The organism is Paenibacillus pseudetheri (assembly GCF_924513355.1).
Taxonomy (GTDB): domain Bacteria; phylum Bacillota; class Bacilli; order Paenibacillales; family Paenibacillaceae; genus Paenibacillus_AQ; species Paenibacillus_AQ pseudetheri.
The window spans coordinates 1-115,343 of the sequence record NZ_CAKMAB010000011.1 but is presented as its reverse complement, the minus strand read 5'-3'; the positions used below and the strand labels follow the sequence as shown (position 1 = coordinate 115,343).

Genomic DNA, 115,343 nt, shown 5'->3' with positions numbered 1-115,343 from the left:
GCCTTGTGCGGTATGAGCACGAACCCATTCTGGAAAACGGATATCATAACAGATTAATCCGGCACATAACGTGCCTTCCAATGTGAAGAGACCTTTGTCTTCTCCCGGCTGCAAATACAGATGTTCATCCATTAGCTGAAACAAATGCAGCTTACTGTATTCGCCAACGAGTTCACCAGATCGATTAAATACAAACATACGATTAGTTACACCGGAGGCGTTCCTGCTAGCGACTGAACCAGCGACGATATTGATGTTGTATTGCCTGGCTAATCTGGAGATGAATTCCTTGGTAATTTCTCCTTCCGGATCGCCAATATCTTCTAGTCGGGTCAGATCATAGCCAGTGGTCCAAAGCTCAGGGAGAATAAGACAGTCGGGGGCTGTGGCGGCAGCTTCACTAATTTTATTTGCTACAGCAGCATAATTCATATGGGGATTGCCAAATGCTATATCCAGCTGAATCAGGGAGATTCTCATAGGATTCCTCCTTTTTGTTCAAGACTATAGCACCATAAGAGGATAAGCAATGTTGATTTTTAAAAAATGATTTGATATATTAGTTGAGGGGTCAATGATTATCAGTTAATATAATTTTATGCAAAACAATTGTACACAATTAAATTTATAAAGGAGGTATATTTTGACGGAGCACTATCCTGAGGAAGACCGCATATTTGAACTGCTGCAGGCATTAAACAAGGGAATCTGTCCGAAATTTGAACGATGTGCTGGGATTAGTCCCACACGGCTTCGCCTCCTGCATGAATTATTCCAGGTGGATGAAGTCAGCCAAATTACTCTGCAAAAGGGCATGGATATAGACGCGGCCGCCGTCACTCGGCACTTGAAAGGGATGGAAGAGAGTGGGACGATCACTCGCCGCAACAACCCCGCAGATAACAGGGTTACATTGGTCTCATTAACGGATCAAGGGCGGGAAAGAATGATTCAATATGGCGAAGAGAAGAGACGATTTGTTGCTACTCTGCTTACTGGATTTAACGATCAGGAGCGAAAAGTGCTCATAGATATGCTTAATCGTCTGCAATCTAATATCAATCTGTTGTAAATGTAACTACCCAAATTACACATTCAAAGGAGAAATACACATATGAACGCTACACAAACACAAACCAATGATTTTAAAGAAATTATTACGGGTCGCCGCTCTATCCGCAAATATGATCCATCCGTTAAGATCAGCAAAGAAGAGATGACTCAGATTCTTACGGAAGCGACTCTTGCACCTTCTTCTTTGAACATGCAGCCTTGGCGGTTTCTTGTCATTGAAAGTGACGAAGCAAAAGCGACTTTAGCTCCTCTTGCTCGCTTTAATAGCGTACAAGTTGAAACCTCTGCAGCTATGATTGCCATCTTCGGTGATTTGAACAATTTCGACTATGCAGAGGACATTTATGGCACAGCTGTTGAACGTGGACTAATGCCTGCTGAAGTAAAAGAAAATCAATTAACTAGATTATCTGCTCACTTTGCTACCTTGCCACGTGAAGTTAACAAAGATACTGTGCTTATTGATGGTGCTCTTGTTGCAATGCAGTTGATGCTGGTTGCCCGTGCACATGGTTACGATACAAACCCAATCGGCGGTTATGAAAAAGATCAACTCGCAGAAGCATTTGGCATGGAAAAAGATCGTTATGTTCCTGTAATGTTGCTTTCCATCGGTAAGGCTGTTGATGCAGGTTACCCATCTGTCCGTTTGCCTATCGATAAGATTGCTGAGTGGAAATAATATTTATATCTTAGGAGGAATAAACAATGATCATTACCCATGCAGTACTTAAAGTGAATCCGGAACGCCGCGAGCAGTTTTTGGCGGAATCCAAAACACTTCTCACAGCTACTCACGCTGAAGAAGGAAATCTCTCTTACGAGCTGTATGAGAATGCTGGAGAAGCAAACTCATTTATTATGGTGGAGACTTGGCGCGACGCTGAAGCCGTATCCAGCCACAATACGAGCCCTCATTTTACCGCGTTCTCAGCTAAAGCTGGTGAATTCTTGGCTGCGCCACTAGACGTAAAAGTATTTAGCGCAGAGCAAGTGAAATAAGTTATCTCGATTCTTAGTGAATCTTGTTTTATCCTAAACAGGGATGATCCATAGCCATAATGGCTCGGGCATCCCTGTTTTTGTCTTCCCCGTTATATAAGGCCCATTGTCATGTATAATGATCGTTATAAATTATCAAGGTGGAGTAGTAGCTATGAAAATCAAAATTACAAAGAGTGGCTTGAAAAAGGACGAGGTATTCTTTCTCACAGATTTTGGCGAGGGTCGGGGGATTTGGTGCGGTGCTCCTGTGAACCCAGGGACAGAAACGGATGTGGAATTCGAGCTTCCGGAGCTGCTGATGAGATGGGTGGATATTCTACCTGTATCTACTAGTGAGTTCAATATTAGGTTAGAGGTAGATAAGGTTGTTTTTACCGGAGTACTGGAGAATATTGAAGAGGACGGAACTGGATTTTTGCGAATAGGTGAAAGTTTAGTGATGTTCGAGTGTCTCGGTGAGCCTATGGCGCTTGGTGTGTTTGTAGAAGTACAGGTTCGTAATGTGAGCATCTACCCCTTGAGTATTTGACGCTTATCAGGGACTAAGATAACATACAAAGATAACATTAGATTCAGAAGTAAGTATGAGGAGTAGAAGTCTATGAACACCGAAATTCAGCAATTTAAGACTGAATTCTTCAAGGCGCTGGCTCATCCGATGCGAATTCGTATACTGGAACTGCTCAGCGAAGGTGAGAAGAATGTGAATGAGCTACAAGCCATTCTAGGATCAGAAGGTTCTGCTGTATCTCAACAGTTAGCTGTTTTACGCGCCAAGAATGTAGTAGCCAGTGTAAAAGAAGGCACCACTGTGATCTATTCGTTACGTGATCCTCTGATTAAAGATCTTCTGGTCGTAGCTAAACAAATATTTGATAACCATCTGGTGAATACCATTTCATTGCTCGAAGGTATGCGCGGAGAATAAAGGAATAACATTATTTTGGCGTTGACAACAGTTGCGTCCTAGAGTAATGTTCTTCTTATATTCAAATAATCAGATATTTAAAGAAAAGAAGGTTTGATCATGATAGGGTGGGGCCGATATAAAGGCTACAACATGAATGCATTCCGCAAGGATTTGATTTCGGGGACAATCGTCGGTGTTATTGCCATTCCTTTGGGGATGGCATTTGCTATTGCATCCGGTGTAAAACCGGAGTATGGCATTTACACGACAATCGTTGCCGGAATATGTATTTCATTGTTCGGAGGATCAAAATTTCAGATTGGTGGGCCAACAGGTGCTTTTATTCCTATCTTGTTTGCCATTGCGATGGAGTATGGTTATGAGAACTTGCTTATCGCTGGGATGATGGCAGGGGTTATTCTAGTTCTCATGGGGTTATTAAAGCTGGGTGTATTGATTAAGTTTATTCCGAGGCCAGTAACGATTGGTTTCACAGCAGGGATAGCGGTCATTATCTTCACCGGACAGATTGCTAATTTCCTTGGATTAAGGAGTATAGAGCGGCATGAGAGCTTTATAGATAACATGAAAGAAATTGGGCTTCATCTATCGACGATGAATGGATACAGTATCCTGACAGCCGTGATTTGTCTTGCCGTCGTTATCCTAGCGATTCGATTCGCACCGAAGGTGCCTGGATCATTGGTGGGACTTCTGTGCGCGACTGTGATTGCTGCGTTATTCTTTAGCGGTAAAGTGACTACGATTGGCTCTGCTTACGGAGATATCCCTAATACCTTACCAAGCTTTCGATTTCCGGACATTACTTGGGAACGAATTACCCTGCTAATTCGTCCGGCATTTATCATTGCAATGCTAGGTGCTATAGAGTCATTGTTATCCGCTGTTGTAGCGGATGGAATGACAGGTAGCCGCCATAATAGTAACCGAGAACTGATTGGTCAGGGGATCGCAAATATTGCTGCTCCATTGTTCGGAGGCATACCAGCGACAGGTGCAATTGCTAGAACAGCGACGAACATCAAGAGTGGCGCTGTTTCTCCAATCTCAGGGATCGTTCACGGGGTTGTAGTGTTTCTAATTCTCCTGTTGTTCGCACCCTATGCTTCCAGTATTCCTTTGGCTGCGATGGCACCGATCTTAATGGTAGTAGCTTGGAATATGAGTGAGCGCAAAGAGTTCCTTCATCTGCTTAAGATTAAGACCGGCGATTCCTTGGTGTTGTTCATTACTTTCTTGTTAACGATATTTGCAGATTTAACGCTGGCTGTAGAGGTGGGATTAATTCTTGCGGTTATTCTGTTTGTGAAACGAATGGGAGAGGTTCATTTGGTAGCCAAAGTGCTGCCTGATCCGAAGTCCGTTAAGGTAGAGGCACATATGGTTACGGAGAGTCATGATTGTCCGCAAATTGGAATTTACACGGTGGAAGGTCCGCTGTTTTTTGGCGCTGCTTATCGATTCGATGACACTATGCCAAGCTATGGCGACTCGAATCAGCCCAGAATTATATTAATGCGGATGGGGAAAGTCCCTTTTATGGATACCACCGGAGAATCCAATTTAGCTGGGCTGGTGCGGCATTTACAAGCCGTTGGAGGGAAACTAATGATCTCCGGCATTCAGCCACAGCCGCTTGAGCTACTCAAGAGGACTGGACTGTATAACACCATAGGTGAGGCTCAGTTTTATCCACACACCGGGGAAGCAATTAATGACGCACTTAACAGCATCGATTACAATAAGTGCATTGGATGTAGCCATGCTGCTTTTAGGGAGTGTACAGCGTTCTCCTGTCAGGAAGAAGCGGGAAGTGTGCGTGGTCTGAAAGGGCGCAAGAAACCTGTAATTGCACCTGAACTAAATAGTGGTCTTTGAGTTAAATAGAAAAGAGTTAGCCCGGACGTTTCTGCGTCCGGGTTTTTGGTACAAATATAAGAAAGTATAAGTTTCACACTATACATTATCCTTCTATTTCTCGCCTAAACGCTTATCATCCTAATAAGGACGATGAAGACGTTTATGCTTGAAATTGGACTTGGGAATGCCAAATTTGTACAATTGTGTATAAGTTAAATGTAAACTATCTTGATAAGGAGAATATAAGCTCATGAAGGAATTGAAATATCCGAAGGTGTTTATGCTCTTGGCAGGCCTGTCTGTGGCGACATTGGCCGTATATCGTGTAGTGTCGCTACAGACGGATTCGTTTTATGCATTTTTACTCTGGAATTTATTCCTGGCTTGGATTCCATTCCTGTTCTCTATGGCTGCTTATGAACTGGATAAAAGGAAGATAGGTGGCTTGCTGCTTGTTCCGCTAGGCGTTGCTTGGCTGCTGTTCTTTCCAAACGCGCCTTATCTCATGACGGATCTGGTGCATCTAACGATAAGAAAAAGCAGATATATCGTGGATGGCACCATTCAGAATCGGTATTGGTATGATCTGGTTACTCTCCTGTTGTTCACTTGGAGCGGCTGGTTGACCGGGTTCTTCTCTTTATACCAGTTCCAGACGGTTGTTTATCGCAAAAGCAGCCTGCTCTTCTCTTGGATATTCGTACTCGCAGCATGTGTACTTGGGGGGTATGGTGTCCTGCTTGGCCGAGTCTACAGGCTGAATAGCTGGGACGTACTGACGGACCGGCATCAGTTATACCAACTGGTTATGGACAGCTTGAATCGACAGTCGGTATTTTTTAGCTTGTTCATTGCGTTTGTATTGCTGGTTATCTACACTACGATGTACTGTTTGCTAAACGGTCTTGGAACCAGTGAAAGAGGAAGGGACACCAAGCGCATACGTGGTTAATCCATAAATTCCGGATCAAATTGGTATTGCTTCAGATCTACCACACCTTTTTCATTAAAAATAATGCCTTCCTCCTGCAAATAAAGCTTCTGAAGGGAGCTAGATTCATCTTCAGTCAGGGAGATCATGCCCTTGGCATTTATGACCCGATGCCAGGGGAGTTTATGTTTTCTGCTCATGGAGTGAAGGATACGAACTACCTGTCTCGCGCCTCTTGGGCTTCCTGCCGCACGTGCTATTCCTCCGTAAGTCATCACCTTACCTTCAGGTATGGATTGTATGATACGTATCACTTGTTCCGTAAATGGTGTCATAGGGAGCTCCTATCTCTTATTTTTATCATTTTCGACGTGGATACCCGTGACTTAAGTCATGGGAGGAAACGTCGTTGGCGAAAGCCAAAGTGTTCCTTCCGATTCGCTTTCACTTCTTGCTTTTTTTACCAAAGAATATGGTATTGTTAGATTAGTGAAAGGTGGTGAGTCTCATTGTCTACTATTACTGCAAAAATACAAATTTACGTTCCAGACGAACAAGTTGATTCTCTGGTAATTACAACAAACGCATATCGTAAAGCTTGCAACTGGTTATCTGCTAAGGTATTCGAAACAAAAGAATTGAATCAAGCTAAACTCAATTCAAGTTTCTATACATTATTGAGAGAAACTTTTTACTTAAAAAGTCAAATGGCTCAATCGGTTATGAAAACCGTCATTGCTCGTTATAAATCTGCTAAATCTAATGGTCATCAGTGGTCGTTAATCACCTTTAAGCAACTGGAGTATGATTTAGTCTGGAATCGTGATTATTCTCTTAACAAAAATCATTTTTCCGTCAATACGTTAGATGGACGTTTGAAATTTCGTTTTGAAAAACAAGGTATGAAGAAATACTTCGACGGTACTTGGAAATTCGGCACCGCAAAGTTAGTCCATAAATTTGACAAGTGGTTTTTGCATATTCCTGTGACTAAAACGTTTGAAGAAATTAGTGACACAAGCATCAATAACGTTGTTGGTATTGATTTAGGCTTGAATTTTTTAGCTACAACTTATGACAGTCAAGGAAAAACCAAGTTTTTCAAAGGTAGAACCATCAAACATAAACGAGGACAGTTCAAAGCTATACGCAAGCAGCTACAACAATGCCAAACCTCTTCCGCACGTAAACGTCTAAAAAAAATAGGTTCAAGAGAAAACCGTTATGTTCGTGATGTTAATCATCAAGTAACAAAGGCACTCGTTGAGCAATATCCAAAAGGGACGTTGTTTGTATTAGAAGATTTAAGTGGTGTTCGTAACGCTACCGAAAAAGTTCTAGTACGCAATCGATATATAAGTGTCTCTTGGGCATTCTATCAATTCCGTGAAATGCTTGAATATAAAGCCAAATTACACAGTCATAAAGTGATGGTAGCAGACCCTAAGTATACTTCTCAAACGTGTCCTAAATGTGGACACGTTGATAAGCGCAACCGTAACAAGAAACAACATACTTTTGGATGTTGTAATTGCCACTACAAATCAAACGATGACCGTATTGGTGCAATGAATCTGTACAGAAAAGGCGTAGAAGCCATGAGTACAGTTACTAGTTAAGCATGTCTTTTCTAGTAGGGGCGAAGTCAACCGTCCTTATGTTCTAACACGCTAAGGTAGGAGTACCATCACGTACGTCGGCACTACTGGTTAGGAATAAGTCTAGAAGGCTTGTATGAAGTACAAGCACCGTCTACGTTGTAGGCGGAGACAAGCTCGTGACTTTAGTCATGAGTTGTTGACCAAATTATACCAGATGATCACTGTAATCATAAACAATCGACAAAACCGCTGCTAAAGCGGTTTTTTTATATTTAACTGATGAAGTTTACTCCCCCTCGCTAAGAAGTTGATCCCTTTTCAGTATAATTTTGGCGGATAGTATTTAGTGAGATGGGGGATAATTTCTAGGAAACCTATTGTGACAGGAGTGACTACTGTGGAGGAACAGACAGCACGCAAAGATTCTCAACAAAATACGACGTCTGGGCAGACTCCGAGTACGTCACTAGATGAAATGATGAACCTGTTTCGACAAATATTCAAGGATGATGGCACCCTTAGAATCAGAGTGCTAAATAATGAGTACAGTGAAAGTCTTCGCTTCGGATTAGTCTATGTTGACGGGATGGTTGACAAGCATATGATTCAGGAGGGAGTTATTAAGCCATTGATGGCTTTTAATTTCACCAGAATGGATGATGGCAACACAGCTGAACTGATGGAGAAGATTCGGACGCAGGTCATTAACATTACTGATGTGGTTGCCTCTACAGATTTGAATGAAATGATCAGTGCGATTATAGCTGGCAAGACTTTATTGCTGCTCGACGGTTATGCTGGTGTTCTCAATATTAATGCACAAGGCTGGGAGACAAAGGCTATTACGGAGCCAGTCACCGAGAAAAGTGTTTATGGTCCGCGGGAAGGATTTACAGAATCGCTGCTAGTTAACCTGACTCAAATCCGTCGAAGACTACAAGATCCTGATCTGAAGTTTATTTTTAGCCAGATCGGGACACGTTCCAATACACAGATATGTATCTGCTATATGGAAAGCCTGGCATCACCAAGTATTATTAAAGAATTGCAGGATCGACTTAAGCAGGTGGATATAGATCTTATTCTGGATACGGCATATCTTTCGGAATTAATAAGAGACGAACCCTTTTCACCCTTTGAAATGACAGGAAGCACAGAACGACCGGATTCCTTAGTCAGTAAAATGATGGAGGGTAGAGTGGCCTTACTCATAGAAGGTAGTCCGTATGCGATGACCGTACCCTATCTATTTGTGGAAAATTTTCAAGCAAGTTCTGATTATTACATTAACTATTATTTTGGTTCATTTAACCGAATGCTAAGAATGGTTGGAGCTTTTCTGTCTATTAGTATTCCCGCACTTTATGTGGCTTTGGTCACCTTCAGTCAGGAAATGATACCGACCCAGTTATTGCTCAGCATTGCTACTTCAAGAGTAGCAGTCCCCTTTCCGACAGTAGTAGAGGCAGTGTTCATGTTAACGATATTTGAAATCCTAAGAGAGGCAGGAGAACGGATTCCTACCTATATTGGACAGGCGATCAGTATCGTAGGGGCTCTTGTGTTAGGGCAGGCGGCCGTAGAAGCAAGATTAGTAAGTGCTCCGATGATTATTGTAGTCGGTTTAACCGGAATTATGACGCTGCTCAATCCTAGATTGACGGGTCCATTAATTGTAGTAAGAGCACTTCTACTAATTGCAAGCTTTATGCTAGGGGTTTACGGGTACTTTCTCGGGATACTCGGGCTTGTTATTCATTTGATGAGTCTGCGCTCCTTTGGGGTATCATACATGCTTGGGATAGGCTCTATCCGTCCGCAGGATATTAAAGATACAGCGATCAGGGCACCGTGGTGGCATATGCATCTGCGTCCAGCGATGATCGGGGCACGAAACAGGAAGAGAAAAGGGTCCAATAAAATAGAGAGAAGGCCATGAACATGCTGAAAAAGGTAATCCTGGCCTTTATATCCCTGATCCTTCTTATAAGTGTAACTGGCTGTTGGAACTACTCTGAAGTGGATGATATATCGATTGTAGCCGGGGTGGGGATTGACAAGGGCGAATCTGAAGGGGAACTGTCAGTAACGGTAGAGATTGTGGATACGAAGGTAGGGATGAAATCAAGTCCAGCTGGATTTAAAATACTAACACTCTCTGGCAAGACGATTTTTGAGATTGCGCGAGGAATAATCTCCATAACAGGAAAAAAATTATTTTGGAGTCATTCCAAAGCGATTGTTCTCAGTGAAGAGCTAGCCCGGGAAGGAGTTATCAAAGTGATTGATTGGTATAACAGAGATACAGAGACACGATCGGATGTATACATATTCGTCTCTAAAGAGAAGACGGCTAAGGAAGTGATCAGTCTAAGCAGTGTAACGGAAAGTATTACAGCCTTTGCACTAGCACAACAGATGAGGTCTGAGAAGAATGTCAGTACGGCTCCCGTCGTGGAAGTTTGGGATTTCATTGATAAGTTAGAGGCTTCTGGCGAATTTGCAATGGCCCCACTTATTAATATTCATGAACAAAATAAGACGAAAAATGCTCAGGTAAGTGGGACAGCTATATTCAGAATGGATAAAATGGTTGGCACGATCAGCGGTGAAGAAACGAAATATATGCTGTTTGCCATAAATCAAATCGAGGGTGGGGTGCTACCCTTAAATGATGAACAAGGAAAACCTGCCTTTTCGCTTGAGATTCTGTCCAATAAAACAAAAGTAAAGCCAGTATGGATCGATGGCAAATTGCAAATGCAAATTAACACAGAAACGCAAGTCGGACTGGATGAGGTAATGACTCCGGAAGAATTCAATAATATTGATAGCAAGAACGTTCTTGAGAAGCGGGCCGGAAAGGAATTACAGAAGCGGATCCTTTCCGTCATCCATAGGGTTCAGCAGGATTATCATGCCGATATTTTTGGGTTTGGAGAGCTTGTGCATGAGAGAATGCCGCAAACCTGGAAGAAAGTTAAGGAAAACTGGGGACAGGAATTTTCCGAATTGGGCGTTGTTGTAAATTCCAAAGTGTTTATTAAGAGTAGTGGACAAACCTCTAGATCTATCCAGACTCATTAAAAATAGGTGATGAAGTGGTTGTAATCGTAATTCTTGTTTATGTGGTTATCGTATTGTTCGATCCTTACGGATTGTTAAAGCAGGGGATGAAGCGGGACTTTTGGGTTTGTTCAGCCTTATGTCTAGTTTCATTTGGTATTGCTATTGCATTGTCCATGAAGTGGTCGATTCCCAGCCCTTCACCACTAATTGCAAATTGGATCAAGAAGCTATTTTAGGGAACAAGCTTAAAAGGAGAAAGTGTATGAATAAGGAGATCATTCCTGTAGGGCATATGATTAGCGTTACGGTTTTGTTTACTGTAGGAACTTCCATATTTATGGGCTTGCCAGGACAATCTGGTAACAGCAAGTGGATCGCTCTGCTTTTTGCCATGGTACTTGTAGTTCCTCTTATACTGATATACGCAAGACTTCATGTTCTTTTTCCGGGTAAGGATCTGTTTGATATGCTGATCGCTGTATATGGAAGAGTTCTCGGGCGAATGATCTCCTGTCTCTATATTTGGTATGCTTTTCATCTGGGGGCACTGGCTCTCAGGGTCTTTGGAGAATTCAGTAGATCGGTCGCCTTGACCGAAACACCGATGCTTGTTCCTATGCTATGTCTTGGGTTATTGTGCATTTGGGTGGTTAAGGCGGGGATTGAGGTGCTGGGAAGAAGCGCGAAACTTCTGCTTCTATTTACTATAGCTGTGAATTTGATTATTTTCACATTATCTATTTCCAAGCTAGAGTATCATCATTTACTCCCATTGTTTGACAAAGGCTTACAGTCGGTATTAAGTGATACTATGGGCACGTTTTCTGTTACATTTGCAGAGATTATAATAATACTGGGGGCATTTAGTACTATATCGAACAAAGCCGCAGGTAAGAAAATATTATTTGGTGGTGTACTGATTTCTGGGATGATTATTCTTTCGGCTACGCTACGTAATCTATTGATGCTCGGCCCTGAAGTAGTGTCCAGTCTGAATTTTCCCTCTTATGTGTCTGCGAGTCGTATTAATGTAGGTGATTTTCTGTCCCGAATTGAGGCTTCCACAGCTGTTGTATTTGTAATCACAACCTTCATAAAAGCGAGCTTATGTCTATACGTAGCTAGCAGTGGAGTAGCTAAAGTATTCAAGTTAAAAAGCTATCGCTCTGTTGTGCTTCAGATGGGACTGCTCATGATTTATTTTGCCGATTTCGTGTACAAGGATATGTTGGAGATGCAGTATTTTTCCTACCATATTTATAAAATCTACGCGCTTCCATTTCAGGTGATTATTCCGTTGATACTATGGATTTGCGCTGAAATTATGGTTAGTAGAAGTAAACATAAGCAGCAGACAGCATCACAACAATAGGCCTTCATTCGAACATTCCTGATCTCTAGTAAAGATTAGGAATTGTTTGATTTTAAAACTAAACATAAGTTAGCTATAATGATAGATACATAGAATGGTTGTTTTAGAAAAGAGGGAAACAGGTATGAACGTCAGCAACATCATTATGTCCTCTTATTGGGGTAGAGAGGTTAGACATAAATATATCACTCAAGGATCTAAGGCATTGGCTGTTATTTTTCCAGGTAAAAATTACTCGGCTGAACGCCCTCTGCTAGATTATGCGGCCAAAGCAGCTCGGGAACATAATTGCGATGTCCTGCTGCTTGAATATGGCTACCAGAGTGCTAGAGTAGGTTTTAAGCGTGATGAAATGATTATTCTCATTCAGGAATGTAAGGCGGCCATTGCATCTCTTCCTGAATACAAAAAAATTCTATTCATTAGCAAAAGCGTGGGTTCGGTCATAGCAGGGAAAATTTCAGAAGAGCTGGAAATACAGAAAAAGACGTCTCATTTATATATAACACCATTACCTGAGGCGATCCCTTTGATACAGCAGAGTCGTGGGACTGTAATTTATGGGGGAAGCGACCCTTTATTTAGCGAACAGCTTTCTGGTGAAATTAGTGGGCTTCATCATTTAAAAGTGTATAGAATCGATGATGCTAATCATAGCCTTGAGGTAGAGCAGGTCAACGAGTCACTAGCCATTCTGCTTGTTATTATAAATTTTTATCATGAATTTTTCCGTGAAGCTTTAAATACATAACCTTTGGAGGATGCTTATTATGATTTTGGAAGCTGCGATGCTGCAAGTGAAGTCTGGTTTAACCACTGAATTTGAAAAAAGCTTCAAGGAGGCATCAAGCTTAATTTCTTCGATCGAAGGCTACATAGGGCATGAACTGCAACATTGCTTGGAGGATGATCATAAGTATCTGCTGCTTGTGAAGTGGAGAACGCTTGAAGATCACACCATAGGATTCAGAGAATCCAGCCAGTATCAGGAATGGAAGGCGCTACTTCACCATTACTACGACCCATTTCCGGTTGTTGAGCATTTTACCTGCATTAATCTGGACTAATTGGAGGCTGCCGAATGAAAGCGAAGCTTGTTGGGAAAGGCAGAACAGCGGAGATCTGGCAGCATGATGATCAGAGGATTCTTAAATTGTACTTAGAGGATGTTTCAGAGCAGAATATTAGCCGAGAATATAAGATTAGCCAGTTTGTGCACTCGCAGGGCGTCCGGACACCACAGCCCTTTGAACTCATTTCTGAACAATCAAGACAAGGTATTGTATTTCAACAAATTAAAGGTCCCTCCCTGCTAAAGGTGATGGGTGAGAAGCCTTTGAAAGTTAGTAAGTATGCCAGAATGATGGCTAGGCTTCAATACGATTTGCATAAGCTTGAAATTACTGAGGAGATCGGACAGCAGAAGGATATATTGAAGTGGAATATCATGGGTGCTCTAATGCTTAGTGAAGATGAGAAGTCAGCCATCCTGAGCTATCTGGAGAAGTTACCACAAGGGAACCATTTATGTCATGGAGATTTCCATCCTGACAATGTGCTTATGGATGATCAGCTCTGGGTAATCGACTGGATGACAGGTGTGGTGGGAGAACCAGCGGCCGATGCTGCGCGATCTGTAGTGATGTTCAGTATGGGAGCCATGCCCCCTGGAGCCTCTGCCTTATCGAGAATGATGATAGGTTTTATTAGAAAGAAATTAACCAAGGGATACATTCGGGAGTATCTCCGTTTATCAGGTCTCACCTATGAGGACGTAGACCGCTGGATTTTGCCAATCGCTGCCGCGCGTCTGGTGGAAGGACTTCCGCCACCGGAGAAGGAGCTTCTAGTAAAAGAAGTTCGTAAACGTCTGCAGACCTTAACCCGTGGGACTACTTGATCATGACAAGAAACGGAGTGTATTCCATGACTACCTATATTGCGCTGCTTCGTGGCATTAACGTCGGTGGCAACAAAATCATTAAGATGCAGGATCTGAAGACAATGTTGCAGTCCCTTGGTTTTCACAATGTACGAACGTATATTCAGAGCGGAAATGTAGTATTTGAAAGTGATGAGGAATCGGAGAGTCTCCTTAGCGGAGTCATTGAACGTCAGATTCATGAGGTGTTTGGTTTTGAGGTCTCTGTTATGATTCGTACACTGGCTGAGATGGAGGAAGTTCTCGCTAACAATCCTTTTCCGTTATCTGAGCCAGAGGCGTTCAAGAGATGGTATGTCTCCTTTTTACCGGCTGAGCCTTCAGCCGAGGCGCTTGAAAAGCTGCGTATTTATGAGGATGGACCAGATAAAGTGCGTTTTGTCGGCAGAGAGATGTACGTGTTATATGAGGTCAGTGTGAGCCAGTCGCCGCTTTTCAAGGTTCCTTTTGACAGAATATTGGGTATGACGATTACAGCACGTAACTGGAATACAGTGAATAAGCTCGTTGCTATGGGCAGGATGGAATAGTCTATTTTAAAATATTTACTTGGGTTGGGATTTGAACAGAAAGCCTCCACAGTTGTGGGGCTTTTTTTGCGTTCTGGCACGGTCTTGTATATTCAGCAAACATTCAGCTTGGACTCATTGAGAGTTAAGGTAAGGGTGAAATAATACACCTACAGAAAGTTTGAACCGGGGGCACAGAACTGCCGGAATATAGACGATCAAAGGATAGGAGTGGATGGAGATGAGTACGTTCAAAAAAATAAGCTCGGATCTTATACTGTGGCTCATTTTATTACTTGCCGCTTTTTTGTACGGTTACGGAGTTTGGAATGACCACTATGTGAATACATACTACACCACCGCGGTGGGAAGTATGCTGCAGAACTTTCATAATTTCTTCTTCGCTTCACTGGACTCCGCGGGTTCAGTAACGGTGGATAAACCACCAGTTACCTTTTGGATTCAGACCCTTAGCGCGCTTATCTTCGGGCTGCATGGTTGGAGTGTGATTTTGCCACAGGCACTTGGCGGCGTGGGCTCCGTGTTACTTGTATACCTGCTGGTGAAGCCTGTCTTTGGCAGAGCGGCAGCACGTATCGCAGCTCTAGTCATGGCAACTACTCCGGTAGCAGCGGCAGTCAGCCGGACGAACAATATTGATGCATTGCTTGTATTCACCCTTCTGCTCGCGGCATGGTTTCTATTTAAAGGGACGAAGAGCAACAAGATGGGCAGCCTTCTCACCGCATTTGCGTTAATCGGTGTTGGGTTTAACGAGAAGATGCTGCAGGCGTACATGGTTCTACCGGCTTTTTATTTCTTTTATGTCTTAGCTGCCAAAGTGAATTGGAAGCGGAAGACGGGAGTATTGGCCGCCTCCACAGCAATATTGCTTGTGGTCTCCTTATCCTGGGCAGTGATCGTGGATTCGATCCCCGCCAGCAAACGACCTTATATCGGCAGCAGTGGTACTAATTCAGTGCTGAATCTTGCTTTTGGGTACAATGGCGTAGCCCGATTAACAGGGGATCGCGGGGCAGGTGGTAGCGGCAGCGGAATGCCTGGAATGAATGGCGGCGAGATGCCGAACATGAATGGTGAGATGCCAGCTTTGAATGGTAAGATGCCGAACATGAACGGCGAGATGCCAGCTATGAATGGGTCAGGCAGTAATAGTGGCACTGATGGTGGGCGTGGAGCATTTTCGGGCCAGCAAGGTACAAATTCGATCTCGAATAGCCAGACTGGTGACGATGATGGAGGTGCACCAGGTCAACCTCCTAGTGGAACAGACAGTCAAGGTCGGCAATTTGGCGGCGACGGCGGCGGGCGGGGAAATCTCGGCGGCATGAATGGCGGTGGAAGCGGAGGCGGAATGTTCAATACAGGAACAGCAGGCCCACTGCGCCTGTTCCAATCAGAGCTATCAGGTCAAGCTAGCTGGATGCTGCCTTTCGTATTGATAGGCATCATTGGATTATTCGCCAATCTGCGGAGAAAGTACTTTACCCAAGCGCATAAAGAAGCTCTTTTCTGGTTAGCATGGCTGGTGCCCGTTATGGGATTCTTCAGTATCGCAGGGTTCTTCCATCAATATTATCTGGTGATGATGGCTCCGCCAATTGCAGCGTTAGTCGGTGCAGGATGGTCAAAGCTGTGGACGCTATATCGCGAGCACTCTGGTTGGCTGTCTTGGCTATTGCCAGCCGCAACGCTGGTTACAGCAGGTTTCCAGTGGTACATTGTGCATCCTTATAACGATACAATCGGCAGTGGCTGGTCCATTGGGATTTTAGCTGCAGGCATTGTAGTTTCGCTGGTACTGGTAGTTCTTAAAGGCAAGAAGAAATCCTTTATATATGCGACAGGCATTGCAGCCGTATTAGTATTGTTAATTGGGCCGTTTTACTGGGCAGCTACCCCCATTACTTATGGCTTGAACAGTCAAACCCCAGAGGCAGGCCCGAGCGGTAGTGAGGGTAGAGGGGGAATGGGAGGCAATTCAAGCAATTTTGGACGTAATAGCGCCGCAAGTGCGAATGAGAGTCTGTTGTCCTATTTGGAGGAGAACAATACTGGGGAGCCTTATCTGTTTGCTACATTGGATTATGGCACAGCAGCTCCTTATATCGTTGACAAGGGTGCATCGGTTGTTATTTTGAACGGATTTTCTAATTCAGACACCGTGTATACCCCAGATACCTTAAAGGCGTTTGTAGAGAGTGGGAAGGTGAAGTACTTCCTGATCAATAGCGGTGGTATGGGTGGCGGACGTGGGGGTAGCTCCGAGTTGACGACTTGGATCACAGAGAATGGTACAGAAGTTCCAGCAGCCGATTGGGCAGGTAGTGATGCAGGAGACAGCGGGACATTATACAAAGTCACTTTAAACTAGGCGAATGTTAATCATATGAGGCGTGTTATGAGATAGATCAGGCACGCTTCATTATTCAAATTTAAGGAGGAGCTGCTCATGAGTATCAACGTGCGCTATTCCATTATTATACCGATGTTTAACGAAGAGGCGGTCATTCAAGAGACGTATCGGCGTATCAAAAAAGTAATGGGTTTAACTAATGAAGTGTATGAGCTGATCTTTGTAAATGATGGCAGCACAGATAATTGCGCTCAGATGATTGAGGAATACAGCTACTGGGATGAGAGTGTGAAGCTGATCGATTTGTCTCGTAACTTTGGACATCAGATCGCTATTACTGCCGGAATGGATTACGCTCTAGGGGATGCAGTTGTCATTATTGATGCTGATTTGCAAGATCCGCCGGAACTGATTCTGGACATGATTGCGGAATGGAAGCAGGGGTATGAAGTTGTATATGCCAAAAGGATAAAGCGCAACGGAGAGTCCTTATTCAAAAAGTGGACGGCCAGCCTATTTTATAGAGTGCTACGTTATTCAACTGATATTTCAATACCTGTAGATACGGGGGATTTCCGCCTCATCGATCGTAAAGTCTGTGAAGAGCTCAAACGCCTTCCAGAGAAAAATCGGTTCGTACGCGGGCTAGTCAGCTGGGTCGGTTTTCGGCAAAAAGCCATTGAATATGAACGCGATGAACGTCTGGCGGGAGAAACTAAATATCCGCTGAAACGGATGATCAAGCTCTCTCTGGATGGAATTACTTCCTTCTCTTATAAACCGCTGAAGCTGGCAGGATACCTTGGCGCGCTGCTGTCGGCTTCCGGTTTTCTATATCTGATGTATGTGCTATATCTGGTGATTTTTACGGATTCAGTCGTTAAGGGCTGGGCATCGATGATCGGAATCACACTAACCTTTAATGGCTTTGTGCTCATTATGTTAGGGATTCTGGGTGAGTATGTCGGTCGGATTTATGACGAGACCAAGGGACGTCCGCTCTATATTGTTCAAGAGTTCTACGAAGGTAAGAAACAACAGGATGTTCATGAGCAACAAGTTTTACATCGTCAATAAATGTAAGGGGAGGGATTCGTTGTGAAGATTAGGAAAGCGGTTATTCCTGCCGCGGGTTTAGGCACTCGTTTCCTGCCTGCAACAAAAGCTCAGCCAAAGGAAATGCTGCCCATTGTGGATAAACCGGCGATACAATATATCGTAGAAGAAGCTGTTCGATCCGGCATTGAAAGTATCATTATCGTGACGGGGCGAAACAAGAAGTCGATTGAAGATCATTTCGATAAATCAGTGGAACTGGAACAGACGCTTTTGGAAAAAGGAAAAGAGGAGCTGCTTCGTGAAGTCCAAGCGATTAGTGAACTGGCCAGCATTCATTACATTAGGCAAAAAGAGCCGCTAGGACTAGGTCACGCCATCCTTTGTGCGGAACAGTTCATTGGCGATGAGCCCTTCGCTGTTCTGCTCGGTGACGATATCATGGTCTCGGAGGATCCGGCGATGCTGCAAATGATGCGATTGTATGAACAAGAGGAGAAGACCATCGTCGGTGTTCAGCAGGTACCACGACAGGAGGTTCATAAATACGGAATTATTTCATCAAGCGGTTCTCTGCAAGGCGTCCATGAAGTTAAAGGTTTGGTGGAGAAGCCCTCCCAGGATACGGCACCTTCGGAGTATGCGATCATGGGACGTTACATTTTGGAACCTTCGATATTTTCGGTGCTGGCTAAGCTCCAGCGTGGAGCAGGTGGCGAATATCAACTGACTGATGCATTACATGAGGTATGCCGTAATGAAGGTCTGCTGGCGCTGGATTTGAACGGGCAACGTTATGATATTGGTGATAAATTCGGCTACATTCAGGCTACGCTGGAGGTCGGATTGATGCGGGAGGAGTTGCGTCCATTACTGGTTTCGTATTTGCAAAAGCTGGCTGCTAGTCTGAAGGAAAGTGAAGAAGTGGGGGCGTTACCTTGGGGTACACGCTAGTGATTGAAGGAGACTGTTCCAAACGATCCTAACATTGTCTCCGGCGGCGGTGGGATGATGTTTGGGGCAGTTTTTTTTGCGCGTGGGCGTTTAAAGGGCAGGTGGGGAGGAACTAATAAGTGTACTTTATACAATTAAAAGCGCATCAGACTGCTACGTATCGACTTAGTTGCACTTGATACACTTATTTCTTCATAATCCAACAGGAAAACTCTGTCCAAGTTAAAATATGAAATAGCTGCACCAAGTGCAGTTATTTTTTGCGATATAAAAAATCCGGAGGACAGATTCCTAAGAATCGTCTCCGGATCTATATTTTCAGTCATTGATTAAGCCTTTAGTACATCATGATCCACGTAACGCGTACCATTTAACTCGCTAATCACATTAATGGCTACCTTCGCACCATCGCCTGCTGTAATAATGGCATGTACACTTACTCCGGCAACAGTACCTGCAGCCCAAATGCCTTCAATATTTGTTTTACCTTCTGGATTAACAGCGATTACTGTTTTGATTCTTGGCTCTGTACCATCCTTAGTTTCCACGCCTGCTTTGGCGGCTAGATCTGTAAGGGCACCTGTTGCAAGAATAACATGTTTGGCTTCATAAATGATTCCGTCTTCGGTTTCAATGACAAATCCATTGCCGCTGGAAGTAAGGTTAATAGCTTGTTCTGCTACCAGCTCAGCGCCAAATTTGACGGCTTGCTTATGTCCGGTTTCTACGAGATCAGGACCGCCTACTTCGGAAATTCCATAAAAGTTCTCAAACCATCCTCTACGGGTCATGCCTTTATCATTGTCGATCAGTAGTGTTTTTTTGCCCGCCTTGGCGGCGAACAGGGCTGCGCTTGCACCGGCAGGACCGGCTCCAATTACGGCGATTTCGTACATTTTTTGACCTCCTCAAAGTTTTGCGGAGCGATGCTCCTTAGAATGGACAACATAGCAAAACTACTTCGTAAGCATGGGCTTAGTTTTGCGGAGCAAAACTCGCATCGTAGACATAGGCTTAAGTCTATCATCTATTATAACGGTTGTTACTCTCTCTTGGCTAATCCTTCCTCGCAAGGAAGGGTAACCCTGAACGTTGTTCCCTCACCGAGGGTGCTGCTTACACTAATCTTGCCGTGATGTGCCTCCACGATAGACTTGGTAATAGAAAGGCCGAGTCCAGATCCACCATATTTTCGTGTGCGAGAGGAATCGCTGCGGTAGAAGCGATCGAAGATATGTGGGATATGTTCTGGAGAAATCCCGCAGCCGTTGTCTTGCACCTTTAGAATGGCCTCATTTCCTCTAGCGAGTAAAGAGAGATGAATGGTGCCCGATTCTGCATCCGTATGCTGAACTGCATTGTGGAACAGATTCAGAATCACCTGTTTGATTTTATTAGGCTCATATTTACCATGGATGCCATACGAAATATCAAAAGTAACCTTGCGCTGATCCGCTAATAAGAGCAGATGTGGCTTCATTTCGGCAATGACCTCACCTAGCAGCAGATCCGTCATCTTCAGTTGGGGGGCGCCGTCCATCCGAGCGAGCAGCAGCAAATCCTCCACCAGCTTGTTGATCCGTTTCGATTCGCCATGCATGCTTCGCAATGAATTGTATAACTGTTCTTTGTTATCCGCAGCACCTCGTAGTAAGACCTCCAGAAAACCGTGGATTGAGGTCAATGGCGTTCGCAGCTCATGAGAAGCATCAGCAGCAAAGCGGCGCATTTGTTCCTTGGCTTCCCGTTCATTATGAAAGGATATTTCCAGACGTTCGAGCATACCATTGAATGAATGAGCCAGCTTGTCGATCTCAGTCTGACCTTGGTTAATTGGAAATCGGATATCCAGATTACCGGCATCAATGATCTCGGCGGACTCTCCCATATTTGAAAGAGGGACCAGCGTCTTTCGAAGGGCAGGCAAGTATAGGAAGAAGCCAGCCAATAAAGCAATCACTGACAAACCTGCGTAGATCATTAATTGCTGTAAGATTACTTCCGTAAGAGGTCCGGTATTCACACTCATTTGGAGTAACAATCGAGTATTTCCGGGTCTATAGAGATTCACGAATATAGCCAGATGTTCAGTGCCGTCATCGGCCTCTATGAGCTTGTAATTTCCTGTTGCTCTATCCGTGATATGAATGAGTAGACTATTGTATTGTTCATTCGTTAATCTAGGTGCGGCTGAATCAGATAAAGTCATTTGCTGCAAGTCCCTGAAGGTGCCATCTGAGCTATAAATAGCGAGGGTTGTATGGGCATCCAGCAGGAGTGGACGCCTATTCTCACCGGTTCTTTGGCCATTTGGAATTTTATTCTCGCCGTTTCTTTCCCCCGGCAAATTGCCATTATACTCGGTGTTTCCCTCATTAGGAGTTGTGGTGTCCTCGTCATAGGAATTGAAAAAGTTGAAAAACATCTCACGGGGAACTGAACGTATTTGCGCTTCCATAGACTCTGCTCTATTGCTATATATGAAATCCCGCATGAGTATATATTGTAATACTCCGATTAGAAGCAGCAATCCTGATAGAATGAGCAGCGAAATGGCTAGCAGCTGTTTACGCAGAGAACGTGGTGCGGGCAGCTTACGAAACCATTTAGAGAAGCGCGTACTCATAGATCTACCCGGTAGCCTGCTCCCCGCAGGGTACGGATAATACGGTGCTCCTTATCCCCGAGCTTCTCGCGAAGCGAACGGATATAGACCTCAACGATATTTTCCTCACCACCAAAGTCATAGCCCCACACTTTATCAAGAATCATTGGTTTACTTAGTACAAGGCCATGATTAATAACGAGATACTGTAATAACTCGTATTCCGTGGGAGAGAGTTCAAGGACTTCTTCCTTGAAGCGAATTTCTTTTCTGCGGCTATCCATTCGGAATGGACCGCAGCGCACCTCGCCGAGCAGACCTGGAAACTGATTGCGTAGCCGCGCTTGAATTCGGGCAAGCAATTCGTCGAAGCTGAAGGGCTTGACCATATAATCGTCAGCGCCAATAGTGAGACCCTTGACTCGGTCGTCTACTTCATCCTTTGCAGTTAGCATAATGACGGCTAGTTCCGTCTCTTCCGAGCGAAGGTAATGACATAACTCGAATCCATCCATGCCAGGCATCATGACATCTAGGATGGCTACATGTGGCTTGAACTCAGCAGCGACCGAGATGGCTATGATCCCGTCGGGTGCGGTTCTGACTTCAAATCCTTCGTTAAGGAGACCCAGCTCCAGAAATTGTAGTATATGAGGCTCATCATCTACGAGCAGTAGTCGAACGCCTTGAGCTGCTTTCATCATAGGTACCTCCAAATCAGTGATAGATAGCTACATTATGACATATCCGGTTGAATGTTTGCTGAAGATCCGTTTCTTTGTTTTACGATTAAAGGAGTCTTTTTTTACCTCATGATGATTCAAAGGGGTTAATTTAGTTATAAGTAATATTAATGTGTTTAATAACACACAAGGTTAAAAAATCCGGATTTCCGAAAATGTGATAAAGGGTTTTGACGGCGGATATAGAACACTTTACAATAAGGATAATCTCCTGATTTTGGTGAAAGTTACCCATTTTAGGAAAGATCATTCTACTGTGTTACATTTCCTTCCACGTTTTTCTCATCTTTGTCCATCTTCCTATCAAGGCTCATTTCTTTCAAGTGTATTTCTTGTTCATTCACTTCTTTTTGGAACTTCTGTTCATTCAACCTGTGCTTGCTGAACTTCATATTACCCATAAGTCAAGGGAGGCTTTTCCATGAAGAAAAAGGAAATGGTAGCCATGCTATTGGCTGGAGGCCAAGGCAAAAGATTGAAAGGTTTAACCAAATCGCTTGCCAAGCCCGCTGTTTATTTTGGAGGGACCTACCGGATCATCGATTTCCCTTTAAGTAACTGCTCCAATTCAGGTATTGATACAGTTGGTGTGCTGACTCAATATGAGCCACTCATACTGCATTCTTACATTGGAGTAGGCAGCGATTGGGATTTAAACCGTAAGAACGGTGGGGTATTCGTGTTGCCACCGCATGAACGTGAGAATGGAAGCAGCTGGTATCGGGGAACAGCCGATGCGATTTATCGGAATCTTAAGTTTGTGGATCAGTTTGATCCAGAGCATGTTCTTATTCTGTCCGGTGATCACATTTATAAAATGGATTATCACGCTATGCTTCAATACCACAAGGAAAGAAACGCAGATTGCACGATTTCTGTTATTGACGTTCCGCTGGAGGAAGCAAGCCGATTTGGAATTTTGAATACGGAGGACGATCTAAAAATTTACGAATTTGAGGAGAAGCCCGCTCAGCCAAAAAGCACATTAGCTTCTATGGGTGTGTATATCTTTAAATGGGAGGTTCTCCGCAAGCATCTACTGGAGGACGGGGAGAATGTAGGATCATCCCACGATTTTGGCAAGGATATCATTCCTTTAATGCTGGAGGACGGAAACTCCTTATTTGCGTATCCTTTTGAAGGATACTGGAGAGATGTAGGTACAATAACTAGCTTATGGGAAGCAAATATGGATTTGCTGAGCGATACCCCGCCACTTAATCTAAATGATCCCAGCTGGCGCATTTTTACGCGTAACCCGAATCAACCTGCCCAATATGTCGCCCCTGGGGCGAAAGTGTCAGGCTGCATTATTAATGAGGGCTGCATTGTGCACGGAGAAGTGAATCACTCGGTTCTCTTTTATGGTGTAGAAGTGGGTGAGGGAAGTGTAATTACGGACTCCGTGATTATGCCTAAGGTCAAGATTGGCAAAAACGTACGTATTCATAAAGCGATTATTAGTGAGAATACGGTAATTGACGATTATATGGAAATAGGCATCGAACGGGAGAATGAGAATGAAATTCTGCTGATCGACAATAAAAGCAAGAAGCGAAAATCAGCTGTAGCCAAAACCATATAATCAAGCTAAAACGCCTTCGGCGTCCTTCTAGGGACGGTGAGCGTTTATGCGAGATTTATAAGGATAAAGTATATTGTGAAACTTATACTTTCTTATAAATTATAAGAGGACGGTGGATTCCGATGAAGCAACTCATGGGTGTAATTAATCTGGATCATGAACTCGACAAACTAAATGAACTCACTTATTTCCGCTGTGGTGCAGCCGTACCTTTTGCCAGTCGTTATCGGTTGATTGATTTCGTACTTTCTAATATGATGCGTGCAGACCTGGAGAGCGTTGGCCTGTTCGTCCGCCGTAAATACCGTTCCTTAATGGACCATTTGGGTGACGGGAAATCGTGGGATATGAACCGCAAGCATGGGGGATTATTCATTTTGCCTCCAGACTGGAACGATCCAACGGATACTTCTCTCGGGGACTTACAGCATTATCATAACAATCTGGATCTTTTTAAACGGGGATCTGCTAAATATATCGTGTTTTCCGGCAGCCAGCATATCAATACGATCGATCTTCAGGATTTGTACAGTTATCATCTGGAGAAGGGTGCCGACGTTACAGTAGTGTATAAAAAGATTGCGGAATTGCAGCCAGAACATGATCTATGCCAGCGAATTGAAGTAGACGAAGAGAATAAGGTGACTAATATCCATCATGAGAAAGACCATCCTAATTTATATCTGGATATCTTCATTATGGAGAAAAAACTGTTCTTGGAGCAGGTGGAGCATTGCATTGCGCATGGAGAGAGTTATTTTTTCCGTGATGTAATTCAGAAGAACCGACACAAATTTAATATCGCCGCATACGAATATCATGGCTATCATGCCGTAATTAATTCATTAGAGAGTTATTATAAGAACAGTTTGGAACTGCTCCAGCAGGAGAATTACTTCAGTTTGTTCAAAGAAAGCCCGGTACAGACGAAGATTAAATATGAGGCTCCAACAAGGTACTTGGAGAGTGCTAATGTCAGTAATTCGTTGGTCGCTAATGGCTGCATTATAGCTGGAACGGTAGAGAATAGCGTGATCTTTCGTGGGGTTCAGGTACGTAAGGGAGCGAAGATCATCAACTCAGTAATTATGCAAAAGTGCGTCATCGAAGAGAATGCGGTCATTGAGAATGTAATTATGGATAAAGACGTACATTTGAGTAAGAACCGAATTCTTGTTGGAGATAGCAAACGTCCATTCGTCATCGCCAAGCGCAGCAAGATCTAACGACTGGATTAGATGAACTAAGCAGTATTAACCTATCTGATCTAATGGCACAGTCTGCTGCACTTCTAATAAAAGCATTTGTCAGGAGGACCTACTGTTGTTTAACGATAAAGAATCTTTCAAACAGGTATTTCGTGAGACCCTCATTGGTAAATTAGGTAAACCACTTGAGGAAGCCTCGAATGCCGATGTCTATAAAATACTGGGCAACATGATTCGTGAGAACGCCGGGAAAAATTGGGCGGAAACGAACCAGAAATATAAGCTCGATAAAGATAAGCAGGTTTACTATTTTTCAATGGAGTTCTTGATCGGCAGGCTTCTGGGGAACAATCTGCTGAATATGGGTGTACTGGAAGTAGTACGTGAAGGTTTAGCGGAACTAGGCTTTTGTTTGCAGGATATAGAGGAGGAAGAATCGGACGCCGGGTTAGGGAATGGAGGTCTCGGTCGTTTGGCCGCCTGCTTCCTGGACTCACTCGCTTCCCTGCAATATGCGGGACATGGCTGTGGTATACGGTACAAATATGGCCTGTTTGAGCAGAAGATCGTTGATGGGTATCAAGTGGAACTTCCTGATTACTGGCTGCAGAATGATAACGTATGGGAAGTGCGCCGCGAAGACAAGCAGGTTGAAGTTAGGTTCTGGGGGGCTATTGAGACCCGCGAAGAGAACGGACGGCTCGTATTCGATCATACGCAATATGAGGCTGTTCGTGCAGTGCCTTACGATGTCCCTATCATTGGTGCAGATCGCCGGCATGTGAATACACTGCGTAACTGGAGTGCAGAATCCATCACCCAGCCCTCTAGAACCTTTGGTTCTTTTGCCGGGACGGATTATCATAAGTTTCTGGAATATAAGCGTTCTGTAGAATCCATTTCGGAGTTCCTATATCCAGATGACTCTCAATATGAAGGAAAGCTGCTTCGCCTGAAGCAACAGTATTTCCTCTGTAGCGCGGGGCTGCAAAGTATTCTGCGTACCTATGCCAAGCTTGGGATTCCTATAGAATCGCTGCCAGACAAGGTTGCTCTTCATATTAATGATACACATCCAACGTTGGTGATTCCTGAATTGATGAGGATTCTGATGGATGTACATGGTTTAGGATGGGATGAGGCATGGAGTATCACGACGCGTATGGTCTCTTATACTAATCACACTATTCTGAGCGAAGCGCTTGAGAAATGGCCTATTCAAATGGTTAGGGAGCTACTGCCACGCATTTTTCTTATTATTGAAGAGATCAATGCCCGTTTCTGTGGTGAGCTTATGAGTCGTTATCCGGGTGATCAGGATCGAATAGCGCAGATGGCGATTATTCATGATGATCAGGTTCGGATGGCTCATCTGGCGATTGTAGCGAGCCATAGTGTCAATGGTGTAGCGGCGCTGCATACAGAAATATTAATGAAGCGCGAGATGCGTCTTTTTAATGAAATGTATCCACATCGTTTCAATAATAAGACAAACGGAATTACCCATCGGCGATGGTTACTGCATGCCAATCCAGATCTGGCTAATTTGATCAATCAATCGATAGGGACCCGTTGGGTGAGCCATCCTCAAGAAATGATTGGCTTGATTAAATATTGTGAAGATGCTTCCTTCCAGGAACAAGTAGCCAGTATTAAGCGCCAGAATAAGCTTCGTCTTGCAGAGTACATCTACAGTAAACATTCAGTACATGTCGATCCTGACTCTATCTTTGATGTACAGGTGAAACGTCTGCATGCCTACAAGCGCCAGTTGCTTAATATTTTGCATATTCTGCATTTATACAATCAAATTAAAGATAATCCTTCGATGGATATGGTCCCACGCACGTTTATATTCGGGGCAAAGGCAGCGCCAAGTTATCATCTGGCGAAGCGGATTATCAAACTGATTAATACAGTGGCGGAGGTAGTCAATAAAGATCCGGATGTTAAAGGGAAGATTCGCATCTTTTTCCTTGAAAATTACTCGGTATCCCTAGCAGAAAAGATCATTCCTGCAGCGGACATCAGTGAGCAGATTTCTACAGCCAGCAAAGAAGCATCCGGTACCGGGAATATGAAGTTTATGATGAACGGTGCATTGACAGTAGGGACGATGGATGGCGCAAATGTGGAAATGCATGAAATGGTGGGAGACAACAATATGTTCCTGTTCGGACTTCGTGCTGAGCAGGTGATGGATTACTACCAGCATGGCGGTTATCATGCGCGTGATATTTACAACGGGGATAGTCGTGTGAAAGAAGTGCTGGATCAGTTAATCAAACCAGGACCTATATGTTGTCACGCTACGGAATTCGAGAGCATTTTCCACTCTCTTCTGGATAATAATGATGAGTTTTTTGTGCTGAAGGACTTCGCTAGTTACGTTGAGACACACGTCGAAATTGATCGGGCATATCGCAACCGGCAAGAATGGCTGAAGAAGTCCATTATTAATATTGGTCATTCCGGTAAATTCTCCAGCGATAACACAATTAGTCGCTATGCAGCTGAGATTTGGAACATTAGCCCAGTTCGGCTGTAGGATCAACCCCAAAAGGCTGTCTTATAAGTAGGTAACCCCTACAAATAAGACAGCCTTTTTGTAAAATATGAGAAAGTATAAGTTTCACACCATACTTTATGTCTTATATTTCTCGCTTAAACGCTTACCGTCCTTATGAGGACGACGAAGGCGTTTATGCTTGACCTATCAGAAAGTATATATTTGTGGGGGAATTTTTAGATAGCTTCCGATACAAAAGCTGCGAATCTCTCCAAGAATCGGCGTTCTTCATCATCAAAGCGATCCTTGAGCGGACTGTCGATATCAAGTACACCAAGCAAGCGATCATCCTTTATTAAAGGAACAACAATTTCGCTGTTAGAGGCTGCATCACAGGCGATATGACCTGGGAATGCATGCACATCGCCTACTACAAGTGTGCGCCGCTCTGCGGCTGCCGTTCCGCACACCCCGCGAGATAGCGGAATTCGAATGCATGCAGGGAGGCCTTGAAAAGGTCCGAGTACAAGCTCCTTACCGTCAAATAAATAAAAACCGGCCCAATTCGTATCCGATAGAGCGTGTTTAAGTAGTGCCGAAGCATTAGCCAGATTGGCTGTAGCACTTGGTTCGTCCTTTATCAATGCTTCGAGTTGGATTAGAACGGCTTCAAACTGCTCGCTGCGCGTTCCATCATATGGCATAGCTTGAAACATGAAGCATCACCTTCCTGTACTTTAAATTCAATATGAAACCATAACTGTAACTAACAACATAGTACAGCTATGCGGGGTACGTCAAGATACAACATTCTTTTGTAATATTTTGGAACGGGCTGTGATTCCTCTGTAGCGCTGAGCCCTTGTGATGATGTTTCCAATGAACTGTCATAGGGTAATGCAAGAGTAAATACCGAAGGCTTTGTTGCCAGGAGGAGTGGAATATGCGCGCTGATGTACAGAACTTGTTCATAGGAATTCACATGCTTTATTGTGCTCATGATAAAGATGTGACGATCTCGGAGATGCTGCTCGGACTGGAAGACATGGGGTATCGTGTAGGAGAACGCGAAGTGAAACAGGAATTGGAAAAGCTGACGCTGGACAACTTTCTGACTGCACATAGTGAAGGGTACAGTATTACTGGGACGGGCATTGAAGAGTTCAAGGATATTCGAGCTAAACTTCAGGTGTTGTGTAGTGAAGTTATTCAGGGAGCAGAATGAAATCATTTAACGCAAAGTTTTTATAAAAGCGTCTGTATCAAGGGAGAATTAACCTTCTGATGCAGGCGCTTTTTACGTGCGAGGATACAATTTGTTCTTTTCAATGTTAAAGAAATTAGAACTTTTAGCTTAAGGATATACTCTTGAATGATGTATAATTGATAAGTTGAAGGGGGAGCGGAGAATTGTATCTATGCAATGGAGTGACACCTACACTGATCGGTAGAAGATTAAAATTATGTGCAATGACTACTGAACATGCTTCAGCGTTATTTCAGGTTTGGTCTCATCCGGAAGTTTCTCTCTGGCTGGGTGCACCAGCATTATCCTCTATAGAAGAGACGAAGCAGCTTATCGACCTTCTATCACGGATGGCTCAGGAAGAGGAGAGCTTACGTTGGAGTATTATTGGGCCTGGGGAGGAAGTCATAGGGAGCTGTGGATATAACTATTGGCAGCTTCAGGGAGCTTACCGTGGTGAGATAGGCTGTGATCTGTCGCCTGCCTTTTGGGGGCTTGGATATATGAAAGAAGCGCTTGGGCTTGTGCTCGATTTTGGTTTCAATGTTATGGGCTTGAATCGGATTGAAGCACTCTGTCATCCTGATAATATCCGTGCGGAGAGGCTGGTTGATACGCTTGGATTTCAGAAGGAAGGCGTATTGCGTCAATACAGGCAGATCGCTTCCGGCTTTCAGGATACTGCTCTCCATGCTCTGCTGCGCGAGGAGTGGCAATCTAATTAATACATAAAGAGAGGGTTTGGAACATTGAAGTCAACAGGGGATTTAGAACGCAAACTAATATTAACAGGCGTATTATTGGCCACATTTCTGGCTGCTATTGAGGGTACTGTAACGGGGCCAGCGGGGCCGGCGATTGTTGGTGACTTTCAGGGAATGCAGTGGCTGAGCTGGATATTTACTTCGTATTTGCTGGCAATGGCTATTACAACACCTATTTTCGGCAAAATCAGTGACTTGTTCGGACGCAAGCCTGTATTCATGTGGGGAGCGGCTGTTTTTTTATTAGGCTCTTTATTATGCGGTATATCGCAAAGTATGGAACAGCTGATCCTGTTTCGCGCGATACAGGGTATAGGTGCGGGTGCACTTATTCCAATGACCTTTACCATTATCGGTGATATTTACAGCATTGAAGAAAGAGCCAAGACACAAGGATTGCTAAGCTCTGTATGGGGGATTTCCTCTTTGGTTGGGCCACTGCTTGGTGGCTATGTGGTAGATTACTTAAGCTGGCGCTGGGTATTTGTATTCAATCTGCCATTTGGCGTGTTGGCAATGGTATTTATAGCGCGCTGCCTGAAGGAAGAAAAGGTGCGTCGGAAGACACAGATCGATGTGCCAGGCGTCCTTCTGTTCGCAGCAGGCATGGGTGCTCTACTCTTTGGACTCTCCACGGGAGGGCAGAACCTGGCATGGACCTCTCCATTACTACTCGCAACACTGGGTGCAGCGGTTATCCTGCTAATCCTATTTCTGTTTGTGGAGCGCCGTGCACCAGAGCCTATGCTTCCGTTGAACCTATTCTCAAATCGTAACATCGCAGTATCAACGGGTGCTAACCTGCTTGTAAGTACATTAATTATTGGACTTTCTACGTATATCCCTTTATGGGTTCAGGGCGTTTCTGGAAAAAGCGCTGCGATCTCAGGCTTGCTGCTTGCGCCAATGTCTGTAGGTTGGATGTTTGGGTCAATCGCAGGCGGACGGATGATTCTGCGAGCGGGTTCTCGTCGAACGGCAATGCTTGGATTGATGATGATTGCTGCCGGAGCTATTGGTCTGGTTTTCTTGACTGGAGAGTCTTCACAGCTAATCCTCTTATGCTTGATGCTGGTCTGTGGGGTAGGCTTCGGATACTCTTCTACGGTCTTCACGATTATCGCTCAGTCGTCGGTTGCGTATGATCAACGCGGTGCATCCACAGCACTTAATGCATTTACAAGGTCACTAGGCCAGACCGTTGGGGTGGCTATATTCGGTTCCTGGCTGAACTTGAATATTGATCAGCTGTTGCGAAAACAACCGGATTCAAACGTTACAGGTGATGATATTAATAAGCTGCTGGGCTCTCATACAGGCACTAACCTGTCCGGCGAGGTATCAAACAGTTTACGTGGTGCACTTGAAGGGGGACTTCATTCACTATTTATCGTGATGGCAGTTTTCGCAGTCTTGTCGCTAGTTATATCTTGGGGTTTGCGCAAGGGTGTACCTTCGGTAGAGGATGCTACGTCGTCTTTGAAAAAGGCATAACTCATTCTCTAAATCACATAAAGAAGCCCGACCGGGTATTTACCGGCCGGGCTTCTTCGTGCGATAACAGCTTGTCTAACACATATGAAGTAAAAAGCAGCCTTACTTACGGGGAAGAGGAGAAAGCTTCTCAGCTTGCAGACCCATCTTCTTGAGCAGAGTGATCATTTGTTCCTTCTCTTCATCATTCAGTCCGCTGAAAGCAAGATGAAGACGCTCTGAGTATTTCGGATACATCTCATTCATGAGACGTTCGCCTTCCGTGGTCAACTCTGCGAAAATCACACGACGATCACTTGGACAAGGCTTGCGTTGCAAATAGCCGCGTTCTTCCAGCTTGTCGATAACGTAAGTCACGTTGCCGCTCTGTAGCAGTAGTTTGGCACCAATTTGTTGAATGGGCTGTGGTCCCTTATAGTACAACACTTCCATGACGGCAAAGGCAGTAGGGTTAAAACCTTCAATTTTGCTGCCGGTAACAGCATGCTCATTAATACTCTTGAATGATTTGGCAAATACCCGGTACAAATGTAGTGTTAATTGTGTATCACGTTCATAAGATTGTATCATGCTTCTCCACCCTCTATCGTTAATCATGTGAACTCGTCGCACGTCTGTAATCATATTAATTAGTGCACGGTTTACCTGTGCAACGAACTTTGAGATAACAATAGAATACGTGAAAGATCGAATGAAGAACATGTGATTTGTCACAATGAGCAACTTTTAATTATTAAAAATCAAACAATTTTTTGAAGATGCTGAAATTGAATGTTTTTTTACTTCAGTCTCTGAAAGGATATCAATTTCATCCCCCGGTTCAGTGTTATTTACGCCTCCAGACGGATGAATGACAATCCCCAATATTTTACTATTATTTCATTGAGAAATAGTAACGGGGAGTGAAGGAAGGATGGAGGCACATCATATTGATGATTTAAAAGAAAGTAAGCTAACCGCAAATAAGCCATTCATGCTGCTTATTGCGGCACAGCTTGTATCGAATGTAGGAGACTGGTTGCACATACTAGCGCTACTGACAATGGTAGGGTTTAAATGGAATGCCACACCGTGGGAAATTACGGCTATATCTTTATGTATGGCAGTGCCTTTGCTCTTAGGAGGAGCGTTTGCAGGTTACTTAAGTGATCGATTTAACCGCAAGGCACTTATGATTGGTTCGGATTTAGCCCGTGCAGCGGTTGTTATTTGCTTGGTATTTGCAGGCTCTCTGTGGCAGGTTTATGTGCTGCTGCTGGCTAAGGGATGTATGGATGTGTTGTTCTCTCCGGCCAAAAGCGGAAAGATTAAGGAACTTGTTCCGGCAGCTCAGATGGATAAAGCAATTGGCGCTTAGCTCATCTATAGAGCAGATAACTAAAATTGTGGGTCCAGCTCTTGGTGGATTGCTAGTGGCAGCCTTCGGCATATCTGTTTGTTATATGATCGATTCTGTTACATTCGTTTTATCGGCGATTATTTTGTTTGGATTACCGCGTACAGCTGCGATTAAGAAGAAAGATACGGAAACAAGCGGGGGGGATACGGAGGTAAGTAAATCCTTCCGCCAAGAAATGTCGGCAGGTCTGCATGTGATTGCAGGAATGCCTGTAGTGCTGTGTGGCATTGTTATGTTGGTACTGGTGCTGCTAATGCTACAGATCGGAGACTCTCAGATTGTAACGTTATTCCGGGAGATTCCAGGTGTGAACGGAGATCTGCTGGGGTGGTGTGTAGCAGCCAGTGGCTTTGGAACCTTGCTATCTGCGCTGCTTGTAAGCCGATTAGGCAGTGGTAAGCATCCACTTATTTTTATGGGATTAGGGGCTGTAATCATGGGCGTTGTCTTCTCGAGTGCAGGGATCGTAACTGCTCATGGTCAAGCGGGAATCTGGATGAACATTGCTTTGTTTGGGTCCTTCATGTTTGCTGGTGTGGGTGCAGGACTAGCGTTTATCCCCTTCAATTCAATGCTCCAGCAACGGACACCTGCGGAATACACGGGTCGTGTATTTGGAACCATAGGGAGCCTGACAAGCGCGGCCGTTATTCTAGGACCCGTAGCCGGTGGAGCCTTAGTGACAGCATCGGGGCCGGTATCTGCCTTTATTCTATCTGGTTTGCTTACAGGATTGCTGGGACTAGGGCTGTTAATGCTGCGTGGTAAAATCGAGCGCAGGGATGAAGCAGCGATCAAGAAGCAGGAAGGAATAGCTGCGACGAATAACATGGACTTTGTAGGAGAGACCTCCCTTTGATGGGAGGTTTCTTTTATTCGCTATTGCGAAGGGCATGAGTTATTATTGTGAAAAAAGCAGCTTGATTATTTTCAGAAAAAATATATAGTACGATTAGATAAGTTGCGATTGCTTCTGTTGGAATGCAATTTATAATAGTATTTATTAGAAGTACTAGGAGATGGAGAGTATGGAAAAAGAAGAAACTACGGTGGATACCGAGAGCTATGACGACATTGTGCTCGATGTTGAGATCGATGAAGCTGGCTATGAAGCGGGAGATCCTTGCATATTCGATATTTCTTTTCAAGTGAAGCGAGGGCAGTTGCTCGGACTGATCGGACCTAATGGTGCTGGGAAAAGCACAACCATAAAGACCCTGCTTGGTTTGCTGAAGAATACCAAGGCTAAGGTGTCTTTTAGTGGAGTTAATAAATCTTACGCTTATGTACCGGAGCAGCCTGTGTTTTATGAGGATTTAACATTATGGGAGCATTTGGATTTAGCGGCCGCTGCCTATGGACTGAAGTACGAACAGTTCGAGGAAACTGCAGAAAGACTGTTGAAGCAGTTTGGTATGGGCCATGTGCGCAATGATCTTCCGGCTGGATTTTCAAAGGGCATGAAACAAAAGATGATGCTAATGCTGGGGTTTTTGGTACAGCCGGATGTTTATATTGTAGACGAGCCGTTTATCGGCTTAGATCCTCGCGCCACTAAAGATTTCCTGCGGCTGCTGGAAGCGGAACGGAAGCGCGGAGCTGGTGTATTAATGTCCACACATGTACTGGATACTGCAGAGAAGATATGCGATGATTTCGTACTGATCTCCGGGGGAAAGGTTGCCGCCGCGGGAACACTCGAAGATATTCGTGATTATGCTGGACTGCCGGAGGCGTCGTTGTTTGATTGCTTCGACGAACTGACATGAGTAAGCAGGGCAAGCGGGCGTTTGCTTTTTCTAATGCCAAACAGCTATTCAGACGGCGGTTATTCTCTCATTGGCGTGAGCAATCCGCTATTATCCGTACGGCGGCTGATTGGACCGTTCTCTTATATATTCTTATCCCCGGGGGATTACTGGGCGGGCGGTTGTATTATGAATTCTGGAATGAATCGCTACCGGCTTGGAGTGAAAAATTGCCGTTTATGCTCATTCCTTCATTATTAGTGCTCCTGATCTGCAATGGGGGATTGGTGTTATTATTGCAGGAAGGGGATCTTTTATTTCTTAGACAACGGCAGCGATGGATAAATACAATCGTATTTCGCGGTTTGCTCTACAGCCTCATTGTAACATCGCTGAAGTTCGTTGTTGCTTTTTCACTGTTATTGCCTTTTCTGATTTTGGGATTTGAGATGACCTCATCCCAGGTATGGGCACTGTTCGCTCTGACCTTAGCGTGCAGCTGGTGTGTTAAGTTACTTGGACATCTTGTAAAAGTACAGAAGCAGGGTTGGCGGCGGTGGTTGTGGCTGTTTCTGGCGATCTCCGTCCCGAACGCTATTTATTTCAGAGTAGCTAGCCTTTGGAATGATCGCCCACTCTTCATGTGGTTGAGTGCGATTGTATTTACAATCGTTGCAATCATCGCCTTCCGATGGCGCTTAATGATCCGCGGGACATTTATGAAGGATGTGCGCGAAGACTACAAGCAGCGAATGAAGATAGCAGCCATACTGCTCCGCAATGTTCTGGATAAACCTCGTCCGACACGTCATAAGCCGTGGATTTTTCGGAAGTCACAGCCTTTACTTAAATCGAAAACTGCCGAGAGCCGTTTCTCAGCGGCAGCGATTAAGGCACTCGTACGGAATCCGGCCCATTTGAAGCTTTATCTGGCTTTTACAGCCGTGTCCGCGGTAGCGATCCTTATCATTCCATCGGGATTTAAATGGCTGGGATTTGTAGTATTAACATCGCTCATGTCTTTTTGGCTGTTTTCGTTCTGGTCTTTGTTTGTTGGTGATGATTACATTGGGATACTTCCGTTTACGAAAGAACAAAAGGCTGAAGCGGGGATGCATGCGGTCCCTATTCTATTGCTTCCCTTTACAATGATTACCTCCGCATTAATCTGTCTCTCTTTATATGGATGGTGGGGGATCATCCTGTTCGTTCCGGTTGGATACATGGTTGGACTCTTTATCAGCAGAATATTTGGTACGTTCCGTTTAGGGAAAGAATGATAGATAGATAAACAAACAGCGTGACTTGATAAGCCTCTCAAGTCACGCTGTTTTTAGTTGAATTTAATTAGGGGATGTTTTCATTCCGTTGAATGGAAAGTTAAAAACAGACCTATTTAACAAGGGATATGTAAATGGTAGAAAATTTATCAGTGCTACTAGGACGATGCTATGAGGACTGCGCTGGAGTAACGGAGGTCTTTGCCTTCTCGTCAACTGTGAGTTTTCTCACAAAATTAACAACCAGAGCTGATAGGCAACGTACCGCTAAACCGCACATTTCTTCTTTTCTGTCGTGAAGTAGAGCGATTCACCAAATCGGTTTGCCAGGATTGCGAATATTACGGTACTCCTGATTGCTTTCGTAATGAATTTCGATGTGCGGAAGATGATCGTGATAAATACCGTGAGGATTCCTGGTTTTCTCTGCAGAGAGAAATTAAAAAGGAACGAAAACGTCTTGCATTTCCCTAAAAGGGTTGAGGGATATGCTACGCCCCTGCCACAGTAAGTAAACTTGGGCGTTACCGGTTCTTTAATGTACCTCATAAAAACCGTCTCAAGCGAAGGGGGGGCTTAGGAACCTTTTTTTGCGAGTGAGGAGATAATACGGCCCAGCATTTCTCATATCGGTTGTCCTCTCGTAGCTGTGAGCTTCACAGCCAATTGAGGGCTAACAAATGCAATGTTCTAGAAAACCGACAATTTTTAGGATTTAAAGAATTGTCCGACATTCAATGGGCGAATGAATTCAATCCACACGCTGCCCACTTCTGTTTTCAGCGATCTCTGCAGCAAAGTGGTATTCTGTTGAAGATATTTCCATTGACGACGCTTACAATTGCCTATACAATTTAGGCACCATTCACATCGACCGCGGGAGCATACTATGAGAAAGCCGATTTTATCTAAACCGAAATGGAATGAATTATTTCATCGTCGCCCGTCCTTTTATCGCAAAATGATTATTTTCACGCTGGTTGCTTCCGTTATTCCGGTGATTTGTCTCGGCATCGGAAGCTATTTGCTTGCTTCCAAGGCGATTAAACAGGAGGTTAGCAAGTCCAACGTGCGTATTCTTAACAATGCGTCGCTCACCATTAACAAGACGTTGGAGCTCATTGAGAACAATGTGATGCAGTTGGCACTGAGTTCATTTTTCGCTTCGAATCCGCAAGAATTGAAATCGAACAATTATGCCGGATTCTATTCCAATGTATTTCGGAACTTATCTGCTTATAAGAACGGAAATAAAGAAATTCTCGACATCAGCTTATATACGCTGGATGAACATAATTTAATTTCGGCGTCGTACGGTGGCGTAAGGCTGGATAATGAAGCTGATCGACAGCACTATGCAAATTTGATGGAATCGGATCGACAATTGTTTTGGGAAAATGGATATACCGCTAACGGGGTGACCAGTCCTTACGGGGTGACGTTATACTGCAAACTCCCGCTTAATACCAATGAGCCAGTTGGCTTGCTGCAAGTAAATATCGACAATTCCATGTTCCAGCGTCTGTCTAGCTCCTATACGAATTATGAAGGTGAGCGGATGTTCGTCTTGGACGAACGAAACACAATGGTATTCTACTCTGCTGCGGATAGGGCCGTTCCGGAAGGATTGTTCGAGGCTGCCGGATTGCATTCGGCAGGGGAACGATTCACCTTCAAGTGGAATGACATGGAATATCTGGTGACAACAAAATTATCATCCCACAACAAATGGAACTATATCGACATGATTCCGATAGCTGAGCTGAATAGCAGCTTGAACAAAATTTCTAGATTTACCGTGGCGATCGTTGCGATTGTGCTCTTAGGTGGAACCGTATGGGTGCTGCTTGGTACGCGCAGGGTCTATCGGCCGATCGAAGCGCTCGTGTCGCAAATTCGCGGCAACACACCTGCGAATTTGCAGTCGGAAGCGGAATTGGACGAGTTGAGTTATGTCGGCTCGCGATGGAACGAGCTTCACAGCAAGGCAAGCCAATTGGAAACGCAGCTTAACGAGCAATTTCCGCTCCTTCGCGAAATTTTCGCACTGCAGTTGTTGGAAGGGCAATTTGTGCAATATCGAGGGGATTACGTGCAGGATATGCTGCGCAGATACGGTATTCCTGGGCAGCAGTACGGCATGGCATTTATTATGGCATACGACCATTTGCCTGATGAGGGCCGCTTCTCGGATAAAGATAAAGATTTGATCGTATTCACGATGAAGAACATCGCCTCCGAATTGCTTCAAGAGCGCCAAGCAGAGGGCATCACGATCAACTCGCTGAATGATCAAGTGACGGTATGGGTTTGGACGGAGCATGGCCAATCCGAAACGTGGGAGAGCGATGTTCAATCTACAGTCGAACTTATTCGCTCCTTTATATCCGATTATTTGCGGCTGCCGGTAACCGTCGGCCTCGGACGGACGGTGGACCGGGTGGAAGAGCTGCCGGAGTCGTATCAAGAAGCGAAGCTTGCGGTTCGATCCAGGATCATTGACGGCGGCAACCGGGTTATCGAGAGCAAAGGGATGACCAATCCGCTGCACTATCGGTACCCGATCGAGGTGGAATCGCATTTCACGAATTCCTTGCAGCTTGGTGATTTGGCAGAGGCGGAGCGGATGCTGGAGACATTCTCCCACAAAGTGCAGACGGCAATTCATAATCCCGAGCTCATCCAAATGTCGTACGATCAACTGTTGACGACCCTGATAAGAACGGCATATTTGTTAAGCGTTTCTACCGAAGCGTTGTTCGGAGCGGAGGGAAGTGATCCGTACGCTGAAATGAGGCAGTGCTCGACCATTCCAGAATTCAACGCTTGGTTCATGAAACGTCTCGTTTCCCCGATAATCGCTTCGGTGCAGGGCAAAAAACAGCAGGAAAATGACCTCCTGATCGGCAAAGTAACCGAGTTTATCGAGGCGAACTATCATCTCGACATCTCGCTCGACCAGTGTGCGCAGCTATGCGGAATCAGTCCGCAATATTTGAGCAGGCTGTTCAAACGCAAGATGGAAATCTCGTTTATTGAATATATCACGAAGTATCGAATTGAGAAGGCGGTCCTGTTCTTGGAGACGACCAACCTGTCGGTGACGGATATTTCGGAGAAAGTCGGATACCAGCCTAAAAATTTCATACGCGTCTTCAAGAAGCATACCGGCATGCCCCCGGGACAATACCGGGAACGAAACCGATAGCAAAAAAGGATTCTCTTTTTTTATTCTGCGTAAGGCGCACTGCATTAATAAATGGGACTTTTGCGGTCTGTAACCCAGACACAGCAAGGAGTTCCCTTTTTTTGTTCACAAGGTTGAAAGCGCATAAGAATTGGTCCTTGTAGGGTTCTCGCCTCAGACTATAAGATGCAGACATAGCTTAAGTTGAATTCAACGTTTGGAGGTGGAACTATTGTCACGATCACAATCAGAAGTTATCAATCGACACATCACATTGGACAAAGGAGGGGATAAGGGATCGTACGGACTGGGGCTACCTAGAGGGTCCAGAGTAAAAGATAGATTGATCCGCGATCGATACTTATACGTATTAGCGCTTCCCGGATTGTTATTTTTTCTGATTTTTAAGTATTTACCGATTTGGGGATTGGCTTTGGCGTTCAAAAACTATTCGCCTTATTTAGGATTTTGGGACAGCGAATGGGTCGGTTTCAAATACTTTCACGAGTTTTTTACCAATCCGGATTTTTGGATTTTGTTTCGCAATACGATGGCGATCAGCCTGTTGAATATCGTGTTTTTTTTCCCCATTCCGATCATTCTGTCGCTGCTCATTAACGAAGTTCGGAGTCATCATTTTAAGAAAACGATTCAGACGATCATTTATTTGCCGCATTTCTTGTCATGGGTGATTATCGCGGGGATTTGCTTTATTGTGTTAGGACAAAGCGGAGGCATCATTAATAAAATCATTGTGGAATTCGGCGGACAACCGGTTGGCTTCCTGACCGAACCCAATTTCTTCTGGGCATTGTTGACCGCACAGAGTATTTGGAAGGAAGCCGGCTGGGGAACGATTATTTTCCTGGCGGCGTTAGCCGGAGTGAACCAAGACCTGTACGAGGCGGCGCAGATTGACGGTGCAAACCGCTGGAAGCAGATGCTGAACGTGACACTGCCAGCCATTAAGAGCACGATTATTGTCCTGCTTATTCTAAGGCTGGGTCAGGTGATGGAGGTTGGTTTCGAACAAATTTATCTGATGATGAGCGCACCGGTTGCATCCGTTGCCGACGTCTTTGATACGTATGTGTACCGAACGGGCATTCAGAATGGCCGATTCAGCTACGCGACAGTTGTTGGTATTTTCAAATCGGTTGTAGGACTTGTTCTTGTCGTTACGGCCAATCGCTTGGCTAAAAAATTCGGCGAGGAGGGCTTGTATTGAAGCAGGAAAATTTTAGTTACAAGCTCGCTAATGGTGTGATCTATACGGTGTTAAGCATCGTAGGCATCATTACGCTGCTGCCATTTCTCTATGTTATTGTGGTATCTTTTACCGATCCATCGGAGTATATCAGTAAACCATTAATTATTTTTCCGGAAAAATGGAGCTTATCGTCCTACGAATATATTCTGTCGACCAAAATGTTCACGCGATCCTTGGGCGTCAGCGCCTTTCTGGCGATCGTAGGCTCGGCATTCAGCATTATCATTACGAGCGCATTGTCATACGCGTTATCCCGCAAAAGGTTCTTGGGAAAAAGATTCTTTTTACTGGCGATTCTGCTGACGATGTTGTTCAATCCCGGCATGATTCCGAATTATATGCTCGTGCATAGCCTGGGCTTGATTGATACGGTATGGTCCTTAATTCTTCCGGTACTCACAAGCGCATGGTATGTATTCCTAATGAAGAACTTCTATCAAGAGATTCCCGACGAGTTGGAGGAAGCGGCCAAAATTGACGGTTGCAACGATATCGGCGTCTTCATTCGAATTATGCTTCCGGTCTCCCTGCCTGCGATTGCCGCCTTCGGATTGTTCTTTGCGGTAGGATTCTGGAACACTTATTTTAACGGCGTACTCTACATTAACGACGACTCACTTCGTCCGATGCAGGTCGTGCTGCAAATGATGCTTATTCAAGCTTCGACAAGCGTTGCCGACCCGGCTGTAGCGGCGATGCTGCAAAGCGAGCAAATGATTCCTCCGGAGACGATCAAGATGGCGGCCGTTGTTATCGCCTCTGTGCCGATCATTATGGTCTATCCGTTTTTACAAAAATATTTTGTTAAAGGCATGATGGTTGGTTCCGTTAAAGGGTAACGGGACTGGCTGCTCCGAGGAATGGCATGATATACCATAATGAGAGGGTGTTAAAGATAATGAAGAGCAAAAAGTGGGTCGTAATGTTATTGGTGCTGGTGCTTGCTGTCTCCATGATCGGGTGCGGCAGCAAAGAAGAGAAGAAGGAACCGTCTGAATCGGGCTCTAAAAATCAAGCATCGGCGCCGGTTGAAATCAGTGTCGGCACGATGACGTTCGCGGAATCGCCAAGCAATGATTTGGACAGTATCAAGCAGTTGAACGAGAAATTTAACGTTCAATTAAACATCGACTACTATCCGGTGAACAGCTACAAAGAAAAGCTTAACGCGCTGCTGGCATCGAGAGGACTGCCGGATGTCATTCTGGTAGAGGACATTAACGATCCTGCATTTGCGAATGCGGCCGAGCAGGGAGCTTTCTGGGATTTGACGCCGTTCATTAAGGATTACCCGAATTTGGCGGCTTACCCGGAAAACGTATACAAAAATGTGCAATTCCAGGGTAAAACCTTCGGTATTCCGCGTGTGCGCCCGTTGGATGGACATGAGGCGCTCATTATTCGTCAGGATTGGCTGGATAAGCTCGGGCTGAAAGCACCGGCGACGATGGATGAATTCGCCAGCTTGATGGCTGCCTTTACGAAAAATGATCCGGACGGCAACACCAAGCCAGATACGTACGGTCTCGTGCAATCGAGCGTTAGCGGCTACATGATGTCGATGTTCGGCGCGGGCAGTACATGGAAGGAAACAACCGAAGGCGGCCTGGAGCCATATTGGACTACAGAGGAAGCGAAGCAGGCGTTGGCGTTCTGGAGCAAAGCGTACAAAGACGGGTATGTTATACAGGATTTGCCGATTTTGAAGCCTAGCCAAGTGAAGGATATGCTCATCCAAGGCAAGGCGGGAATGGCGCTGGCTAACGTGAACGAAGCGTTCATGTTTAGCGAAGAGCTGAAGAAGGTAAGTCCAAATGCCGTACTGAAAGCTTACGCGCTGCCTAGTGCTCCGGACGGCAAGAAGTATTACGACCAGCAAGTCGGTTCCTACGGACAATTCCTTATTAATAAATCGGTAAGCGAAGAGAAATTAAAGAAAATTCTTGAAGTGTACAACGAAACGGCAACACAAGAAGGATATAACCTCGTTGCGTATGGCGTAAAGGATGTCGATTACACTGTAACTGCAGACGGTAGCATTACGCAGACCGACGCAGGGAAACAAAAAGCTTACGGAACGGCAACCTCGGCGCAATGGATTTCGGGCTTTTTCAATAAATATCAAAGAGCGGAGTCGTCAGGCATTTCCGAAGAAGAACGTGCATATAATCGTTCCTTAATCGATGAGATTTCGAAAGTGTCGGTAGCCAATCCAGGCGCTGGCTTGCCTGTCTCTTCCGTATGGCTTGAGAAGGGTGCGGATTGGCAGAAGAAATTCGTCGATCTATATACGAATGTGGTGATCGGCAAATCAAGCATGGCCGACTGGGATAATTTTGTGAACGGTCTAAAGGCAGATGCAAGCTTCCAGAAGCACCTTAGCGAGACGAGTGAAAGCTTCAAAGCGAAAGGGAAGTAATGTAATCCGATTTTCGGCAAGTTCGAAGGGCTTTTGTTGAACTTGCCGGTTTTTTCTATAAGAGGAGGGGTGCTAGTGGAAGCAGCAACAAGAATGGAGACGAGAAAGATCAGTTCGTTGGTCAAAGTGTTTGCCGATGAGGAATTGCAAGCTCCCATACATGGACGAGGCTCATCGTTGCGCGGGGAAATGTACTCTTTCCAGGTCGCCTACCGCGCATCGCTACTTATACGTCCGTTGCACGTATTTGCCGAATCGGCGCTGCAAGCGCCAATTTCCGTGCGTTCGGTTGAACTGGTTCCTTCGAACCTGGCTTGTTACCACGATGCGGACGATCATGTGCTGCGGCGAACGCCCGGATTGTACCCGGACTTGCTAATGCTGCTGAATCCGCTTAAAGGGATTACCGGCTATCCGAACCAATGGCGGTCTGTTTGGGTGACCGTGGAACTGCCGCCGGAGACAAAGCCGGGCACTTACGATATCGATATCGTGTTTGAGCTGAAAAAGGGCGAAGAAGTGGGCCGGGAAACGTTTGTGCTGGAAGTGATTGCCGCAACATTGCCGGAGCAGACTCTCAAGCATACGGAGTGGTTTCATACGGACTGCATCGCAACATATTATAAGACCGATATTTTCAGCGAAGAGCATTGGCGGCGTATCGGGCAATTTATCGAGACAGCCGTAAAACACGGGATGAATATGATTCTGACCCCGCTGTTTACGCCTCCGCTTGACACGGCTGTAGGCGGGTCCCGCCCGGCTGTACAGCTTGTTGATGTGGAGATGTCCGAAGGAACGTACCGCTTCCGTTTTGACCGGCTGCAGCGGTGGATCGATCTTTGCGATCGGCTGGGCATGACCTACTTTGAATTCTCCCATTTGTTCACACAATGGGGAGCGAAGCACGCTCCGAAAATTATGGCGACCGTGGATGGCAAGGAAGAACAGCTATTCGGGTGGCATACCGATTCGGCCGACCCGGAGTACACTCGATTTATCTCGTTGTTCCTGACGGAGCTCGTGCGGTTTGTTGAAGAGAACGGCATACAGCAGCGGGTGTATTTTCATTTATCGGATGAACCGAAGCTAGAGGACATGGACACGTACCGCGCGGCCTTCGAATTGATCCAGCCGTATTTGCGGGATTATCCGATTGTGGATGCTTTGTCCGATCTCGAATTTTATAAGAGCGGATTGATTCGCAATCCGATACCGGCCAGCAACGATATGCAGCCGTTCCTGGATCACGGCGTGGAAGACTTGTGGACGTACTATTGCTGCGCCCAGTATAAGCAAGTGTCGAATCGCTTTTTTAATATGCCGTCGTCGCGCAATCGTGTGCTGGGCATGCAGATCTATAAGCTGCAATTGGCGGGATTTCTGCATTGGGGCTATAACTTCTGGTATGCGCAGTTCTCCGAGTATCCGATTGATCCGTTCACGGTAACGGATGCCGGCGGAGGATTCCCGTCCGGCGATGCCTATCTCGTCTATCCCGGAGAAGACGGACCGATTGAATCCATTCGTTTGGAAGTGCTGACAGAAGCGCTGCAAGATCTGCGGGCGCTGCAACTGCTCGAGACGAAGATCGGACGCGAGCGGGTCGTGTCGCTGCTGGAGGAAGGATTAGGCTATGAAATTACGCTGAATACCTATCCGCAAGAGACAGAGTGGTATATTTGCAAGCGCGAGGAAATCAATCAGCAAATTCAAATACACAGTTAACGATGGAGTGGTTATGATGGACAGCAAGTCATTGGTGGTGCCAAGCGCCCAGCAACTGCAGTGGCAAGATTTCGAGATGGGTATGTTCTGTCATTTTGGAATCAATACGTTTTGCAATCAAGAGTGGGGGGAGGGCTTGGACTCTCCTGCATTGTTCAACCCGACGTCTCTCGACACGGGACAATGGGTACGCACGGCGAAAGAAGCCGGGTTCCGCTATTTCGTTCTGACAGCCAAGCATCATGACGGTTTCTGTCTATGGCCGACGAAGACGACCGATTATTCTGTGAAGTCGAGCCCTTGGAAAGACGGACAAGGTGATGTTGTGAAGGAATGCGCCGAGGCGTGCCGCGAAGCAGGCCTGGGGTTCGGTATCTATTTGTCGCCGTGGGATCGTCATGAGCCATGTTATGCCGATCCCGGCGCTTACAATGATTTCTATATCGCACAGCTTACGGAGCTGTTAACGAATTACGGCCCGTTAGTGGAGTTGTGGTTCGACGGAGCAGGTTCGGAAGGCCGTGAATACGACTGGCGGCGCATTGTGGATATAGTGAAAGAGTATCAGCCCGGTGCCATGATGTTCAATATGGGGGCACCGACCATCCGCTGGGTCGGCAACGAAGACGGCACCGCTCCGTATCCGTGCTGGAACGAAGCGGAGAGCGCGCGAGCGAGCATGTTTACGCAGGAAATGCTGCAATGGCTGCCGGACACTCCGAACTGGGTGCCTGCCGAATGCGACGTTCCCATTCGGAAGAAGCATTGGTTCTGGCACCCGAACGACGAAAGCAGCTTGAAATCGTTGGAGCATCTGATGGACGTTTACGAGCGATCGGTGGGTCACGGCTGCACGCTGCTGCTTAATGTCGCGCCTGACAATCGCGGATTGTTCCCCGATTCCGACGTGGATCGCGTACAAGAGTTCGGTGCGGAAATCCGCCGCAGATTCTCGTATCCCTTAGCACAGACGGCTGGGGAAGGGGATTGCCTTCTGTTGAAGCTGCCGGGAGAGCAAACCGTCCATTATGCCGTCATTATGGAAGACATTGCGCATGGGGAACGGATTCTTGCCTATGTACTAGAGGCTTGGAGCGAGAACAAGGAACAATGGACTGAGGTGGTGCGAGGCAGCGCGATCGGACATAAGAAGATTGACCGGCTCGAAGGGATTGACGCTTCACAGATCCGGCTTCGCTGCTTGGAAAGCGTCTACCGGCCGATTATCCGGTCCTTTTCGGTATATTAAGCAGATTTGCAGTGATCACGTTGAGAGGAAAGCGGAGGGAAGAGTCGTATGGCATCTTTTACAATTCAAGGGGATCGTTTCGCCTATGAAGGCAAGCCGATTCAGCTCCTGTCGGGAGCCATTCATTATTTCCGCGTCGTGCCGGAATATTGGAAGGATCGATTACAGAAGCTGAAGGCTTGTGGATTGAACACGGTCGAGACATATGTGGCTTGGAACGTGCATGAGCCAAAGGAAGGGCAGTTTTGTTTTACAGGCATGTTCGATATCGTGAAGTTCATCGAAACGGCGGCGGAGGTCGGTTTGCACGTTATCGTGCGGCCTAGCCCGTACATTTGCGCCGAATGGGAGTTTGGCGGCTTGCCCGCGTGGCTGCTCGCCGAGGACGGCCTGCGGCTGCGCTGCTACGATGAGAAGTTTCTTGCGAAGGTAGACGCCTATTACGATGTGCTGCTGCCGATGTTGAAACCGCTGTTATGCACGAACGGCGGGCCGATTATTGCGATGCAGATTGAGAACGAGTACGGGAGCTACGGCAACGATCTTAAATATTTGGAATATTTGAAGAGCGGCATGATTGCGCGCGGTATGGACGTACTGCTGTTCACATCGGACGGGCCGGAAGATTTCATGCTCCAGAGCGGGATGATTCCTGGCGTATTCGAAACGGTGAACTTTGGCTCGCGTGCGTCGGAGGCATTCGATAGCTTGCAGCAGGTGCAGCCGGACATGCCGCTAATGTGTATGGAGTATTGGAACGGCTGGTTCGACCATTGGGGTAAACCTCACCATACGCGCGAGGCGCAGGATGCCGCGAACGTGTTCGAGGATATGCTGAAGGCGGGCGGTTCCGTCAACTTCTACATGTTCCACGGCGGCACGAACTTTGGATTCTATAACGGAGCGAATAACCACGGCAAATACGAGCCAACGGTGACGAGCTACGACTATGACAGCCCGCTGACAGAGTGGGGGGACATTACGGAGAAATATGTTCTGGTCAAAGGATTGATTGAGAAATATTTCGATATCGAGCCGGCTCCGCTGCCGGAGCCTGTATCCAAGAAGAACTACGGGAAAGTACGGATGAGCGGGCAGGCGGCTTTGTTCGCTTCTCTCGATTTGTTATCTGATCCGGTACAGCGCACCTGCCCGGAGCCGATGGAGAAGCTGGGACAGAATTATGGATTCATTCTGTACACTACGCGCATATCCGGGCCGAGAGCCGCTTGTTCGTTGGAGCTGCAAGATGTACACGATCGCGCGCTTGTGTTCATCGATGGTGAATACAAGGGTGTTATCGAGCGCTGGGACCCGAAGTCCATCGAATTTACCGTACCGAAAGAGGGCGTGGAACTGCGTATCCTTGTCGAGAACATGGGACGGACGAATTATGGCCCGTATTTGCGGGATTGCAAAGGCATCACAGAAGGGGTTCGACTCGGATTTCCATTCCTGTTCGACTGGACGATTCATACGCTGCCGCTGGACGACTTGTTGAAGCTGCAATTTAAGCCAATCGCGGCGGCGGAGCATATGACGGAGACAGGTCCCGTGTTCTACCGCGGAACATTCCGTGTAGACGACATTGCCGATACGTTCCTGGAGCTGGAAAGCTGGACGAAGGGTGTCGCGTTCGTGAACGGCTTCAACCTTGGCCGTTACTGGGAGGCTGGCCCCCAGAAGGCGCTCTACGTTCCGGGCCCGCTGCTGCGGGAAGGGGACAATGAGATCGTTATCTTCGAACTGCACGGGACGAATGAGCCAAGTGTCCTGTTGACAGATCAGCCGAATCTGGGGTAACGACTGACAGATGGATGAGAGGGGAATTCGGATGAAGAAATACAAAAAGCATCTATCAACGGTATTGGCTTGCAGCATGACCTTGCAGCTTATCTTGTCTTGTTTTCCCGCCAATCATGGAGTGGCTTCAGCGAACACCGCAGCGGAGGATACAGTGGCGAACGGGAGTTTCGAAACCGTGAATACTACAGGTCATAAGGATTGGGTTGACGGTGTCCAGCCGACAGGCTGGAACACTTGGCTGGCCGAGGGGACAGGAAAAGTATCGGTTACTGGGGCTGTGTATCATTCTGGACAGAAGTCCGTTCAGATCGAGCATCAGGCAACTGCGAGAACTTCAATTTTCACGCTGGCTCCTGTAACTGCAGGGCAGACCTATAAGCTAAGCGCATGGCTGAAGCTGGATAACGTCGTGTCGGATAAAGGTGTGTACATTCGTACCCAAATTCAGGACAGCAATAAAAAGAAAATCGCAGACGGTCCCGCCACTCCTTATATCAAAGGAATGATGGACTGGACCCAGCAAGAGAAAATAGTGACCGTTCCTGCGAATGGCCAATATATCCTCATCGAGATGTTCCTCGATAGGGCAGCGGGAAATGTCTGGCTGGACGACCTCTCGTTGACGGCCTGGAAAGGCATTACGGCCTTGGCGCTTGATCCTGTTCTGGTTACGATGGGGAAGGATGACAGCTATCTTCTTCGTCCGATTGTAACGCCGGCGGATGCGACTGATCGGGAAATCGTATGGAGATCGTCGAATTCGGTCGTTGCCTCCGTCTATGACGGCCAGGTAACCGCTCATGATTATGGGTCTGCAATGATTACGGCGGCGACAAAAGATGGCAGATTATCGGCGACAAGCTATATCAGCGTGGAGTCGGATGCCTTGCAGGAAAGCTATGAAACCGTTCGTCAGAAATGGCGCAGCAAACTGGTTGGCGGCCAAGGCTTGAATATGAACGATCAGGATGTTGCTGCCGGGATCGAAGCGCTAATGAAACGGATGACGAATGCGGAGCTTACGGGACGGTGGGACAAGCTGAATAAAGCGCCCGATCGTACGTATTTGTGGGATGATGTTATTTACACGTATTCTACCGACAGTTGGCGTATTTCTTGGGCATACGGCATCATTCGCGATTTGTCCTTAGCTTATTCGATCGAAGGTTCGGCGTTGTATCATAACAAGGCGTTGAAGAACGATATTATCGGTGCGCTCGAATGGATGCACACCTATCAATATAACGAGACGAAGACAATTAGCAACAACTGGTGGGATTGGGAAATCGGAGCGCCGCAGGCGCTGATGGACATTCTTGTTCTGATGTACGACGATTTGACGCCAGCCCAGATCGACAAGTATCTCAAAGCTATTGACAAGTTCGTACCCGACCCGAAAAAAAGGGTGGCAAATCCCTCAGTCGTGGAGACGGGAGCAAATCTGCTGGATAAAGCACTCGTCGTTACACTGCGCGGAGTTGTCGGCAAGGCAGGCGCCAAGGTCGAGCAAGGCCGCGATGCGATGACAAGCGAGTTCTTGTATGTCAAGAGCGGAGACGGCATTTATGAAGACGGTTCGTTAGTGCAGCATTTCAACATTGCTTATACCGGCGGGTACGGAGCGGTGCTGATGGGAAGGATGGCCGATCTGTTCTACCTGTTCGCAAGCTCGCCATGGGAGCTGACCGATCCGAATGCCAAGAACGTCTATCGCTGGGCCAGCCAAGTTTTCGAACCATTAATTTATAAAGGCGCAATAATGGATATGGTCAAAGGACGCAGCATTTCGCGTGCCGAGGATTCGGATCACTTGACAGGGAGAGCGGTCATCACGACGCTTTTAAGGTTAGCCGAAGGCGCTCCGCCAGAGCATGCGGCAACCATCAAGCGGATGGTGAAGGCCTGGGTTCAAGCCGATACGACGTTTGATAACTACTATAAAGGGTTGTCATTGTATGATATCAATCTCCTGAAGACATTAATGGAGGATGCAAGCATTACGCCAAAAGATGACCTGACGAGAACGCAGATGTTTGCCGGCATGGACCGCGCCATACATGTGCGTCCGGGATTCGGCTTTGGCATCAGTCTGTTCTCCGACCGGATATCCGCATTCGAGTATGGGAACGGGGAGAACAAGAAGGGCTGGTATACCGGCATCGGCATGACCAGCTTATATAATAACGATTTGAAGCAATATAGCGATCAATATTGGCCGACTGTAGATATGTACCGGCTGCCTGGAACGACAACGGACGGTTCCTACCAGACACCGAAGGACTGGGCGTATTATATGAACAGCAAGGATTGGGTCGGCGGTTCGACGCTCGATCAGGCTTACGGCGCGGTTGGAATGGCGTTCTCGTTGGACAAAAGCACCGGAAGCACGCTCCAGGGCAAAAAGTCGTGGTTTCTGTTCGATGACGAGGTGGTGGCGCTAGGGTCTGATATCAGCAGCTCCGAGGCGAAGATGACCGAGACTATTGTGGAAAACCGGCGTCTTTCGGCAACGGGGTCGAATATGTTAACAGTGAATGGGGTGGAGCAGCCGCAAGAGCTTGGCTGGCAGGACAAGCTGCCTGGTGTGGAATGGGCTCATCTCGAAGGAAACGTGCCGGGCTCGGATGTGGGGTATATTTTCCCTGCTGCCACGGATATCGTTGCCAAAAGGGAAGCACGCACGGGCTCATGGCGCGATATTCACGCGAAGGGTCCTGTCGATCCGGTGACCCGCAATTATATGACATTGGCGATTGAGCATGGTCAGGCACCAAAAGCCGGAACGTATGCGTATGTAGTGCTCCCTGGAAAAACAAAAGAACAAACGGAGAATTACAGTGCTCGGCCGGATATTAAGGTGCTTAGCAATACCGGGCGGGTTCATGCCGTGAGGGATAAAGGTCTAGGCGTGACAGCGATTAACTTTTGGGAAGCGGACGCGTTCCGCGATGTCCGGACGGATCAGCCGATTTCCATAACAATGAAGGAGAACGGCGACGAATGGACCGTTGCGATCGCCGATCCGACGCAGAAGCAAGCGAAAGTCGTCGTTGATCTTGGGAGAATCGCGTTCGAGACTTTGGAGAAAGATGAGCGCGTGAACGTATTGCAGACCTTTCCTTATGTGCGCTTGGAAGTGAACACGCAAGGCTCGATCGGCGCAAGCCATAAGGTCAAGTTCAGAATCGATCCGTCTCAAACGATCGACCTGGAAGCCGCACAGCCGGCGAAAGGCGAGAAGCGGGTCATTGCGGTGGCGGAAGATACGTTTGTACGCGACGGAAACTCGGCGGCTGTCAACTTTGGAACAAAAAATCCGATTTAAGTTCGCGACGGCGGCGCTGGATATACACAGCAATCATTCCTGAAATTCGATCTGAATGGGATTGACCAAGCTTTCGAGTCAGCGGTGCTGCATATCCACGGCGCCATTAATGACAGCAAGGCCACGGCGGCAACGACTGCGACGATTGGTGCGCATAAGGTAGAAGACGACGTGTGGAAAGAGCAGGAAATGACATGGAATAATAAACCTTTGTTTGGCGATGCTCTAGCGACAACGACATTCGATAGCGCATGGAAATGGCGCGGTATTGACGTAACTGCTGCGGCGCTTGCGGAATGGCAAGGTGACCGGGTGCTGAGTTTGGCGCTGCAAGAGCAGAAAGTCGGGAGCTCGGCATGGAATTCGCAAGTCAAGAGTAAGGAAAGTGGAGCATTGGCGCCCTATTTGGAAGTCGAACTAAAGGCACCGGAGACGATTCTAGTAACTGATGTCGAGATAGAACCCCATGCGGCGAAGTTAAAGGTAGGCGATAAGGCATCGCTTCAAGCAACGGTGAAGCCGGATAACGCGCATAACAAGCAGGTCGTCTGGACGGTCGATCCGGCGCACCGGGCAATCGTTTCTTTGAGGGTCGAGGATGGTAAAGCAATCGTCACTGGACTTCAGGAAGGTACGGCAGAGATTACGGCTACGACGCTGGATGGCGGTTTCAAAGCGGTGACAACCATTGTCGTCGAAGCGCAGCCAGATCCGAATCCAGGCCCAGGCCCGAATCCCGGACCAAACCCAGGATCAAACCCGGGACCAAGCCCGGAACCAAACCCAGTACCAAGTCCAGTACCAAGTCCAGTACCAAGCCCGAGTTCAAACTCCGATTCGAGCTCATCGTCTGGTACGTCCGGGTCTGTGACGAACACGCCGGATAAAAATGTGCAAGCGATGATCGGCGAAGGCGTACGCGTCGTAAGTACGGTACAGCAGCTTGAAGCGGGACGCATCATCATACATCCGCGCTCGGTCGACGGGCGGCTTGCATTCGACATCGCTTACGCCGATATTACGATGCTGCAAAAACAGAACGGCAATGCAGCCTTCGTATTACAGGCGGACGGCATGACTGTCACGATTCCCCTCCGTCAGTTGGCTGCAGGACAAAATGGGCATAAGCTTAGAATTGCCTTAGATCGTCCGGCAGATGTGACGAATGGAGCGATGGCAGACGTGATAGCTTCAATGGATGCCAAGCTCATTGTTTCTCCGCAGCAGGTTACGTTGACGGAGGCAGTGGAGAAGCCTGGTCTGTCGAAGCAGGCCATTACAGGCAAGATCGGGATAACATTATCGTCGCCGATGCCGACGGATCTGAATCATCTTGCCGGCGTCCGCTATGATGCCGAGCGTAATTCGTTCGTTCCGGTCCCGATGAAGCTGATGCAGACCGAGCATGGTGTAGAAGCGACGTTTCAAGCGATACCTGGCGTAACGTATTTATTGATGGAGCATGTGAAGACGTTTGCTGATGTTCAGCATCATTGGGTGAAGAACGATGCGGAATATTTGGGATCGAAGCTGTTTATTCATGGTAAAACGGCCGATACGTTCGATCCAAATGCGCTCACGACCCGCGCCGAGCTGGCAAGTATGCTGGTTCGCGGTCTAGGATTAACAAATGCTCCGGTGAAGCACTCGTTCTCGGACGCAGCCGAGCTGAGTGGCAAGTGGTATGAGGAAACTATATACCAGGCATATGAAGCAGGTATGATCGGCGGTTACGAGGACGGAAGCGTTAAGCCCGATGATACTATTACCCGTCAGGAGATCATGGCAATGTTCACGCGTGCTGTGCGTACAGCCCATCCTGATTGGATGAAGGACAGCACCGTCAGCAGCCTTGAGCGGTTTACCGACGGGGATCAGGTTGCAGCATGGAGTGCTGATTCGATTGCCGCAGCCGTGCAAGGGGGTCTAGTTCTGGGGGATGCCAATGAGGCGTTGAACCCGACGAAGGTGGCGACCCGTGCGGAAGCAGCGGCGATGCTGAAACGCTTGTTAGGCGTTCTTAGCCAATAAGATTCACCACGGATGGACCGGTGAAAGCCGGTCCATCTACTTCATGAAAGAAGGAGGATGTTCCCAATGTGGAAACAGGCAATTGAAGATGCAATACAGAAGACCAGAGACAATGTGCAGCGGTTTGGCAACCGTTTCCCGCATGTCAGTTCAAGCGGCAAATATGAATTGAATGATAATGAGGATTGGACGAACGGATTCTGGAGCGGCATGCTGTGGCTCTGCTATGAATACACAGGCGATGAGATGTTCCGCGATGCGGCTCGTCTGACGGTGAACAGCTTCCGAACACGCATGGATCGGCACACCGTGCTCGATCATCATGATATCGGTTTTCTCTATTCCTTGTCCTCGAAGGCGCAGTGGATCGTCGAAAAAGACGAGGAAGCAAGGCGCTTGACGCTGCGGGCGGCCGATGTGCTGCTGCGTCGTTGGCGGGAAAAAGGGGAATATATCCAAGCTTGGGGGCTGCAAGGGGATCCGCAGCACGGCGGACGGATGATTATCGATTGTTTACTCAACCTGCCGCTGTTGTTCTGGGCTTATGAACAGACAGGTGACGAACGTTACCGCCTAGTCGCCGTGAAGCAAGCGGATCAAAGCCGGAGGTTTCTCGTACGCGGCGACGACAGCTCGTATCATACATTCGTGTTCGACACGTCGACGGGCGAGCCGAGCGGCGGCGCGACGCATCAAGGCTATCATAACGGTTCGACATGGGCCCGCGGGCAAGCCTGGGGCATCTATGGTTTTGCGCTAGCTTACCGTTATACAAGAGATGGGGCCTATCTTGAGACGGCTAAACGTATGGCGCATTATTATTGCCGCAATTTGCCTGAGGATCATGTCGCGTACTGGGATTTCAATGCTCCGATTACCCCGCAGACCTATCGCGACAGCTCCGCTTCGGCGATTGTGGCGGCAGGCTTGCTTGAGCTTTTGTCTCATCTCGAAGACAGCGATAAAGGCCGCGCCGCGCTTGAGGAGTGCTTGACGCAGTCGATGGAATCGCTCGTCCGAAACTATTCGACGGTCGGCGATCCTGGTGCGGAAGGGCTGCTCAAGCATGGATCGTATTACGTCCGCGGCAATGCAGCGCCGGACGATTATATGATCTGGGGCGATTATTATTATTTGGAAGCGCTGCTGAGAATGGACAAGGGATTGAAAGGATATTGGTACGAATAACATGAAGGCCGATCTATGGAGTTTGCTCAATTTGGAAGCCGAAGGTTTGGAAGCCGTTCAAGCGGCGCTTGCCCGAGGCGATGAAGAAGAAGCCTATGCTGCGCTGCGAAGCCATTATGCCACTCGGACATCGCCCCGGCTGTATTATGATGCCGAGGATACCGATGTACTGGCCGATTATGTGCGGAGGCATTGCAGCGAGGCGATGGAGCTGGCGTTGCGAACGGCCGACGAGGTTGTCGGGCAGACGTTCGTTTTTCAATTCCCTTGGGATATGGAACGAACGAACATTCCGGTCACATTCGACGGTCTGATCCGCTGGGACGAGGTTCCCGACCATGATGTGGAGTGGGCGTATATGTTAAACCGTCATCGCTACTGGATTGCACTCGGTCAGGCTTACGTGCTTACCGGCGAAGAGAGATTTGCGGAGACGCTCTGCCGCCAAATGGAGGATTGGATCGACCGCAATCCCGTTCCGGCCAGGCCGACAAGGGAGAATGTAGCCTGGCGCTCTATCGAAGCTGGCTTGCGCTGCGGGAATTGGATCAAAGCTTTTAAATATATTAAGGACAGCTCGCACCTTACGCCTAAGCGGTTGGCAAAGATGCTAATCTCGCTGCATGAGCATGGCGAATATATTGTCGCTGATTTCAACGATTGGAAACGAACGAGCAATTGGGGTGTTCTTGAAAATCACGGACTGTTTGGCTTGTCGGTTTTTGCGCCAGAGTTTAAGCAAGCGATGAAATGGCGAGCGCTGAGTGTCGTCAGACTGAATGAAACGACACGCTTGCAAGTTACGAAGGAAGGCATGCACTGGGAGCAATCGCCGATGTACCACAACGAGGTATTGCATTGTTATGCGGACACGATGAGCTTATGCCGCAAGAACAGCTTAAAGGTGGAGCCGGCCATTGAAGACGCGGTACGCCAAATGATGTACGCCGACTTGTACATGGCGAAACCGAACGGCCATCAGCCGATGCAAGGAGACAGCGACGATAACGACTTGCGTGATATGCTGACGGCGGGTGCGGTTCTGCTGCGCGATGGCGTATTGAAATTTGGCGCGTATGATCATCTGGATTTTGACAGCGTGTGGAACTACGGATCAGAAGGAATTGAGGCGTTCGCTGCGCTTGAGGTTCAGCCGCCGCCGCACCTGTCATTTCCTTTCAGGCAGTCGGGCAATTATGCGATGCGCTCGGACTGGGAACGGGACGCGTTGTACGCATATTTTCACTGCGGGTTTCTGGGCGGCGGGCACGGCCATGCCGATATGCTGCATTTCGACCTGCACGCCTACGGCAAAGATCTGCTTATGGATGCCGGACGCTACAACTATAGCGACGCCAAGCCGCTTCGCCGCTCGCTCAAGCAATGCAGTGCGCATAATACAACGCTTGTCGATGGTATTGATTTCACGGAGATCCTCGATACATGGGGCTTCGGGCGTGTTGCCCATCCGACCGATGTGACGTGGATATCCAAGCCTGGCTTCGACTATGTGGAAGGCGGCCATACCGGATACCGCCATTTGCCGGATCGGGTCGATCCGTTAAGACGGATCATATTTGTGAAGAACGCAGGATATTGGATACTGATTGATAGCTTCGACTGCAAGGAAGAGCATACGTTCACGCAGTACTTTCATTTTGCGCTCGACGACATTGCGGTGAACCACCTCGATGGCTCCTGCCAAACGCTCGATAGAGCGGGCGCGAACCTATGCATTATTCCGGCTCATCCTGAGCGACTGGCAACAACGGTGAACGACGGATGGATTTCTTATGAATATAATCGCGTTCTGCCGAATCGATCGCTAACGTATACATGCCGCGCCAAAGGGTTTACGTCGATGATATCTCTGCTCTTCCCGCAGCCGCCAGGCAACGACGCCCGGCCTACGGTAGAGCCGATCGACGTCTGTGATCACAGCGGGAAGCAGGTTTCTGCGGCCGCTGCGGAAGCGGTTCGCATTCGTTTCCCGGACCCAGGCATAGAGCATCTCGTTGTGATCCGCCATGAGACGGGGGCCCCCTCGCATCCTGTGCTTCAGGCGGACGGTGTCCGCTTTCTCGGGAACGTGGCGTTGATCGAGCGCAGCAGTACGGATGAGTGTATTACCGTAATCAAATAACGATAACTGCATTATCAAGCTCAAAGCGGGAAGCAGTGAGCTGTGCAGATCGAAATGAGCCGACATTCCGAACAAAAAGAAAGAGCGCCGTCATTGGCGCTCTTTCTTGCCTTGAGATCCCTTCGTATTATAACGGCCCCTCATCCTCTCCCAGGTACATAAGAGCATCTAATTGATGCAACTATCTTTTCCTGAAACGTAAAATAACCGCAGGCGGCAGTTCGTACCAATCAAATTGTTTCTGGGCGGATTCGTTCCATACAAAGCAGGGCTCCTCTAGGTATCCCACTGATCATCGTGTAATTCGTATCGTCTTATCATGTGGGCATTTTACCATGTTTTGGACTCATTCTGTAGTTTGAACACACGCCCTAGCTCAGTCGAAGGTCAGCGGCATGTTTACCTGCTGTGTATCCAGTAGAGAAGGCGGCTGTTATATTGTAGCCACCGGTGTAGCCATGAATATCGAGTACTTCTCCGCAGAAGAATAGCCCTTGCATAAGCTTAGATTCCATTCTTTTGGGATCGATCTCCTTCAGATTTACGCCGCCACCCGTAACAAAGGCTTCGGACAGGGAACGGGTACCGTGAACATAGACTGGCATCCTTTTCAAGATACCTGCTAGCGCAAGCAACCCATTCTTGGATACATGATGGCCCGTAATATCTCCATCCAGGTCAGCTTTAGCTAACAAGAGGGGAATGAGACGTTCTGGCAGCAGCCCCTTTAGTGAATTGCGGATCGCTTTCTTCGGCTCCAGATCCAGCTTGTCCTGCAGTAATGATTCCACTTCTTGTAAGTTCTGATCAGGGAAGAGATCGATGGACATCTCAACAGTGTCAGTCCCTGATTTACGCTGGACCTGTTTCAGAAATTGACTGCAGCGCAGTGCAATTGGCCCGGATAATCCAAAATGGGTGAAGATCATATCTCCACGATGAGAAATGACCTTCTTTCCTTTTGGATTCCAGACAGTAAGTGCTACATCACGTAGCGACAATCCTTGCAGCTCACCGGATTTAATCCACTCTTCCCGTGAAATTATCGGTACCTCTGTCGGAAATAGCTCAGTAATGGTGTGGCCTGCGGCTTCAGCCCATGGGTATCCATCTCCAGTAGAGCCGGTCTGAGGAACGGACTTTCCTCCGGTGGCGATGATTACGGCAGCACTGGAGATCGTTTTACCCGAGCCCAGCTGAACGCCCTTAACAGCCCCTTCTTCATATATTACATGTGAGACAGGAGTATCCGTTATAATCTGCACACCTAGACTCCGTACTTTGTTGATTAAGGCGGAGACGACGCTGGAGGCCTTATCGGAGACGGGAAACATCCGTCCGTTGTCTTCTTCCTTTAATGCAATGCCTAAGCCTTCAAAAAAGGCAATGATATCTTGATTATTAAAATGGTCGAAGGCGCTATACAAAAACCGCCCGTTTCCCGGGATATGGGAGATTAACTCATCTCTCTCCTTGACGTTCGTTACATTGCAGCGTCCGCCACCAGATATCCCGAGCTTTCGTCCTAACTTAGCTCCCTTGTCGATCAGTAGTACGGATGCCCCGTGTTCTGCTGCGGCCACGCTTGCCATTAATCCCGAAGGGCCGCCACCTATGACGATCACATCGAAGTTGCTCATGAAATTTTACTCCTTTACATGTTAAGACACGGGTGTTATTTCGTGTTTTCCTAACGGAATCATACCATTCTGACTCTCATGTAACCAGTCTTGTCCACTCACTTGGTGATAATTCGTTGTCAGAAGAGTGATCCTGTGCTTTAATCTAGACATGTAGGGGAATTTGTCCATTTTGGGGTGTGATTGTAATTATTGGCGCAATTAAGGATATATTATTGCAAATATCGGCAGCATGCTCCTTTCTTTTTCTGATTCAGTGGTGGGTGGACCGAGGGCTTGTGGCTCGAAAAAAAGGTAGTTTCCCGGATAATCAAACTTTTTTGGTTTTGGCGTGTACGTTAAGTCTTATTCTATGCTCACTTCTTTCGACGACTTTATTCGGTATTGTTTATTTGAATTTAGGAATGATCCCAGCTTATATCGGTATTTTATATGGAACTGTACGTTCAGGCATTCTGCTGTCCATCTTTTTTCTTGTCTGCAATATAATCATTGCAGAGCCGACCGGAATAAGTAATATGATATTAAATTCAGGAATATTATTATATCCGCTGCTGTTTGGGCTGGCTAAGCCTTTTAAGAAAGGTACAGTGGTAGAGAAGATAGGTATGTTATGGATGGTCCTTTGTCCGAATATGTTGTTCATTGCACTTGTACCTATTATAGGTGGGAAAAATATATATGAAGCCCATTCTAGCGAGTCACTTTTGATCACATTGTATCTATTTTGCACTATCGCACTAGGTGGCGTTTTTGTTTATTTTGTTGAAATGGTCTGGAGTAGTTGGCGGGCTAAAGTACATATGGAAAGTATAAGTGATAATTTCCAGTGGGAGTCTGAGAAGCTGCAGCAGATTACAAATGTAGTACCTCTCAGTATTATATCCCTGGATGATCATGGAGTTGTGACCGACCTCAATGATTGTATGCTGGGGATGGCACGAATTCATTATCCCAATTTGAGAAGGGAAGATATTATTGGCAAGCCGGTTAGGGAATTTTTTAATGGTTCAGCGGATGCTGATGCATATATGCGGGTACGGAATAACATTCAGCATAAACGGCGTTCCCATGAGCGAATGATTCATGGAACGCGGATCTATCAAATTTATTCAGCACCACTAATGCATAAGAACTCAGGATTAACGAGTGGAGTGGTACTCATTGCACAGGATATTACGGATGAAGTGAAACTCCGCTCAGAGCTGGATCATGTGGAACGGTTGAGTTTAGTAGGGCAGATGGCAGCTGGAATTACCCATGAGATTCGTAATCCTATGGCGGTAGTTCGTGGATTTTTACAGCTAATGAGAGAAAAGAGCTCGGATGATTTGGATTCTTATTATCAGATCGTGCTCGAGGAGCTGGATCGGGCGAATAGTATTATTAATGATTTCCTATCGCTGGCGCAGAGCCGGATATCCGATAAGGAGAAGGTTCTGTTACACCGAGTTATAGAAGAAGTCAGTCCGCTGCTGTGGGCGGATGCTAATCTTCGTGGTCAAAGTGTTGAGCTAAAGCTGAACGCATCCATCCATGAATTGGAGTTGAACGTTCGGGAAATCAAGCAGCTTATCCTAAATTTAGGACGCAACGGCATGGAGGCTATGGGATCCAAGGGAATTCTGACACTGGAAACACACAGTACTCAAGATAAAGTGGAGCTGATTGTAAGGGATAGAGGAATCGGTATGTCGGAAAGTCAACGAGAGAAGTTGTTTTCCCCTTTTTTCACAACAAAAAGGGAGGGGACGGGTCTAGGGTTATCCTTGTGTCTCAGTATTGTGGAACGGCATAACGGTAAAATAACTGTAGATTCTGTAGAAGGAGAGGGTACGGTATTTACTATCTCATTCCCTTTAGTAAAGGAAGAATATAGCGAAGCCATCCTTGCGGATTGAATCAGGTTACTGTAGCATCTCTTGCTTTCACAGAGTATGAATGTATAATAAAGTTAGTAAGTACTGCTGTAATGTTATCTGACAAAACAGTAATTAGTGAAGGAGAGTGCAGAGAAATGTCCATGTCTTTTAATCAATATATGAGAGATTCGATTCAGCCTATGCGTGATGACCTTACAAGCATTGGGTTTCAGGAGCTTATGACTCCAGAAGAGGTGGAAGCCACTCTTCCTACCGCAAAAGGTACGGCGCTTGTAGTCGTGAATTCGGTCTGTGGTTGTGCCGCTGGACAATGTCGTCCTGGTGTAGCTCAGGCATTGCAAAATGAGATCGCTCCGGATCACTTGTTCACAGTGTTTGCAGGTCAAGAGAAAGAAGCCACTGCTAAAGCACGTGAATATTTTGCTCCTTATCCGCCATCTTCACCTTCCATCGCCTTGATGAAGGATGGAGAACTCGTTCATTTTATTGAACGTCATAGTGTTGAGAATCGTTCGGCTGCTGAAATTTCTGCTGAATTGAAAGAAGTTTTTGATCGTTTTTGCAAGTAAAAAAGTTATTCCATACAATCTCGCATCAGCCGGTAATTCGGCTGTTGCGGGATTTTTCAAAATATAAGAGCGATAATGGGATAGAATATACTTAGAAGCATAGAGCTTCACTTGGTATGGATATTTTGATGGATATGGAACCATTTCTGATGGAACGGGGTGTGGTTTGTGAGTTTACAGGAAGAAATTATTGCTGATCTTGGTGTGAAGCCAACGATTGATGTAGAAGCAGAGGTACGTAAACGGGTTGATTTCTTAAAGTCGTACGTGTTGAAGGCAGGTGCCAAAGGATTATTGATCGCCATTAGCGGTGGGGTGGACAGCGCAGTAGCTGCGGGTCTATGTAAGCAGGCTACGGACGAGCTGTCGGCACAGGAAGGCACAGAGTATATTACGCTTGGCGTATACCAGCCATATGGTGTTCAAGAGGATATCCAGCATAGTTATGATGTTGCTAAAGCTTTTAACCTGACTCATACAGTGGAGACTAATATTGAGGAAGCTGTTAATGAAATAGCGCTTGAAGTTGAGCATAGCCTGAAGTCCTTGGGCCAACATCGTCATATGACCCATCAAGGCAAGGGGAATGTTAAAGCGAGAACACGTATGGTTATGCAATATGCGCTCTCTTTTGAGAACAATCTGATTGTAGTAGGAACGGATCATGCTTCAGAAGCCATTACGGGTTTCTACACCAAGTGGGGAGATGGCGCTGTAGATATTACACCTCTATCCACACTTAACAAACGTCAGGTTCGTCAATTAGCTGCTCATATTGGTGTGCCTGCGGATATTGTTACTAAAGCACCTACGGCAGGTTTATGGCCGGGGCAGACGGATGAAACCGAGCTGGGCATTACTTATGACGATAATAGCGATTATTTGGAAGGCAAACAGGTTAACCCTGAGGTAGCGGAGAAACTCGAGAATTATTACCGGAGAACGGCGCATAAGCGCAATGTCATTCCTGGAATTTAGAATAGGTAGAAGTAGAAACCGCCACGGGTCTGCATTGTAGCAGCTCTCGTGGCGGTTTTTAACATATCAGAAAGTATATATTTTGGCCCCCAGTAAAGTACCTGAGTACTCATCAAAGCAAAGCCTCACTTTGTGGGGATATTTTGTGAGATGGATAAGCTACAAGGTTCTTAGTTAGCTAGCGTTTGATTGATAAAATCAGTAGTCGAAGCAATCGCGAGCTCTAATTGCGGGGTAGTTCCGGCAAAAGGATGGACAGTTCCGAAGGTATGATTACCCTCAGGAATATGAACCCAGTTAATATCGGGTCGGAGTTCAGTGAGTTGCTCAGATCCTTGCCGGAGGTGCGCTCCATCCAGACTGCCTTGAATAAGAACAACTGGGAAGGACGCTGTCTTCATACGTTCAAGGATGTTATAACGTTCTTGTTGGTTCTCCATATCTTCTAAAATAACAGCATCCAGCGGCATTTGTTGGCCCGTACGTGCATTAAGGACATGGGTTCGTCCTGTTTGCTTCATCTCCTGCTTTTGTTCTTCCGTCAATAAATCGAGCTTCGTAACCCCGTTCCAGGAGATGACCCCGCTAACTTCACTGGGATGGTCAAGCGTGTAGACAAGACAAATTCCCCCTCCAAGACTATGCCCGAGAAGGAATAAGGGCAAGCTGCCGAATTTCGGGTGCTGGCTAAGGTAGGACAACAGTATTTCCATGTCCTTCAGCTCACGACGAAAGGTGTTGCGGGCGAATTTCTCAAGCTCGGTAAAATGCAGCAGATCCTCTCCGATTCCAGCATGAGAGAAGTTGAAGGTGATCACTTCATGATCTTGGCTGAGAGTAGTAGCTATGTAAGGAAACATCCCCCAATCTTTGAAGCCCTTGTAACCGTGTGCAATAACGATAAGGCTCTTAGGTGCTTCTTGGGCAGGAAAGTGTGAGCAGCGGAGAACAGTGCCTTCACCAGCGGGTATTTCGAAATTACGATGCTGCATAGGGTAATCCCCTCTTTCTTTATATAAATGAAGTAAATCAGCAAGTCCATCACGAAGGCTCCTGGATAGACTTCCAAAGCATTTTCTTTTAAGATAGCAGAAAGAATCTTATAGGACTATAATTTAAAATTGAAATGAATGACCTGTTTAATGATCATACCATTATTGAAGTAGTATAGGATACACATCCATAAGGAGTGTGAAATTTTGATTTACGGAATCGGACATGATGTGTTAGAAATTGAGCGTATCTCAGAGGTAATGCGTAGGGGACAGGGCAAGAAATTTAACCAGCGCATCCTAACGGAGCAAGAGTATGGACTTGCTGAGCAACGAGGTGGAAGGTTGGCTGAGTTCGTAGCGGGGCGCTTTGCTGCCAAGGAAGCTGTTGTGAAGGCTTTAGGCTGTGGCATTGGTAATGTGGTTGGCTTTCAGGATATTGAGATATTACCTAACCGTAAAGGTAAGCCAGAAGTAACTTTATCATGCGAAGCCTGGAGCAGATTAGATCTACCTGAAGGACAGAAGTACACCATTCATCTTACGATTACACATGGCCGTGATTTGGCTTCAGCTTTTGCGGTTGTGGAGGAGCTAGGTTCATGAATTGAACCGTGATTATAGAAGGGCAAGGAGAGTTACAATGAAACAACAAGAACGACAGGATTTGCAGGAACGAGAAGAAGGACGAGAAGGACAAGATAAAAAAGATCAGGAGCTGCGGGAGGCCAAGCAATATTTCAGTTATCATTTGCTGGAGTGGTATCAAGGGCAGAAGCGGGATTTGCCATGGCGCAGGCATCGCAATCCTTATTATATTTGGATTTCTGAAATCATGTTGCAGCAGACAAGGGTAGATACGGTAATCCCTTATTTTAATCGTTTTATTGAACGCTTTCCGACGGTGGAGTCACTCGCTGACGCCCCTGAAGAAGACGTGCTTAAGTGTTGGGAAGGCTTAGGATATTATTCCCGCGCACGTAATATACAGCATGCAGCCAAGCAGGTAAAGGAGCTTTATGGTGGACAGGTACCGAACGACCGTGAGGCGGTGTTTAGTTTAAAGGGAGTGGGTCCTTACACAGCAGGGGCTATTCTAAGCATCGCGTTTAATCGACCAGAGCCAGCGGTAGATGGTAATGTAATGCGGGTGTTGTCCCGATACTTCCTCATCGAGGATGATATCGCTAAGGGACCCACCCGCGTGAAAATGGAGCGCCTGGCGGCTGAGCTGATCCCGGAGGGGGAAGCTGCCTCATTTAATCAGGCGCTTATGGAGCTCGGGGCGCTCGTATGCACCCCGAAATCACCGAGCTGCTTAACCTGCCCGGTGATGGAGCATTGCGCTGCGCGCCTGGCGGGCTGCGAGACTTCGCTGCCCGTCAAGACCAAGGCCAAGCCGCCGCGCCCAGAGGAGCGGCTGGCGGCCTTAATCGAGGGCCGCGGTGCCCACGCGGGCCAAGTGCTCATCCGGCAGCGGCCACAAAGCGGGCTGTTAGCCCGCATGTGGGAGCTGCCGCACTGGCAGGCGCCGCCAGCGGAAGGCAGCGCTAAGAGCGCGGGGCTGCCGGAGGCCGCGGCGCTGGACCGGCTGCGCCGGTCACTGCGGCAGGCCGGGATCTCCGCCCGGCCTGAGGAGCACTGGATGGCTGCTGAGCATATCTTCAGCCATATTGTGTGGACCCTGCAGGTGTATCGCTGCAGGGAGGAGGACGCCCTTCCGCTGCCAATAGCGGCAGAAGGACGGGCAGCCTACACCGCGGATGCAGGCCTGTTCCCAGAGATGGACAGCAGCCTGCCCGTCGAGAGATTTGAGGACGGTAATGCTAGTCCAGAGGATGGCGGAGCTGTTCGCTGGATCAGCCGTGAGGACATGGCTAATTATGCGTTTCCTAATGTCTTCTTGAAGCTGCTGAACCTTTATTTCGATGAGCAGGAAGAGCTGGCGAAGTCGGGGAAGTAGCAGTTTATCCGATGTGGCAGAAGAATGAGTTGTAAGAGAAGCAGCAGATATATGAGAAGTGCCTGAAGTAAGCAAAGTATTCAAATTCTCTAGTGTAAGAAATATGTTAATGCGTCGATGTAGTTTGATGTGTTGAATATATAAGTTATGTATGAAGAGAGAGTGGCGTACGCATCTAAATAGAAGCAGAATACCTCATTTTGGCGTCTTTCCAACAGTGGTACGATAAAGGGGAGTCCCGGTCCATATTCATGGATTCAATTCAAGCGGCATAAAAAAAGAAATATCCGAGGATAATGATCTACCCTATTTGTTTCTAACGAACCTTGTTTTTAACGAATCTGTTTCTAACGAAACCAGTCTCAACCCAACCCTAAACACCCCGACCCAAATAAGACCCAAACAAAAGAAGGTATCCCTGAGCCATTGCAGCTTGGAGATACCTTCTTTGTTTAGGTCTAGTTAAATGGTGAAGCCATAGGATGATCTATGGCTCAAGCCGAATTTAATACCTTATTTCGCGCTTTCGTAACGTTTGCCAACTTCTTCCCAGTTTACTACGTTCCAGAACGCTTTGATGTAATCAGGGCGTTTGTTTTGGTAGTTCAGGTAGTAAGCATGCTCCCATACATCAAGTCCGAGGATTGGAGTAGCGCCTTCGCTGATTGGGTTGTCTTGGTTAGGTGTGCTTGTTACTGCCAGTTTGCCATCTTTAACAACTAGCCAAGCCCAGCCACTGCCGAAACGAGTAGTTGCTGCTGCTGCGAAATCTTCTTTGAATTTTTCGAATCCGCCCAGTTCGCTGTCAATAGCTGCTGCAAGTGCACCAGTTGGTGCGCCGCCGCCGTTTGGTCCGATAACTTCCCAGAACAAGGTGTGGTTAGCGTGTCCGCCACCATTGTTACGAACAGCAGTACGGATAGCTTCTGGTACAGCGTTCAGATCTGTAAGAAGTTCTTCGATGCTTTTGCTTTGCAATTCAGGTGCCTTTTCCAAAGCTGCGTTCAGATTAGTCACATATGTGTTATGGTGTCTATCATGGTGAATTTCCATCGTCAAAGCGTCGATGTGTGGTTCGAGTGCGTTGTTTGCATAAGGAAGTGCTGGTAATTGAAATGCCATGGAAAAATCCCTCCTGAGTATATTAGAATTTGTATAGATAAAGAACTTCGGCGGTTTATCGTCAAAATTCTTTATTGTTGATATGTACTATAGGGTATCTCCCAATAGGATACTTTAATTAAACAGTATCTGGATCAATAATGCAACACTAAACAAACATAAATGTTTATAAAGTATGATAGGAGTGTAAACAAGATCATCAATTGTATTTAAAATGTAAAAAGAAAGAGCCTTCACTCTATAGACATAACTCGTTATAATTACCCTTATAATGAAACAATGAATCTTAGCAAAAATATAAACGCTTGATATTAAGCGCTTTCAAAAGAAAAATGATGATATCACGAGAAAAGTGTGCTTTAATAGATTTAAAAGCAGGTATTCCTCGGTATTTGATGCTTTTTTTTATTTTCTCAATGTTAAGGGAACCCCTTCTTTTTGTTAAATTCATAAGCCATAGACAAGGGAGATTTTAAAGAATGCACGTTCGTTCCTTTCAATTAAGCGACGTTAGCCCTGTGACTGATTTGCTGCAAACAGCATTATCGGAAGAATGTTTCGAGAACACTATCGAGCCTTTCTCCAGGCAGCTTTCATGGGATTCAGATCTCATTGTAGTTGCGGAAGATGAAGAAGAAATTGTTGGAGCACTGATTGGTACGATTGAGAAAAACCACGGTTGTTATTTCCGGATTGCTGTACATCCTGATTATCGCCGCAGAGGAGTCGGTAGAAGTCTGGTATCGGCTATGGAATCCAGGTTTCAAGCTCGTAAGGTTAGTGGTATCTACGTAGCTGTCGATGAGCATAATTCTTTTGCATTGCCATTGTATGAAGCTATGGGATATAGCGAGGATCAAATTTTCAAATCTGTCCGGAAGCTGAGCATTGTTGGGTAATTTTGATTACTCAGCTGCGTAAGCGGAAACATTTACTAAATAAAGAACTATAGTTGATGATATAGTCTGTTTCATTCATACTCAAGCGTATTTTCCAGAAGTCCATTACTAATGGCTGGGAGATATGCTTTTTTATTGTTATAATATCTGCAAGTATAGACATCAATAATCGAAGAGGTGACATATTGAGTCAGGAGTCCCAAGTAGAGTTCATGCGTAATCGGAAGCAAAGACATAGATCCTCCAGATCAAAGAAAGGCTTTGGTGGTCGTTTGGCCGCGGAATTGAAGGATTGGTTGCTTACAGCGGTAGTTGTTTTTGCATTAATGTCGGTTCTTAATATTTTTGTGTTCAATATATCAACGGTTAAAGGTCAGTCTATGCAGCCAACGCTTGTGGAAGGTGAGAGGCTCTTTATTAATAAGCTTTCATTGATGTTTGTAAACCCGAAACACGGGGATGTCGTCATTCTTCATGATCCTAGCACGGGGCCTAGCCGGAAGGACTTTTTAGTGAAACGTGTCATTGGCATACCTGGAGATATCATAGAAGTGAAGGATCACCAGTTATATGTGAATGGAAAAATAGTGAATGAGCCGTATATAGATACCGAGATTGAAGACCCGGATTTCGCGGCGTTAACTGTGGAGAGCGGCAACTATTTTGTCATGGGAGATAACCGTCATGCTTCAGCAAGCAAAGATAGCCGTTATTTCGGCTCGATCCCTCAGGACATGATTGTAGGCAGAGCGGATTATATCTGGTGGCCGCTGTCTAAACTGAAAGGGTTATAAGAATTTTATCGATAACATGAAAGGAGAAGGCGGAAATGAACAATACATTTCAGTCACCGTATGCACCCCCGCCTTCCAAGTGGGCACAGCTTAAAGCGGAGATTCAGGAGGCTGCGACGTCACTCGGTATTGATGATATCGGGTTTACTACAGCAGAACCATTTTTATATTTAAAAAATATTTTGCAAAACCACCGAGACAAAGGATATGAATCTGGTTTCGAGGAACCGGATCTGGATAAAAGGACGATCCCCGCACTGAGCTCTGGGGACAAGCCCTTGTCTATTATTTCGATTGCTGTGGCCTATCCCTCCAAAATGGAGAATCCCCCGAAGTCTGAGCCAGGTGCACGAAGAGGCATTCTCGCCCGAGCATCATGGGGCAGGGATTATCATCATGTGCTGAGGGAGGCTTTAAGTAAGTTAGAGGACTTTATTCATGAGCGTGCGCCGGAGGCTGTGCTGGAAAGTATGGTCGATACCGGTGTGCTGGTAGATAGAGCGGTTGCGGAAAGAGCAGGAATAGGCTTCAGCGGCAAAAACTGTTCTATCATCTCGCCCAAATGGGGATCTTGGATTTATCTAGGGGAGATGGTTACGAACATTCCTTTTGCTCCGGATGAACCTGTTGAAGAAGGCTGTGGGGAATGTACCAAGTGTATTGATGCCTGCCCGACCGGCGCGCTGGTGGGTCCAGGTCAACTAAATGCGCAGGCTTGTATTTCTTTTCTGACGCAGACCAAAGGATTTCTGAGTGACGAATACATGACCAAGATTGGCAACCGTCTATACGGCTGTGACACCTGCCAGATTGTATGTCCCAAGAATCGAGGGAAGAACTGGAATCATCGCCCTCAGATGCTGCCTGATCCTGAAATCGTGAAGCCATTGTTAATGCCAATCCTGGATCTTAGCAATCGTGAATTCAAAGAGAGATTCGGAAATAGCTCTGCTGCCTGGAGAGGCAAAAAGCCGATACAACGAAATGCGATCATCGCTCTAGGTAATTTCAAGGAAGTAGAAGCTGTGCCAAAGCTAACAGAAATTGTTCTGAAAGAGCCGCGGCCTGAGATGCGAGGCACTGCTGCTTGGGCGCTGGGACGCATCGGTGGTGAGGAGGCTCTAGCTGCTGTTGAATCGGCTTTAGAGCGCGAAGAGCATGACACGGTAAAAGAAATGCTGAGCCGGGCACAGGATGTGCTCCTTACTGCGAAGCAGGCACGAGAGGACAGCGATGTTTAATGAAGGAAAAAGATCATAGACAGGTTGCATATTCCCAATTGCTGTCCAGTTCTCGAAATGCTATGATAGATTCGCGCGCCATATGGCGATGCAGACAATAGAGTGTAGAGGTGGGCTTTAGATGAATATCGCATTACCTATTATTACATTGGTCGTAGGTCTCATCGGTGGATTTTTTATCGGTGTGTATTATCTGCGCAGACAAATGACAACTATGCAGAATGATCCTGAAATGCTGCAAAAGGTTGCGAAACAAATGGGTTATAACCTGAATGGGAAACAAATGCAACGTGCCCAACAGATGATGAAGAATCAGAACCAGACAGGCGCCCGCCCAGGAGCGGCTAAAGGGAATAAACGTAGAAGTAAGTAACCGGGTCCGGATAGAAATTATACGGGTGCGGAAGGGGGAGACATCATGGGGAACATCAATGAATACGTGAATGGTAAAGTATCAGAGAACCGTGAGCAAATCGAGTATCACGTTGAGAAAATATTAGAATTAATCGGTGAAGATACTGACCGCGAGGGACTGCTTGAAACACCAGCACGTGTTACGCGGATGTACGAGGAGATATTCGGCGGTTATTCGATAGATCCCCGCGAGGCGCTCGGTGTTACTTTTGATGAGTCTCATGAAGAGCTAGTGATCGTGAAGGATATCGTCTATTACAGCCAATGTGAGCATCATATGGCACCTTTCTTCGGTAAAGTGCATATTGGATACATTCCGAGCGGACGGATTGCCGGGCTTAGCAAATTAGCTCGCCTAGTTGAAGCAGTGAGTCGGCGTTTGCAGGTTCAAGAGCGCATTACGACGCAAATTGCGGATATTATGACGGAGGTACTAAGCCCTCGCGGCGTTATGGTCGTTGTGGAAGGTGAACATCTTTGTATGTGCGCACGTGGAGTGAAGAAGCCAGGCAGCAAGACGGTAACCATGTCTACTAGAGGGGTCTTCCGGGAGGATGCTGCCGCTCGTGCGGAGTTTCTGAGCTTGATTAAAGAATAGTATATAGAGGTGTCTATGCCTCGAAATTAGAAGGACCCATCATTCACTTTTTGTGAACGATGGGTTCTTTTGGGTCAATATAAGCGAATAGAAGTGATGTCCTCTACGAAGTGGAATGAGATCAGTAAGGCTTCCATGCCAGTTTACTGGCAGCGGCATAACGCTCTGACACATATGGCCAGTTGACGACCTTCCACCAATCGTTAATATAATCCGCACGATTATTCTGATGTTTCAGATAGTAGGCGTGTTCCCATACATCCAAGGCCAAGAGCGGAACAACGTCCCATTGCGATAAATTCTGATGTTTTTCCGCAGTGAGAATTTCTAGTCTATGGCTGCGTGGGCTCCAGACGAGAATGGCCCATCCGCCACCTTCTACTTTATTCGCAGCTTCGGTGAACTGCTTCTTGAAGCTGTCATAGCTTCCGAAGCTTTGTTCTATAGCTTCTAGTAACGCACCTGTTGGGCGGCCCCCGCCTTGCGGAGACATTACGTTCCAAAAGATCGTGTGAAGATAGTGGCCTGCACCATTAAAGGCTAATTCTCTCTCCCAATGTTTAACGAGATCGAAGTCACCGTTCTTACGGGAATCTGCTAATTTTACTTCAGCCTTGTTTAATCCATCTACATAACTTTGATGGTGCTTATCGTGATGAATTCTCATCGTCTTTTCGTCAATATAAGGTTCTAGTGCATTATAGGCGTAAGGCAAGGGAGGTAGCGTATGGCCGCCAATGGGTACCGCGTCTTTTTTATCGCGGATTTCAGGAACAGTATCTGTAAAAGTAGAGAATCCATCATTCCGCATGGTATCGTCTGTATCGATGTTTACGACATAATCCTCAGTGTAATCGCGCATGACTTGTGAAAGCTTTCCGGGCGAGCTGAGTGTCTGCAGTACGGCTAGGAAGTATTCTGATTCGCGAATAATATGCAGAATGACAGTAGTTGCAAGGGGGACGGCTTTGACCGCTGCGCTACTCTCCATGATGGCAAAGAGCTGCCGGACGAACTCTTGGGATTGATTGCAGGAGATATGTAGCAGTTTCTCGGTTTCCGCAGTGAGTTCTGCCTGTGGCGGAGGAGAAGCGGAAAGGGCAGCATTCAATAGCTGCTGTGCCGCCTGCTCAGTTGCACCAAAAACAACGGCCCATTCATCGAGGAGTTTCACATAAGGCTCCTCTAATTTAGGTACGATCGCTTTGATGACTTCGGTATGCTCCTTCTCTTGTGTTTTCCAAAAAACGATTTCTTCTAGAATACGTACTGGCAGCATCGGCCCGTATACATATAGCATGTCAAGAAAACCTCCCGTGATATGTCTTTATCAGTCCATTATATGAACGGTCTTGGAAGGTTATGAAGAACATAAACTTAGAGTGCCTCTTTGGCTTCTTTCTTTCCTGGGGACCAAAATAGCCTCTTCCTAGGATACATTTCTTTCTGTCCCTGGAAGAGGCTGTTCGTATGGTTATTAACGCTTAGTTAATTACTTGCCATCGCTGGCTGATCGCCAGTATTATTTTTGGCCAGATGAACATTCCCTAAGAAAGCGGAGACCCGCCGCAAATACTCACGGGGATGCTCGCGGAACAACAGCTCATGATGACTACCCTCAATGATCCAGGAATCTGAGAACACATTGTTCTGATTTGCTGCTAGTTCTTCGGCAATAGGATAAGGTGCTTTATCGTCTTTGGTTCCATGCATGAATAGGATAGGGAAAGGATAGTCTTTGGATTTAACCTTTGCATAAGGAATTTGATCTAGTCCCGTACCGTTCAGTACCGGGAACAGCATTTCCATGATCGCCAGGGAAGGCTGGCGCGGCAGATCGATATTCTGCTTAATATTATGATATAGCGTGTCTGGTTCTAACAAAAAGGTGCTGTCCAGAATCATCGCGTCGATGTCCTCAGATACTAATCCTGCTTGCAGTGCTGTGCCAGCACCCATGGAGAAGCCCCAAACAACGAGCTCTTTAGCTCCGCGTTCCTTTGCGAAATCAATGGCGCCTAGAAGCTGCTGGGATTCTTTTTTACCGCCGGTTGCAATATCCTTATTACCTTGGGCAGCAAATCCGTAATCAAACATTACGACATTGAAATTCAGACTGTGTGCATAGTGAGCGAGATCGTACATAGGTACCCAAGACTCTTCGCGGTTGGCACCATAGCCATGACTGAATACGATAGTCTTAGTGGCATCCTTGGCTGGAATATACCAGCCGTTCATCATGCGACTGCCATCCTTAGCTGGGAAGGTTACATCCTCGTAGGCGAGGCCTTTGGCAATCATAGGATTGGAGTACAGTGGCGCGACGGTTGGATTGGATAGCACCCAAGCGATGTAGCCATGAAGCGAGACAAAACAAAATGCTAAAAAGAAAAATATAGATAATAGCAATGCAACGATAATATGCTTAACACGGATCATCCGCAGCGATAGTCGTGATGAACTGCCCTGATTAGGTAGTTTAGGACGACGGGAGACTGACGTGCCGGCTCGGCTAGTTGTCAGATCCATAAGGTCCCCTCCTAAGTATGATGTGAGTACTAGTGCCTAGGATAATTTGTCGAAAATGATACTAAAGCATTAATATATTTATCGTATGTTGAAGCACTTACAAAGTCAATGAATTAGAACGTTTTGTAATGTAACTGTAAAGTGCGGACCAGTCTTTTTCGGCTCAGTGAATATACTGGACTTTCCGTAGAGTTTTGCACTAAGATAGAGTTAATTATAATGTAACCGCGTTTCATTTGATGAAACACGAGGGGGGATTACTGTGGAGGACCGAAAGTTAACGGTACGCGCGGTAGAACGTGCGCTCGACATATTACTTTGTTTTACGCAGGACAGTGATTTAGGGTTGACGGAGATCGCATCAAAGATTGACTTACATAAGAGTACAGTCCACAGATTGCTGGCAACACTCGAGGAAAAGGGCTTTCTTATTCGCAATCCGGCGACAGAAAAATACAGGCTGGGTATACGAATCTGGGAGTTGTCTACGCATCTGCCTGCTTTTGACGAGTCGGCAGCGGTATTGCTGCCATCTATGGAACGGCTGAGAGATCGACTCGGAGAGACGGTCAGTCTTTACTTACGGGATGGTATTGAACGCGTACGTATTCAGGCGGTACAGAGCCAGCAGGCGATTCGTAGAGTCGCACAGATCGGTGCGAGGCTGCCATTATCCGTAGGGGCGTCGAGTAAGGTGTTAGCAGCGTACGCACCGCCTGAGGTGTTGAGAGAGCTACTGGAGAGTTCAGAGTGGCCGGACTACGTTGAGAAGAACGTATACAAAGATCAGCTTAATGAGATCATCCGGCTGGGGTATGCTACTAGTTTCGAAGAACGTGAGTCTGGTGCGGCCGCTGTGGCGGTGCCTGTCACAGGCCGTAGTGGAAATGTGATTGCTGCGTTATCGCTGTCAGGGCCGGTCAGCCGCCTGTCTAGGGATACGTTAGTAGAGTATGCCGCCATCTTGAAGGAAGCGGCAAGTGAAATGGGCATGATGATTCCATAGCCCAACATGAGAAAAACGGCCAGTCTCCGGATGATCGGAGGCTGGCCGTTTAATATCCAAATATAATAAGACAAGGGAGTGCCTCTAGCCTTAATGGCCAAAGGGCACTCCCTTGTGCGTCTTACGTTAAACCTATTCTACCGATACAGCCGAAGAATCTGTGGCATCCGCCAGCATTTGACGAAGTACAGTTTGTAGAATACCACCATTGCGATAGTAATCAATATCAACCGTGCTGTCGAGTCGTGCAGTAACAGGGAAGTCGAATTGAGTACCGTCTTCACGGGTAGCGGTAACAGTTAGATCTTGGCTTGGTGTCACCTCGTTATCGAGGCCGGTAATGTTGAAAGTCTCACGTCCGGTCAGTCCCAAGCTGCTCCAGCCGTGGCCTTCCTGGAATTGCAGTGGAAGCACACCCATACCAACCAGATTGCTGCGGTGAATCCGCTCAAAGCTCTCAGCGATAACAGCTTTAACACCCAACAGAAGCGTGCCCTTGGCAGCCCAGTCACGTGAGCTTCCTGTGCCGTATTCTTTACCGGCGATTACGATGAGATTCTGTCCAGCGTCCTGATACAGCATGGAAGCGTCATAGATGGACATGACTTCATCGCTTGGCAGGAAGGTTGTAACTCCGCCTTCTGTACCTGGAGCTACTGCATTACGAATCCGAATATTAGCGAATGTACCACGCATCATGACTTCATGATTTCCGCGGCGTGAGCCGTAGGAGTTGAAGTCTGCACGTTCTACACCATGATCGCGTAAATATTCGCCGGCAGGACCAGAGGTAGAGATATTACCCGCAGGTGAGATATGGTCGGTCGTTACGGAATCAGCAAGCAACGCCAGAACGCGTGCATCCTTGATATCCTTGATGTCTCCCAGACCGTCTGCCAGATGTTCGAAGAATGGCGGATTCTGTATATACGTGGAGTTGTCATCCCACTCATACAGCTCGCCTTGTGGAACAGGGATAGAATTCCAACGTTCATTAGCAGTGAATACATTCTCGTATTTACGACGGAACATCTCCGGACTAAGGGAGAGACCGATTGCTTCACGAATTTCAGCAGTAGTTGGCCAAATATCCTTCAGGAATACTGGCTCACCTTGTGGATCAAATCCGAGCGGTTCAGTCTGCAAATCGATATTTACAGTGCCAGCCAGTGCGTAAGCAACTACGAGCGGCGGTGAAGCCAAGTAGTTGGCTTTGACCTGAGCATGTACGCGGCCTTCAAAGTTACGGTTACCGGAGATTACTGCGGCAACAGTCATATCGTTGTCAGTAATAGCTTGACTTACTTCTTCTGGCAAAGGACCGGAGTTACCGATACAGGTAGCACAGCCATAGCCAGCCAAGTAGAAGCCCAGTGCTTCAAGCGGCTTCAGCAGGTCTGCTTTTTCCAAATATTCAGTAACTACCAATGATCCTGGAGTCAAACTGCTCTTAACGTATGCTGGTTTGGTCAGACCACGTTCCACAGCTTTTTTCGCCAGAAGACCTGCACCAAGCATAACGCTAGGGTTGGAAGTATTCGTACAGCTTGTAATTGCTGCGATCACGACCGCGCCTGTGCTTAGCTTGCTTTTGGTGCCATTTTTATGTTCTATTTCTACAACTTGGGCGATTTTCTCATCGCTGAGACCGTAACCGCCTTTGTCTACAGGTGTACGGATAATACCTTCGAAATTTTCTTTCATATGCGTAAGTTCGATCCGGTCTTGCGGACGTTTTGGTCCAGCCAAGCTTGGAACGACAGAAGCTAGGTCAAGTTCAATTACATCGCTGAACTCAGGATCTGGCGTATTCGAAGTGCGGAACATGCCTTGTGCTTTGTAATAAGATTCAACGAGCTCTACCAGATCATCTGGACGACCCGTGCTGCGGAGATAAGCAAGTGTCTCTTCATCTACAGGGAAGAAACCGATCGTTGCTCCGTATTCTGGCGCCATGTTAGCAACCGTTGCCCGGTCAGCAAGACTGATGTTAGCAAGACCAGGACCGTAGAATTCGACGAATTTGCCGACTACGCCTTTTTTACGCAACATTTCAGTAACTGTCAATGCCAAGTCTGTTGCTGTAGCCCCTTCGATAAGGCTGCCTGTAAGCTTGAAGCCCACTACATCTGGTGTAACAAAATAGAGCGGTTGTCCGAGCATACCTGCTTCAGCTTCAATACCGCCTACACCCCAGCCTACAACTCCAAGTCCATTGATCATCGTAGTGTGGGAGTCCGTTCCAACAAGGGAATCTGGATAAACGACAGTTTCACCATCGATAGTTTTAGTTGTGGCTACGGAAGCCAAATACTCCAAATTCACCTGATGCACGATACCGGTAGCTGGAGGAACCGCACGGAAGTTATTGAAAGCGGTCTGTGCCCAGCGAAGAAAACGGTAACGTTCCTCGTTGCGCTCAAACTCCACGTTCATATTATATTCCAAAGCGTCTGCCGTACCGAAAGCATCAACCATAACAGAGTGGTCAATTACAAGGTCAACGGGAACGAGCGGGTTGATCTGTTTAGGATCTCCTCCGGCTTTCTTTACCGTATCACGCATAGCTGCCAGATCTACGACTACCGGAACACCGGTAAAGTCCTGAAGTACGATACGAGCAGGGATAAACGGAATTTCTTTATTGCGATCAATGTCGCCTGACCAATCAGCCAATTGTTTCACATGTTCTTCTGTAATCGCCCGTCCGTCAAATTGACGAACAGCCGCCTCAAGTAATACTTTGATCGAGAAAGGAAGGGAAGAGATAGAGCCCAATCCCTGTTCCTCAAGGGAGTTAAGATCATAATAGCGATAAGATTTGCCACCTGATTCCAGGGTGCGGGCCAACGAGAAATGATCCTTGCTTGGCATATGTGCGCCTCCTTGTTTCATCTATTGAAACTCAATTTCACATTGCATGTTATTTAATTATAACGGTTACAAAGAGGGGAGTAAAGTTTTTTTTCCTATATATAAAGCCCGAATATCGCATCTCTGAAACCATCTAGAGTTACCTTCGAAACGTAAGTCATAAGCAAAGCATATGCTCTACCATGTAAATTGAAGCGATCTGTATAGCGGCCTGTTTCCTTTCATATACATAGAGCAGTAGTTAAAAGGGAATGAAGGGGTGCGAGTATAATGGAACAACAGTGGAAGCAGAGTCTATATGTATATGTAGATCAAGTGAATAAGGCTAGGGTGGAACCTAAGTACTCATCGCAAAAAGTTTCCGTATCCGTCAAAGATCCACGTTATCTGGTGGAGCAAGGGGAACGTTCACACCGTATCACTGAATGGTATAACGCTCGTGGGATCACTCCGCTGCGTGGGGAAACAGGTGTAAAAACTTTACGGACCGTCCGGCAGACTCCGACTGAGGTGGTAGCAGAGGTTACGCTGCATAGTGCACTTTATTATGAAAAAGGAGGCGTTAACCACCGCGAGGATAGGGTTGAGCTGGAGCGGTTGACCTTTGTGCGGGACGGAGGGGGCTGGGAAATCACTGCTATAGAACGAACCATTCCCGAAAGGAATACAGTTCATAGAGCTGAGGCGGAGTTACCAGGCAGGTTGTCCAAATGGGGGGAAGCTTTGCCTGCTCCGCTACCATCACAGCCCCTTCTAAACCGAAATATTCTTGGGGAGATTTCTGGCTCAAGAGAGATTCGCTACAACCGTGAAGAAGCAGTGGCTTATGCCGACCGTTGGTGGAAAGATGGCAATCCGGAGTTCGAAACGTTTGAGGTGGATTGTACGAATTATGTCTCCCAATGCCTCTTTGCAGGGGGCGCGCCTATCAACTATACTGGTAAAAGAGAAACGGGTTGGTGGTACAAAGGCTACCAAGGAAAACAAGAATGGTGGAGTTATAGCTGGGCTGTATCAGACAGTCTGCAGCGCTATTTGAGCGTTAGCCGGAGCAGTGGCTTGCGTGCGGAAGTCATGGAGCGGCCGGAGCAATTGATACTGGGCGATATCATTCAATATGACTGGGATGGTAACGGGCAATATCAGCACAGCACGATCGTCACAGCCTTCGATGCTGGTGGCATGCCGCTTGTGAATGCACGTACAGTTAGCAGCCGTCATCGCTTCTGGGACTATCGTGATTCCTACGCATGGACGGATCAAACGAAATACCGTTTTTTTCATATTAACGACTATTTATAAGACAGAAAGAGGTTAAAGAGGTATGGGGAACACAAAACTGACCGTAGGGCTGGTGTACGGGGGCAAATCCGGAGAACATGAGGTATCGCTACAGACGGCCTTTGCCGTGATGAACTCATTTGATTACGATAAATATGAGATCATTCCTTTTTACATTTCAAAACAGGGCTTGTGGAAAGTCGGAGAGACATTATCGGCACCTTATAGTGAGGTAGAGCAGCTCAAGCTTGCAGATGCAACGGAAGATATGGGCACAGCCTTGAATGTAGTATTTAGTGCACTATCCGGTGCGGAAAAAGCTGTGGACGTCATGTTCCCGCTACTGCACGGCACCTATGGTGAGGACGGAACGATTCAAGGGTTATTTGAAATGGCTAATATCCCTTATATTGGTGCTGGAGTTCTTGCCTCTTCGGCAGGTATGGATAAGGTTGTTATGAAGAAGCTATTCGCTGATGCAGGTCTGGATCAGTGTGAATATTGTTATTTTAACATCAGCGCTTGGAAAAGAAAAAGTCATGAGTTGATTATGGGTGTAGAGGATAAACTGGGGTATCCAGTATTCGTGAAGCCTGCTAATCTGGGCTCAAGTGTAGGTATTTCTAAGGCTTCTGATAAGGAAAGCCTTGTAAAAGCTATAGATTTCGCCTTCCGTTATGACACCAAAGTCATTATTGAGGAATTCGTGGATGCTCGTGAGGTAGAGGTCGGTGTGCTCGGAAATGATGAGCCAGAGGCCTCTGTTCCGGGTGAAATCGTTTCTTCTGGAGAATATTATGACTACGCAGCTAAATATACGGACGGCAAATCGCAAATGATGATTCCTGCGCCAGTAGATTCTGAAGTTGCTGATCGTCTGCGGGAGTCCGCGATAACCGCTTTTAGAGCGATAGAGGGTAGCGGGATTACCCGGGCGGACTTCTTCCTGCGGAGATCGGATGGTAAAATTCTAATTAACGAAGTGAATACGATGCCTGGCTTCACTCCTTACAGCATGTATCCGCTATTGTGGCGTGAGACAGGTGTATCCTATAGAGCTCTGTTAGACCGAATGATTGAGTTAGCCTTAGAGCGCTATAATTTCAAACAAGGTCTTAAGTATGACAACGAGTAATTGAAGCTACTAGCGGGTTCATCCCGACTGGAAAGGGGCGAAGAAATATGGGTTTTCAAACTGAATTCAATTCCGTCTGTAAGTTCAAGAATGAACAAGAGCTGTACGAGCTGCTGGAGTATGGGCGTACCAAAATGGTGAAGCAGGGCTTTCGCGTGTATCCAACGGGTCAGAAGGTGATTGCCTACACACCTGAGAATGTAGCTGTAGCGATCGTCAAAATCTCAGCCTCGATCGCAGAGATTAATTTTCAGGGGCATGAGGTTACAGCGGTTGAAATGGAACTCGTGCGTAAATTGAATGAAGAAGAGTCCAGAGTGCAGACGCTACTAGCAGATGAAATGTTTTTTGGAGCGCAGGGATGATTGTCCGTTTTGGATATGTAGCGATGTCCACCGTTATCAAAGACTGCTCACCATCCAAGACTATGACGATGGCCTCCTTCAAGAAGCTGGATGACCGTGAAGCGGCACTTCGGCGTTTGGAGAACCTCGCTCGGATGAATCTGCACAATACGCTGCGACTAATGAAGCATAATGTGGGTTCGGACATCTTCGTGTACCGTCTCACTTCGAAGTTGATTCCTCTGGCGACGCATCCTGATTTAAAGGATTGGAATCCGTTTGCTGCGCTCGCTGAGGAATTTGCGGAAGTGGGGCAATATGTGAAAAAGCATGGGATGCGGGTGTCTTTTCATCCAGATCACTTTACAGTGCTTAGTACACCCCGCCCTGAGGTGCTAGTAAGTTCCATTCGGGATTTGCAGCACCATACGGACATGTTGAATGCCATGGGACTACCTGCCATGGCGAAGAACAATATTCATATCGGCGGAGCCTATGGGGACAAGCCGGCGGCAGCCAAGCGGTTCGAGAAGCATTTCCGCGAGCTGCCAGCAGCGCTGCAGGCACGTATTACGCTGGAGAACGATGATAAAACCTTCACAGCCCCGGAGACACTGGCAGTCTGCCAGAACGTAGGTCTGCCGATGGTGCTGGATATTCACCATCAATGGGTGAATAATGAAGGTGAGCTCCCTTGGGAGCTGTGGCCTGACATTCAGCAGACATGGCGGAGCGAGTTTGCACAGAAGGATGCTCCACTGGGAGAGCTTCTCCCGCCTAAGATTCATGTATCTAGTCCGCGCAGTCCGTCTGATCCGCGCAGCCATGCCGATGGTGTGGAGCCTGCGCCATTAGTAGCTTTTCTAAAGCGAATAGCTGCAGATACCCCTGCTGTCGATGTTATGATTGAGGCAAAACTAAAAGATGGCGCGTTATTTGGATTGATGGAAGCAATGAAGGAGCTGGCGGATGCCGGTAACGGAATTTCTGTATTAAATGGGGCAAGTGTGAATATCGAACCTTAAACAATGAAAACAAGGCGATAGGTCCCGAATACGGGCCCTATCATGACTTGATATGTAACTTGAAATAGGGTACGTTGAATGAAACTTTATTACGATTAGTATTCAAGGGATCATAGAAGTGGGTATGCCCCTTATGGCGGAACTTTGAGAACGTTTTGGCGTATTGAACGGTATTGTGAATAGGATTGCTTTAAATTTCATGCCAATGGCGATTATGTTCAAGGAAGCGGAGTGAAGATATGAGTCCTTTAAAACCAGAGGGTAAGAAAGAACGTGAACCCTATGTAGTAACGAGCAAGGGACATACGGCGGTGGCTATTAATGCTGCTGCCAAAGCAGGAGAATGGATAAAGAGCAGACAGGGCCTGGTGAAGGAACTTAATACAAAGACATCGGCACAGGATCTGGTCACGGAAGTAGATAAAGGCGTTGAACAGATGATCCGCAGGTTGATTCTGACACATTATCCAGATCATGCGATCCTCGGTGAGGAAGGCGTATCCCCGGGAGCAGCAGCGGCAACCGCTGCATTGGAAGAAGCTCGTGAGCATGAATATCTGTGGATTGTAGATCCCGTAGATGGTACGACTAATTTTGTACACGGATTTCCTTTTTACTGTGTCTCCATTGCTTTAGTGATTCGTGGAGAATTAACGGTGGGTGTAATTTACGATCCGATTCGTGATGAAATGTTCGTTGCTGAAAAAGGTAAGGGAGCCTATATGCATGGTGTTCCTACCGCAGTTTCTACGGAGGACGTTTTTGGAGACAGCTTGATTGCAATGGGCTTTCCGCCGGACCGTGAATTTGCGCAACCTGTGAATATGGCAGGACTGCAGAGCATTCTTCCGCAGATTCGTGGTATTCGCGCAGGAGGTTCAGCTGCTCTACACTTGGCTTATGTGGCAGCTGGTCGGGTAGATGGATACTGGGAAGTAGGCTTAAGCCCTTGGGATTGTGCAGCAGGAGTGCTGCTAGTGCTTGAATCAGGGGGCAGAATTACGGATACGCTTGGACGCCCATACGATATTGGCACTCGTCATATAGTAGCAAGTAATGGTCATATTCACGAATATTTGGTTTCGTCACTGAAGAATGCTGAAGCAACAGGATATAAGCTTTAGGGAGGACGATGCATCATGAGCGAGAAGGATGATCTGGAACGCAAGCTAAGCGAAATGTTGGTTGAGGGTGAGATGGAACAGGGTGACCGTATAGCTAAAGAAATCCGTGAGATCTCTCCGAAGTATGAAATCCGTATCCAGACCACAATGGATCCTATTGTGGAGGAGACGCTCCGGTATCGTAAGATTGGACATGAACTAGACGATCGTTATGATAAATATCTGGAACGTGCCGGGAAAAATTTCAATTCACAAGAGGATTCAAATAAAGAATAAGACATTCGTTTCTAGCTGTGATAATAATGGTGATTTTCAGAGCGGTTTCCCGAATATGGGAGGCCGCTCTTTTGCGTTGCTATCAGGGATGGTAGAATGAGAATTAGAACATTTTGGGAGGGATACGATGCTAAGCAAGTGGAGAAGGATTTTATCAGCTAGCACAAGCAGTATGCTTTTGTTATCTGTGCTGATTGGCGTAGGTGCCGGATCGGCAAATGCAGCTGACACGTCTACAGCACAAGATGCAAGTCAGGATGTCTTTCGCATCGTAGCTCTTGGCGATTCGATTACTGCCGGATATGAGCCGGGAATGACGGATGTGAATACCAAGCCTTACGGTTATGCGGAGCGACTACTGGAGCAGGGGTGGTATCATGGCCGGAGCGAGCTTACCAATTATGGTATTCTTGGATTGACCACTGCTGGATTACGTAATTACACAGGAGCCATCAAGGATGGCTCAGTAATTACTGCTGAAGGTATTCAGTCAGGTCTCCCAGATCCGCGGATAGACCAGTTCGTAAAGTTAACCCCACAGATCGCATCAGAGCTGAAGGAAGCCGATCTGATTACGATTACAATTGGGGGGAATGATGTAAGCCGTCTTTTCTTACAGGTTAAGGAGCTGACAGATACAGATTTCGAATCTCAGCTGGAGCAGAAGTTAGCGGAATACAATACGAATGTGAAGGCGAGTCTTGAGAATATTCGTGCGGTAAATCCTCAAGCAACAATTATACTGGCTGACCAATATCAGCCTGCTCCTAAGATCGCTCTTGGTGCAATGTACACTAAATTGATGACCGCAGCAGCGAAATTTACGGATTCGGCAGATCGTGTGTCTGCAAGTATGAATCAAGAGGGAGCAAAGGTATTAGTAGCTCATGTAGCGGCAAAGTTTGCCGGCTCAGAGGGATCACTCACGCATATTATCGGGGCAGGACAAGCGGATTTTCACCCTACGCAGCTCGGATACGAGACCATTGCAAAAGTGTTTGCTGAATTACAATGGGGGGAATACCGCATTCCCACTGTAGCGACGATGGCTACGGATACTGTACCGATGTCGATTGTTGTAAAGGGTGTAGAGTTAAATACGCCGAATAAGCCCATCCTTAAGAATGGCCAGAACTTCTTGGCGCTTAAAGATATTCTAAATGCCGTAGGGGCTAACGGAAAGTGGGATAATAAAACCTCTAGTGCGACTATTGAATACGGTGGACGGACGGTTGTAATCACGATCGGTAGCAAATTTATTAAGGTGAATGGACAGAATGTAGCCATTGATACCCCTGCTTTTCTGCAAAAGGTAGGCAAAGAAGATAAAACTTATCTTCCCCTTGCCGCATTGGCGACCGGACTTGGATTTGATGTTAATTATAGTAGCAAACTGCGAACCGCTTTCATAAATCCATAAATCTGCATACTATATCATAAGTATTTTAAATTAAGCCCGTAAGGCAAAGGTGGATGGAATATTGTCTAGTTCAAAATTTAGTGCTGAATATATCATTACTATGGATGATATTGTACGGGAAGGTCATCCCGTGCTTCGTACCGTGGCTCAACCAGTAGAGCTTCCTTTACAAGAGGAGGATCGTGAGACTCTGCAATGTATGCTTCAGTTTCTGAAGAACAGTCAGGATCCGGAGATTTCCGAAGAATACAATTTACGTTCTGGCGTAGGTCTGTCGGCGAATCAAATCGGACTGTTGAAGCGTATGTTCGTGATGTATTCTACGGATGAGAGAGGGAGAATTGTAGAGCATGCTTGGGTTAATCCTAAGATCATCAGTCACTCACTAACCATGGTGTACTTACCGGAGAGTGAGGGGTGTCTGTCCGTTGATCGACCGGTTCATGGATTTGTACCTCGTTATGAATCTGTAAAGGTAAAGGGATATGATCTTGAGGGAAAGGAGGTTGTCCTTAAATTTAAGGGCTACCAAGCCATCATCATCCAGCATGAGATTGATCATCTCGATGGGATCATGTTCTACGACCGAATCAACAAGGAAAATCCATTCAAGCTTCCTCAGGGAGTGGAAATCCGTAACTTGTACGAGTAAAAGAAAATCTCTGAATCGTAAAGCGTGTGGTCTTACAGCATAAAGCTGAGGGGCGCATGCTTTTTTTTGCTATCTGCAAGATTGAATGATTTCAAATATTTTACAAATTAATCCACAAGAGGTACCATGTAGCTAATGGGTAGAAATTAACTTTATTATCAGAAGGAGGTTATTAAATGGGTTGGGGTAGAATGCCAATAAGAGGCGTGGTCAACGAATATAATGATGAGGTTAAGAAGATTGATGAGCAGATTTTATCATTGATTCAGGAACGTAAAGCTATAACAGGCAAGAAACGGTTTTCCCCCGAAAGTGAGGTCCTTGAGGAGTGGTCAACTAGATTCGAGATGGACACTTCTCAGATTGTACAGTATATACACAGTCTGAATGAGGCTGTACCCAGACGGAAATATTGGGAAGAACCCGGCTTGCTTCTCGGTGTACTTCCAATCGTGAAGCGGATAGTCCTCGAAGATTGCGAATATACACTTACACACGCTATGCAGTATGAAGCTCTCAGCATCGTTACTGTGGAAATTAAGTATTTAAAAGAAACGGTGGAGCACGTTCATCTTAGAGCCGCCCTAACATTGGAAATTATGAGTGAGGCAGCCTATGAAATCCAACCGCATGGAGGCCACGGAGGGGGCGCTCATACACAAATGAAATTCTTGGTCTGGCCACCGCTACCAACGGATCTGGATACGGTTCAATTTTCCTTAATACCTGGTGAAGACAGAATGTTTGGGCCTTCAATGACGGAGATTATATTGGACAAGCAAGTCGACTTCGAATAGTGCCTATGCAAAAAAACCTATCACCAGAAGCTTGGTGGTAGGTTTTAGTATGTTTAGTGGCCGTAAATAAAGTCTTATTTCTCAGCCGCCATAGCACGGAATGACGCTTCTGCTGCAATTAGCGTAGCTTCGATATCAGTAACGGTATGTGCTGTGGTCAGGAACCAAGCCTCATATTTCGAAGGGGCGAGGTTAATCCCGCGGTTCAACATGTGACGGAAGAAGCTAGCGAACAATTCGCCATCTGTATCCTGTGCCTCATCGTAATTCGTAACTGGATGCTTGCAGAAATGAGTAGAGAATGAACCACGGATGCGGTTGATCGTCAGTGGAATACCATGACGGTCAGCAGATTCCTGAAGTCCGTCGACAAGGCGGATCGCAAGCCGTTCCATCTCATCGTATACGCCTTCTGCGCTCAGCACTTCCAGACAGGCGATCCCTGCGGAAATGGAAGCAGGGTTTCCCGCCATTGTTCCCGCTTGGTATGCTGGTCCTAGTGGTGCTACTTGTTCCATCACATGCTTGCGTCCGCCGTAAGCGCCGATAGGCAGGCCGCCACCGATGATTTTGCCGAGTGCTGTAAGGTCAGGAGTAATATCTTCATGGTTATCCAGTCCAGCATATGTCTGTGTGGAACCATAGTGGAAGCGGAAGGCCGTAATGACTTCGTCATAAATAACGAGTGAGCCGTTAGCATGAGCTAGCTTGCAGAGCCCTTCGAGGAATCCGGGCTTCGGCATCACCATACCGAAATTACCGACGATCGGTTCAACCATTACAGCGGCGACATCTTCGCCCCATTTGTCCAGTGCTTCTTGCAGGCTTTCCAGATCATTAAAAGGAACAGTGATTACTTCCTGTGCAATACTGCTAGGAACGCCGGCACTATCTGGAATGCCAAGCGTAGAAGGTCCGGATCCTGCTGCAACGAGCACCAGATCAGAATGGCCGTGATAACAGCCAGCGAATTTTACGATTTTGCTGCGCTTTGTATAAGCACGAGCGACACGAATGGTAGTCATAACCGCTTCTGTGCCGGAATTGACGAAACGAACTTTATCCATAGAAGGAATAGCTTCTTTAAGCATTTTAGCGAGTTTGATTTCGAGCTCTGTTGGGGTTCCGTAAAGAACACCATTCTCAGCTGCTGTGGTAATTGCCTTCGTTATATGTGGGTGAGCATGGCCGGTAATGATCGGTCCATAGGCTTGGAGATAGTCGATATATTCATTGCCATCTACATCCCAGAAGTGAGATCCGCTGGCACGTTTCATAAATACAGGTGCTCCGCCTCCAACGGCTTTAAAAGAGCGGGAAGGGCTATTTACACCTCCAACGATATGTTGAAGGGCTTCGTGATAAAGTTGCTCAGATGTGGAACGATTCATAATGTGATCATCCTTTCGATTGTTGGTGCTCATGGCAACGGGCGAACAACGGTGTCTCCGCTGTCCGCCCGTATTATACCATTGCCTGTTGTGTCTACTTGTGAACGTTGCTTGTCAGATTCTTACTTGGTTCCGCTTGTATTACTATTTGAAGTAGTCTCTGGTGAAGGTGTAGGCGTAGGCTCAGGACCATTTAAGGTATCCTGCACAAATTCCTTCAATCTCTCCTTACTGCGAATGCCTATAACGGATGCTCCGTCAACGGTCTCCTCTTTGAGCAGATCCATCGGAGGAATTTGCTCACTACCGCCCATGGTGCTGTCGTACCCAACGGTTGCCAGCTTCCACATGTCATTTACTGACATATTGGTTTCGATATAAGGTGTAACTTGACCTAGGATATTCGGTAGCTTGATTATGGATGTGGTCTGGATCAGTTTGTCAGCTACAACCTTGAGAAATGCACGTTGGCGCTCAGTCCGAGTGAAGTCGGAGGTAGCATCATGTCGAAAACGTACATATTGCAGAGCTTTATTACCGTCGAGATGCTGATATCCCTTTTTAAGATCAATGTCATATTCGGGACCATCTGCAATGGTCTTGTACACCATGTCCTTCTCGACTTCATAATCTACACCACCAACGGCATCTACTAGCTTGATGAATCCTTGGAAGTCCGTGTAGACATAATATTGAATCGGGATGCCGAGCAGATCGCTTACAGTCTGCATCGCCGTGTTAGGTCCATAAATGATAGCTGAATTAATACGTTTTTCGCCGTGATCTGGAATCGGAACGTAAGTGTCTCTAAGAATTGAGAATACGCTGATTTTCTTCTTCACGGGATCAAGTGAGGCGACGAGCATTGTATCGGAACGAGGAATTTCCCCCTTCTTGACACCGCGGGCATCCACGCCCATTAGTAGTATATTAACAGGCTCTGTACCTTCCCACTTTGGAGGTTCTGGCGTGTCAACATCAACGGTTTCAGCATTCTTGAATGGTGAATTCTCGGTGTTCGACATACTGCCAAGCTCAGTGTAAATGGATGTAAAGTAGTAAATGGCCCCGCCGATAATAAGGAGGAGTATAATGGCCAGTATCCAAAGCAGCGGTTTCTTCTTTGACTTACCAGTCTTTGCGTGCCTTTTCTTTCTAGGTGGCATTTCTCGTTCTTCCTTTCGCATTCACATTCTCTACATTATAATTTCTTTTGGGGATACGCGCAATTCATGCTCGATCCTCCAATATCAAGAAGGAGTGGATATAACTTGAACGAAGTAGCGATAGGACAAAAAGTACCGAATTTCACCCTTCCGTCTTCCAACGGGCAAGAGGTTAGTTTAAGTGATTACCTGGGCCGAAAGGTCATTTTATATTTTTATCCTAAAAATATGACACCAGCCTGTACACAGGAGGCCTGCGAATTCCGGGACGCCCATGATCAGATTACTACGCTTGGTGCGGTTGTTCTAGGCATCAGTCCAGATCCTTTGGCTTCGCATATGAGATTTACGGAGAAGAATAGTCTACCCTTTCCACTGTTGTCTGATGAGGATCATAAGATCAGTGAAATGTTCGGTGTATGGCAGCTTAAGAAGCTCTATGGTAGAGAATACATGGGCATAGTACGTTCTACTTTTCTGATCGATGAGCAGGGGACCTTAGTCGAGGAATGGCGGAAAGTACGAGTGAAAGGTCATGTAGCATCAGCCATAGCAGGGATTTCCAAATCATAAAGTTTGTTAATAACTTTTTGTAAAAGTCTGTTACATTTTTAACAGCTTTCATAAGGTGTTGTCATGATATAGTTTCCTCATAATTGCTTCAAATTTGGAGCAAGACGAGGTGGTGTAGTGATAATGCTGCGTATTGGCCTTGATATCGGATCAACTACTGCAAAATTGGTTGTTATAGAGCGTAACACTATTGTTTATCAGGACTATGTAAGACATTATAGCGATATAAAAAAAGCAGCCCTCTCTCTTCTATCTGACGTACAGAGCAGATTTCCTGAGAGAGGCGCAGCCCTTACTGTAAGCGGTTCCTCAGGCTTATCTTTATCTAAACTGGGAGGTGTACCGTTCGTTCAGGAGGTGATCGCCTGTACGAAGGCGATTGGCGAGCTGATTCCAGAATGCGATACGGCGATTGAACTGGGAGGGGAGGATGCCAAGATAATTTATCTCCGAGGCGGCATTGAGCAGCGTATGAATACGGCTTGCGCGGGTGGAACGGGAGCATTCATTGATCAAATGGCATCGCTGCTACAGACCGACCCAGCGGGCTTAAACGCATTAGCAGAGAAGCATGATCGAATCTATCCTATCGCTTCACGCTGCGGTGTATTCGCCAAAAGCGATGTGCAGCCGCTACTAAACGAGGGGGCTCGCCGGGAGGATGTGGCGGCTTCAATCTTTCAGAGTATTGTTAATCAGACGATCAGCGGTCTCGCTTGCGGACGTCCGATTCGCGGACGGGTGGCTTTCCTTGGCGGGCCGTTAACCTTCCTGCCAGCCCTGCGTCAGCGTTTTGCGGAGACGCTTGAACTTGCGGAGTCAGATATTCTTTTCCCTGAGCGGTCGCAGTATTTCGTAGCGATTGGATCTGCACTTTCTGAAGCGGATCCTACTGTTTTACCGCTTTCAGGTTGGATCACGCGAATAGCAGCCGTGGATTTTACAGCGGATCGGGCAACGGATGCTGAATTACCACCGCTGTTTGAGAACCCCGATGAGCTTGCTGCGTTCCGTCAGCGCCATGGTAAAGCTTCTGCTGCCAGATCAGACCTGGCTCTGTATCGTGGCCCTTGCTATCTGGGGATCGATGCGGGTTCAACAACAACCAAGCTCGTATTAACCGGCTCTGCTGACGAAATTCTACATACCTTTTATGGCAGCAACAAGGGGAATCCCCTGTATTCTGTCAGTGAGGCACTGAAGGAAATGTATCGGGTTCTACCAGAAGGCTGTTATATTGCAGGTTCTTATGTAACAGGTTATGGAGAGGGGTTAATCAAAGCCGCTTTATGGACGGACGGCGGTGAAGTGGAGACGGTTGCTCATTACAAGGCCGCATCTAAGTTCATGCCGGAGGTAGACTTTATTCTGGATATCGGCGGACAGGACATGAAATGCATCAAGATCCGCGGCGGTGCTATCGACAGTCTAATGCTCAATGAAGCCTGTTCGGCAGGCTGTGGCTCTTTTCTGGAGAGCTTTGCTTCTGCGCTCGGATTAGGTGTCGAGGAGTTTGCCAAGTCGGCGCTGGAAGCGGTCAAACCGGTTAATTTGGGTTCCCGCTGTACGGTATTCATGAATTCTAAAGTGAAGCAGGTTCAGAAGGAAGGTGCGTCGCTGGCGGATCTTTCGGCAGGTCTTGCCTATTCCGTGATTAAGAATGCCCTGCAAAAAGTAATTAAAATTCGCAACCCTGAGGATTTAGGGCGAAATATTATTGTTCAGGGCGGCACCTTCTATAACGAAGCTGTATTGCGGGCCTTTGAGTGCCTAACGGGGAGAACGGTAGTCAGACCGGATATTGCTGGCGTTATGGGAGCGTACGGTTGTGCACTGATTGCTCATGAGCAGGCAGGGGCTGACGGAAAAAGTACACTGCTTGGACCGGAGGAAATAGCAGGCTTTAAGTACGAGGTGTCTTCAGGTCGCTGTGGCCGCTGTGGAAATAACTGTGCGTTAACGATCAGCCGGTTCCCGGACAAGAGCTTCTACGTTACAGGCAATCGCTGCGAGCGTGGTGCAGGAGGCAGGAAAGAGAAGAATGTACTGCCAAATTTGATGCAGTATAAGTATGAACGTTTCTTTGACTATGAAGCATTACCGGAGGCAGGTGCAGCACGGGGCACTGTCGGTATTCCACGTACGATGAATATGTTCGAGAATTACCCGTTTTGGCATACTTTTTTCACCAAACTTAGCTACCGGGTAATTCTCTCTCCTAAATCAAGCAAGAAGCTCTACGAAAGTGGGATGGATACGATTCCTTCAGAATCGATCTGCTATCCTGCAAAGATGGCGCACGGACATGTGCAGAGCTTGATTGGTAAAGGCGTCGATTTTATTTTTTATCCTGCCGTAGTGTATGAGAAGAAGGAAGATGAAGCAGCGGATAATCATTTCAATTGTCCGGTGGTCGCCTCTTATCCTGAGGTCATCCGCAACAATATGGATGGGCTAAAGGAGAATGGAATCACGCTGGTCAGCCCGTTTCTGACCTTCGACGATAGATCTGCGCTGACTAAGGGACTCGTGAAGACATTTACAGGGATTCCGAGAGAAGAGATTGCGAATGCTGTGCAGGCAGGACTTACAGAAGCTGATCGCGCGAAAAGTGATGTGCGCACCAAAGGTGAAGAGACGCTTGCGTATCTTGCCAGCACTGGGAACAAGGGAATACTTCTCTGTGGTCACCCTTATCATGCGGATCCTGAGATTAATCATGGCATAGCAGATATGATTACCGGTATGGGACTCGCCGTGCTGACAGAAGATTCTGTCTGCCATCTGGACCGAAGTGAAGGGGATGTTGCGGTAGTTAATCAGTGGACCTATCATGCCCGAATGTACCGCGCAGCCCGTCTTGCCGCAGTCCGAACCGACCTGGAGCTTGTTCAATTGACTTCCTTCGGTTGTGGGATAGATGCGATTACCTGTGATGCCGTGCAAGACATTATGGAAAGGCATAACAAAGTATATACGCTGATCAAAATCGATGAGATTAGCAACCTTGGCGCTGCGCGCATTCGGCTGCGTTCACTGCTGGCAGCGATGCGCGAACGGGAAAAAGGAAAGGTGCTGCCACAGAAGCCGCCTAAAATACAGGCTAATGTAGCATTCACGAAGGAAATGAAAGAAACGTACACGATCCTTGCGCCGCAGATGTCGCCCATTCATTTTGAATTGTTTGAGCAGGTTTTCCGCGATGCGGGATACCGTCTCAAGATCCTTGAAACCACTGGACCTGAAGAGACGGAAGAGGGCCTTAGATACGTTAACAATGATGCATGTTATCCCGCAATCGTAACGATAGGGCAGATTCTGTCGGCACTGAAGAGTGGGGACTATGATCCGAATCGTACCGCTGTAATCATGTCACAGACGGGCGGTGGCTGCCGGGCGACGAACTATATTTCTTTGCTCCGCAAAGCCTTAAAGGATTCAGACCTCGAACAGATTCCTGTGATTTCGCTGAATGCTTCTGGAATGGAGAACCAGCCAGGCTTCCGAATCAGTCTTAAGCTGGCAAATCGGCTGATCGCTGCGGCTTGCTATGGTGATCTAATGATGCGGTTGCTAAATCATTTTAGGCCGTATGAGGTCGTTCCAGGGAGTGCTGAGCGTTTGTTCCGTAAGGGGATGGAGCGCTGTAAGGTCAGCCTAGTCAACTTCTCGTTCCGAGAATATAAACGTCTGATTCGTGAAATTGTAGCCGATTTCTGTAAGCTGCCCGTTACAGGTGCTACTAAACCAAGAGTAGGCATTGTTGGAGAGATCCTGATTAAATTTCACCCGGACGCCAACAACCGCATCATCGAGATGATTGAGGCGGAGGGCGGAGAAGCGGTAATGCCAGACTTCTTAGATTTCATCTTTTATTGCGTATATAATCCGATCTACAAAGCCGAGCAATTCGGCAAAAGTAAACGACTAGGGTATATTAATCCGATGTTGATCTCCTATCTGGAGATTTATCGTAAGCCGATTAAGCTTGCGCTTGAGGATGCGGGACTGGCTAAAGGACGGGAGAATATTTATGGTCTTGCTGAGAAAGCCAGCCGGCTGGTATCCGTAGGAAATCAGATGGGTGAGGGATGGTTCCTGACTGCAGAAATGATGGATCTGCTGGATAATGGTGTGAATAATATTGCTTGTATTCAGCCGTTCGCCTGCTTGCCCAATCATATTACCGGGCGTGGGATGATTAAGGGCCTTAAGGAGTTATATCCCGGCGCAAATATCGTCGCCATTGATTATGATGCTGGAGTTAGTGTAGTTAACCAAGCGAATCGGATCAAACTGATGATGTCTATTGCCAGCAGTCTGGAAGGCAATACGGTATCTGATTTAGAACAATCAGTTAAACCGCTGCAGCAGACCCTGCTTGATGGCTCCTACAGTCTGACCTGAGCTTAATAAGGCAACATATAGACGAACTGCCTATAAAAAGCGGACCAAGAATTCACTTGGTCCGCTTTTTTGTGCTGATTATTAGTTCATTGAAGGAGAGCTGGCTACGCCTCTCCACCGTTTCAGATGAGGCAGCTGTTCAGCGAGTAATTTACGGGCGACCGCCTCGTCCATTCCTTCTTGAACCAAGTAGCCTGTACAAATGTCAGCCATTTCTTGCAGCGTAATGTCAGGCTGTTTGAATGCTCCATCTTCGTAGCAGTATACACAATAATCCTCGATTTTTTGGCCTTCCTTGTTCGTTCCAAGTAAATCTTCCGTAGGCATAGGCATCCCACAGCTTTGACAAAATTTCGGCTCATCTTTTAATTGTCCTACATGCTCTTGTTCCATATACAGCACTCCTTTTAAAAGTACGCGAAGCTTATGAGCACTCGCTTTAAGTACATTATAGAACTATGAATCTGACGACATACCGTCAGGTTTAAAGCTAGGTTGCATATTTTTTGGCAACCCCAAGAGCCAACTCCCCAAGCTTCTGACGAATATGTTCCGGCTCTAGCACTTCTAAAGCCGTTCCGAAGCTGAGCAAGAAACCATAGAGCCATCCGTCCTCGGGATAATGGATGGACACGTTATATCCACCATGTCCGTCCGGCTGAAGCTCAGTGGAGTCAAAGCGATCTTCCGCAAGATGTCTCCCTTCAGCTGTGAAGTGCAGAAGGATTGGCGACACTACTGAGGCTGAAGTCACTCGCTGATAATCAGTGCTCCAGGGCAGCTCCTGCATGTCCCTATCTTCTCTTATGAATTCCCGTTTTTCTTTAACGAGTCCTTTCATACGATGTAGCTTGAATAATCTGAAATCCTGGCGTTGCAGACAGTAACCATACAAGTACCATGCTTGTCCTTTTAAGACTAAAGTATAGGGCTCGACAGAACGCTGACTGGATTGCCCCTCGGCATTGACATAATCAAAGGCCACAGTTCTGTTTTCTTCCAGCGCCTCTTTTAAAGTTGCAATCTTCTCTTCTAGGATAGGCTGAAGACCCCAAGGAGAGAAATCGATGATAAGCTGGGTCGTTTTGCTTCGGAAAGCGGCGGTCTGTGAGGGCGGGATTACGCTACTGATCTTCTCCATGAGCAGAGTGTGTTCAGTTCCGCCATAAGAGGAGACGCTTTGCAGAGCGGAGAAAATATCAGCCAGCTCGCGGTCGGTCAATACATTGCGGTCTAACCGGTAGCCTTCCATAAGGCCGATACCACCACCCGATCCCTGATAGGTGACGATAGGAATTCCAGCCCCATTAATACTTTCAATATCACGGTAAATGGTGCGAACGGACACTTCGAACATGTCGGCGAGCTCCTTCGCCTGAATGAGACGCCGGTTCATTAGCAGAATGACGATAGAGAGCAATCGATCAATTTTCAAAAGGTAGAGCCCTCCTTTTCGGATAATTTCGTTATGTATGATGTACTACATCTTAGCAAATTCTCGAAAATAAAGCATTGTCATAAAATAATAATTCGATTAATTTCTAATTAGATGTTTATATAATTAGATGAAGCGAGGTTTACGATAATGGGTAACCCACTAGCTATTACAATTTTTAAAGCACAAAAGGGATATTCGCGAAATGGATGGAGCCTCGGGCGCTGGGTTTTACTGTGGGAGCAGGGTTTTCTGGAATTGCTATACTGTTGGCAGTGTATGCGTTGATACGTAGTAAAAAGAGCGGTGAATTTACCGCTCCTTGGAAGGTTTTTTAATTTTGGCCTGAATCCGAGTGGCAGCTTTGCCAGGGAAGAGGCGGTCACGGATGTTTTTACGATAACGGTAAATGATCACAAGGGCTGTTATTACTGCACCACCAGAAATAATCCAAAGCGCATATGACTCGAACAAATGGAAGATGCCCATCCACTGTGGACCAAACACCTTTCCGATGCTAAGAAACAGCACTACCCAGAATACGGCTCCACTATAAGCATATAGGGCGAATTTACGGAAGGGAAGCGCAATAATACCAGCAAAGTAACCAGTAAAGTGACGTACCCCTGGAATGAAATAACCGATAAAAATAAGAAAGCTTCCGTATTTCTCAAACCATTTCTGTGTTTTTTCTAGCTTAGTAGGTGAGAATAGAAACCATTTGCCATATCGCTGGATAAAGGGCATACCGGCTTTTAATCCGACAAAATAGGTGAGGGTCATCCCAGCTGTGGTGCCTGCAAAAGCAACTACAATTAGCGTAAAGAAATCAAGCCTCCCAGTATAGGAAAGGAAACCGGCAAACGCCATAGTGGTCTCTCCGGGAAAGGGTAAGGCAACGAACTCAAGAAGTAATCCAAAAAATAATACGCTATATCCATATTTGGTGAATAATTCTTGTATAAAACTCAGCATTTCCATAAGATTGTCACTCTCCAAGAGGCAGTAGCCTTATTCTATTTTACAGCTTGTCTTCATACAATCTACCAAATGGCTTTTAAGCCAATAGAATGCTGGAGGTAGAGAAGATGAAGGGTAATAAAAGCGCACACAGCCGCCGAAAGTTGATAAGCGGATTGCTCGTTATGGTTGTAATATTCATCGTAATGCTCGGATGGAGTTTAGGGAAAAACTTGAATTCATGGGAGCTCCGATCTTTGCAGCCCGCTAGCGCGGAGTCTGTATCTGTTAAGAATAAGCTTACCGCAGCGACGATGCAAGATTTGCCATCTGGAGTAGAACCACTCGCTTCTGCATCTCCGGAAGTTCACTCCTCTTCAAGTGCGGCCCTTACTGTGACTCAACTCCCTCAAGCTAATGGGGTAGAGAAAATATCCAAGGTTTCAACAACGAGTTCTGCAAATACAGCAGCCAAAAAATCTAAAAAAACAGTCTATATTACATTTGACGACGGACCTAGCGGTAACACCTTCAATGTACTTGAAATTTTACATCAGGAAGGTGTGAAGGCAACCTTTTTTGTACTTGGTAATCAAGCGAAAAGCCATCCTGAGCTCATTGACTCCATATGGGAACAGGGCCATGCCATTGGCAATCATACCTATAATCATAATTACCATGATTTATATAGTGGATTCACGGAATTTTGGAATCAGATTAAACAGACTGAAGAGATTGTTCAGGGGATTACAGGGGTTCGTCCACAGCTTATCCGCGCCCCAGGTGGAACCTATGATCATTTTGATAATACCTACTTCAATTTATTGAAGCAAGCAGGTTATAAGGTGATGGATTGGACGGTGGATAGCGGCGATTCAAAAAGGAAAGGCGTGCCAGCCTCAGAAATTTTGAAGGAATCCACAATGGATATGAAGTCTTCCCAGGTTATTTTACTGCTACATGATGGTGGCGGTCATCAAGAGAGCGTCAAAGCGCTGCCGGACATTATTGCACGCTATAAGGCAGCTGGATATGACTTTGGCCTATTGGATGAAACGGTAGAACCTGTGCAATTTAGAGTCTCTTCAAAAGCGACTAATTTGGGGCGGGAAAAGCCTTCAAAAGCTTGGGTCGCCTCAAATATCACACCGAATGCGGAGCTCTTTGCGCCTGGAAAGCCATTGATTCTGGAGGTCGGAAAGCTGGAGACGAAGCTGAATCCCGGGGAATATTCCGTGCGGAATGGACAGTATATGGTCCCGCTTCGTGCTGTAATTGAACGGCTTGGAGGGCGAGTTAGCTGGGATGTGAATAGCCGAAGTGGAGAAATAGATTGGAACGGGAAAGCGATCGTTGCCGATGTAATGAACAAACAATTGATTCTAAACCATCCTGATAACAGTCAAAAGACAATCGATGCGAAGGTAGAAATGATTGGTGGATCGATCTGGGTATCGCTACGAGAACTGCTGGAGACATCAGGTCATCCTCCGCTTAATATAAGCGTTACTGAAGTAGAACGCCGAGTAAAAACTTTCTAAAAGAAGAGCTGAGGCTGTCTAGTAAAAAGAAAAAACAAATGTCTGGGCACCCTTTTTCATGGGAAGAATAGATAGTAATAAGTTCCTGAGCTGGGAACAAGTCTATGACCAAAGGATGGGTGTCCCATTGTCCTCTTCATCACTAATGGATCAATTGAAGAAAGATGCCGGAAGTGTCAAAAGCTTTTCTTATCCGCGTAGCCGAAGTGCTCTGATGGAATGGTTAAGGATGCTAACTGTGGCTGGAATTATAGGTGCTTTATATGTTTGGCGAGGAGGTCCGTCTTTGCTGTTTCTCCTGATCGTTGTTGGAGTTATTATGCTCGGTGGACTTATGCTTCAGCTCTCTGGTCCACGGACGATTAAGCTAGTTCGTACGATTACTCCTGCGAGACCGATGGCTGGAAATACACTTCATGTGAAGGTACAGCTGAGCTTCTCTTCCCGGTTGCCTCTTCCTTGGATGACCATTGCCGATTATTGGGGCGATAGCCATCATCAGAAGCTGATATTTCCTGGATTCAAACGTTCTTTTTCATACACATACACGATTGAAAATTTATCTCGCGGCAATCATCATCTGCTGGGCTGTAGAGTAACTTGGGGAGATTTTCCGGGTTGGTTCACGGGAAGATCTGAACCGGATGGAGGACAGAGTTTTAAGGTGCTGCCAGCGCCTTTATACTTTGGTGGAACTTTACCAGATAGCGGTTTTATGACGGGTGACACCTTGTATTCTAGACGGGGAAGAAGTTTCAGTGATGAGGCTTTGGAATCCAGGGATTATGAGCCAGGAGATCCACTTAGCCGAATTCATTGGAAGAATAGTGCAAGGACGGGAGCGCTGCAGAGCAAAGTTCCAGAACGGGAAAAGGCAAGAATGACCTGTATTGTGCTCTCTAATGACCCGCTCAGCTACGAGGTTCCTACAGATGTGCTTAAACCTCGTGGAAGCCGAGACGATTCGCCTCCAGTATTTGAGAAAGCGGTGTCGACAGCGATGGGGCTGATGCTCTCCGCTGAGCGTTCAGGTGCTTATGTTCAGTTGTTCAGTGGCGGTTGGCCAGAAGGTATGGCTAGACATGAAGGTCTGGGTAAAATCCCAGGGAGAGTGCTGGATATTCTGACTGAAATTTCTCTGGATGGCACTAGAAACCTGTCGCTGCTGCTTGATGATGCTTCCCGAGGCTGGATTCCGGGGATGACAGTAGCCATTATTACGGGACGACTAGAAGAGGAATCAGCCAAGGTCATTGCTAAGTTCTTGATGCAAGGTGTGAAGGTGGAGCTTTATTATGCATGGGATCAATCAGCACCGAAGCCAGGGGAGGCTCGCCAGCCTGGAAGGGGAACTGTCGGAGATAGTTTGGCTCGTCTCGGAGCACGTATGTTTTGTCTGGATGATGCATTGCCAGCATTCAGATTCAGGGAGGTAGAGTTCCATGAATCATCCGGAAAACCAACGCTACGGTAAGGGGAAATCGGGTGATACAGAGCTGACTATGAATGGCTTTCAGTTCAATTTGGGGCAAATGGAGAACAGTCACGCCGGTAAGCAGAGAAAAGTGCCTCTGTACTATCGTTTGCTGTTCTCTTTGACCATTATGGGGCTATTTATTGAATGGTTACTCCCTTTATATAGGTCTGCTTTATTAGAAGATACCTCCAAGATGCTACAAGTTCTAATGGTATTGGCGGCAGTGTTGCTGTTATGGGGGATATTTCAGATTCCGGGGTGGCTACTTCTAAGTATTCAATTTCTTATTACTGTTTCAGCGTGGCTTTACTTATGCAGTGGAGGCGAAGGTCTAGGGTGGCTAGGGATTTATGCGGACGAAATTCCGAATGATCTCATTCTGCTTCTCTCTGGACATGTCTCTCAGTTAAGCGAGATCAGCAGGCTTTTGATATTGATTGTCGGTTGGGGGCTATTGGTATCCTCAGTACAGCAGCTTGCACTCTTCCGAGGGAGTACAGTGCTATTCACAGCAGTTACAATCATTTACTTGCTGGTCTTGGATATGGGTTTCGATGTCAATACCACAATGGATATTATGATATCAATGGGTCTTATCTTTTGGATGCACGCGATGAGTGGTCTCCTTCGTCTTAGAGAACGTGAGGGGGTTACTACACTGCCTTATGCGCGTTGGGGAGGGCTGACTTTGGCGGCAGCCATTGTCGTGATGACAACAGCATGGTTCGGTGGGCAGCTGCTCGGGGCAAGACCAACCAGCGAGCTTACGCTGCAATCGACATTTCAGAAGCTGCAGACTTGGGCTTCAGGGCATTTGCCAGAAGATAAGGTGTCTAGTTCGTCAGGAACGACAGGGTATAGTTCGAGTGATGGTGAACTCGGTGCCCCATTATCCCGCAATGCTGAACCAGTCTTTACTGCTATAACTAGCGAGCGTACTTACTGGCGAGGTGAGAGCATTGCTTACTATGATGGCCGCCGATGGATCAGAGGGGGCGAAGAGTTTATGCCGCTTAATCTGTCCGGTATTCCAAAGAATCTTTCTTCGACACTAAGCAGCGAAACAAGGAAACGAACACTTCAACAGCGGATACAATTCGCCACCCCTTCTTCTGGGGGAATTCCTTTATTCAATGCGGGAATAATAACGGATGTTGAGTCGGTTGAACTCTTGGGCGGAAGTAAATTGGGATATGTGCTGTCAAACATAGACAGAGAGAGTTTTCGTCTGCCTGATTCGATAGGCTCTGCACGAATCACAGAATATTCAGTGGAGTCCTTACTTCCTGAGAACGATCCAGTACTGCTTCGTGGTTTGAGCAGTAGCGATCCCCAGGAAATTATGGGCAAGTATTTACAATTGCCAGATTTGTTACCCGTACGAGTGAGAGATCTGGCGGAGAAGCTTACAGCTTCTTCAGGTAACCGTTATGACTCCGTAACGGCAATTAAGGATTACTTACAACATGGATATTTCTATACGTTGAACACAACGGTTCCACCATCCGGATCTGATTTTGTGGATCACTTTTTATTTGAGACGAAACAAGGCTACTGTGTTCATTTTGCAACAGCTATGACCGTACTGCTTCGCAGTGCAGGAATTCCTGCTCGTTATGTCCAAGGCTTTGGGCCTGGGACCTTGCAGGACGATGCTATGCCGGCGAAGTATTTAGTCACCCAGGGCGATGCCCATGCTTGGGTGGAGGTCTATTTCGCCGGCGCCGGTTGGGTCCCATTCGACCCAACGCCTGGCCCCGCCCTTGCCGCCGGCTTCGCCGCGCCGGCGCTGCCTGCGGCAGCCTCGCTCGCGCCGCAAGCTGCGCGAAGCGCGGGCCTGCCCGCCCTGCCGCTGGCGGGCGGGACCTCCGCCGCGCCGCTCGCTGCTGCGGCGCTGCTTCCCGCCGCCGCCGCTTGGCGCTGGCGGCGTAGCCTGGCTCTGCTGCTGGCCGCGCGCAGCGCCAGCAGCATGAGCCGCGAGAGGCAGCTGCGCGCTGCCTCTCTAGCTTGGCGCGGGCTGGCGGAGCGGTATGGACCGCCGCCGCCCGGTGTCACTGGCAGGGAGTATGTGGACTCCCTGCAGATTTACGATGCCGGACTAAGCGAAGCCGTCCGGCAGTTCGTACGCCAGTGGGAGACCCTGGCGTACGCGCCTTCAGCCTTCGTCGCGGCCGATCCCGCGAACAAAATTCCTACAACGTCTGCAACGTCTAGAATGTCAGCAAGGTCTACAATATCTGCAATTCCTGCGGCGCCAGCATCTCCCGCAGAGATTAGCGAGCTTACTACTCGTGATGCGGCCGCGTTTATACGTGAATGCCTGATCATCACCTTTCGGTTAACTTAATCGGTCAGAACAGTTGGTGCTGCTATACAATTCCTTCCATGGAAAGGAATGTTCTTCATAAAGTTCAGCGCTCTCCAATTATGAGAAGTGTGTTCTCCTTTCCTTGACGATGAGAATTAACCATGAGTATAATGAATCCAATAATCAAGGGAGGCTCGTAATGAATAAGCCAAATGAAATTATCGTCGTTCTCGATTTCGGGGGACAATACAACCAACTTATCGCGCGCAGAATTCGGGACCTGGGAGTATACAGCGAACTTTTGCCGTACAATACGCCAGTAGACAAGATCAAAGCAATTGCACCTAAAGGGATTGTCTTCTCTGGTGGGCCTAGCAGTGTATATGCTGAAGATGCTCCACATGTGGACCCAGCGATCTATGATTTAGGAGTACCAATCTTTGGTATTTGTTATGGTATGCAACTAATGGCTCACCAGCTTGAAGGTAAAGTGGAACGCTCCGCTAAACGTGAATATGGTAAAGCTGACATTGACTTTGAAGAAGGTACTTCACTCGTGGCTGGGCTTGAGGGCCGCCAGACGGTATGGATGAGCCATGGTGACCATGTGGTTGAACTTCCAACAGGATTCAAGCTGAATGCAGGAACTGAAAGTGCTCCAATCGCGGCAATGAGCAATGATGAGCGCAAGCTGTTCGCGGTTCAATTCCACCCGGAAGTGCGTCACTCTGTACATGGTAATGAGATGATCTCGAACTTCTTGTATCAAATTTGCGGATGCGACGGCAAATGGACGATGGAATCTTTTATTGATGAAGCCATTCAAGATATTCGTAACCAAGTTGGAGACAAAAAAGTACTCTGCGCACTTAGCGGTGGCGTGGATTCTTCCGTAGTTGCAATGCTTATTCATCGTGCAATCGGTGACCAATTGACTTGTATGTTTATTGATCACGGTCTTCTTCGTAAAGGTGAAGCAGAAAGCGTAATGGAAACCTTCGTAGGTAAATTCGATATTCATGTCGTGAAAATCGATGCACGCGAGCGCTTCATGAGCAAGCTTGCAGGTGTTGAAGATCCTGAACAAAAACGTAAAATCATCGGTAACGAGTTTATCTACTGCTTCGACGAAGAGTCGGCTAAGCTCGGAGATTTCGCATTCCTTGCACAAGGGACACTGTATACGGATATCGTTGAGAGCGGAACAGCTACGGCACAAACGATTAAATCTCACCACAATGTGGGCGGTTTGCCGGAAGACATGAAATTCAGCTTGATCGAGCCACTAAATACCTTGTTTAAGGATGAGGTTCGTAAACTAGGTGAAGAGCTGGGAATGCCACGTGCTATCGTTTGGCGTCAACCTTTCCCTGGTCCAGGTCTTGCTATCCGTGTCTTGGGTGAAGTAACAGAGGACAAGCTTACTATCGTTCGTGACTCTGACTTCATTCTGCAAGAGGAAATTGCTAAAGCGGGATTAGACCGTGAAATTTGGCAGTACTTCACTGCCCTGCCTAACATGAAGAGTGTTGGTGTTATGGGGGATGCTCGTACTTATTCCTACACAGTAGGTGTGCGCGCAGTAACTTCCATCGACGGCATGACGGCTGACTGGGCACGTATTCCTTGGGATATTCTTGAGAAAATCTCCGTACGTATCGTCAACGAAGTGGAGAACGTAAACCGCGTAGTGTATGACATTACTTCGAAACCACCAGCAACGATTGAGTGGGAATAGGATCGGTGCAACTATAGATTCCAAAAAAGCCCCCTTTTATTTGCGTTATCTAGCAAATAAAAGGGGGTTTTTTTTTATTTTTCAAGTAAAGGGTTGTGTTGTAACACCGTTTTTCACAAATCTTTTACAAATACGTTTCATTGAAAGGGCTTGCAACCCTCGAAAAGTTATGATAAATTGTACTTGTCTAAAAAATAGACAAGATAAACAAGTACATTTTTTTACTAAAGGAGCCAATCAAAATGATGACTATTACCAAAGAGACACCTCATATTAAACCGAACGGAGTAGAAATCGCTGAATCGATTCTGTTGCCTGGAGATCCTTTGAGAGCTAAGTTCATTGCGGAAACTTTTTTAGAAGATTATCAGTGCTTTAACGAGATAAGAGGAATGTTAGGATATACCGGTACTTACAAAGGGAAGAAGATCTCTGTTATGGGTACGGGAATGGGTCCAGCGAGCATGGGGATCTATTCTTGGGAATTAATCAATGTATTTGGCGTTAAGAATTTAATCAGAATTGGTACCTGTGGTGCAATGCAAGAAAACATTGAGCTATACGATGTAATTTTCGGTATGGGAGCTGCAACGGATTCCAACTATGGTCATCAATATAATTTACCTGGACAATATCCACTAACAGCTTCTTTTGAGCTTTTGGAGAAAGCTAAGAAAATAGCAGATGATCAAGGACAAAAGGTTCATATTGGTAATATTTTATCCAGTGAAATATTTTATAATGCAGACCGGGGAGCTAATAAAAAGTGGCAAGATGTAGGGATTTTGGGCGTTGAAATGGAATCTGTAGCCCTCTATTGGAATGCTATTCAAGCACGTGTGAATGCGCTATGTATTCTAACAGTGAGCGATCATCTTATTACAGGAGCAAAGACCACTCCGGAGGAACGCCAAACTGCATTTACTAAAATGATGGAGATCGCATTAGAGTTAGCATAAATATTTCCCTTCTATGGAAACTAATGTGAACGATATAAAGTTTATACAGCATGAGATATTGGGAGCCTATTATGAATCAATCCGTTGGAAATAAACCGATCGTAAGCTTAAGTAAAGTTGTTCTTGTTATATTATTTTAATTACTAGATAAGGGATGAAAGTAGAATGAAGAAATTTAAACGTGTACATTTGATCGTCATGGATTCAGTAGGCATTGGAGAAGGAAAAGACGCGGATCAATTTAACGATGTTGGCTCCCATACCCTATTACACATTGCAGAACATATGAATGGATTAAATCTGCCCAACCTAGCCAAATTGGGTCTGTCCAATATTGAAGAAATTTTGGGTGTTCCGAAAGCTGAAAAACCACTTGCTTATTATACTAAATTACAGGAAAAATCAGTCGGGAAAGATACAATGACAGGTCATTGGGAGATCATGGGTTTAAATATTGATCAACCCTTTAATGTGTATCCAAATGGATTCCCTGATGAACTGATTAAACAGATTGAGGACATAACTGGACGAAAAGTAGTAGCGAATAAGCCTGCAAGTGGAACAGCTATTCTTGATGAATACGGCGAGCATCAAATGAAAACAGGGGATCTGATCGTTTATACCTCTGCTGACCCGGTTCTGCAAATTGCAGCTCATGAAGAAATCATCCCATTGGAAGAGTTATATGATATTTGTGAAAAGGTTCGGGAAATCACCAAAGACCCTGCCTATTTAATTGGTCGTATTATTGCCAGACCTTATGTAGGGCAACCTGGGAAATTTACGAGAACCTCCAATCGTCATGACTATGCCTTAAAACCATTTCATAAAACCGTTATGAATAGCTTGCAAGACGGAGGTTATGATGTCATCGCCATTGGTAAAATCAATGATATTTTCGATGGTGAAGGCGTTACAGAATCCATTCGTACAAAAGACAATATGGATGGTATGGATAAACTGCTTGATGTAATTAAGAAAGATTTCACTGGAATGAGCTTTTTGAACTTAGTTGATTTTGATGCTTTATACGGTCATCGTCGTGATCCGGAAGGCTATGGAAGAGCATTAGAGGAATTCGATAAACGATTAGATGAGGTATTCGATTCCATCCGAGAAGATGATTTGTTAATGATTACGGCTGACCATGGAAATGATCCAACCTTCCCCGGTACAGACCATACGCGTGAGTTTATTCCTGTTCTAGTCTATTCCAAACAATTAAGAGACAGTGGTGCACTACCTGAGCATGATACCTTTGCTGACATTGGTGCAACTATAGCAGATAACTTTGATGTTGATATGCCAGACAATGGAGAGTCTTTCCTGCAATTTCTTAAATAATTGATATCACGTAAAAACCTCCAAAGCTTCTTTTTGGAGGTTTTTACGGTGTGATTGAAGCAAAGGTTGACATTCCTTGTCGCTTGAAAAATGATGTGTCATAATGGGGAGAAAAGGACATCAGATGAATGAACACACATAAACTAGATAAATTGAAAAGGCCGCTTTATATCAATGTATATGATGAGCTTCTTCTTCAGATTAACAAAGGAGAATACCTCGTAGGCAGGCAACTTCCTTCAGAACCGGATTTAGCCAAAAAACTCGGGGTTAGTCGCGCAACTTTACGGCAAGCGTTAGTTCTTTTGCAAGATGATGGATTAGTAAGAAATGTACGTGGGAAGGGAAACTTTGTACTTGAATCTTCTTATAAACAAGAGGATATTCAATTAGAGAAACTGAGCAACCCCATGCATAAATGTCATATAAGCACATTTGACCAAGTAGATCTACATTATCGGCTGGACCCGCAAACGGAACATACCAAACAAGTATTAAGAAGAGATTCAGCTACAGTTGTAGCTTTGGAGCGTTTGTATAGAAAGGGAGGCGAGCTACATGCTTACGCTTTTACTTTCATGTCCATGCAAACAGTAGAGAGGTTATCTTTGGATCTTGATAATAAAGAGAGAATGCTGGACTTTCTAGAGGACAAGGCCTATGCAGATGCTAACCATGGGAATATTGAAATAAAATATACGCATACCGTTAACTTAGCTGATCGGAAAGATAAATTAATGGGGCAGAACGAGTGCTTTTTACTACTAGAAATCATTTTCGACAAAACAGAGCCAGATTATCCGTTAATGTATAATAAATTTTACATCCCACAACAGTTCTCGAATATAAAACTAAATATTACTAAGGACTAGTCTGAAAAAAAGTCGAAAATCCCGTATTTAGGATTTTCGACTTTTTTGGCTCAATTCTTCAAATTCCTGTTTTAACCCCATTTTTTTAAGCATAAATCTCGCTATAATATATCGCCATAAGTGCGAAATAGCTAAAAAGTCTTAAATACAGGACTTTTGCCAAAAGTCTATTGCAAGATCTGTGACAATATAGACTCTAATGTTTTTGCTTGATAGGGCTGTGATAGACGCTAAAGCTGCTCAATATGATTGTGGTAAAATGGAAAAAATCTATCATAGGGAGAAATTAACATGGGATTTTCTCTTCTCGGCACACTAATGGCATTCATCCTCCTTGCCCCAAGTTTGCTAATGATTAAGTTTCCACCTGGAAATGTACCCTCGGGTGTGCGAGATGCAGGACCAATCTATACCCTCCTGGAGAGAGCAGGGCAATTGGGTTGTATAGGGATTCTTGCGATCTCACAGGATAGCTTTCAACAGGCAGAGTTTGGCGTAATTGCTGTCTTTATTATCTTGTTTATTGCTATTTATTATGGCCTTTGGATTCGATATATCGTTAAGGGAAGGCAATTTAAATTGTTATGGGATCCATTAGGGTTTATTCCAATTCCGATGGCAGTCCTCCCAGTATGTGCATTCGGATTGGCAGCGATTTGGGGCAAATCCATTTGGCTGAGTATTGCAGTAGTTTGTTTAGCGATAGGGCATTTAGCCAACTCTTGGTATAGTTATCAGTGCACCAGAAATAAATAATTAGAAATATAGTAAAATATACCCATATATAAAGTGGTTGGATAGTTAATAAGCTGCATTGATAGAACGAGTTTGAAGATAGATAAAAGCATGAAAATGCATTATTTACGAACAATAGGAAAAATAAAGTCGAAAATGTTCGTTTTTTATCATTGACAACTCACGTGCTATCCACCTAAAATGATAGAGCACAACAACATAATTCTTTCGTATATTTCCGGGAATTGGCCTGGAAGTTTCTACGAGGTCACCGTAATGACCTGGCTACGATTAAGAAGAGCAGAGCAACCCGCATTGTCCTGAATTTAGGGCTATGGTCCTGGGTGCTACTCTTTTTTTCGAGCCGGTGTCTAACAGATACCGGCTTTTTGTTGCTGTCAGACACAACATACCTTAGGGGGAGAACAATTTGAATCGGTTTTTCAAGTTGAAAGAGAACGGCACTACAGTTCGTACAGAAATCATGGCGGGCTTGACCACGTTCATGGCAATGGCTTACATCCTGTCGGTTAATCCGAGTACTTTAACGGCATTTGGCCGTATTGATATGGGCTGGTACTCTGTATTTCTAGCGACGGCGCTGGCAGCAGGTATTTTCACCATCGCAATGGGCGTGTTCATAAACTTTCCAGTGGCATTGGCACCTGGTATGGGACTTAACGCATATTTTGCTTCCGTAATTCTATCTTCCGCCACATCAGAGCATCCATTCACTTGGCAAATGGGTCTGACAGCCGTATTTATTTCCGGTTTGATCTTTATCTTACTGACTGTAACTCGAGTACGGCAGATCTTACTAACTGCAATTCCTGACAGCTTGAAACATGCGATTACAGTAGGTATCGGGATGTTCATTACGATCCTTGGACTTAAGAACAGTGGACTTATGACGATTGGTGTTGAAGCCGGTAAAGACATTCCTGCTAACACGTTCACAGATGTCCTTTCCTTTGAAACTATCATTCACATGGGTAGCCTAGAAAATTCCAATGTACAACTGGTAATTATCGGACTTCTTCTAATCTCCATCCTGATGGTGCTGAACGTTAAAGGCGCAATTTTGTTCGGTATCTTGGGAACAACTGTCGCTGGTATGTTGATGGGCGTAGTTGATTTCAGCGCCTTGTCCAGTCCGGCAACGCCTTGGGTTCCTGACTTCACACAATTGAACTTCTTCCAGTTTGACTGGGATGGTATCCTGCACACAGGTATTGTTTCAGCGATTGCAACTTTCACCTTTGTAGAGTTGTTTGATACATTTGGTACGCTAGTAGGTACGGCTCAACGCGCAGGTATTATGGATAACCCTGAAGAAGGTAATAGACGTGTAGGTAATGCAATGTTTGTCGATGCAGTTGCTGTAGCAGGTGGTGCTGCACTGGGTACTTCGACTACTACTGCTTTTGTAGAAAGCGCAGCAGGTGTTGCTGAGGGTGGACGTACAGGTCTGACAGCTGTAACAACGGGCGTATGTTTCTTACTTGCGTTGTTCCTTGCTCCAGTGGTTGCTCTTATTCCTGGATCTGCTACAGCCGCAGCATTGATCGTCGTAGGTGTGCTGATGGCACAATCGATCCGTCAAATCGATTTTCAAGATATGGTTGTTGCGATTCCAGCATTCCTAACACTTGTAATCATGCCCTTCACTTATAATATTGCTAACGGTATTTCCTTTGGTATCGTAACTTATGTAATCCTAGCTTCTGTTGCTAACCTTGCGGGTAAGAAGAAATACGATATTCACTGGATGATGTGGGTACTTGCGATCCTGATCGTTCTCCGTTATGTATTCCTTGGTAGTGAGGGCTAACATATATATAGAATACAGATGTGCATTCAGTGGCTCCCTCATAACAGAGGGGGCTATTTTTTTATTTTCGTTATGTATTCTCCTGTTTGACTTGTTGTATGTTCTGCCTTTCCATCATCCAATATTTAGACTATATTGTTGAAGAGGTGATGAATGTTGTCCACAAGATTTAGAAATTGGTCTTCTTATTTTAAGAGTAATCCTTGGCCGCTCTTATTGTTTCTGCTGGGGGCTGTGATTCGCATTTTTTACTTTGGTTCTATCCCAGGTGGCTTGAATCAGGATGAGGCATCAATAGGTTATGATGCTTACGCTATACTTCATTACGGAATAGACCGCAATGGTATTCATTTACCTATTCACCTCATTGCTTGGGGAAGTGGGCAGAATGCCCTTTACGCTTACTTATCAATGCCTTTCATATTATTGTTCGGACTCACTCCAATGTCTGTACGTGCTGTTAGCTTAATCATGGGTCTACTGGGTATGCTCGTATTCTATCTTCTTTCCAAAGAGCTATTTACTTCCAGAACTGCTGGTATTGCGGCGATGTTTTTTATCGCAATTAATCCATGGCATATTATGATGTCAAGATGGGCGCTAGAGTCCAATTTGTTTCCCACTTTGACCCTGCTCTCCGTTTATTTTTTATTAAAAACACTTAAAACCCCTAGGTGGTCCTATGCATTTACAATTCTATTAGCTCTCTCGCTTTATGCTTATGGAACGGCATACTTTTTTGTTCCGGTGTTTGCTTTAACTACTGCGATTCTTCTATTCTATATAAGAGTATTGAAGCTTCGGACGATTCTATGGAACGGAATATTGTTTATAATTATAGCTCTGCCTATATTCCTATTTGTGATGATTAATCGCTTGAAGCTGCAGAGTATAGAAACTCCATTGTTCACGATCCCTAGATTGACTACACCACGTATGGAGCAGGTCTCGTCCGTATTTAGCGGAGACTTATTTCATACCGCAGTAGGTCATTTTCAAGAATTTATTAAGCTTATGATTAGTGGGAATGATGGACTGCTATGGAATTCGATCTCGCCTTACGGATATGCTTATCCGATTGCGCTTCCTTTTGTTCTTATTGGACTTGTTGTAATGCTAAGGGCAATACCCAAGCGTGACCATGAAGGACGGGGGCAGGCTATCATTCTGCTCTGGTTATTGATTTCAGTGCTGATGGCTTGCGTGACGAATGTGAATATTAACCGCATTAACGTTATTTTTTACCCAATCATTTTACTTATTGTTGCAGGATTTATGTGGGTAACGCAGAGAATTAAAGGGCTTGGGGTTGTTTCAATAGCAGGCTTCAGTTTGTGCTTCGTGTTATTTTGCAACGCCTATTTTAATGAGTTTCCAGACAGAGTCGGACCTGCCTTCTATAATTCTATCGGCGAGGCTATACAGTATGCATCGGAAGAGAGTGAAGGAAAGGTTTATATTACAGATAAGGTTAATATGCCCTATATTTATGCACTTTTTTATGAGAAAATCAATCCGAATGATTTCTTGGCAACGGTCAAGTACACTAATCCGGGAGCTGCCTTTCAGAAGGTATATACTTTTGGAAGATATGTGTTCGTGTTAGGGAGTCCAACGATAGTTCCAGGGGAGAATGCTGCATATATTTATTGGAACGGTGATACTATTCCTGCTCTGAGTGAGAACTACAAGATTAATAGATTTGCAAATTATACGGTAGTGATCACGGGCGGCGATTTATAAAGCGGCAAAGTATGGACTAAGATGAATATATGACGAGGTGAGGTTGGAACGATGATCAAGAGTACACGTACGGCCGCTATGACTGTATTGATGCTGTTATTGTTTTTGCTTCCTGTAACAAGCATTTATGCAGATGGGAATCTATTGCAGAACCCTGGATTTGAGGAGGGGGGAGAGGGTTCTCCTTCTAACTGGACTAAGGATATGTGGATTTCAGGAGACAACGCTGGCATGCTTTCAATCCAATCGGATGAGGTTCACTCCGGTAGTAAAGCGGCAGTCATAGAGAATATCGAACCCAATCACTTGAAATGGGTGCAAACGATTAAGGCAGCGCCGGACAGCTATTATAAAATCTCTGGATGGATCAAAGTAGTAAGTACCGCAGGCGAAGGAATGGGCGCCAATATACTTGCCGTTGGAGTCGGTGGGGGGTATCCCAGTGTAACGGATACGGCAGGAGAGTGGCAGTATCTTGAATACATAGGACAGACAGGACCTAAGCAGAAAGAATTCGGCATAGGTGCAAGTTTGGGAGGTTACTCAAGCTTGATTCAAGGTAAGGCTTATTTTGATGACTTGTCTGTAGAAAAATTAGACGCTGCGCCCGAAGGGGCCATAGTCATTTCGCTGGATAGTGCAGCAGTTAGTCAGGATGCTGGTGACAAAAAAGCAGATACACCGCATAAAGTGTCTCCAACCAAGATGCTGCTGATCTCAGCGCTTTTCAGTGTGTTTTTTGCAGTGCTTTATACCAAGGTATTCCGCAGTGAGAAGCTTATGAAGCAACCTGAGAATGTCTATTCCAAATGGCTGAGCATTGCCATCGGGGTTGCTTTTATCCTAAGGGTCTGGATTGGTCTGACTGCTCAAGGCTATCAGAATGACATGAATACCTTTATAGCTTGGGGCCAGCGTATGGTTGACTTAGGTCCAGGTAAGTTTTATGAAGAAGGATATTTTGCTGATTATCCTCCTGGTTATTTGTACATTTTGTATATGCTTAGTCTTATTCGCGGTGTATTTGGCTTTGCGCATGGTTCGGGTGGAGAGAATCTGCTGTTCAAACTGCCAGCGATTATTTCTGATTTGGTATTGGGTTACTTCATATTTCAAATGTCCCGCAAAAAACTCGGTTCAGGGATCGCCTTTGGCTTAACGCTATTATTTCTGTTTAATCCGGCGGTGCTTGTTAATTCAGCGGCGTGGGGACAAGCGGATTCGTTCTTTTTGATTTTCCTGTTGCTCAGTATTCAGGGTGCTGCGAACAAAAAGTTTGTTCAATCCGCGATTTTGTTTGCATTAGCAACTTTAATCAAACCACAAGCGTTAATATTTACACCGGTATTGTTGTTTGCTTTCTATCATCACCGTGCTTGGAAGCAACTTGGATTTGGAGCTTTGTATGGATTAGGGATATTCGGATTGCTCGCGGCACCATTTTTCTGGAATAACGGTGGTTTAGTTGGCCTTATTAATCTGTATAAGAGTACGTTATCTTCCTATCCCTATTCTTCTGTGAATGCATTTAATCTATATGCACTGACTGACCCGATGTGGTCATCCCTTGACCTAACTTGGTTAGGTATTACTTACCGTGTATGGGGCTTCATATTTATTTTAGTGGCAGTGGCCGTAGCAGTGTTTTATTCCTTCAAAAAAGATCGCTTGGATTTATCCAAATCCTACTTTATCGGTATGGCGCTCATTGTAGTAGTCTTTGTGCTTGGAACCAAAATGCATGAACGCTATATGTTCCCTGCTGTTATTCTCTGTATGTTCACTTATATAGCGAGTCGGGATCGTAGGTTTTTATCCCTATTCCTTGGATTCAGCTTAACGCAGTATATCAATGTGGCTTATACGTTAACTCATCTAAATGCAGGTGTAAATCCAGGTGCAGATGGAATCGTTTTGGTCACTTCTATAGCTAACCTGTCATTATTGCTATACATGCTCTACATCGGTTACGACGTGTATGTTCGTGGGGGAGTAAAACCTCTTCCAGCACCGCCAACACCTGAAGAAAAATATGAAGAAGACCTTAAAGTCGTCGAGCAAATAAGACCGCACCAGAAGGGAGGGAGACTTAAGCGATGAAGTTTAAGCGTATAGATTGGATATGTATTCTTGCCATTACTGCCGTTTACGCGGCAATTGCTTTATATAATTTAGGTTCTACTAAATCTCCAGAGACCTTGTGGGAGCCAGCTGCCAGCGGTGAAAGCTTCTATGTAGATCTAGGGCAGAGTAAACAATTGGAACGAGTGAATATATTCGGTGGCGTAGGTACCGGGAAGTTTAAGCTCGAATTCAGTGAATCCCCTGATGTCTGGAGTAGTCCGCTGGATGTAAGCGAGGATGTTGGGAATGTCTTCATCTGGAAAAGCCAACCTCTAAACGTTGCAGCAAGATACGTGAAGTTTACAGTTACATCTTCAGGGTTCACTTTAAATGAAATGGCCTTCTATGAGCAGGGAGGCGAAAGAGTACCTCTTCCTATAGCCGGTGTTACACCGGATGCTAATGCAGTCGCTAAAAGAGGAGAGCCTGCCAATCTTTTTGACGAGCAGTCACTCATCCCTGAATATTCTAACTTTATGAATAGCACTTATTTTGACGAGATCTACCATGCACGGACAGCTTATGAATATACACACGGGATTGTGCCTTATGAGAACACGCATCCACCACTAGGCAAGCTATTGATCGCAGTAGGGATGGAACTGTTCGGAGTCAATCCTTTCGGCTGGCGTATTATCGGAACATTGTTCGGGATTGCCATGCTGCCTCTCATTTATGTAATGGCACTTCGTCTCTTTAAAAAGAGCAAATACGCAGCACTTGCAGCTGGATTGTTCGCACTGGATTTCATGCATTTCACACAAACAAGAATCTCTACGATCGATGTATACGGAGTATTCTTCATCATGTTAATGTTTTATTTCATGCAGCGATATTACACTATGAATTTCTTCAGGCAGCCCTTAAGAAAAACACTAATTCCGTTGTTCTGGTCCGGTCTATTCTTCGGAATTGGTGTCGCCTCCAAGTGGATTGTACTATACGGAGGAGCTGGGCTGGCCATTATGCTAGCTATCTCGCTCTTCGAGCGATACAGAGAATACCAAGCATCGGGACGGTTGCTCGCGGAAGGGAAGATCAAAGACAAGGAACTGCTGAGCACCTGTCGTGAAACCGTAAATTCGTTCTGGAAGAATATCATTATTACGCTAGCTAGTTGTGTTGCATTTTTCGTAATCATACCGGTCGTTAATTATAGTTTATCTTTTGTTCCGGGTTTATCTGCATCCGCAGAGGGCTTTACTATAAAAGGCTTGATTGATTCCCAAAAGAACATGTACAACTATCACAGTCAGCTTGTAGCTACACATCCTTTTGCGTCCTCCTGGTGGCAATGGCCATTTATGAAGAGACCCGTCTGGTTCTTCAGTGGCAGTGAGGGATTGCCGCAAGGTCAGGTCAGCAGTATAGTGACTATGGGGAATCCGCTTATCTGGTGGACGGGTATTTTCGCAATGCTGGCAACGCTGTGGATTACACTGAAACGCAAAGATAAGACCCTTTATATGATCTGGATCGCCTTTTTCTCACAATATGTTCCGTGGATGCTTGTCCCAAGGGAAACCTTTATCTACCATTATTTTGCTATGGTGCCTTTTATGATTCTTGGTATTGTATATATAATGAAGTTGCTAGATAGTAAATATCCTGAGGCTCGTTATGTTAGTTATGTCTATGTGGCTGTTGCTTTGCTGCTCTTTGTCGCGTTCTACCCAGTCCTATCAGGGATGCAGGTAAGCGGAGATTATGTGAAGGATATGCTGCGTTGGTTCCCATCTTGGGTTTTCTAAGATTTTTTAATATCTATAACAATAAGTTTATGCTTACAGCGTTATTATGAAGAATAGAAAGATGTAACGCTCCATAAAGCTTTTAGGAGGAATAAAGGTGAAAGCCAGATATAGTGTGATTGTACCCATGTTTAATGAGGAGCAAGTAATTAGCGTTACTTACGAACGTTTGAAAAAAGTAATGGACGAATGCGGCGATACTTATGAGCTAGTCTTCGTTAATGACGGGAGTCGTGATCGTTCGGCCCAGATGATTCGGGAGATCAGTGATCAGGATGAATGCGTCAAGCTAATTGACTTCTCGCGTAATTTCGGACATCAGGTAGCAATTACAGCCGGCATGGACTATGCCGAAGGTCAAGCGGTTGTTGTTATTGACGCAGACCTTCAAGATCCACCGGAGGTCATTTTGCAAATGATCGAGAAGTGGAAAGAGGGTTATGACGTTGTGTATGCGAAGCGGCTGAAGCGCCGTGGAGAAACGATGTTCAAAAAGGTAACGGCTAAGATCTTTTATCGACTGCTCAGCAGCATGACAAGTGTAGACATTCCTACGGACACAGGTGATTTCCGTCTTATTGATCGTAAGGTATGTGATGTCTTGCGAGGTCTCAAGGAAAAAAATCGGTATATCAGAGGTTTAGTGAGCTGGGTCGGCTTCAAGCAGACGATGGTGGAATATGAGCGGGAAGAACGATTTGCAGGAGAAACCAAGTATCCTCTTAAGAAAATGATTCGTTTTGCACTGGATGGGATCACTTCCTTTTCGCATAAGCCACTTAAGATTGCTACATATGTAGGATTCTTTCTTTCCTTCTCCAGCTTTCTCTATTTATTCTTCGTATTGTTTCAAAGAATCTTTTTCACCTCATGGACGGTTCCGGGTTGGGCTTCCATTGTAGGAGTCAATTTGCTCTTTAACGGTATTGTTCTGATGCTGTTAGGTGTAATCGGAGAGTATATTGGACGGATTTATGACGAGTCTAAGGATAGACCGTTGTATATTGTCAGTGAGACCATAGGATATCGTAACGAAGAAGAAGTGGATCGCCGGAAGGATTACAAAGATGTCAGATAAGAACTTGCGGACTGCATTCATACAGTTTCTCAAATTTAATGCTGTAGGCCTGGTAAATACCCTCATTGATTTCGTAATCTTCACATTGCTGAACTCACTTGGAATGGTATATGCGTTGGCACAGGTGATTTCTTATAGTGCAGGGACAGCGAACAGCTTTATTTTGAATAAAAAAGTAACCTTCAAGGATCGCGATCGTGGCAATAAAGAGGGTTTTGATAAGACGCAGTTGCTGAAGTTTATCGTACTGAATCTCGTAGTGCTCGGAATATCGCTGTTGCTAATGCATCTGTTGACTGACAAACTAGGCATTCAAGTGTTGATCTCTAAGGTATTAGTAACGTTTGTGACGGTGATCATTAACTTCTTCGGAAGTCGTAAATGGGTATTCTAAAGTTCGGCAGAATTAATCTACGGAGGTGAAAATCATGCGTAAATTCTCGTATGTGCTCATACTGGCTGGGATCCTTATCATGCTCTATCCAAAAGCTAACGAATGGTATAACGACTGGCAGCAGGATAAGCTATTAGAATCGGCTGAACTGAGCACCAGTGAAAGTACTCCACCACCTGATCTGAAGAGCAGATATGCTGAGGTCACTCAGCTACTAGCGGAGGAATCAGCTCTCGATGCACAGGCACAGCCGCAAGAAACAGAAAAGCCAGAGCCGGAAATTGAGGTGGGTGGCAAAGTCATCGCATTAATTGAGATCGATAAGATCGATCTGAAGCTGCCTGTATTAGAAGGGGCTACTAAAGCGAATATGAAGCATGCCGCGGCCCATATGAAAGAAACAACTCCAATAGGAGAAATGGGGAACGCCGCAATAGCAGCACATAGAGCTAGAACTACGGGTAGATTGTTTAACAGATTGAATGAGGTTGTGATTGGGGATACGATTACGGTAAAGACTAGCGATCAGACTTATAATTACGAGGTTTATGATATTTCTGTTGTACTTCCTAGTGATGTGTCTGTTCTAGACGGGAATAACAAAGATAAAATTCTTACCCTAATTACGTGTGACCCACTAGTAGATCCTACACATCGTTTGATTGTTCATGCCAAGCTTTCCTGATCGTTGACGAGAAATAACAAGAGGACTCAAATACAGAGAAATAACTATAAAATAATAGAAAATCTAGCAATTTTGTTCTTGTTTACGAGGATAAATATGGTAGTATAAGACTATAAAAGCTAAACACGATAAACGGCAAACCTATCGAAAGGTAGGGACGCAAAGCTAAAGGGCCTTCCCGAAAGGATGGCAGCCAGTTACCGAATGAAGAGGCTTTTTTTGTTTTTATAAAATATATAAGAATCTTAGATTCATATTTCTACTTGGACTGATTCTGTTAATTTGTCTAGTGAAATTAGAACAGATAGAGCTTATACGATAACGGCAAACCTATCGAAAGGTAGGGACGCAAAGCTAAAGGGCCTTCCCGAAAGGATGGCAGCCAGCTACCGAAAGGGGTTTTATCCGTGAAAAAGGTTTATTTTATGATGGTGGCGCTGTTCGTACTGATTACTGCGGTTCCGGTAAGCACAGCTCAAGCCGCAAGTGTAGAGGCGAGCTGGTTGATTACATCGAAAGTGGCTCAAGGTGTTATTGGGATTAACTATGATATTCCGAAAGACAAAAGAATCAAACTCATGATTACTAAAGACAACAGCAGCTATACATATAACTTATATGCTTCTGGGCAAGCTGAGGACTTTCCTTTACAACAAGGCAATGGTACTTATAAGGTTTCTGTTCTTGAGAACACAACCGGTAATAAATACAAAGCGTTATATTCCGAAGTAGTAGATGTAACCATGAGTGACTCGAATTCCGTATATTTGGGCTCCGTACAGAATGTAAAGTGGAGTTCTTCTGATAAAGCGATCCTTAAGGCAAAAGAGCTTACAAAAGGCAAAACAACAGATGAAGAGAAAGTTAAGGTAATCTATAACTATGTAGTTGCTAATGTACAATACGATTATTCTCTTGCTAATAACGTAACAACAGATTACATTCCGAACATTAACAACACTTTGAATACTAAAAAAGGAATCTGCTATGACTATGCTTCTCTTTTTGCCGCAATGCTGCGTAGTGTAGATGTGCCTGCTAAATTGGTGATGGGGAATACTAGCTACGTTACGCAATACCATGCATGGAATGAAGTGTTGATGGATGGGAAATGGGTTACTATTGATACCACGGTAGATGCATCATCAGCGAAGAGTAAGAAGAATACGGATTTTATTAAGGCTTCAAGTAAGTATACTGCAGCAAAATACTATTAAATTGACTCGCTAGAATCATAACTCTATTAAATAAACAACCAGCTTAATTATTAAGCTAGTTGTTTATTTTTCTATTAGGGGTTGCTTTTCTATGAATAGATAGGTTATTATAGTTAAGCGTTGTTAGACAGCGTACAGGCAATGTTTGAGAGAGTTATATAAACGGCTTTCGAAAAATAAAGCTTGCATTACTGAGAACAACATGATATATTATAAGAGTTGCTGCTGAGACATTAAACGGCGCCAGCGAGAACTTGATCTTTGAAAACTGAACAACGAGTGAGTAGGAAATCACGAGAGTGAAATCCAAAATTGATGAGTTTCACGGTGTATTTTACGCTTTTGAAATTTCATCGTGAGAATTAATTTTCTCGTCAGATGTTTCAAAATGAGCATATCGCTCTTTTCAATACTAATTGGAGAGTTTGATCCTGGCTCAGGACGAACGCT

96 protein-coding genes, 2 pseudogenes and 3 riboswitches (1 of these 101 running past the window's edge) are annotated in these 115,343 nt (G+C 46.0%); of the genes and pseudogenes, 79 read left to right on the top strand and 19 right to left on the bottom strand.

The genetic code is table 11. The features are described 5' to 3' along the window. On the bottom strand, positions 1 to 480 hold the 5' portion of the coding sequence (locus L1028_RS12730; RefSeq protein WP_234534325.1) for a carbon-nitrogen family hydrolase. Its footprint begins 300 nt before the window's first position; only the first 480 of its 780 coding nucleotides appear in the window; it begins with the start codon at positions 478 to 480; its stop codon lies off the left edge, out of view. 163 nt (positions 481 to 643) lie between these two features. Between L1028_RS12730 and L1028_RS12725 the strand changes: the two genes are divergently transcribed. The 7 genes from L1028_RS12725 (at position 644) to L1028_RS12695 (ending at position 5,822) form a co-directional block, all read left to right on the top strand. Then, entirely contained in the window at positions 644 to 1,072 is a 429-nt protein-coding gene (locus L1028_RS12725) for a MarR family winged helix-turn-helix transcriptional regulator (protein WP_042184581.1), read from the top strand. A 42-nt stretch (positions 1,073 to 1,114) separates the two neighbouring features. Further along, on the top strand, positions 1,115 to 1,756 hold the full coding sequence (locus L1028_RS12720) for a nitroreductase family protein (RefSeq protein ID WP_234534324.1): 642 nt from the start codon (positions 1,115 to 1,117) through the stop codon (positions 1,754 to 1,756). A 26-nt stretch (positions 1,757 to 1,782) separates the two neighbouring features. Next, complete coding sequence (locus L1028_RS12715) at positions 1,783 to 2,076, top strand: putative quinol monooxygenase (protein ID WP_234534322.1); 294 nt, start codon at positions 1,783 to 1,785, stop codon at positions 2,074 to 2,076. 154 nt (positions 2,077 to 2,230) lie between these two features. Beyond that, positions 2,231 to 2,608 carry a hypothetical protein gene (locus L1028_RS12710; protein ID WP_234534320.1) on the top strand — a complete coding sequence of 126 codons (378 nt, stop codon included), beginning with the start codon at positions 2,231 to 2,233 and terminating at the stop codon, positions 2,606 to 2,608. Positions 2,609 to 2,680: 72 nt separating this feature from the next. After that, entirely contained in the window at positions 2,681 to 3,007 is a 327-nt protein-coding gene (locus tag L1028_RS12705; protein WP_042123860.1) for an ArsR/SmtB family transcription factor, read from the top strand. Positions 3,008 to 3,106: 99 nt separating this feature from the next. Then, entirely contained in the window at positions 3,107 to 4,888 is a 1,782-nt protein-coding gene (locus L1028_RS12700; protein ID WP_234534318.1) for a SulP family inorganic anion transporter, read from the top strand. 232 nt (positions 4,889 to 5,120) lie between these two features. Then, entirely contained in the window at positions 5,121 to 5,822 is a 702-nt protein-coding gene (locus L1028_RS12695; RefSeq protein ID WP_234534316.1) for a DUF1361 domain-containing protein, read from the top strand. Here L1028_RS12695 and L1028_RS12690 read toward each other — a convergent pair. Next, positions 5,819 to 6,136, bottom strand: coding sequence for an MGMT family protein (locus L1028_RS12690; RefSeq protein WP_234534314.1), 318 nt, complete (start codon positions 6,134 to 6,136; stop codon positions 5,819 to 5,821). The genes L1028_RS12695 and L1028_RS12690 overlap by 4 nt on opposite strands. 174 nt (positions 6,137 to 6,310) lie before the next feature. On the opposite strand from L1028_RS12690, the gene L1028_RS12685 reads away from it, so the two are divergent. From L1028_RS12685 to galU, 12 genes are all read left to right on the top strand, one after another. Beyond that, positions 6,311 to 7,420, top strand: coding sequence for an RNA-guided endonuclease InsQ/TnpB family protein (locus L1028_RS12685; protein WP_234534311.1), 1,110 nt, complete (start codon positions 6,311 to 6,313; stop codon positions 7,418 to 7,420). Between the two features lie 379 nt (positions 7,421 to 7,799). Continuing rightward, positions 7,800 to 9,341 carry a spore germination protein gene (locus L1028_RS12680; protein ID WP_234534309.1) on the top strand — a complete coding sequence of 514 codons (1,542 nt, stop codon included), beginning with the start codon at positions 7,800 to 7,802 and terminating at the stop codon, positions 9,339 to 9,341. Next, positions 9,338 to 10,489 carry a Ger(x)C family spore germination protein gene (locus L1028_RS12675; RefSeq protein WP_234534306.1) on the top strand — a complete coding sequence of 384 codons (1,152 nt, stop codon included), beginning with the start codon at positions 9,338 to 9,340 and terminating at the stop codon, positions 10,487 to 10,489. Before L1028_RS12680 ends, L1028_RS12675 begins: the two co-directional genes overlap by 4 nt. Positions 10,490 to 10,503: 14 nt before the next feature. Next, a complete protein-coding gene (locus L1028_RS12670) occupies positions 10,504 to 10,707 on the top strand; it encodes a hypothetical protein (protein ID WP_234534305.1) in 204 nt (67 codons plus the stop codon). A 26-nt stretch (positions 10,708 to 10,733) separates the two neighbouring features. Beyond that, positions 10,734 to 11,843, top strand: coding sequence for a GerAB/ArcD/ProY family transporter (locus tag L1028_RS12665; protein ID WP_234534302.1), 1,110 nt, complete (start codon positions 10,734 to 10,736; stop codon positions 11,841 to 11,843). Positions 11,844 to 11,937: 94 nt separating this feature from the next. After that, positions 11,938 to 12,594: a hypothetical protein gene (locus L1028_RS12660; protein ID WP_234534300.1), complete on the top strand. Its 657-nt coding sequence runs from the start codon at positions 11,938 to 11,940 to the stop codon at positions 12,592 to 12,594. 19 nt (positions 12,595 to 12,613) lie between these two features. Then, a complete protein-coding gene (locus tag L1028_RS12655) occupies positions 12,614 to 12,910 on the top strand; it encodes an antibiotic biosynthesis monooxygenase family protein (protein WP_234534298.1) in 297 nt (98 codons plus the stop codon). Positions 12,911 to 12,924: 14 nt separating this feature from the next. Continuing rightward, entirely contained in the window at positions 12,925 to 13,743 is an 819-nt protein-coding gene (locus L1028_RS12650) for a phosphotransferase family protein (RefSeq protein WP_234534296.1), read from the top strand. Positions 13,744 to 13,745: 2 nt separating this feature from the next. Beyond that, positions 13,746 to 14,315: a DUF1697 domain-containing protein gene (locus tag L1028_RS12645; protein ID WP_234534294.1), complete on the top strand. Its 570-nt coding sequence runs from the start codon at positions 13,746 to 13,748 to the stop codon at positions 14,313 to 14,315. 220 nt (positions 14,316 to 14,535) lie between these two features. After that, the gene (locus L1028_RS12640; protein ID WP_234534292.1) at positions 14,536 to 16,689 is read left to right on the top strand and encodes an ArnT family glycosyltransferase; all 2,154 of its coding nucleotides are present in this window, start codon (positions 14,536 to 14,538) and stop codon (positions 16,687 to 16,689) included. 78 nt (positions 16,690 to 16,767) lie between these two features. Then, positions 16,768 to 17,748, top strand: a complete 981-nt coding sequence (locus tag L1028_RS12635) for a glycosyltransferase family 2 protein (protein ID WP_234534289.1) — start codon at positions 16,768 to 16,770, stop codon at positions 17,746 to 17,748. Between the two features lie 21 nt (positions 17,749 to 17,769). Beyond that, on the top strand, positions 17,770 to 18,681 hold the full coding sequence (gene galU / locus L1028_RS12630; RefSeq protein ID WP_234534287.1) for a UTP--glucose-1-phosphate uridylyltransferase GalU: 912 nt from the start codon (positions 17,770 to 17,772) through the stop codon (positions 18,679 to 18,681). 329 nt (positions 18,682 to 19,010) lie between these two features. Here galU and L1028_RS12625 read toward each other — a convergent pair whose 3' ends face one another. From L1028_RS12625 to L1028_RS12610, 4 genes are all read right to left on the bottom strand, one after another. Next, on the bottom strand, positions 19,011 to 19,577 hold the full coding sequence (locus L1028_RS12625) for an FAD-dependent oxidoreductase (protein WP_234534285.1): 567 nt from the start codon (positions 19,575 to 19,577) through the stop codon (positions 19,011 to 19,013). Between the two features lie 146 nt (positions 19,578 to 19,723). Then, the gene (locus L1028_RS12620) at positions 19,724 to 21,307 is read right to left on the bottom strand and encodes a sensor histidine kinase (protein WP_234534283.1); all 1,584 of its coding nucleotides are present in this window, start codon (positions 21,305 to 21,307) and stop codon (positions 19,724 to 19,726) included. Continuing rightward, entirely contained in the window at positions 21,304 to 21,987 is a 684-nt protein-coding gene (locus tag L1028_RS12615; RefSeq protein WP_234534431.1) for a response regulator transcription factor, read from the bottom strand. Before L1028_RS12615 ends, L1028_RS12620 begins: the two co-directional genes overlap by 4 nt. A 293-nt stretch (positions 21,988 to 22,280) precedes the next feature. Beyond that, the gene (locus tag L1028_RS12610) at positions 22,281 to 22,430 is read right to left on the bottom strand and encodes a hypothetical protein (RefSeq protein WP_234534281.1); all 150 of its coding nucleotides are present in this window, start codon (positions 22,428 to 22,430) and stop codon (positions 22,281 to 22,283) included. 20 nt (positions 22,431 to 22,450) lie between these two features. On the opposite strand from L1028_RS12610, the gene L1028_RS12605 reads away from it, so the two are divergent. The 3 genes from L1028_RS12605 (at position 22,451) to L1028_RS12595 (ending at position 27,370) form a co-directional block, all read left to right on the top strand. After that, on the top strand, positions 22,451 to 23,614 hold the full coding sequence (locus L1028_RS12605; protein ID WP_076116781.1) for a glucose-1-phosphate adenylyltransferase: 1,164 nt from the start codon (positions 22,451 to 22,453) through the stop codon (positions 23,612 to 23,614). 122 nt (positions 23,615 to 23,736) lie between these two features. Next, entirely contained in the window at positions 23,737 to 24,840 is a 1,104-nt protein-coding gene (glgD, locus tag L1028_RS12600) for a glucose-1-phosphate adenylyltransferase subunit GlgD (RefSeq protein WP_234534280.1), read from the top strand. Positions 24,841 to 24,937: 97 nt separating this feature from the next. After that, the gene (locus tag L1028_RS12595; RefSeq protein WP_234534278.1) at positions 24,938 to 27,370 is read left to right on the top strand and encodes a glycogen/starch/alpha-glucan phosphorylase; all 2,433 of its coding nucleotides are present in this window, start codon (positions 24,938 to 24,940) and stop codon (positions 27,368 to 27,370) included. Positions 27,371 to 27,567: 197 nt separating this feature from the next. Here the strand turns inward: L1028_RS12595 and L1028_RS12590 are convergent, their stop codons facing one another. Further along, positions 27,568 to 28,047 carry a GAF domain-containing protein gene (locus L1028_RS12590; RefSeq protein WP_234534276.1) on the bottom strand — a complete coding sequence of 160 codons (480 nt, stop codon included), beginning with the start codon at positions 28,045 to 28,047 and terminating at the stop codon, positions 27,568 to 27,570. 227 nt (positions 28,048 to 28,274) lie between these two features. On the opposite strand from L1028_RS12590, the gene L1028_RS12585 reads away from it, so the two are divergent. The 3 genes from L1028_RS12585 to L1028_RS12575 all read left to right on the top strand — a co-directional run bounded on the left by L1028_RS12585 (position 28,275) and on the right by L1028_RS12575 (position 30,835). After that, positions 28,275 to 28,556, top strand: a complete 282-nt coding sequence (locus L1028_RS12585) for a hypothetical protein (protein WP_094874766.1) — start codon at positions 28,275 to 28,277, stop codon at positions 28,554 to 28,556. Between the two features lie 185 nt (positions 28,557 to 28,741). Continuing rightward, positions 28,742 to 29,302, top strand: a complete 561-nt coding sequence (locus L1028_RS12580; protein ID WP_234534274.1) for a GNAT family N-acetyltransferase — start codon at positions 28,742 to 28,744, stop codon at positions 29,300 to 29,302. A 24-nt stretch (positions 29,303 to 29,326) separates the two neighbouring features. Continuing rightward, entirely contained in the window at positions 29,327 to 30,835 is a 1,509-nt protein-coding gene (locus L1028_RS12575) for an MDR family MFS transporter (RefSeq protein ID WP_234534272.1), read from the top strand. A gap of 102 nt (positions 30,836 to 30,937) precedes the next feature. On the opposite strand, the gene L1028_RS12570 is transcribed toward L1028_RS12575, so the two are convergent. Next, positions 30,938 to 31,405 (bottom strand): MarR family winged helix-turn-helix transcriptional regulator, encoded by a 468-nt coding sequence (locus L1028_RS12570; protein ID WP_234534270.1) that lies wholly within the window; start codon positions 31,403 to 31,405, stop codon positions 30,938 to 30,940. A 343-nt stretch (positions 31,406 to 31,748) separates the two neighbouring features. On the opposite strand from L1028_RS12570, the gene L1028_RS12565 reads away from it, so the two are divergent. The 16 genes and pseudogenes from L1028_RS12565 (at position 31,749) to L1028_RS12495 (ending at position 55,608) form a co-directional block, all read left to right on the top strand. After that, positions 31,749 to 32,192 carry an MFS transporter gene (locus L1028_RS12565; protein WP_234534269.1) on the top strand — a complete coding sequence of 148 codons (444 nt, stop codon included), beginning with the start codon at positions 31,749 to 31,751 and terminating at the stop codon, positions 32,190 to 32,192. Next, a complete protein-coding gene (locus L1028_RS12560) occupies positions 32,182 to 33,093 on the top strand; it encodes an MFS transporter (protein WP_234534268.1) in 912 nt (303 codons plus the stop codon). Before L1028_RS12565 ends, L1028_RS12560 begins: the two co-directional genes overlap by 11 nt. A 169-nt stretch (positions 33,094 to 33,262) precedes the next feature. Continuing rightward, the gene (locus tag L1028_RS12555) at positions 33,263 to 34,003 is read left to right on the top strand and encodes an ABC transporter ATP-binding protein (protein ID WP_234534267.1); all 741 of its coding nucleotides are present in this window, start codon (positions 33,263 to 33,265) and stop codon (positions 34,001 to 34,003) included. Further along, positions 33,982 to 35,262, top strand: coding sequence for an ABC transporter permease (locus tag L1028_RS12550; RefSeq protein ID WP_234534266.1), 1,281 nt, complete (start codon positions 33,982 to 33,984; stop codon positions 35,260 to 35,262). Before L1028_RS12555 ends, L1028_RS12550 begins: the two co-directional genes overlap by 22 nt. Positions 35,263 to 36,151: 889 nt before the next feature. Then, on the top strand, positions 36,152 to 38,470 hold the full coding sequence (locus L1028_RS12545; RefSeq protein WP_234534265.1) for a helix-turn-helix domain-containing protein: 2,319 nt from the start codon (positions 36,152 to 36,154) through the stop codon (positions 38,468 to 38,470). A 286-nt stretch (positions 38,471 to 38,756) separates the two neighbouring features. Continuing rightward, the gene (locus L1028_RS12540) at positions 38,757 to 39,677 is read left to right on the top strand and encodes an ABC transporter permease (RefSeq protein WP_234534429.1); all 921 of its coding nucleotides are present in this window, start codon (positions 38,757 to 38,759) and stop codon (positions 39,675 to 39,677) included. Then, on the top strand, positions 39,674 to 40,558 hold the full coding sequence (locus L1028_RS12535; protein WP_234534263.1) for a carbohydrate ABC transporter permease: 885 nt from the start codon (positions 39,674 to 39,676) through the stop codon (positions 40,556 to 40,558). Before L1028_RS12540 ends, L1028_RS12535 begins: the two co-directional genes overlap by 4 nt. 59 nt (positions 40,559 to 40,617) lie before the next feature. Next, positions 40,618 to 42,138: an extracellular solute-binding protein gene (locus tag L1028_RS12530; protein ID WP_234534261.1), complete on the top strand. Its 1,521-nt coding sequence runs from the start codon at positions 40,618 to 40,620 to the stop codon at positions 42,136 to 42,138. 93 nt (positions 42,139 to 42,231) lie between these two features. Further along, entirely contained in the window at positions 42,232 to 43,866 is a 1,635-nt protein-coding gene (locus L1028_RS12525; protein WP_234534427.1) for a DUF4091 domain-containing protein, read from the top strand. A gap of 16 nt (positions 43,867 to 43,882) precedes the next feature. After that, the gene (locus L1028_RS12520) at positions 43,883 to 45,115 is read left to right on the top strand and encodes an alpha-L-fucosidase (RefSeq protein WP_423803037.1); all 1,233 of its coding nucleotides are present in this window, start codon (positions 43,883 to 43,885) and stop codon (positions 45,113 to 45,115) included. Between the two features lie 48 nt (positions 45,116 to 45,163). Further along, the gene (locus L1028_RS12515; RefSeq protein ID WP_234534257.1) at positions 45,164 to 46,918 is read left to right on the top strand and encodes a glycoside hydrolase family 35 protein; all 1,755 of its coding nucleotides are present in this window, start codon (positions 45,164 to 45,166) and stop codon (positions 46,916 to 46,918) included. A 31-nt stretch (positions 46,919 to 46,949) separates the two neighbouring features. Further along, on the top strand, positions 46,950 to 50,246 hold the full coding sequence (locus tag L1028_RS12510; RefSeq protein ID WP_234534255.1) for a polysaccharide lyase family 8 super-sandwich domain-containing protein: 3,297 nt from the start codon (positions 46,950 to 46,952) through the stop codon (positions 50,244 to 50,246). A gap of 18 nt (positions 50,247 to 50,264) precedes the next feature. Next, positions 50,265 to 50,921, top strand: a pseudogene (locus L1028_RS31285) (CBM96 family carbohydrate-binding protein); the annotation flags it as partial. 225 nt (positions 50,922 to 51,146) lie between these two features. Next, positions 51,147 to 52,277, top strand: coding sequence for an S-layer homology domain-containing protein (locus tag L1028_RS31480; RefSeq protein WP_341482539.1), 1,131 nt, complete (start codon positions 51,147 to 51,149; stop codon positions 52,275 to 52,277). Between the two features lie 66 nt (positions 52,278 to 52,343). Then, positions 52,344 to 53,465 (top strand): glycoside hydrolase family 88 protein, encoded by a 1,122-nt coding sequence (locus L1028_RS12500; RefSeq protein WP_234534253.1) that lies wholly within the window; start codon positions 52,344 to 52,346, stop codon positions 53,463 to 53,465. 1 nt (position 53,466) lies between these two features. Next, the gene (locus L1028_RS12495; RefSeq protein ID WP_234534252.1) at positions 53,467 to 55,608 is read left to right on the top strand and encodes an alginate lyase family protein; all 2,142 of its coding nucleotides are present in this window, start codon (positions 53,467 to 53,469) and stop codon (positions 55,606 to 55,608) included. Between the two features lie 371 nt (positions 55,609 to 55,979). On the opposite strand, the gene L1028_RS12490 is transcribed toward L1028_RS12495, so the two are convergent. Continuing rightward, positions 55,980 to 57,248, bottom strand: coding sequence for a BaiN/RdsA family NAD(P)/FAD-dependent oxidoreductase (locus L1028_RS12490; RefSeq protein WP_234534250.1), 1,269 nt, complete (start codon positions 57,246 to 57,248; stop codon positions 55,980 to 55,982). A gap of 278 nt (positions 57,249 to 57,526) precedes the next feature. Here L1028_RS12490 and L1028_RS12485 point away from each other — a divergent pair, with 278 nt between their 5' ends. The 3 genes from L1028_RS12485 (at position 57,527) to nadE (ending at position 60,678) form a co-directional block, all read left to right on the top strand. Continuing rightward, the gene (locus L1028_RS12485; RefSeq protein WP_234534249.1) at positions 57,527 to 59,149 is read left to right on the top strand and encodes a two-component system sensor histidine kinase NtrB; all 1,623 of its coding nucleotides are present in this window, start codon (positions 57,527 to 57,529) and stop codon (positions 59,147 to 59,149) included. 116 nt (positions 59,150 to 59,265) lie between these two features. Further along, on the top strand, positions 59,266 to 59,700 hold the full coding sequence (locus tag L1028_RS12480; RefSeq protein ID WP_060626847.1) for a BrxA/BrxB family bacilliredoxin: 435 nt from the start codon (positions 59,266 to 59,268) through the stop codon (positions 59,698 to 59,700). Positions 59,701 to 59,868: 168 nt separating this feature from the next. Beyond that, on the top strand, positions 59,869 to 60,678 hold the full coding sequence (nadE, locus tag L1028_RS12475; protein ID WP_042184646.1) for an ammonia-dependent NAD(+) synthetase: 810 nt from the start codon (positions 59,869 to 59,871) through the stop codon (positions 60,676 to 60,678). A 170-nt stretch (positions 60,679 to 60,848) separates the two neighbouring features. Here nadE and L1028_RS12470 read toward each other — a convergent pair whose 3' ends face one another. After that, positions 60,849 to 61,670: an alpha/beta hydrolase gene (locus L1028_RS12470; protein ID WP_234534247.1), complete on the bottom strand. Its 822-nt coding sequence runs from the start codon at positions 61,668 to 61,670 to the stop codon at positions 60,849 to 60,851. 207 nt (positions 61,671 to 61,877) lie between these two features. Between L1028_RS12470 and acpS the strand changes: the two genes are divergently transcribed. Continuing rightward, positions 61,878 to 62,276 carry a holo-ACP synthase gene (gene acpS / locus L1028_RS12465; RefSeq protein ID WP_234534245.1) on the top strand — a complete coding sequence of 133 codons (399 nt, stop codon included), beginning with the start codon at positions 61,878 to 61,880 and terminating at the stop codon, positions 62,274 to 62,276. Between the two features lie 37 nt (positions 62,277 to 62,313). Beyond that, positions 62,314 to 63,633 (top strand): A/G-specific adenine glycosylase, encoded by a 1,320-nt coding sequence (mutY, locus tag L1028_RS12460; RefSeq protein ID WP_234534242.1) that lies wholly within the window; start codon positions 62,314 to 62,316, stop codon positions 63,631 to 63,633. Between the two features lie 513 nt (positions 63,634 to 64,146). On the opposite strand, the gene L1028_RS12455 is transcribed toward mutY, so the two are convergent. Beyond that, positions 64,147 to 64,755, bottom strand: coding sequence for a superoxide dismutase (locus tag L1028_RS12455; protein WP_042184652.1), 609 nt, complete (start codon positions 64,753 to 64,755; stop codon positions 64,147 to 64,149). A gap of 479 nt (positions 64,756 to 65,234) precedes the next feature. Here L1028_RS12455 and L1028_RS12450 point away from each other — a divergent pair, with 479 nt between their 5' ends. From L1028_RS12450 to folE, 5 genes and pseudogenes are all read left to right on the top strand, one after another. Continuing rightward, complete coding sequence (locus L1028_RS12450) at positions 65,235 to 65,654, top strand: GNAT family N-acetyltransferase (RefSeq protein WP_234534240.1); 420 nt, start codon at positions 65,235 to 65,237, stop codon at positions 65,652 to 65,654. Between the two features lie 185 nt (positions 65,655 to 65,839). Beyond that, the gene (gene lepB, locus L1028_RS12445) at positions 65,840 to 66,448 is read left to right on the top strand and encodes a signal peptidase I (RefSeq protein ID WP_234534238.1); all 609 of its coding nucleotides are present in this window, start codon (positions 65,840 to 65,842) and stop codon (positions 66,446 to 66,448) included. Positions 66,449 to 66,483: 35 nt separating this feature from the next. Beyond that, positions 66,484 to 67,680, top strand: a pseudogene (queG, locus tag L1028_RS12440) (tRNA epoxyqueuosine(34) reductase QueG); the annotation flags it as partial. 130 nt (positions 67,681 to 67,810) lie between these two features. Further along, positions 67,811 to 68,062 (top strand): YneF family protein, encoded by a 252-nt coding sequence (locus L1028_RS12435; RefSeq protein WP_042123938.1) that lies wholly within the window; start codon positions 67,811 to 67,813, stop codon positions 68,060 to 68,062. 45 nt (positions 68,063 to 68,107) lie between these two features. Beyond that, the gene (gene folE / locus L1028_RS12430) at positions 68,108 to 68,701 is read left to right on the top strand and encodes a GTP cyclohydrolase I FolE (protein ID WP_234534201.1); all 594 of its coding nucleotides are present in this window, start codon (positions 68,108 to 68,110) and stop codon (positions 68,699 to 68,701) included. Positions 68,702 to 68,822: 121 nt separating this feature from the next. Here folE and L1028_RS12425 read toward each other — a convergent pair whose 3' ends face one another. Next, positions 68,823 to 70,001, bottom strand: coding sequence for a Fe-Mn family superoxide dismutase (locus L1028_RS12425; RefSeq protein ID WP_234534199.1), 1,179 nt, complete (start codon positions 69,999 to 70,001; stop codon positions 68,823 to 68,825). Positions 70,002 to 70,189: 188 nt separating this feature from the next. Next, positions 70,190 to 71,230, bottom strand: a complete 1,041-nt coding sequence (locus tag L1028_RS12420; protein ID WP_234534196.1) for an alpha/beta hydrolase — start codon at positions 71,228 to 71,230, stop codon at positions 70,190 to 70,192. Between the two features lie 262 nt (positions 71,231 to 71,492). Here L1028_RS12420 and L1028_RS12415 point away from each other — a divergent pair, with 262 nt between their 5' ends. Continuing rightward, a complete protein-coding gene (locus L1028_RS12415; protein WP_234534195.1) occupies positions 71,493 to 72,236 on the top strand; it encodes an IclR family transcriptional regulator in 744 nt (247 codons plus the stop codon). Positions 72,237 to 72,368: 132 nt separating this feature from the next. Here L1028_RS12415 and acnA read toward each other — a convergent pair whose 3' ends face one another. Continuing rightward, positions 72,369 to 75,110, bottom strand: coding sequence for an aconitate hydratase AcnA (gene acnA, locus L1028_RS12410; protein WP_076285875.1), 2,742 nt, complete (start codon positions 75,108 to 75,110; stop codon positions 72,369 to 72,371). A gap of 267 nt (positions 75,111 to 75,377) precedes the next feature. On the opposite strand from acnA, the gene L1028_RS12405 reads away from it, so the two are divergent. The 9 genes from L1028_RS12405 (at position 75,378) to L1028_RS12365 (ending at position 83,164) form a co-directional block, all read left to right on the top strand. Next, positions 75,378 to 76,412 (top strand): amidase domain-containing protein, encoded by a 1,035-nt coding sequence (locus tag L1028_RS12405; RefSeq protein WP_234534423.1) that lies wholly within the window; start codon positions 75,378 to 75,380, stop codon positions 76,410 to 76,412. Between the two features lie 22 nt (positions 76,413 to 76,434). After that, a complete protein-coding gene (locus L1028_RS12400) occupies positions 76,435 to 77,526 on the top strand; it encodes a D-alanine--D-alanine ligase (protein ID WP_234534193.1) in 1,092 nt (363 codons plus the stop codon). Between the two features lie 47 nt (positions 77,527 to 77,573). After that, positions 77,574 to 77,891 carry a hypothetical protein gene (locus tag L1028_RS12395; protein WP_234534191.1) on the top strand — a complete coding sequence of 106 codons (318 nt, stop codon included), beginning with the start codon at positions 77,574 to 77,576 and terminating at the stop codon, positions 77,889 to 77,891. Further along, positions 77,888 to 78,895 (top strand): UV DNA damage repair endonuclease UvsE, encoded by a 1,008-nt coding sequence (gene uvsE / locus L1028_RS12390; RefSeq protein ID WP_234534189.1) that lies wholly within the window; start codon positions 77,888 to 77,890, stop codon positions 78,893 to 78,895. The genes L1028_RS12395 and uvsE overlap by 4 nt, the downstream gene beginning before the upstream one ends. Before the next feature lie 239 nt (positions 78,896 to 79,134). Continuing rightward, positions 79,135 to 80,019 (top strand): inositol monophosphatase family protein, encoded by an 885-nt coding sequence (locus tag L1028_RS12385; protein ID WP_042184672.1) that lies wholly within the window; start codon positions 79,135 to 79,137, stop codon positions 80,017 to 80,019. Between the two features lie 15 nt (positions 80,020 to 80,034). Beyond that, positions 80,035 to 80,295: a hypothetical protein gene (locus L1028_RS12380; RefSeq protein ID WP_234534186.1), complete on the top strand. Its 261-nt coding sequence runs from the start codon at positions 80,035 to 80,037 to the stop codon at positions 80,293 to 80,295. 127 nt (positions 80,296 to 80,422) lie between these two features. After that, a complete protein-coding gene (locus L1028_RS12375; protein ID WP_234534184.1) occupies positions 80,423 to 81,715 on the top strand; it encodes a stalk domain-containing protein in 1,293 nt (430 codons plus the stop codon). 100 nt (positions 81,716 to 81,815) lie between these two features. After that, complete coding sequence (def, locus tag L1028_RS12370) at positions 81,816 to 82,367, top strand: peptide deformylase (RefSeq protein ID WP_042193240.1); 552 nt, start codon at positions 81,816 to 81,818, stop codon at positions 82,365 to 82,367. Positions 82,368 to 82,543: 176 nt separating this feature from the next. Continuing rightward, complete coding sequence (locus L1028_RS12365; protein ID WP_234534182.1) at positions 82,544 to 83,164, top strand: hypothetical protein; 621 nt, start codon at positions 82,544 to 82,546, stop codon at positions 83,162 to 83,164. A 74-nt stretch (positions 83,165 to 83,238) separates the two neighbouring features. Here L1028_RS12365 and L1028_RS12360 read toward each other — a convergent pair whose 3' ends face one another. Together L1028_RS12360 and L1028_RS12355 are read right to left on the bottom strand one after the other, a co-directional pair. Then, positions 83,239 to 84,555: a glutamate-1-semialdehyde 2,1-aminomutase gene (locus tag L1028_RS12360; RefSeq protein ID WP_234534179.1), complete on the bottom strand. Its 1,317-nt coding sequence runs from the start codon at positions 84,553 to 84,555 to the stop codon at positions 83,239 to 83,241. 122 nt (positions 84,556 to 84,677) lie between these two features. Continuing rightward, positions 84,678 to 85,721, bottom strand: a complete 1,044-nt coding sequence (locus L1028_RS12355) for an LCP family protein (RefSeq protein ID WP_234534176.1) — start codon at positions 85,719 to 85,721, stop codon at positions 84,678 to 84,680. 105 nt (positions 85,722 to 85,826) lie between these two features. Here L1028_RS12355 and bcp point away from each other — a divergent pair, with 105 nt between their 5' ends. Beyond that, the gene (gene bcp / locus L1028_RS12350; protein ID WP_423803036.1) at positions 85,827 to 86,294 is read left to right on the top strand and encodes a thioredoxin-dependent thiol peroxidase; all 468 of its coding nucleotides are present in this window, start codon (positions 85,827 to 85,829) and stop codon (positions 86,292 to 86,294) included. A gap of 123 nt (positions 86,295 to 86,417) precedes the next feature. Beyond that, complete coding sequence (locus tag L1028_RS12345; RefSeq protein ID WP_234534172.1) at positions 86,418 to 90,701, top strand: 2-hydroxyacyl-CoA dehydratase; 4,284 nt, start codon at positions 86,418 to 86,420, stop codon at positions 90,699 to 90,701. An 81-nt stretch (positions 90,702 to 90,782) separates the two neighbouring features. On the opposite strand, the gene L1028_RS12340 is transcribed toward L1028_RS12345, so the two are convergent. From L1028_RS12340 to L1028_RS12330, 3 genes are all read right to left on the bottom strand, one after another. Beyond that, positions 90,783 to 91,094, bottom strand: coding sequence for a zinc ribbon domain-containing protein (locus L1028_RS12340; protein WP_234534170.1), 312 nt, complete (start codon positions 91,092 to 91,094; stop codon positions 90,783 to 90,785). Between the two features lie 97 nt (positions 91,095 to 91,191). Continuing rightward, positions 91,192 to 92,136, bottom strand: a complete 945-nt coding sequence (locus L1028_RS12335) for a helix-turn-helix transcriptional regulator (protein WP_234534168.1) — start codon at positions 92,134 to 92,136, stop codon at positions 91,192 to 91,194. A 312-nt stretch (positions 92,137 to 92,448) separates the two neighbouring features. Beyond that, a complete protein-coding gene (locus L1028_RS12330; RefSeq protein WP_234534166.1) occupies positions 92,449 to 93,117 on the bottom strand; it encodes a DedA family protein in 669 nt (222 codons plus the stop codon). Between the two features lie 107 nt (positions 93,118 to 93,224). Here L1028_RS12330 and L1028_RS12325 point away from each other — a divergent pair, with 107 nt between their 5' ends. From L1028_RS12325 to L1028_RS12250, 16 genes are all read left to right on the top strand, one after another. Further along, positions 93,225 to 94,637, top strand: a complete 1,413-nt coding sequence (locus tag L1028_RS12325; protein WP_234534164.1) for a polysaccharide deacetylase family protein — start codon at positions 93,225 to 93,227, stop codon at positions 94,635 to 94,637. A 58-nt stretch (positions 94,638 to 94,695) separates the two neighbouring features. Then, the gene (locus L1028_RS12320) at positions 94,696 to 96,111 is read left to right on the top strand and encodes a DUF58 domain-containing protein (protein WP_234534162.1); all 1,416 of its coding nucleotides are present in this window, start codon (positions 94,696 to 94,698) and stop codon (positions 96,109 to 96,111) included. Then, positions 96,080 to 98,461: a DUF4129 domain-containing transglutaminase family protein gene (locus L1028_RS12315; protein ID WP_234534159.1), complete on the top strand. Its 2,382-nt coding sequence runs from the start codon at positions 96,080 to 96,082 to the stop codon at positions 98,459 to 98,461. Before L1028_RS12320 ends, L1028_RS12315 begins: the two co-directional genes overlap by 32 nt. 160 nt (positions 98,462 to 98,621) lie before the next feature. Beyond that, positions 98,622 to 100,160: a glutamine-hydrolyzing GMP synthase gene (gene guaA / locus L1028_RS12310; protein WP_234534158.1), complete on the top strand. Its 1,539-nt coding sequence runs from the start codon at positions 98,622 to 98,624 to the stop codon at positions 100,158 to 100,160. 242 nt (positions 100,161 to 100,402) lie between these two features. After that, positions 100,403 to 101,119 (top strand): purine-nucleoside phosphorylase, encoded by a 717-nt coding sequence (gene deoD / locus L1028_RS12305; protein WP_234534156.1) that lies wholly within the window; start codon positions 100,403 to 100,405, stop codon positions 101,117 to 101,119. A 165-nt stretch (positions 101,120 to 101,284) separates the two neighbouring features. Further along, positions 101,285 to 102,463 carry a phosphopentomutase gene (gene deoB, locus L1028_RS12300; protein ID WP_234534154.1) on the top strand — a complete coding sequence of 393 codons (1,179 nt, stop codon included), beginning with the start codon at positions 101,285 to 101,287 and terminating at the stop codon, positions 102,461 to 102,463. Between the two features lie 128 nt (positions 102,464 to 102,591). Next, the gene (locus tag L1028_RS12295) at positions 102,592 to 103,335 is read left to right on the top strand and encodes a GntR family transcriptional regulator (protein ID WP_234534152.1); all 744 of its coding nucleotides are present in this window, start codon (positions 102,592 to 102,594) and stop codon (positions 103,333 to 103,335) included. 291 nt (positions 103,336 to 103,626) lie between these two features. Then, positions 103,627 to 104,091, top strand: coding sequence for a hypothetical protein (locus L1028_RS12290; RefSeq protein WP_234534150.1), 465 nt, complete (start codon positions 103,627 to 103,629; stop codon positions 104,089 to 104,091). 187 nt (positions 104,092 to 104,278) lie between these two features. Next, a riboswitch (purine riboswitch) is annotated at positions 104,279 to 104,378 on the top strand. 122 nt (positions 104,379 to 104,500) lie between these two features. Beyond that, complete coding sequence (locus L1028_RS12285) at positions 104,501 to 105,901, top strand: NCS2 family permease (RefSeq protein ID WP_042184716.1); 1,401 nt, start codon at positions 104,501 to 104,503, stop codon at positions 105,899 to 105,901. 153 nt (positions 105,902 to 106,054) lie between these two features. Next, entirely contained in the window at positions 106,055 to 107,644 is a 1,590-nt protein-coding gene (locus L1028_RS12280; protein WP_234534148.1) for a glycosyltransferase family 39 protein, read from the top strand. Positions 107,645 to 107,695: 51 nt separating this feature from the next. Next, entirely contained in the window at positions 107,696 to 109,744 is a 2,049-nt protein-coding gene (locus tag L1028_RS12275) for a glycosyltransferase 87 family protein (protein ID WP_234534145.1), read from the top strand. Continuing rightward, complete coding sequence (locus L1028_RS12270) at positions 109,741 to 111,519, top strand: phospholipid carrier-dependent glycosyltransferase (protein WP_234534142.1); 1,779 nt, start codon at positions 109,741 to 109,743, stop codon at positions 111,517 to 111,519. Before L1028_RS12275 ends, L1028_RS12270 begins: the two co-directional genes overlap by 4 nt. A 97-nt stretch (positions 111,520 to 111,616) precedes the next feature. Further along, complete coding sequence (locus tag L1028_RS12265; RefSeq protein ID WP_279306860.1) at positions 111,617 to 112,597, top strand: glycosyltransferase family 2 protein; 981 nt, start codon at positions 111,617 to 111,619, stop codon at positions 112,595 to 112,597. Next, positions 112,587 to 112,991 (top strand): GtrA family protein, encoded by a 405-nt coding sequence (locus L1028_RS12260; protein ID WP_234534140.1) that lies wholly within the window; start codon positions 112,587 to 112,589, stop codon positions 112,989 to 112,991. Before L1028_RS12265 ends, L1028_RS12260 begins: the two co-directional genes overlap by 11 nt. 34 nt (positions 112,992 to 113,025) lie before the next feature. Continuing rightward, complete coding sequence (locus L1028_RS12255) at positions 113,026 to 113,676, top strand: class D sortase (protein WP_234534138.1); 651 nt, start codon at positions 113,026 to 113,028, stop codon at positions 113,674 to 113,676. Positions 113,677 to 113,800: 124 nt separating this feature from the next. Then, positions 113,801 to 113,881: riboswitch (cyclic di-GMP riboswitch) on the top strand. Positions 113,882 to 113,989: 108 nt separating this feature from the next. Further along, positions 113,990 to 114,070, top strand: a riboswitch (cyclic di-GMP riboswitch). A 13-nt stretch (positions 114,071 to 114,083) separates the two neighbouring features. After that, a complete protein-coding gene (locus L1028_RS12250; RefSeq protein ID WP_234534137.1) occupies positions 114,084 to 114,893 on the top strand; it encodes a transglutaminase-like domain-containing protein in 810 nt (269 codons plus the stop codon). Positions 114,894 to 115,343: the final 450 nt, after the last annotated feature.

Coding starts and splice junctions, on each gene's coding strand:
- L1028_RS12325 (WP_234534164.1), top strand. CDS start 93,225: ATGAAGGGTAATAAAAGCGCACACAGCCGCCGAAAGTTGATAAGCGGA.
- L1028_RS12360 (WP_234534179.1), bottom strand. CDS start 84,555: ATGAATCGTTCCACATCTGAGCAACTTTATCACGAAGCCCTTCAACAT.
- L1028_RS12555 (WP_234534267.1), top strand. CDS start 33,263: ATGGAAAAAGAAGAAACTACGGTGGATACCGAGAGCTATGACGACATT.
- L1028_RS12565 (WP_234534269.1), top strand. CDS start 31,749: ATGGAGGCACATCATATTGATGATTTAAAAGAAAGTAAGCTAACCGCA.
- L1028_RS12435 (WP_042123938.1), top strand. CDS start 67,811: ATGAATATCGCATTACCTATTATTACATTGGTCGTAGGTCTCATCGGT.
- L1028_RS12605 (WP_076116781.1), top strand. CDS start 22,451: ATGAAGAAAAAGGAAATGGTAGCCATGCTATTGGCTGGAGGCCAAGGC.
- L1028_RS12365 (WP_234534182.1), top strand. CDS start 82,544: ATGGGTTGGGGTAGAATGCCAATAAGAGGCGTGGTCAACGAATATAAT.
- L1028_RS12395 (WP_234534191.1), top strand. CDS start 77,574: ATGGGTTTTCAAACTGAATTCAATTCCGTCTGTAAGTTCAAGAATGAA.
- L1028_RS12280 (WP_234534148.1), top strand. CDS start 106,055: ATGTTGTCCACAAGATTTAGAAATTGGTCTTCTTATTTTAAGAGTAAT.
- uvsE (WP_234534189.1), top strand. CDS start 77,888: ATGATTGTCCGTTTTGGATATGTAGCGATGTCCACCGTTATCAAAGAC.
- guaA (WP_234534158.1), top strand. CDS start 98,622: ATGAATAAGCCAAATGAAATTATCGTCGTTCTCGATTTCGGGGGACAA.
- L1028_RS12420 (WP_234534196.1), bottom strand. CDS start 71,230: ATGGATCTGACAACTAGCCGAGCCGGCACGTCAGTCTCCCGTCGTCCT.
- L1028_RS12640 (WP_234534292.1), top strand. CDS start 14,536: ATGAGTACGTTCAAAAAAATAAGCTCGGATCTTATACTGTGGCTCATT.
- L1028_RS12290 (WP_234534150.1), top strand. CDS start 103,627: ATGGGATTTTCTCTTCTCGGCACACTAATGGCATTCATCCTCCTTGCC.
- L1028_RS12635 (WP_234534289.1), top strand. CDS start 16,768: ATGAGTATCAACGTGCGCTATTCCATTATTATACCGATGTTTAACGAA.
- L1028_RS12700 (WP_234534318.1), top strand. CDS start 3,107: ATGATAGGGTGGGGCCGATATAAAGGCTACAACATGAATGCATTCCGC.
- L1028_RS12345 (WP_234534172.1), top strand. CDS start 86,418: ATGCTGCGTATTGGCCTTGATATCGGATCAACTACTGCAAAATTGGTT.
- L1028_RS12610 (WP_234534281.1), bottom strand. CDS start 22,430: ATGGGTAATATGAAGTTCAGCAAGCACAGGTTGAATGAACAGAAGTTC.
- mutY (WP_234534242.1), top strand. CDS start 62,314: ATGAAACAACAAGAACGACAGGATTTGCAGGAACGAGAAGAAGGACGA.
- L1028_RS12525 (WP_234534427.1), top strand. CDS start 42,232: ATGGAGACGAGAAAGATCAGTTCGTTGGTCAAAGTGTTTGCCGATGAG.
- def (WP_042193240.1), top strand. CDS start 81,816: ATGGATGATATTGTACGGGAAGGTCATCCCGTGCTTCGTACCGTGGCT.
- L1028_RS12585 (WP_094874766.1), top strand. CDS start 28,275: ATGCGCGCTGATGTACAGAACTTGTTCATAGGAATTCACATGCTTTAT.
- folE (WP_234534201.1), top strand. CDS start 68,108: ATGGGGAACATCAATGAATACGTGAATGGTAAAGTATCAGAGAACCGT.
- L1028_RS12480 (WP_060626847.1), top strand. CDS start 59,266: ATGTCCATGTCTTTTAATCAATATATGAGAGATTCGATTCAGCCTATG.
- L1028_RS12715 (WP_234534322.1), top strand. CDS start 1,783: ATGATCATTACCCATGCAGTACTTAAAGTGAATCCGGAACGCCGCGAG.
- L1028_RS12515 (WP_234534257.1), top strand. CDS start 45,164: ATGGCATCTTTTACAATTCAAGGGGATCGTTTCGCCTATGAAGGCAAG.
- L1028_RS12340 (WP_234534170.1), bottom strand. CDS start 91,094: ATGGAACAAGAGCATGTAGGACAATTAAAAGATGAGCCGAAATTTTGT.
- L1028_RS12425 (WP_234534199.1), bottom strand. CDS start 70,001: ATGCTATATGTATACGGGCCGATGCTGCCAGTACGTATTCTAGAAGAA.
- L1028_RS12520 (WP_423803037.1), top strand. CDS start 43,883: ATGGACAGCAAGTCATTGGTGGTGCCAAGCGCCCAGCAACTGCAGTGG.
- L1028_RS12720 (WP_234534324.1), top strand. CDS start 1,115: ATGAACGCTACACAAACACAAACCAATGATTTTAAAGAAATTATTACG.
- L1028_RS12655 (WP_234534298.1), top strand. CDS start 12,614: ATGATTTTGGAAGCTGCGATGCTGCAAGTGAAGTCTGGTTTAACCACT.
- L1028_RS12705 (WP_042123860.1), top strand. CDS start 2,681: ATGAACACCGAAATTCAGCAATTTAAGACTGAATTCTTCAAGGCGCTG.
- L1028_RS12650 (WP_234534296.1), top strand. CDS start 12,925: ATGAAAGCGAAGCTTGTTGGGAAAGGCAGAACAGCGGAGATCTGGCAG.
- acnA (WP_076285875.1), bottom strand. CDS start 75,110: ATGCCAAGCAAGGATCATTTCTCGTTGGCCCGCACCCTGGAATCAGGT.
- L1028_RS12455 (WP_042184652.1), bottom strand. CDS start 64,755: ATGGCATTTCAATTACCAGCACTTCCTTATGCAAACAACGCACTCGAA.
- L1028_RS12320 (WP_234534162.1), top strand. CDS start 94,696: ATGGGAAGAATAGATAGTAATAAGTTCCTGAGCTGGGAACAAGTCTAT.
- L1028_RS12375 (WP_234534184.1), top strand. CDS start 80,423: ATGCTAAGCAAGTGGAGAAGGATTTTATCAGCTAGCACAAGCAGTATG.
- deoD (WP_234534156.1), top strand. CDS start 100,403: ATGATGACTATTACCAAAGAGACACCTCATATTAAACCGAACGGAGTA.
- L1028_RS12615 (WP_234534431.1), bottom strand. CDS start 21,987: ATGAAAGCAGCTCAAGGCGTTCGACTACTGCTCGTAGATGATGAGCCT.
- L1028_RS12270 (WP_234534142.1), top strand. CDS start 109,741: ATGAAGTTTAAGCGTATAGATTGGATATGTATTCTTGCCATTACTGCC.
- L1028_RS12570 (WP_234534270.1), bottom strand. CDS start 31,405: ATGATACAATCTTATGAACGTGATACACAATTAACACTACATTTGTAC.
- L1028_RS12450 (WP_234534240.1), top strand. CDS start 65,235: ATGCACGTTCGTTCCTTTCAATTAAGCGACGTTAGCCCTGTGACTGAT.
- L1028_RS12500 (WP_234534253.1), top strand. CDS start 52,344: ATGTGGAAACAGGCAATTGAAGATGCAATACAGAAGACCAGAGACAAT.
- L1028_RS12645 (WP_234534294.1), top strand. CDS start 13,746: ATGACAAGAAACGGAGTGTATTCCATGACTACCTATATTGCGCTGCTT.
- L1028_RS12490 (WP_234534250.1), bottom strand. CDS start 57,248: ATGAGCAACTTCGATGTGATCGTCATAGGTGGCGGCCCTTCGGGATTA.
- L1028_RS12495 (WP_234534252.1), top strand. CDS start 53,467: ATGAAGGCCGATCTATGGAGTTTGCTCAATTTGGAAGCCGAAGGTTTG.
- L1028_RS12710 (WP_234534320.1), top strand. CDS start 2,231: ATGAAAATCAAAATTACAAAGAGTGGCTTGAAAAAGGACGAGGTATTC.
- L1028_RS12690 (WP_234534314.1), bottom strand. CDS start 6,136: ATGACACCATTTACGGAACAAGTGATACGTATCATACAATCCATACCT.
- L1028_RS12385 (WP_042184672.1), top strand. CDS start 79,135: ATGAGTCCTTTAAAACCAGAGGGTAAGAAAGAACGTGAACCCTATGTA.
- L1028_RS12315 (WP_234534159.1), top strand. CDS start 96,080: ATGAATCATCCGGAAAACCAACGCTACGGTAAGGGGAAATCGGGTGAT.
- L1028_RS12380 (WP_234534186.1), top strand. CDS start 80,035: ATGAGCGAGAAGGATGATCTGGAACGCAAGCTAAGCGAAATGTTGGTT.
- L1028_RS12275 (WP_234534145.1), top strand. CDS start 107,696: ATGATCAAGAGTACACGTACGGCCGCTATGACTGTATTGATGCTGTTA.
- L1028_RS12545 (WP_234534265.1), top strand. CDS start 36,152: ATGAGAAAGCCGATTTTATCTAAACCGAAATGGAATGAATTATTTCAT.
- L1028_RS12400 (WP_234534193.1), top strand. CDS start 76,435: ATGGGGAACACAAAACTGACCGTAGGGCTGGTGTACGGGGGCAAATCC.
- deoB (WP_234534154.1), top strand. CDS start 101,285: ATGAAGAAATTTAAACGTGTACATTTGATCGTCATGGATTCAGTAGGC.
- L1028_RS12260 (WP_234534140.1), top strand. CDS start 112,587: ATGTCAGATAAGAACTTGCGGACTGCATTCATACAGTTTCTCAAATTT.
- L1028_RS12255 (WP_234534138.1), top strand. CDS start 113,026: ATGCGTAAATTCTCGTATGTGCTCATACTGGCTGGGATCCTTATCATG.
- L1028_RS12625 (WP_234534285.1), bottom strand. CDS start 19,577: ATGTACGAAATCGCCGTAATTGGAGCCGGTCCTGCCGGTGCAAGCGCA.
- L1028_RS12295 (WP_234534152.1), top strand. CDS start 102,592: ATGAACACACATAAACTAGATAAATTGAAAAGGCCGCTTTATATCAAT.
- L1028_RS31480 (WP_341482539.1), top strand. CDS start 51,147: ATGATCGGCGAAGGCGTACGCGTCGTAAGTACGGTACAGCAGCTTGAA.
- L1028_RS12695 (WP_234534316.1), top strand. CDS start 5,121: ATGAAGGAATTGAAATATCCGAAGGTGTTTATGCTCTTGGCAGGCCTG.
- L1028_RS12590 (WP_234534276.1), bottom strand. CDS start 28,047: ATGTTTCAAGCTATGCCATATGATGGAACGCGCAGCGAGCAGTTTGAA.
- glgD (WP_234534280.1), top strand. CDS start 23,737: ATGAAGCAACTCATGGGTGTAATTAATCTGGATCATGAACTCGACAAA.
- L1028_RS12330 (WP_234534166.1), bottom strand. CDS start 93,117: ATGGAAATGCTGAGTTTTATACAAGAATTATTCACCAAATATGGATAT.
- L1028_RS12665 (WP_234534302.1), top strand. CDS start 10,734: ATGAATAAGGAGATCATTCCTGTAGGGCATATGATTAGCGTTACGGTT.
- L1028_RS12355 (WP_234534176.1), bottom strand. CDS start 85,721: ATGCCACCTAGAAAGAAAAGGCACGCAAAGACTGGTAAGTCAAAGAAG.
- L1028_RS12510 (WP_234534255.1), top strand. CDS start 46,950: ATGAAGAAATACAAAAAGCATCTATCAACGGTATTGGCTTGCAGCATG.
- L1028_RS12620 (WP_234534283.1), bottom strand. CDS start 21,307: ATGAGTACGCGCTTCTCTAAATGGTTTCGTAAGCTGCCCGCACCACGT.
- L1028_RS12470 (WP_234534247.1), bottom strand. CDS start 61,670: ATGCAGCATCGTAATTTCGAAATACCCGCTGGTGAAGGCACTGTTCTC.
- L1028_RS12530 (WP_234534261.1), top strand. CDS start 40,618: ATGAAGAGCAAAAAGTGGGTCGTAATGTTATTGGTGCTGGTGCTTGCT.
- L1028_RS12660 (WP_234534300.1), top strand. CDS start 11,938: ATGGTTGTTTTAGAAAAGAGGGAAACAGGTATGAACGTCAGCAACATC.
- L1028_RS12675 (WP_234534306.1), top strand. CDS start 9,338: ATGAACATGCTGAAAAAGGTAATCCTGGCCTTTATATCCCTGATCCTT.